Source organism: Pseudomonas sp. 273 (genome assembly GCF_029201425.1).
In the GTDB taxonomy this organism is placed as follows: Bacteria; Pseudomonadota; Gammaproteobacteria; order Pseudomonadales; family Pseudomonadaceae; genus Pseudomonas; species Pseudomonas delhiensis.
On the sequence record NZ_CP116775.1, the window covers coordinates 1392163 to 1504725 of the forward strand.

98 protein-coding genes and 5 pseudogenes (1 of these 103 only partly in view) are annotated in these 112563 nt (G+C 69.2%); 59 read left to right on the forward strand and 44 right to left on the reverse strand.

From position 1 onward, the window contains the following. The first annotated feature begins 115 nt into the window (after positions 1-115). From glaH to gabP, 5 genes and pseudogenes are all read left to right on the forward strand, one after another. The gene (gene glaH / locus PKO50_RS06820; protein ID WP_275629193.1) at positions 116-1093 is read left to right on the forward strand and encodes a glutarate dioxygenase GlaH; all 978 of its coding nucleotides are present in this window, start codon (positions 116-118) and stop codon (positions 1091-1093) included. Positions 1094-1214: 121 nt separating this feature from the next. After that, positions 1215-2480, forward strand: coding sequence for an L-2-hydroxyglutarate oxidase (lhgO, locus tag PKO50_RS06825; RefSeq protein WP_275629194.1), 1266 nt, complete (start codon positions 1215-1217; stop codon positions 2478-2480). A 31-nt stretch (positions 2481-2511) separates the two neighbouring features. Beyond that, positions 2512-3960 (forward strand): NADP-dependent succinate-semialdehyde dehydrogenase, encoded by a 1449-nt coding sequence (gabD, locus tag PKO50_RS06830; RefSeq protein ID WP_275629195.1) that lies wholly within the window; start codon positions 2512-2514, stop codon positions 3958-3960. 38 nt (positions 3961-3998) lie between these two features. Continuing rightward, positions 3999-5272: pseudogene (gabT, locus tag PKO50_RS06835) on the forward strand (4-aminobutyrate--2-oxoglutarate transaminase). A 144-nt stretch (positions 5273-5416) separates the two neighbouring features. Then, the gene (gene gabP / locus PKO50_RS06840) at positions 5417-6817 is read left to right on the forward strand and encodes a GABA permease (RefSeq protein ID WP_275629196.1); all 1401 of its coding nucleotides are present in this window, start codon (positions 5417-5419) and stop codon (positions 6815-6817) included. A gap of 476 nt (positions 6818-7293) precedes the next feature. On the opposite strand, the gene mdtI is transcribed toward gabP, so the two are convergent. Together mdtI and PKO50_RS06850 are read right to left on the reverse strand one after the other, a co-directional pair. Beyond that, positions 7294-7623 carry a multidrug/spermidine efflux SMR transporter subunit MdtI gene (mdtI, locus tag PKO50_RS06845; protein WP_275629197.1) on the reverse strand — a complete coding sequence of 110 codons (330 nt, stop codon included), beginning with the start codon at positions 7621-7623 and terminating at the stop codon, positions 7294-7296. Continuing rightward, complete coding sequence (locus tag PKO50_RS06850) at positions 7617-7976, reverse strand: SMR family transporter (RefSeq protein ID WP_275629198.1); 360 nt, start codon at positions 7974-7976, stop codon at positions 7617-7619. The genes mdtI and PKO50_RS06850 overlap by 7 nt, the downstream gene beginning before the upstream one ends. A gap of 468 nt (positions 7977-8444) precedes the next feature. On the opposite strand from PKO50_RS06850, the gene PKO50_RS06855 reads away from it, so the two are divergent. Further along, positions 8445-8903, forward strand: a complete 459-nt coding sequence (locus PKO50_RS06855) for an antitoxin Xre/MbcA/ParS toxin-binding domain-containing protein (protein ID WP_275629199.1) — start codon at positions 8445-8447, stop codon at positions 8901-8903. Beyond that, on the forward strand, positions 8903-9370 hold the full coding sequence (locus tag PKO50_RS06860; protein WP_275629200.1) for an RES family NAD+ phosphorylase: 468 nt from the start codon (positions 8903-8905) through the stop codon (positions 9368-9370). The genes PKO50_RS06855 and PKO50_RS06860 overlap by 1 nt, the downstream gene beginning before the upstream one ends. An 18-nt stretch (positions 9371-9388) precedes the next feature. Here the strand turns inward: PKO50_RS06860 and PKO50_RS06865 are convergent, their stop codons facing one another. The 3 genes from PKO50_RS06865 to bla form a co-directional block, all read right to left on the reverse strand. Beyond that, positions 9389-9694: a Txe/YoeB family addiction module toxin gene (locus tag PKO50_RS06865; protein WP_244160949.1), complete on the reverse strand. Its 306-nt coding sequence runs from the start codon at positions 9692-9694 to the stop codon at positions 9389-9391. After that, positions 9672-9944, reverse strand: coding sequence for a type II toxin-antitoxin system prevent-host-death family antitoxin (locus tag PKO50_RS06870; protein ID WP_109936131.1), 273 nt, complete (start codon positions 9942-9944; stop codon positions 9672-9674). Before PKO50_RS06870 ends, PKO50_RS06865 begins: the two co-directional genes overlap by 23 nt. A gap of 150 nt (positions 9945-10094) precedes the next feature. Next, positions 10095-10976, reverse strand: a complete 882-nt coding sequence (gene bla, locus PKO50_RS06875; RefSeq protein WP_275629201.1) for a class A beta-lactamase — start codon at positions 10974-10976, stop codon at positions 10095-10097. Positions 10977-11229: 253 nt separating this feature from the next. Between bla and egtB the strand changes: the two genes are divergently transcribed. Then, positions 11230-13347 (forward strand): ergothioneine biosynthesis protein EgtB, encoded by a 2118-nt coding sequence (gene egtB, locus PKO50_RS06880; protein ID WP_275629202.1) that lies wholly within the window; start codon positions 11230-11232, stop codon positions 13345-13347. On the opposite strand, the gene PKO50_RS06885 is transcribed toward egtB, so the two are convergent. Beyond that, on the reverse strand, positions 13344-13829 hold the full coding sequence (locus PKO50_RS06885) for a GFA family protein (RefSeq protein WP_089393613.1): 486 nt from the start codon (positions 13827-13829) through the stop codon (positions 13344-13346). The genes egtB and PKO50_RS06885 overlap by 4 nt on opposite strands. Positions 13830-13982: 153 nt before the next feature. On the opposite strand from PKO50_RS06885, the gene fabF reads away from it, so the two are divergent. Continuing rightward, the gene (gene fabF, locus PKO50_RS06890; protein WP_109936128.1) at positions 13983-15260 is read left to right on the forward strand and encodes a beta-ketoacyl-ACP synthase II; all 1278 of its coding nucleotides are present in this window, start codon (positions 13983-13985) and stop codon (positions 15258-15260) included. Positions 15261-15345: 85 nt separating this feature from the next. Continuing rightward, entirely contained in the window at positions 15346-17280 is a 1935-nt protein-coding gene (locus PKO50_RS06895) for a UvrD-helicase domain-containing protein (protein ID WP_275629203.1), read from the forward strand. A gap of 353 nt (positions 17281-17633) precedes the next feature. Here PKO50_RS06895 and PKO50_RS06900 read toward each other — a convergent pair whose 3' ends face one another. Continuing rightward, on the reverse strand, positions 17634-20054 hold the full coding sequence (locus tag PKO50_RS06900) for a DUF3772 domain-containing protein (RefSeq protein WP_275629204.1): 2421 nt from the start codon (positions 20052-20054) through the stop codon (positions 17634-17636). 225 nt (positions 20055-20279) lie between these two features. On the opposite strand from PKO50_RS06900, the gene PKO50_RS06905 reads away from it, so the two are divergent. From PKO50_RS06905 to PKO50_RS06920, 4 genes are all read left to right on the forward strand, one after another. Beyond that, positions 20280-21320, forward strand: coding sequence for a histone deacetylase family protein (locus PKO50_RS06905; protein WP_089393609.1), 1041 nt, complete (start codon positions 20280-20282; stop codon positions 21318-21320). A 183-nt stretch (positions 21321-21503) separates the two neighbouring features. Next, a complete protein-coding gene (locus PKO50_RS06910; RefSeq protein ID WP_109936125.1) occupies positions 21504-22604 on the forward strand; it encodes an extracellular solute-binding protein in 1101 nt (366 codons plus the stop codon). 195 nt (positions 22605-22799) lie between these two features. After that, a complete protein-coding gene (locus PKO50_RS06915; RefSeq protein ID WP_275629205.1) occupies positions 22800-23732 on the forward strand; it encodes a DMT family transporter in 933 nt (310 codons plus the stop codon). Positions 23733-23890: 158 nt separating this feature from the next. Next, a complete protein-coding gene (locus PKO50_RS06920; protein WP_256595960.1) occupies positions 23891-24022 on the forward strand; it encodes a PA1414 family protein in 132 nt (43 codons plus the stop codon). A gap of 76 nt (positions 24023-24098) precedes the next feature. Here PKO50_RS06920 and PKO50_RS06925 read toward each other — a convergent pair whose 3' ends face one another. The 6 genes from PKO50_RS06925 to speB all read right to left on the reverse strand — a co-directional run bounded on the left by PKO50_RS06925 (position 24099) and on the right by speB (position 31212). Next, on the reverse strand, positions 24099-24824 hold the full coding sequence (locus PKO50_RS06925) for an MBL fold metallo-hydrolase (protein ID WP_109936123.1): 726 nt from the start codon (positions 24822-24824) through the stop codon (positions 24099-24101). 259 nt (positions 24825-25083) lie between these two features. After that, a complete protein-coding gene (locus PKO50_RS06930; RefSeq protein ID WP_275629206.1) occupies positions 25084-26685 on the reverse strand; it encodes a 5-guanidino-2-oxopentanoate decarboxylase in 1602 nt (533 codons plus the stop codon). Positions 26686-26778: 93 nt separating this feature from the next. Continuing rightward, entirely contained in the window at positions 26779-28158 is a 1380-nt protein-coding gene (locus PKO50_RS06935; protein ID WP_275629207.1) for a sodium:solute symporter, read from the reverse strand. Between the two features lie 139 nt (positions 28159-28297). Continuing rightward, complete coding sequence (locus PKO50_RS06940) at positions 28298-29812, reverse strand: cytosine permease (protein WP_109936120.1); 1515 nt, start codon at positions 29810-29812, stop codon at positions 28298-28300. 25 nt (positions 29813-29837) lie between these two features. Continuing rightward, positions 29838-30242, reverse strand: coding sequence for a nuclear transport factor 2 family protein (locus PKO50_RS06945; protein ID WP_109936119.1), 405 nt, complete (start codon positions 30240-30242; stop codon positions 29838-29840). 10 nt (positions 30243-30252) lie between these two features. Continuing rightward, on the reverse strand, positions 30253-31212 hold the full coding sequence (gene speB, locus PKO50_RS06950; RefSeq protein WP_089393601.1) for an agmatinase: 960 nt from the start codon (positions 31210-31212) through the stop codon (positions 30253-30255). Positions 31213-31498: 286 nt separating this feature from the next. On the opposite strand from speB, the gene PKO50_RS06955 reads away from it, so the two are divergent. The 3 genes from PKO50_RS06955 to PKO50_RS06965 all read left to right on the forward strand — a co-directional run bounded on the left by PKO50_RS06955 (position 31499) and on the right by PKO50_RS06965 (position 33576). Then, complete coding sequence (locus tag PKO50_RS06955; RefSeq protein WP_089393600.1) at positions 31499-32395, forward strand: LysR family transcriptional regulator; 897 nt, start codon at positions 31499-31501, stop codon at positions 32393-32395. Then, positions 32392-33003, forward strand: a complete 612-nt coding sequence (locus PKO50_RS06960; protein ID WP_275629208.1) for a DTW domain-containing protein — start codon at positions 32392-32394, stop codon at positions 33001-33003. The genes PKO50_RS06955 and PKO50_RS06960 overlap by 4 nt, the downstream gene beginning before the upstream one ends. 141 nt (positions 33004-33144) lie before the next feature. Further along, positions 33145-33576 (forward strand): acetyltransferase, encoded by a 432-nt coding sequence (locus PKO50_RS06965; RefSeq protein WP_275629209.1) that lies wholly within the window; start codon positions 33145-33147, stop codon positions 33574-33576. Between the two features lie 130 nt (positions 33577-33706). Here PKO50_RS06965 and PKO50_RS06970 read toward each other — a convergent pair whose 3' ends face one another. Then, positions 33707-34075, reverse strand: coding sequence for an antibiotic biosynthesis monooxygenase (locus PKO50_RS06970; protein ID WP_109936115.1), 369 nt, complete (start codon positions 34073-34075; stop codon positions 33707-33709). A 72-nt stretch (positions 34076-34147) separates the two neighbouring features. On the opposite strand from PKO50_RS06970, the gene soxR reads away from it, so the two are divergent. Then, a complete protein-coding gene (soxR, locus tag PKO50_RS06975; protein WP_109936114.1) occupies positions 34148-34636 on the forward strand; it encodes a redox-sensitive transcriptional activator SoxR in 489 nt (162 codons plus the stop codon). Here soxR and PKO50_RS06980 read toward each other — a convergent pair. After that, entirely contained in the window at positions 34609-35568 is a 960-nt protein-coding gene (locus PKO50_RS06980; protein ID WP_275629210.1) for a threonine dehydratase, read from the reverse strand. The genes soxR and PKO50_RS06980 overlap by 28 nt on opposite strands. A gap of 221 nt (positions 35569-35789) precedes the next feature. Between PKO50_RS06980 and PKO50_RS06985 the strand changes: the two genes are divergently transcribed. The 4 genes from PKO50_RS06985 to PKO50_RS07000 all read left to right on the forward strand — a co-directional run bounded on the left by PKO50_RS06985 (position 35790) and on the right by PKO50_RS07000 (position 41019). Next, a complete protein-coding gene (locus tag PKO50_RS06985; protein WP_275630433.1) occupies positions 35790-36755 on the forward strand; it encodes a DMT family transporter in 966 nt (321 codons plus the stop codon). A gap of 132 nt (positions 36756-36887) precedes the next feature. Further along, positions 36888-37412, forward strand: coding sequence for an RNA polymerase sigma factor (locus PKO50_RS06990; RefSeq protein WP_275629211.1), 525 nt, complete (start codon positions 36888-36890; stop codon positions 37410-37412). Beyond that, positions 37409-38350, forward strand: coding sequence for a FecR family protein (locus PKO50_RS06995; RefSeq protein WP_275629212.1), 942 nt, complete (start codon positions 37409-37411; stop codon positions 38348-38350). Before PKO50_RS06990 ends, PKO50_RS06995 begins: the two co-directional genes overlap by 4 nt. Before the next feature lie 110 nt (positions 38351-38460). Next, entirely contained in the window at positions 38461-41019 is a 2559-nt protein-coding gene (locus tag PKO50_RS07000; RefSeq protein WP_275629213.1) for a TonB-dependent receptor, read from the forward strand. A gap of 661 nt (positions 41020-41680) precedes the next feature. Here PKO50_RS07000 and aqpZ read toward each other — a convergent pair. The 4 genes from aqpZ to PKO50_RS07020 all read right to left on the reverse strand — a co-directional run bounded on the left by aqpZ (position 41681) and on the right by PKO50_RS07020 (position 45640). Continuing rightward, positions 41681-42367 (reverse strand): aquaporin Z, encoded by a 687-nt coding sequence (gene aqpZ, locus PKO50_RS07005; RefSeq protein WP_275629214.1) that lies wholly within the window; start codon positions 42365-42367, stop codon positions 41681-41683. A gap of 151 nt (positions 42368-42518) precedes the next feature. Then, on the reverse strand, positions 42519-43142 hold the full coding sequence (locus PKO50_RS07010) for an NAD(P)H-dependent oxidoreductase (protein ID WP_089393588.1): 624 nt from the start codon (positions 43140-43142) through the stop codon (positions 42519-42521). After that, positions 43135-44529 (reverse strand): class II fumarate hydratase, encoded by a 1395-nt coding sequence (locus PKO50_RS07015; RefSeq protein WP_275629215.1) that lies wholly within the window; start codon positions 44527-44529, stop codon positions 43135-43137. Before PKO50_RS07015 ends, PKO50_RS07010 begins: the two co-directional genes overlap by 8 nt. A 97-nt stretch (positions 44530-44626) precedes the next feature. Beyond that, a complete protein-coding gene (locus PKO50_RS07020; RefSeq protein ID WP_089393586.1) occupies positions 44627-45640 on the reverse strand; it encodes a DUF2804 domain-containing protein in 1014 nt (337 codons plus the stop codon). Between the two features lie 152 nt (positions 45641-45792). On the opposite strand from PKO50_RS07020, the gene PKO50_RS07025 reads away from it, so the two are divergent. From PKO50_RS07025 to PKO50_RS07050, 6 genes are all read left to right on the forward strand, one after another. Next, entirely contained in the window at positions 45793-46338 is a 546-nt protein-coding gene (locus PKO50_RS07025; protein WP_109934656.1) for a DUF2059 domain-containing protein, read from the forward strand. Between the two features lie 13 nt (positions 46339-46351). Beyond that, positions 46352-46660 (forward strand): BolA/IbaG family iron-sulfur metabolism protein, encoded by a 309-nt coding sequence (locus tag PKO50_RS07030; protein WP_275629216.1) that lies wholly within the window; start codon positions 46352-46354, stop codon positions 46658-46660. Positions 46661-46770: 110 nt separating this feature from the next. Further along, the gene (locus tag PKO50_RS07035) at positions 46771-47712 is read left to right on the forward strand and encodes a rhodanese-related sulfurtransferase (protein ID WP_109934654.1); all 942 of its coding nucleotides are present in this window, start codon (positions 46771-46773) and stop codon (positions 47710-47712) included. 39 nt (positions 47713-47751) lie between these two features. Then, entirely contained in the window at positions 47752-48354 is a 603-nt protein-coding gene (locus tag PKO50_RS07040) for a DsbA family protein (RefSeq protein WP_275630434.1), read from the forward strand. A gap of 407 nt (positions 48355-48761) precedes the next feature. Then, positions 48762-51218 (forward strand): EAL domain-containing protein, encoded by a 2457-nt coding sequence (locus PKO50_RS07045; protein WP_275629217.1) that lies wholly within the window; start codon positions 48762-48764, stop codon positions 51216-51218. Between the two features lie 62 nt (positions 51219-51280). Next, positions 51281-52066 carry an iron-containing redox enzyme family protein gene (locus PKO50_RS07050; protein ID WP_275629218.1) on the forward strand — a complete coding sequence of 262 codons (786 nt, stop codon included), beginning with the start codon at positions 51281-51283 and terminating at the stop codon, positions 52064-52066. A gap of 8 nt (positions 52067-52074) precedes the next feature. Here PKO50_RS07050 and PKO50_RS07055 read toward each other — a convergent pair whose 3' ends face one another. The 3 genes from PKO50_RS07055 to PKO50_RS07065 all read right to left on the reverse strand — a co-directional run bounded on the left by PKO50_RS07055 (position 52075) and on the right by PKO50_RS07065 (position 54452). Next, positions 52075-53031 carry a zinc-binding alcohol dehydrogenase family protein gene (locus PKO50_RS07055; protein WP_275629219.1) on the reverse strand — a complete coding sequence of 319 codons (957 nt, stop codon included), beginning with the start codon at positions 53029-53031 and terminating at the stop codon, positions 52075-52077. 22 nt (positions 53032-53053) lie between these two features. Then, positions 53054-53227 (reverse strand): DUF1427 family protein, encoded by a 174-nt coding sequence (locus PKO50_RS07060; protein WP_074977117.1) that lies wholly within the window; start codon positions 53225-53227, stop codon positions 53054-53056. 436 nt (positions 53228-53663) lie between these two features. Then, complete coding sequence (locus PKO50_RS07065; RefSeq protein ID WP_275629220.1) at positions 53664-54452, reverse strand: helix-turn-helix transcriptional regulator; 789 nt, start codon at positions 54450-54452, stop codon at positions 53664-53666. Between the two features lie 340 nt (positions 54453-54792). Between PKO50_RS07065 and PKO50_RS07070 the strand changes: the two genes are divergently transcribed. Next, positions 54793-56202, forward strand: a complete 1410-nt coding sequence (locus PKO50_RS07070) for an amino acid permease (RefSeq protein WP_275629221.1) — start codon at positions 54793-54795, stop codon at positions 56200-56202. A 102-nt stretch (positions 56203-56304) separates the two neighbouring features. After that, positions 56305-56685 carry an MliC family protein gene (locus PKO50_RS07075; RefSeq protein ID WP_109934925.1) on the forward strand — a complete coding sequence of 127 codons (381 nt, stop codon included), beginning with the start codon at positions 56305-56307 and terminating at the stop codon, positions 56683-56685. Between the two features lie 415 nt (positions 56686-57100). On the opposite strand, the gene PKO50_RS07080 is transcribed toward PKO50_RS07075, so the two are convergent. Next, a complete protein-coding gene (locus PKO50_RS07080) occupies positions 57101-58024 on the reverse strand; it encodes a nucleoside-binding protein (RefSeq protein ID WP_275629222.1) in 924 nt (307 codons plus the stop codon). 236 nt (positions 58025-58260) lie between these two features. Here PKO50_RS07080 and arfB point away from each other — a divergent pair, with 236 nt between their 5' ends. Continuing rightward, positions 58261-58674, forward strand: a complete 414-nt coding sequence (gene arfB, locus PKO50_RS07085) for an alternative ribosome rescue aminoacyl-tRNA hydrolase ArfB (RefSeq protein WP_275629223.1) — start codon at positions 58261-58263, stop codon at positions 58672-58674. A 108-nt stretch (positions 58675-58782) separates the two neighbouring features. Here arfB and PKO50_RS07090 read toward each other — a convergent pair whose 3' ends face one another. Further along, positions 58783-60003, reverse strand: a complete 1221-nt coding sequence (locus tag PKO50_RS07090) for an MFS transporter (RefSeq protein ID WP_275629224.1) — start codon at positions 60001-60003, stop codon at positions 58783-58785. Positions 60004-60135: 132 nt separating this feature from the next. On the opposite strand from PKO50_RS07090, the gene PKO50_RS07095 reads away from it, so the two are divergent. Then, entirely contained in the window at positions 60136-60645 is a 510-nt protein-coding gene (locus tag PKO50_RS07095; RefSeq protein WP_275629225.1) for a TetR/AcrR family transcriptional regulator, read from the forward strand. On the opposite strand, the gene PKO50_RS07100 is transcribed toward PKO50_RS07095, so the two are convergent. Then, positions 60642-61865, reverse strand: a complete 1224-nt coding sequence (locus PKO50_RS07100) for an FAD-dependent oxidoreductase (RefSeq protein ID WP_275629226.1) — start codon at positions 61863-61865, stop codon at positions 60642-60644. The genes PKO50_RS07095 and PKO50_RS07100 overlap by 4 nt on opposite strands. A gap of 71 nt (positions 61866-61936) precedes the next feature. After that, complete coding sequence (locus tag PKO50_RS07105; RefSeq protein WP_109935470.1) at positions 61937-63007, reverse strand: AbrB family transcriptional regulator; 1071 nt, start codon at positions 63005-63007, stop codon at positions 61937-61939. Between the two features lie 109 nt (positions 63008-63116). Here PKO50_RS07105 and PKO50_RS07110 point away from each other — a divergent pair, with 109 nt between their 5' ends. Then, complete coding sequence (locus PKO50_RS07110) at positions 63117-64016, forward strand: LysR family transcriptional regulator (protein WP_275629227.1); 900 nt, start codon at positions 63117-63119, stop codon at positions 64014-64016. Positions 64017-64372: 356 nt separating this feature from the next. On the opposite strand, the gene PKO50_RS07115 is transcribed toward PKO50_RS07110, so the two are convergent. Continuing rightward, entirely contained in the window at positions 64373-65266 is an 894-nt protein-coding gene (locus PKO50_RS07115; RefSeq protein ID WP_275629228.1) for a TauD/TfdA family dioxygenase, read from the reverse strand. 113 nt (positions 65267-65379) lie between these two features. Here PKO50_RS07115 and PKO50_RS07120 point away from each other — a divergent pair, with 113 nt between their 5' ends. Further along, on the forward strand, positions 65380-66411 hold the full coding sequence (locus PKO50_RS07120) for an AraC family transcriptional regulator (RefSeq protein ID WP_275629229.1): 1032 nt from the start codon (positions 65380-65382) through the stop codon (positions 66409-66411). Between the two features lie 55 nt (positions 66412-66466). On the opposite strand, the gene PKO50_RS07125 is transcribed toward PKO50_RS07120, so the two are convergent. From PKO50_RS07125 to phhA, 3 genes are all read right to left on the reverse strand, one after another. Continuing rightward, a complete protein-coding gene (locus tag PKO50_RS07125) occupies positions 66467-67663 on the reverse strand; it encodes an amino acid aminotransferase (RefSeq protein ID WP_275629230.1) in 1197 nt (398 codons plus the stop codon). Next, positions 67660-68016, reverse strand: a complete 357-nt coding sequence (locus tag PKO50_RS07130; RefSeq protein WP_089393569.1) for a 4a-hydroxytetrahydrobiopterin dehydratase — start codon at positions 68014-68016, stop codon at positions 67660-67662. The genes PKO50_RS07125 and PKO50_RS07130 overlap by 4 nt, the downstream gene beginning before the upstream one ends. A gap of 138 nt (positions 68017-68154) precedes the next feature. After that, positions 68155-68943, reverse strand: coding sequence for a phenylalanine 4-monooxygenase (gene phhA, locus PKO50_RS07135; RefSeq protein ID WP_275629231.1), 789 nt, complete (start codon positions 68941-68943; stop codon positions 68155-68157). Positions 68944-69204: 261 nt separating this feature from the next. Between phhA and PKO50_RS07140 the strand changes: the two are divergent. From PKO50_RS07140 to PKO50_RS07160, 5 genes and pseudogenes are all read left to right on the forward strand, one after another. Beyond that, positions 69205-70766 (forward strand): annotated as a pseudogene (locus tag PKO50_RS07140) (sigma-54-dependent transcriptional regulator). 419 nt (positions 70767-71185) lie between these two features. Then, entirely contained in the window at positions 71186-75517 is a 4332-nt protein-coding gene (locus PKO50_RS07145; protein WP_275629232.1) for a DEAD/DEAH box helicase, read from the forward strand. 198 nt (positions 75518-75715) lie between these two features. Then, positions 75716-77182 (forward strand): DUF6531 domain-containing protein, encoded by a 1467-nt coding sequence (locus tag PKO50_RS07150; RefSeq protein ID WP_275629233.1) that lies wholly within the window; start codon positions 75716-75718, stop codon positions 77180-77182. Positions 77183-77196: 14 nt separating this feature from the next. Beyond that, positions 77197-79955: pseudogene (locus PKO50_RS07155) on the forward strand (RHS repeat-associated core domain-containing protein). Further along, on the forward strand, positions 79939-80325 hold the full coding sequence (locus PKO50_RS07160; RefSeq protein ID WP_275629234.1) for an ankyrin repeat domain-containing protein: 387 nt from the start codon (positions 79939-79941) through the stop codon (positions 80323-80325). Before PKO50_RS07155 ends, PKO50_RS07160 begins: the two are co-directional and overlap by 17 nt. 95 nt (positions 80326-80420) lie before the next feature. Here the strand turns inward: PKO50_RS07160 and PKO50_RS07165 are convergent, their stop codons facing one another. Then, on the reverse strand, positions 80421-80738 hold the full coding sequence (locus PKO50_RS07165; RefSeq protein ID WP_089393963.1) for an Mpo1-like protein: 318 nt from the start codon (positions 80736-80738) through the stop codon (positions 80421-80423). Between the two features lie 129 nt (positions 80739-80867). On the opposite strand from PKO50_RS07165, the gene PKO50_RS07170 reads away from it, so the two are divergent. Continuing rightward, entirely contained in the window at positions 80868-81866 is a 999-nt protein-coding gene (locus PKO50_RS07170; RefSeq protein ID WP_275629235.1) for an AraC family transcriptional regulator, read from the forward strand. Between the two features lie 824 nt (positions 81867-82690). On the opposite strand, the gene PKO50_RS07175 is transcribed toward PKO50_RS07170, so the two are convergent. Then, positions 82691-83404 carry a TorF family putative porin gene (locus PKO50_RS07175; RefSeq protein ID WP_275629236.1) on the reverse strand — a complete coding sequence of 238 codons (714 nt, stop codon included), beginning with the start codon at positions 83402-83404 and terminating at the stop codon, positions 82691-82693. A gap of 214 nt (positions 83405-83618) precedes the next feature. Here PKO50_RS07175 and PKO50_RS07180 point away from each other — a divergent pair, with 214 nt between their 5' ends. The 13 genes and pseudogenes from PKO50_RS07180 (at position 83619) to PKO50_RS07240 (ending at position 94089) form a co-directional block, all read left to right on the forward strand. Further along, entirely contained in the window at positions 83619-83924 is a 306-nt protein-coding gene (locus PKO50_RS07180; RefSeq protein ID WP_109935414.1) for an STAS domain-containing protein, read from the forward strand. A gap of 12 nt (positions 83925-83936) precedes the next feature. Then, positions 83937-85637, forward strand: coding sequence for a fused response regulator/phosphatase (locus PKO50_RS07185; RefSeq protein ID WP_275629237.1), 1701 nt, complete (start codon positions 83937-83939; stop codon positions 85635-85637). Between the two features lie 53 nt (positions 85638-85690). Further along, a complete protein-coding gene (locus tag PKO50_RS07190) occupies positions 85691-86041 on the forward strand; it encodes an Hpt domain-containing protein (protein ID WP_074977072.1) in 351 nt (116 codons plus the stop codon). Positions 86042-86113: 72 nt separating this feature from the next. Then, positions 86114-87385 (forward strand): flagellar hook-length control protein FliK, encoded by a 1272-nt coding sequence (locus tag PKO50_RS07195; RefSeq protein ID WP_109935411.1) that lies wholly within the window; start codon positions 86114-86116, stop codon positions 87383-87385. 308 nt (positions 87386-87693) lie between these two features. Further along, positions 87694-88205: pseudogene (gene fliL, locus PKO50_RS07200) on the forward strand (flagellar basal body-associated protein FliL). 10 nt (positions 88206-88215) lie between these two features. Then, positions 88216-89187, forward strand: a complete 972-nt coding sequence (fliM, locus tag PKO50_RS07205) for a flagellar motor switch protein FliM (RefSeq protein WP_089393971.1) — start codon at positions 88216-88218, stop codon at positions 89185-89187. Between the two features lie 25 nt (positions 89188-89212). Beyond that, positions 89213-89680 (forward strand): flagellar motor switch protein FliN, encoded by a 468-nt coding sequence (gene fliN, locus PKO50_RS07210; RefSeq protein WP_009621630.1) that lies wholly within the window; start codon positions 89213-89215, stop codon positions 89678-89680. 2 nt (positions 89681-89682) lie between these two features. Beyond that, positions 89683-90165: a flagellar biosynthetic protein FliO gene (gene fliO, locus PKO50_RS07215; RefSeq protein ID WP_275630435.1), complete on the forward strand. Its 483-nt coding sequence runs from the start codon at positions 89683-89685 to the stop codon at positions 90163-90165. After that, positions 90162-90941, forward strand: a complete 780-nt coding sequence (gene fliP, locus PKO50_RS07220; RefSeq protein WP_275629238.1) for a flagellar type III secretion system pore protein FliP — start codon at positions 90162-90164, stop codon at positions 90939-90941. The genes fliO and fliP overlap by 4 nt, the downstream gene beginning before the upstream one ends. A 19-nt stretch (positions 90942-90960) precedes the next feature. Beyond that, positions 90961-91230, forward strand: coding sequence for a flagellar biosynthesis protein FliQ (fliQ, locus tag PKO50_RS07225; RefSeq protein WP_009621633.1), 270 nt, complete (start codon positions 90961-90963; stop codon positions 91228-91230). Beyond that, positions 91230-92006, forward strand: coding sequence for a flagellar biosynthetic protein FliR (gene fliR, locus PKO50_RS07230; RefSeq protein WP_089393974.1), 777 nt, complete (start codon positions 91230-91232; stop codon positions 92004-92006). The genes fliQ and fliR overlap by 1 nt, the downstream gene beginning before the upstream one ends. Beyond that, a complete protein-coding gene (flhB, locus tag PKO50_RS07235; protein ID WP_275629239.1) occupies positions 92006-93142 on the forward strand; it encodes a flagellar biosynthesis protein FlhB in 1137 nt (378 codons plus the stop codon). The genes fliR and flhB overlap by 1 nt, the downstream gene beginning before the upstream one ends. A gap of 125 nt (positions 93143-93267) precedes the next feature. Next, on the forward strand, positions 93268-94089 hold the full coding sequence (locus tag PKO50_RS07240) for a hypothetical protein (RefSeq protein WP_275629240.1): 822 nt from the start codon (positions 93268-93270) through the stop codon (positions 94087-94089). 3 nt (positions 94090-94092) lie between these two features. Here the strand turns inward: PKO50_RS07240 and PKO50_RS07245 are convergent, their stop codons facing one another. Continuing rightward, entirely contained in the window at positions 94093-95352 is a 1260-nt protein-coding gene (locus PKO50_RS07245; RefSeq protein WP_275629241.1) for an OprD family porin, read from the reverse strand. 352 nt (positions 95353-95704) lie between these two features. On the opposite strand from PKO50_RS07245, the gene PKO50_RS07250 reads away from it, so the two are divergent. The 3 genes from PKO50_RS07250 to PKO50_RS07260 are packed head-to-tail and all read left to right on the forward strand — an operon-like array spanning position 95705 to position 98604. Next, positions 95705-96736 (forward strand): TRAP transporter substrate-binding protein, encoded by a 1032-nt coding sequence (locus PKO50_RS07250; RefSeq protein ID WP_109935406.1) that lies wholly within the window; start codon positions 95705-95707, stop codon positions 96734-96736. A 12-nt stretch (positions 96737-96748) separates the two neighbouring features. Beyond that, positions 96749-97285, forward strand: coding sequence for a TRAP transporter small permease subunit (locus tag PKO50_RS07255; protein ID WP_089393979.1), 537 nt, complete (start codon positions 96749-96751; stop codon positions 97283-97285). Beyond that, entirely contained in the window at positions 97282-98604 is a 1323-nt protein-coding gene (locus PKO50_RS07260) for a TRAP transporter large permease (RefSeq protein ID WP_109935404.1), read from the forward strand. Before PKO50_RS07255 ends, PKO50_RS07260 begins: the two co-directional genes overlap by 4 nt. A gap of 650 nt (positions 98605-99254) precedes the next feature. Here PKO50_RS07260 and PKO50_RS07265 read toward each other — a convergent pair. Beyond that, positions 99255-100751, reverse strand: a complete 1497-nt coding sequence (locus PKO50_RS07265) for an aldehyde dehydrogenase family protein (RefSeq protein ID WP_275629242.1) — start codon at positions 100749-100751, stop codon at positions 99255-99257. Positions 100752-101070: 319 nt separating this feature from the next. Here PKO50_RS07265 and PKO50_RS07270 point away from each other — a divergent pair, with 319 nt between their 5' ends. The 3 genes from PKO50_RS07270 to feaR all read left to right on the forward strand — a co-directional run bounded on the left by PKO50_RS07270 (position 101071) and on the right by feaR (position 104227). Then, positions 101071-102570, forward strand: a complete 1500-nt coding sequence (locus tag PKO50_RS07270) for an APC family permease (protein ID WP_275629243.1) — start codon at positions 101071-101073, stop codon at positions 102568-102570. After that, a complete protein-coding gene (locus PKO50_RS07275) occupies positions 102551-103129 on the forward strand; it encodes a DUF3156 family protein (protein WP_275629244.1) in 579 nt (192 codons plus the stop codon). The genes PKO50_RS07270 and PKO50_RS07275 overlap by 20 nt, the downstream gene beginning before the upstream one ends. A gap of 153 nt (positions 103130-103282) precedes the next feature. Then, a complete protein-coding gene (gene feaR / locus PKO50_RS07280; RefSeq protein ID WP_109934650.1) occupies positions 103283-104227 on the forward strand; it encodes a transcriptional regulator FeaR in 945 nt (314 codons plus the stop codon). A gap of 1 nt (position 104228) precedes the next feature. Here feaR and PKO50_RS07285 read toward each other — a convergent pair whose 3' ends face one another. The 10 genes and pseudogenes from PKO50_RS07285 to PKO50_RS07330 all read right to left on the reverse strand — a co-directional run. Next, entirely contained in the window at positions 104229-104567 is a 339-nt protein-coding gene (locus PKO50_RS07285; protein ID WP_089393984.1) for a hypothetical protein, read from the reverse strand. A 131-nt stretch (positions 104568-104698) separates the two neighbouring features. Continuing rightward, positions 104699-105811 carry a class II histone deacetylase gene (locus PKO50_RS07290; protein WP_275629245.1) on the reverse strand — a complete coding sequence of 371 codons (1113 nt, stop codon included), beginning with the start codon at positions 105809-105811 and terminating at the stop codon, positions 104699-104701. Positions 105812-105853: 42 nt separating this feature from the next. Continuing rightward, positions 105854-107008 carry an MFS transporter gene (locus PKO50_RS07295; protein WP_275629246.1) on the reverse strand — a complete coding sequence of 385 codons (1155 nt, stop codon included), beginning with the start codon at positions 107006-107008 and terminating at the stop codon, positions 105854-105856. A 10-nt stretch (positions 107009-107018) separates the two neighbouring features. Further along, positions 107019-107887 (reverse strand): annotated as a pseudogene (locus PKO50_RS07300) (transporter). Between the two features lie 99 nt (positions 107888-107986). Beyond that, positions 107987-108973, reverse strand: a complete 987-nt coding sequence (locus PKO50_RS07305) for a LuxR C-terminal-related transcriptional regulator (RefSeq protein WP_089393988.1) — start codon at positions 108971-108973, stop codon at positions 107987-107989. Positions 108974-109116: 143 nt separating this feature from the next. Next, a complete protein-coding gene (locus PKO50_RS07310; protein ID WP_275629247.1) occupies positions 109117-109884 on the reverse strand; it encodes an SDR family oxidoreductase in 768 nt (255 codons plus the stop codon). Further along, complete coding sequence (locus PKO50_RS07315; RefSeq protein WP_275629248.1) at positions 109881-110675, reverse strand: SDR family oxidoreductase; 795 nt, start codon at positions 110673-110675, stop codon at positions 109881-109883. Before PKO50_RS07315 ends, PKO50_RS07310 begins: the two co-directional genes overlap by 4 nt. Continuing rightward, positions 110672-111487 carry a molybdenum cofactor biosynthesis F family protein gene (locus PKO50_RS07320; RefSeq protein WP_275629249.1) on the reverse strand — a complete coding sequence of 272 codons (816 nt, stop codon included), beginning with the start codon at positions 111485-111487 and terminating at the stop codon, positions 110672-110674. The genes PKO50_RS07315 and PKO50_RS07320 overlap by 4 nt, the downstream gene beginning before the upstream one ends. Before the next feature lie 59 nt (positions 111488-111546). Continuing rightward, the gene (locus tag PKO50_RS07325) at positions 111547-112215 is read right to left on the reverse strand and encodes a helix-turn-helix transcriptional regulator (protein WP_275629250.1); all 669 of its coding nucleotides are present in this window, start codon (positions 112213-112215) and stop codon (positions 111547-111549) included. Positions 112216-112449: 234 nt separating this feature from the next. Beyond that, on the reverse strand, positions 112450-112563 hold the final stretch of the coding sequence (locus PKO50_RS07330; RefSeq protein WP_275630436.1) for a cupin domain-containing protein. 237 nt of this gene lie beyond the right edge of the window; the window shows 114 of its 351 coding nt (coding positions 238-351); its start codon lies off the right edge, out of view; its stop codon occupies positions 112450-112452.

Here is a 112563-nt window from a genome sequence, read left to right on the forward strand (position 1 = left end):
TGTCGCTGAAAAATAAAAATGTAGACATTTTTAGTTTGTGACGATATTTTTCTCCTGCCCGCCTGATCCAGGTCATTGCCGGACGGCGCCAACCCATCATTGCCAGGACACCGCCATGAACGCCTTCACCTCCATCCAGGACCTCGCCATGCCCCTGCCGCTGGAGACCCGCGGCTACTCGGTAGCGCCTTCGGCGCAGTCGCCGCGCCTGCTCGAGCTGACCTTCGCCCGCGAGACCGTGCAGGCCTTCGTCGAGGCGGTGGCGCAGTGGCCGGTGCAGGCCCTGGAGTACAAGTCGTTCCTGCGCTTCCGCGTCGCCCAGATCCTCGACGAGCTGTGCGAAGGCACCCTGCGCCCGGTGCTGCTGAACAGCATCCTCGACCGCGCCACCGGTGGCATGCTGGTCAAGCCCCTGGGCCTGGACGACGTGGCCCAGGCCGAGGACATGGTGAAGTTCTCCACCGCCGTGGCGCACCTGGTCGGCCGCTCCAACTACGACGCCATGAGCGGCCAGTTCTACGCCCGCTTCGTGGTGGTCAACAGCGACAACTCCGACAGCTATCTGCGCCAGCCGCACCGCGTGATGGAGCTGCACAACGACGGCACCTTCGTGAATCAGATCACCGACTACGTGCTGATGATGAAGATCGAAGAAAAGAACATGGAAGGCGGCAACTCCCTGCTGCTGCACCTGGACGACTGGAGCGAGCTGGACGAGTTCTACCGCCACCCGCTGGCGCGCCGCGAGATGCGCTGGACCGCGCCGCCGAGCAAGAAGGTCAGCGAGGACGTGTTCCACGCGGTGTTCGACTGCGACGCCGAAGGCCGCCCGACCATGCGCTACATCGACCAGTTCGTGCAGCCGAAGGACTTCGAGGAAGGCATCTGGCTGAACGCCCTGTCCGACTCCCTGGAAACCAGTCCGGCCAAGCTGTCGGTGCCGGTCCCGCAGGGCTGCTTCCTGCTGATCAACAACCTGTTCTGGCTGCACGGCCGCGACCGCTTCACCCCTCACGAGGGCCTGCGCCGCGAGCTGATGCGCCAACGCGGCTACATCGCCTACCAGAAACCGCTGTACCAGCGCGGCCAGTAATCCCCAACGCGTCACCCTTTCCACAGGGGAGGGCCGGCTGGCGAAGCGTCCGCGCACGACCTCCGCCGCCGGCCCCTCCTGTGGAGTTTTTTCAGCTGAGCCAGTGCGCGAGGTAATGGCTGTGTACGATTTCATCATCATCGGCGGCGGCATCGTCGGCATGTCCACCGCGATGCAACTCACCCAGGTCTACCCGGACGCGAAGATCCTCCTGCTGGAGAAGGAATCCGGCCCGGCGCGCCACCAGACCGGGCACAACAGCGGCGTGATCCACGCCGGTGTCTACTACACCCCCGGCAGCCTCAAGGCGAAGTTCTGCCTGGCCGGCAACAAGGCCACCAAGGCCTTCTGCGACAAGCACGGCATCCGCTACGACGAATGCGGCAAGCTGCTGGTGGCCACCAACGAGCTGGAGATGGAGCGCATGAAGGCGCTCTGGGAGCGCACCGCCGCCAACGGCCTGGAGCGCCACTGGCTGAGCGCCGGCGAGCTGCGCGAACGCGAGCCGAACATCGTCGGCCTGGGCGGCATCTTCGTGCCCTCCAGCGGCATCGTCAGCTACGCCGAAGTCACCGCCGCCATGGGCCGCGAGTTCCAGGCCGCCGGTGGCGAGATCCGCTACAACGCCGAGGTGACGGCGCTGGACGAGCGCGCCGACGAGGTGGTGGTGCGCACCACCGACAACGAGTTCCGTGGCCGCTACCTGGTCACCTGCTCGGGCCTGATGGCCGACCGCATCGTGCGCATGCTCGGCCTGCAGCCGCAGTTCATCATCTGCCCGTTCCGTGGCGAGTACTACCTGCTGCCCAGGCAGCACAACCAGATCGTCAACCACCTGATCTACCCGATCCCCGACCCGTCCATGCCGTTCCTCGGCGTGCACCTGACGCGGATGATCGACGGCACCGTCACCGTCGGCCCCAACGCCGTGCTGGCGATGAAGCGCGAGGGCTACCGCAAGCGCGACATCAGCCTCTCCGACATGTTCGAGACCCTGACCACGCCGGGCATCCTCAAGGTGCTGGCGAAGAACCTGCGCCCGGGCCTGATCGAGATGAAGAACTCGCTGTTCAAGGGCGGCTACCTGAAGGAAGTGCAGAAGTACTGCCCGAGCATCGTCAAGGCCGACCTCACCGACTACCCGGCGGGCGTGCGCGCCCAGGCGGTGTCGCGCGACGGCAAGCTGATCGACGACTTCCTCTTCGTGAATACCAAGCGCAGCGTCAACGTCTGTAACGCGCCGTCGCCGGCGGCCACCTCGGCCATCCCGATCGGCGCCTACATCGTCGAGAAGGTCCGCGAGCAGGTCGCCGCGCAGGGCGGCAACTTCGCCAAGGCCGCCACCCCGGACATCACCCTGGACAGCAACCTGCGGGCCGCCGGCTGAGCCGCCCGCCACCGATAACGAGGAAGACAGCGTGCAACTCAAAGACTCCAGCCTGTTCCGCCAACAGGCCTATATCGACGGTTCCTGGGTGGACGCCGACAGCGGTCAGACCATCAAGGTCAACAACCCGGCCACCAACGAGATCATCGGCACTGTGCCGAAGATGGGCGCCGCCGAAACCCGCCGCGCCATCGAAGCCGCCGACCGCGCCCTGCCGGCCTGGCGCGCGCTGACCGCCAAGGACCGCGCCAACCGCCTGCGCCGCTGGTTCGAGCTGATGATCGAGAACCAGGATGACCTGGCCCGCCTGATGACCATCGAGCAGGGCAAGCCGCTGGCCGAAGCCAAGGGCGAGATCGCCTACGCCGCGTCGTTCCTGGAGTGGTTCGCCGAGGAAGCCAAGCGCGTCTACGGCGACATGATCCCCGGCCACCAGCCGGACAAGCGCCTGATGGTGATCAAGCAGCCGATCGGCGTCACCGCGGCCATCACCCCGTGGAACTTCCCTTCCGCGATGATCACCCGTAAAGCCGGCCCGGCCCTGGCCGCCGGTTGCACCATGGTGCTCAAGCCCGCTTCGCAGACCCCGTATTCCGCCCTGGCCCTGGCCGAGCTGGCCGAGCGCGCCGGCATCCCCAAAGGTGTGTTCAGCGTGGTCACTGGCAGCGCCGGCGAAGTCGGCGGCGAGCTGACCGGCAACCCGATCGTGCGCAAGCTGACCTTCACCGGCTCCACCGAAATCGGTCGCCAACTGATGGCCGAGTGCGCCAAGGACATCAAGAAGGTCTCGCTGGAGCTGGGCGGCAACGCGCCCTTCATCGTTTTCGACGATGCCGACCTGGATGCCGCCGTCGAAGGCGCGCTGGTTTCCAAGTACCGCAACAACGGCCAGACCTGCGTCTGCGCCAACCGCCTGTACATCCAGGACGGCGTGTACGACGCCTTCGTCGACAAGCTGAAGGCCGCCGTGGCCAGGCTGAACATCGGCAATGGCCTGGAGCAGGGCGTGACCACCGGCCCGCTGATCGACGCCAAGGCCGTGGCCAAGGTCGAGGAGCACATCGCCGACGCCGTGAGCAAAGGCGCCAAGGTGGTTGCCGGCGGCAAGCCGCACGCCCTGGGCGGCACCTTCTTCGAGCCGACCATCCTGGTCGACGTGCCGAAGAACGCCCTGGTGTCCAAGGACGAGACCTTCGGCCCGCTGGCGCCGCTGTTCCGCTTCAAGGACGAGGCCGAGGTGATCGCGCTTTCCAACGACACCGAGTACGGCCTGGCCGCCTACTTCTACGCCCGCGACCTGGGCCGCGTGTTCCGCGTCGGCGAGGCGCTGGAGTACGGCATCGTTGGCATCAACACCGGGATCATCTCCAACGAAGTCGCCCCCTTCGGCGGCATCAAGGCCTCGGGCCTGGGGCGCGAAGGCTCCAAGTACGGCATCGAGGACTACCTGGAAATCAAATACCTGTGCCTCGGCGTGTAACGCGCGTCCATCCACCCCATTCCTGACCTGGAGACAGCATGAACAGCAACCAGAGCCTGCAACAACGGCGCATGGCCGCCATCCCGCGCGGCGTCGGCCAGATCCACCAGATCTACGCCGAGCGCGCCGAGAACGCCACCATCTGGGACGTGGAAGGCCGCGAGTACCTGGACTTCGCCGGCGGCATCGCCGTGCTCAACACCGGCCACCTGCACCCGAAGGTGATGGCCGCCGTGCAGGCGCAGATGGCCAGGCTGACCCACACCTGCTTCCACGTGTTCGGCTACGAGGGCTACGTGGCCCTGGCCGAGAAGATCAACGGCATGCTGCCGGGCGACTTCGAGAAGAAGACCCTGCTGGTGACCACCGGCGCCGAAGCCGTGGAGAACGCCATCAAGATCGCCCGCGCCGCCACCGGCCGCAGCGGCGTGATCGCCTTCACCGGCGCCTACCACGGCCGCACCCACTACACCCTGGCGCTGACCGGCAAGGTGGTGCCGTACTCCGCTGGCCTGGGCCTGATGCCCGGTGGCGTATTCCGCGCGCAGTACCCGAACGCGCTGCATGGCGTGTCGGTGGACGAGTCCATCGCCAGCATCGAGCGCATCTTCAAGAACGACGCGCAGCCGCGCGACATCGCCGCGATCATCCTCGAGCCGGTGCAGGGCGAGGGTGGCTTCAACCCGGCGCCGAAGGACTTCATGCAGCGCCTGCGCGCCCTCTGCGACGAGCACGGCATCGTGCTGATCGCCGACGAAGTGCAGACCGGCGCCGGCCGCACCGGCACCTTCTTCGCCATGGAGCAGATGGGCGTCGCCGCCGACCTGACCACCTTCGCCAAGTCCATCGCCGGCGGCTTCCCGCTGGCCGGCGTGGCTGGCAAGGCTGAACTGATGGACGCCGTGGCCCCGGCGGCCTGGGCGGCACCTACGCCGGCAACCCGATCTCCTGCGCCGCCGCCCTGGCGGTGATCGAGGCCTTCGAGGAAGAGAACCTGCTGGACCGCGCCAAGGCCGTGGGCGAAATCCTCGGCGCCGGCCTGCGCCAGATCGGCGAGCGCCACGCCAGCATCGGCGAAGTGCGCATCCTCGGCGCCATGGTCGCGGTGGAGCTGTTCGAAGCCGACGGCCAGAGCCCGGCCGCCGAGCTGACCGCCAAGATCGTCGCCAAGGCCCGCGACAAGGGCCTGGTGCTGCTGTCCTGCGGCACCTACTACAACGTCCTGCGCATCCTCGTGCCGCTGACCGTCAGCGACGCCGACCTGCAGCGCGGCCTGGGCATCATCGGCGAGTGCTTCGACGAACTGGCCTGATTCCGCTTGCGCGTGCGCCGCGGCCCCTTTCCCTGAAGGGGCCGCGCCGAAGAGAACAAAGACGGACCCCGTACCCGCCCGTGCCCACGCACGGGCGGGCCGGGCCATTTCCGCCGCAGGGACGCAGCTCTACAAGGTGAGACCATGCAACAGCTCAACAAGAACAACCTGAGCCATGGGTTGAAATCGCGGCATGTGACCATGCTGTCCATCGCCGGCGTGATCGGCGCCGGCCTGTTCGTCGGCTCCGGCCGCGCCATCGCCGAGGCGGGGCCGGCGGCCATCCTCGCGTACATCCTGGCCGGCGCCCTGGTGGTGATCGTCATGCGCATGCTGGCCGAGATGGCCGTGGCGTCGCCCGACACCGGCTCCTTCTCCACCTACGCCGACCGCGCCATCGGCAAATGGGCCGGCTACACCATCGGCTGGCTGTACTGGTGGTTCTGGGTCCTGGTGATCCCGATCGAGGCGAACATCGCCGCCACCATCATCAACAGCTGGGTGCCGCAGCTGGACATCTGGGTGCTGTCCCTGGCCATCACCCTGCTGCTCACCGTGACCAACCTGTTCAGCGTGAAGAACTACGGCGAGTTCGAGTTCTGGCTGGCGCTGGTCAAGGTGATCGCCATCGTCGGCTTCATCATCCTCGGCGCCTGCGCCATCCTCGGCCTGCTGCCCAATACCGGGGTGAGCGGCGTCTCGCGGCTGTGGGACAACGGCGGCTTCATGCCCAACGGCTTCGGCGCGGTGCTCAGCGCCATGCTGATCACCATGTTCTCGTTCCTCGGGGCGGAGGTGGTGACCATCGCCGCGGCCGAGTCCGACGCGGCCGAGAAGCAGATCTCCAGGGCCACCAACTCGGTGATCTGGCGGATCACCCTGTTCTACATCCTGTCGATCTTCATCGTCGTCGCCCTGGTGCCCTGGACCGACCCGCGCCTGGCCGCCGACGGCTCCTACGTCACCGTGCTGGAAGTGCTGGGCGTGCCCAACGCCAAGGCGCTGATCGACGTGGTGGTGCTGACTTCGGTGACCAGTTGCCTGAACTCCTCGCTCTACACCGCCTCGCGCATGCTGTTCTCGCTGAGCAGCCGTGGTGACGCGCCGGCAGTCGCGCGGGTGACCAGCCGTGCCGGTACCCCGGTGGTGGCGGTGCTGCTGTCGACCGCCGCGGCCTTCGCCACGGTGATCGCCAACTACCTGGTTCCGGCCCAGGTGTTCGGCTTCCTCATGGCCAGCTCCGGCGCCATCGCCCTGCTGGTGTACCTGGTGATCGCCATCTCGCAACTGCGCATGCGCAAGCGCATGGATGCCGAGGGCAAGGCGCCGCAGTACCGCATGTGGCTGTTCCCGTGGCTGACCTGGGGCGTGATCCTGTTCATCGTCGGCGTACTGGTGCTGATGCTGCTGCGCCCGGACCACCGCGTCGAAGTGACCGCCACCGCGCTGCTCAGCGTACTGATCGTCTGCTCCGGCCTGCTGGTCACCCGCCGCCGTGCGCGTAGCGAGCAGGGCTCCACACGCCTGAGCGTGGCTGAGCGCTGATGGCTCTTCGTAGGAGCGAGCTTGCTCGCGAACGGCTCCTCGCTCCTACAGGTTTCCGTGAGGCACGTAGCTCAACCGTAGGAGCAACTGTCTTGCAGCCTGCGCCGAGATGCTCTTCGTAGGAGCGAGCTTGCTCGCGAACAAACGCGGTGCCATGCGGTTCGCGAGCAAGCTCGCTCCTACGAAAAGCGCTGCCAACCGGTGATGTTGTAGGGCCCTGCCCGCGATTTCGCGCGCAGGGCGCGCTCCTACATGGGCACGGAGTGGTGGGGCAGCGTAGGAGCGGACCTTGTCCGCGATAGCCAGCCATCCCGGCGCGATTCGCGGATGAGATCCGCTCCTACAGGTTGCCCGTATGCCGTGCCCTTGTAGGAGCGCGCCCTGCGCGCGAAATCGCGGGCAGGGCCCGCTCCTACAGGTATCTGTTAGTCCCAAATGAAAACGGGGCGCCCAAGGGCGCCCCGTTTTTCGTTTCGTCAGGCCAGCTTCAGCAGCACCATGCCCGCCACCAGCAGGCCCAGCCCGAGCCAGCCGCGCCATACCAGGCGCTGGCCGAACAGGGCCCAGCCCATGGCCACGGTGGCGAGAATGCCGAAGCCGCCCCACACCGCGTAGGCCACCGACAGCTCGATGTCCTTCACCGCCTGGGCCAGGGCCGAGAAGGCGCCCAGCACGCAGAGGATGGAGGTGACGCCGAGGGCGCGCCTGCGGAAGCCGTCGGAATACTTCAGCAGCAGGTTGGCGATCACCTCCAGCACTATCGCCAGGCCCAGCCAGGCGAACGGAATCCAGTTCAGGCTCAGCATGCGACGGCCTCCTCTGCGGACGGCTCGCGCTTGCTGCGGGTGCCGGACTTGACCAGCAGGATGCCGGCGATCATCACGGCCAGGCCCAGGACCTTCTCCGGGGCCAGTTGCTCGCCCAGCCAGGCGACGCTGACCAGGGTGATGAGGACGATGCCGATGCCCTCCCAGAGGGCGTAGGCCACGCCCACCGGCACGCGCTTGATGGCCAGCGACAGGAAGTAGTACGACAGGCCGACCATGGCGTACATCAGCAGGTGGCCGTACAGCGGGGCCAGGGTGGTGGTGAGTTTCATCGAGGTGGTGCCGACCACTTCGAAACCGATGGCGGCGAACAGATAGATCCAGGAACGCATGATCGAGCCCTCCCTTGGGCAAGCCGCCGCCCTCGCGAATGGACGCGGGGCCAGGCGGAAAAGTCGGAACGGGGAGGTGACGCTGGGCGAGCGGCGAGACGCGCGTGCGCATCGTCACCAAAGACGTGACTTCGGGGAGGGCGCTAGAGGTCGCCGGTCCAGTGGCGCTCGCGGGAGACCAGGCGGGAAGTGAAGCGGGTTTGGATCGTTGTGTTCAACATAATGAACACTATATTGCCTGAGTTTAGGATGATTGGCAAATCAATAGGCTCAGACAATGGGTTGATGGTGATCGATTCCCTTGTTTCTTGACGTGGGCCGTATGTGGGATAGCGGGTGTTCAAAGTGGCTGTGCAATATTTTGTTCATTCGCCCGGCGCCCTCGTTCCCGCCATCCCGCTGGGCAAAACCGCCAGAAAGGAGTAGCCTTCATTTGACGGTTAATTTTTCATCATTTGAGGAGGTCGCATGTTGGCCATCAAGACGGAAGATCGTCGTCGCAGCGACTCGCCGTCCCCGGTGTTCTGGCACCTGGTGCACGGCCATGCCAGCCTCACCGAGAGCCAGCGGCTGCAGCACATCCGCCACGGCTTGAGCTGGCGCTGGGTCGAATCGGTGCGGGACACCTTCCGCATCAGCGGCCCGGGCTTCGTCGAGCTGTTCAACATTTCCCTGTCCACCTACGAGCGCAAGAAGAAGGCGGACCAGGACCTGGACGCGGTGACCTCGGAACGCCTCGACCGCCTGGCCTCGGTGGCCGTGCTGGCCGAGCAGGTGTTCGAGGACAAGGACGCCGCGACCCAGTGGCTGGGGCGCCCCAACGACGCCCTCGGCGGCCAGACGCCGCTGAGCCTCTGCGATACCGAGATAGGCGCCAACCAGGTACGCCGCGTGCTGCACGCGCTGGAGTGGGGCGGGGTCGCCTGATGCGGGCCTGGCGAGTCGCGAAAGCGACGCGGGCCACCGACCTCTCCGGCCAGGGCGCGGCCATCCTCGGCGGGCGCTGGAACGATCGCGACCTGCCCGTGGTGTACCTGGGCCTGACGCCGGCCATCTGCTGCCTGGAAACCTTCGTGCACGCCAGCGGCCGGCCGACCTTCGCGCTGAAGATCACCGCCTTCCGGCTCCCGGAAGGCGACGACCTCTACCTCAGGCCCGACCCCCGCGAACTGCCCGATGGCTGGAACAGCCTGCCGGCGGACCGCCCGAGCATGGACTACGGAACCCGCTGGCTGCGGGCCGGCGAGCAACTCGGGCTGATAGTGCCCTCGGCCGTGCTGCCGCTGGAGTGGAACATCCTGCTCAACCCGCGGCACCCGGCGATCGCCCAGGTGAAGGTCGAGGACAGCTACGACTTCCTCTATGACGAGCGGATGTTCCAGGGGCGTGCCTGAGCCGATGGGGAAGGTGAGTCAGCCGTCGTAGTGGTAGCGGCATTGCACGATGAAGAGTTGGCCGTCTTCGAACAGATAGACCAGCCGGTGTTCGTGGGTTATGCGGCGGGACCAGAACCCGGTGAGGTTACCCTTCAGCGCTTCGGGCTTGCCGGTGCCGCTGAAGGGGGTACGCAGGCATTCGCCGATGAGCCGGTCCAGGGCTGCGGATATCTTCGGATCCTGGCCCTTCCAGTACTGGTAGTCGTCCCAGCCGTGATCGGTGAAAGCCACCGAAACCGTCTTGCGGGCGCCGGCCTTGTTACGTTTCTTCTGCGTTGTCACTGATGCTCAATTCCCTTGGCGCGCTCTTGCCGGCTCGCAACTGCTCGATGGATTCATGCAGCCGTTGTGCGTTGGCCGAGGACTGCAGCAGGTACATGGTCTCGCGCATGCCGTTGTAGTCCTCCAGCGAAAGCAGGACGACAGGTTCGCCTCTTTGCCGGGTGATGACAGTCGGCTCATGGTCGCGGCATACGTCATCCATGGCCTGTTTCAGGCTGGCTCGCGCTTGGCTGAATGTCAGAATTTGCATGGCGGGTACCTCCTGGCGAAGCCAGGGCTGATTGAATCTTCCGACGGGAAAAGAGTGCGGAGGGCGGGTCCGGTGCTGGACGAGATGATTGTACAGAACGTTGTACTTTGATCAAGCGCAGCCATTGGTGCCCGCCAGTCCCGCTGCGTGCTATGGCTGATCCACCAGCCCCGCCGCCAGCCGTCCAACCTCCGCCAGCACCGCATCGCGCTTTTCCGCCGAGGCTGGGCTGCCGGTGAGGTAGGCCGCCACCAGGATCGGCGCGCGGCCCGGCGGCCGGAGGATGGCCACGTCGTTGCTGGTGCCGCTCTCGCCGGTGCCGGTCTTGTCGCCGACCTTCCAGAGCGGCGGCAGGCCTGCGCGGATACGCTTGTCGCCGGTCTTGTTGGCCGCCAGCCAGGCATCCAGCTGGGCGCGCGAGGCGCTCTGCAGGACGTCGCCCAGCAGCAGGCGCTGCAGGGTGGCGACCATCGCCCGCGGGGTGCTGGTATCGCGTGGGTCGCCGGGGAGGGCTTCGTTGAGCGTGGGCTCGTTGCGGTCCAGGCGGCTGACCTCGTCGCCCGTGCTGCGCAGCCAGGCGGTCAGCCCGGCGGGGCCGCCCAGGCTGGCCAGCAGCAGGTTGGCGGCGCCGTTGTCGCTGAGGGTGATCGCCGCCTCGCAGAGTTCGGCGACGCTCAGGCCCGGCTTGCCGACGTGGCGTTCGCTGACCGGCGAGTAGGGCACCAGGTCGCCGCGGCCGTAGATGATGCGCCGCGCCAGCTGCTCCTCGCCACGGTCGACGCGGGCCAGCACGGCGGCGGCGAGCAGCAGCTTGAAGGTGCTGCACAGCGGGAAGCGCTCGTCCTCGCGCAGGCCGAAGCGGCGGCCGTCGCCGCTGTCGAGCACGGCCGCGCCCAGGCGCCCGCCGCTGTCACGTTCCAGTTGCTTCAGGCGCTCCACGGCCGGTACGGCGCCGGCCCGCGCGCCGCCGGGGAGCAGCCCGGCCAGTGGCGCCAGCAGCAGCGCACGGTTGATCTGTCTTCTGTTGAACATGCTGCCTCCTGGTCGAAGGGCGACTATCGGCCAGCCGGGCAGGGCGCGGCAAGCGGCCACGCCCATCGGTTTTTCCCGGCCGCCGCCGTAGCGCTTCTACCCTCAAGGGAGGCAGGCGCCGAAGGCAGATTCTTGCAACCTTTGCTCCGGGCCGTGGCTCGAACCCGATGACTGCCGTCGCAGCGGCGCCTTCTCCCCGGCGAAGGTCGACCGCCCGCGTGCCGAACCCGCCCACGGAAAAGGGGACCACCCCATGTCCAGCAAGGCCCCGTCGTTGCTCGACGCCTACCGCCAGGTGCGGCGGCGCAGCGAAGAACTGATCGCCCCCCTCAGCGCCGAGGACGCGGTCACCCAGTCGATGCCCGACGCCAGCCCGGCCAAGTGGCACATCGCGCATACCACCTGGTTCTTCGAGACTTTCCTGCTGCAGCCGCACCTGCCCGGCTACCAGTTGTTCGACGCCCACTTCGGCTACCTGTTCAACTCCTACTACGAGGCCCTGGGCGCGCGCCAGCCCCGGCCGCAGCGGGGGATGCTGACGCGCCCGCCGCTGCACCGGGTGCTCGACTACCGGCTGCACGTCGACGAGCACATGCACAAGCTGCTGGCCCGGGCGCCGGATGCCGGGCTGGAGGCCCTGGTGCGCCTGGGCCTGGCCCATGAGGAGCAGCACCAGGAACTGCTGCTGATGGACATTCTCCACCTGTTCAGCCTGTCGCCGCTGGCGCCGGCCTATGGCGGGGGGCATGCGCCCTCGGCCTGCGGGCCGCAGCGCTTCCTGGCGATCCAGGGCGGGCTGCTGGGCATCGGCCATGACGGCGAGGGCTTCGCCTTCGACAACGAGGCGCCGGCGCACCGCTGTTTCCTGGCGCCGTTCGAGATCGCCGAGTCCCTGGTGAGCAACGGCCAGTGGCTGGCATTCATCGAGGATGACGGCTATCGCCGCCCCGAGCTGTGGTTGTCCGACGGCTGGGCGAAAGTCCAGGAAGCGGGCTGGCAGGCCCCGCTGTACTGGCGCAGGCAGGGCGACGGCTGGCACGAATTCGGCCTGGCCGGCCTGCGCCCGCTGGACCTGCAGGCGCCAGTGCTGCACGTCAGCTACTACGAGGCCTGCGCCTACGCCAGCTGGGCCGGCGCGCGCCTGCCCACGGAAATGGAATGGGAGGTGGCCGCCCGCGACGGCCGCCTGCGCCAGCTCTACGACGCCGCCTGGCAGTGGACGCAGAGCGCCTATGCGCCTTACCCCGGCTTCCGCCCCGGCGCCGGCGCGGTGGGCGAGTACAACGGCAAGTTCATGGTCAGCCAGATGGTCCTGCGCGGCGGCGCCTGCATCACCCCGGCCGGGCACTCGCGGCCCAGCTACCGCAACTTCTTCCACCCGGAAAAGCGCTGGATGTTCGCCGGCCTGCGCCTGGCCCGCGACCTGCCGGAGCAGGCCGCGCTGGACCCGCGCGCCCGCGAGCTGGCCGAGGACCTGGAGGCGGGCTTCTCGCTGACGCCGCGGCAACTGTCGCCCAAGTACTTCTACGATGCCGCCGGCTCCGAGCTGTTCGAGGCCATCTGCCGCACCCGCGAGTACTACCCCACGCGCAGCGAGACCGCCCTGCTCAAGCGCATCGCCCCGGCCCTCGCCGAGCGCGTCCCGGCCGACTGCACCCTGGTGGAGTTCGGCAGCGGCGCCAGCGAGAAGACCTGCCTGCTGCTGGACGCGGCGCCGCGGATCGGCCGCTACGTGCCCATCGACATCAGCCCGGCGGCCCTGGACAAGGCCGCCGCCCGCCTGCAGCGCGACTACCCGGCGCTGCGCGTGGAGCCGCTGTGCGCCGACTTCACCCGCCTGGAAGCGCTGCCCCCGGCGCTGGCCGATGGCCCGCGGCTGGGTTTCTTCCCCGGCTCCACCATCGGCAACTTCGACCCGCAGCAGGCCCTGGCCTTCCTCCAGGGCGCCCACGAACTGCTGGGGCCGGGCGCCGGCTTCATCGTCGGGGTGGACCTGCGCAAGGACGTGGCCGTGCTGGAGGCCGCCTACAACGATGCCGAAGGCGTCACCGCGCGCTTCAACCTCAACCTGCTGAGGCGCATCAACCGCGAACTGGGCGCCGACTTCCAGCCCGACCGCTTCGACCACCTGGCCTTCTGGAACGCCGAGCACGGCCGCATCGAGATGCACCTGGTCAGCCGCGTCGAGCAGCGCGTGCGCATCGCCGGCATGGAGTACCTGTTCCGCGCCGGCGAACGCCTGCACACGGAGAACTCCTACAAATACGCCATCGACGACTTCCGCGAGCTGGCCGAGCGCGGCGGCTGGCTGGTGCGCGAGCAGTGGACCAGCCCCGAGCCGGCCTTCGCGGTGTTCCGCCTGCAGGCCTAGCGCTCCAGCCCCAGGCGCTGGTGCCAGTCGGCGATGGACTCCTCGGGGTAGCCGTCGAAGTACCGGTCGCGCGGGTGCTTCTCCACCTCCACCCAGGGGGCCCTGGAGTCCAGCAGCAGGTGGGTGTGTTCCGGCGGCACCGGCAAGGGGGTGTCGATGGCCGAGGCGAAGGGGTGGATCAGTTCCGGCCACTCCGGGCTGAACAGCCACAGGGCGCTGCCGCACTCGCCGCAGAAGTTGCGCTCGGCGGTACTGGTGCGGGTGCGTTGGCCCGGCTCGCGCAGCTTGGCGTGGTACACGCGCAGGTGCTTGCGCCCGCGCACCTTGAGGCTGGCGGCGGCGCCGCCCAGGTTGATGGCGTAGCCTCCGCCGCCCTGGGTCTTGCGGCAGATCGAGCAGTAGCAGCGCTGGTAGGGGTAGGGATGGGCGCTCTCCAGGCTGAAGGTCACGGCGCCGCAATGGCAGGAACCTTCCAGTCGCATGGCGAATCTCCTCTATACGGATCGGGACCCGGGCAAGGGTGGTCGATCGCCTCCCGCCGCGCCGGGCGCGACGACGGATGGTCAGGTTGCCCGGGATGTTATATGTTGATCGTAATTCAATGATGGCGAAGCCATCCTCATGCAGGTGAAGTCATGGCCGTACAACGCATAGTGGTAACCGGGACCGGGGTGGTCAGCCCCCTGGGGTGTGGCACCGAGACGGTCTGGCAGCGCCTGCTGCAGGGGCGCTCCGGCATCGTCCGGCTGGCCGACGAATTCGTCCGCGACCTGCCCTGCGCGGTGGGTGGCCGGGTACCGGGCATCGGCGAGGACGCCGAGGCCGGCTTCGACGCCGAGCGCGCCGCGCCAGCCAAGGAACAGAAGAAGATGCACCGCTTCATCCTCTTCGCCCTGGCCGCCGCCGAGCAGGCCCTGGCCCAGGCCGGCTGGGCGCCCCAGGATGAACGCGGGCAGACGCGCACCGCCACGCTGATCGGCTCCGGCATCGGCGGCTTCAGCGCCATCGCCGATGCCGTGCGCACCACCGACGAGCGCGGGCCGCGGCGCCTGTCGCCGTTCACCATCCCGTCGTTCCTGGTCAACCTGGCGGCCGGCCACGTGTCCATCCGCTACGGCTTCAAGGGGCCGATAGGCGCGCCGGTGACCGCCTGCGCCGCCAGCGTCCAGGCCATCGGCGACGCCGCGCGGCTGATCCGCGCCGGCGAGGCGGACATCGCCCTGTGCGGTGGCGCCGAGGCCTCCATCGACCGCGTCGCCCTGGGCGGCTTCGCCGCGGCGCGGGCGCTGTCCAGCGGCTTCAACGACCATCCGCAGCAGGCCTCGCGGCCCTTCGACCGCCAGCGCGACGGCTTCGTCATGGGCGAGGGCGCCGGGGTGCTGGTGATCGAATCGCTGGAACACGCCCTGGCCCGCGGCGCGCAGCCGCTGGCCGAGCTGGTCGGCTACGGCACCAGCGCCGACGCCTACCACCTGACCGCCGGCCCCGAGGACGGCAGCGGCGCGCGCCGGGCCATGCAACTGGCCATCGCCCAGGCCGGCATCGACCCGGCGTCGATCGGCCACCTCAATGCCCACGCCACCTCCACGCCGGTGGGCGACAAGGGCGAGCTGGCGGCCATCCGCGCGGTGTTCGGCGACACCGGCTCGGTGGCGGTGAGCGCCACCAAGTCCGCCACCGGCCACCTGCTGGGCGCGGCCGGCGGGCTGGAGGCGGTCTTCACCCTGCTGGCCCTGCGCGACCAGTTGGCCCCGGCGACCCTCAACCTGGAGGAACCGGACGAAGCCGCCGCCGGCATCGACCTGGTGCGGGGTGCGCCACGCGCGCTGCAGACGGACTATGCGCTGTCCAACGGTTTCGGCTTCGGCGGCGTCAACGCCAGCGTGCTGTTCAGGCGCTGGACCGGCGCCTGAGGCGAACGCGAGGCGCCCGGCGCTGTCGGATCGTCACTGAAACCCCTTATCATTCAGCGACATCCTCCAGGGCCGGAGCCTTCCGATGCTGTCTGCCGTAAGGCGCTACAAACTGCTGCTGTCCGAATCCCTGGCGCGGTACTTCCCGCGCACCACCGCCTACCTGCGCGAGCAGAACGAGGTCGCCCAGGCGCCGGCGTCGAAGAAGCCGCGCGCCACGGCGAGGAAGCAGGGCGGCGCCGAGGCCAAGCCCCGCGCGCCGCGCAAGCCCAAGGCCGCCGAGGGCGAGAAGGCCCCGGCGAAGCCTGCGGCGCAGGGCCCCGCCGGCATCTACCCGGCGCGCGCCCTGGCGGTGCGCCCGGAGCAGGTCGAGGCGATGCGCGAGCGGGTGCGCCAGGCGGTCAGCGCCGGCGTGATCAGCCCGCCGTCGGACGAGCAGTGGGCGATGATCCTCTGCCGCCAGCCGCTGGCGCGCATCTTCGCCGGCGCCGGCTCCGGCAAGTCCACCACCCTGGTGCTGCGCCTGGTGTTCATGCTCTGCCACCTTGGCATCGAGGCGGACAAGGTCACGGTGATCTCCTTCACCAACGCTTCCTGCGCGCAGCTGCGCGAACAGCTGGTGCGCGTCCTGGCCTTCTGGCAGTACCCCTTCGACATGGCCCGCGCCCGCGAATGCGTGCGCACCTTCCATTCGGCCATGGGCGTGCAGGCCCGCGAACTGCTGGGCAAGCAGCGCTGGTTCGAGCAACTGGAGGAGAAGAACCCCGACGAGCCGGACAACCCCCTCACCGGCGGCCGCCTGCGCCCGGCGCAGCAGCGCCTGCTGCTGGAGGCCTACGAGGAATGCTATGCGGTGAACGGCGCCTTCCGCGCCAAGGTGCACCGCCTGCTGGGGCTGGAGAAGCCCGAGGAAGTGCCGGGCCCGGCGCCGGTGCAGCCGTTCCGCCTGCCCGGCGAATTCGTCGAGGCGCCGCTGGTGGAGGTCTTCCACACCCAGGCCGGCTTCATGGAAAGCCTCGGCCTGCGCCCGCAGGACCTGAAGGTGGCCGAGCTGGACTGCTCGACCCGCGAGAAAATCTTCCTCGAGGCCCTGGCGATCTACTGGAGCTTCTTCCTGGCCCTGCTCAAGCGCCAGCGCCTGACCACCTTCAACGCCGCCTTCCAGCAGCTCACCCAGCGCTTTGCCGAAGGCGAGGCGAAGCTGGAAGCGGCCGAGCCGATGACGCACCTGCTGATCGACGAATTCCAGGACATCTCGCCGCAGATCGTCCTCTGGCTGCAGGCCCTGCACCGCTTCCTGGCGCGCAGCGGCAAGGCGCCGAGCCTGATGGCCATCGGCGACGACTGGCAGTCGATCTACGGCTGGCGCGGCAGCTCGCCGGAGCTGTTCATGGACTTCGACAGGCACTTCCCCAGCAAGGGCCGCAACCGCCAGAGCACGGTGCTGCTGCTGGAAACCAACTACCGCAGCATCGAGCCGGTGATCCGCGACGCCGAGGCGGTGCTGGCCGAGGTGAACTTCAAGCAGGCCAAGACCTGCCGCGCCTTCAAGCCGATGCAGCCGGGCGACCACGGCGTGCGCGTGGAAACCCGCTTCGACCTGGCCCGCGACCTGCCCAGGCTGGTGGCGGACATCCGCGCCCAGTGCGAGCACGTGGCCCAGCGCGGCAGCCGCGAAAGCACCGCGGTGATGCTGCTGAGCCGGCGCAACGAGCCGCTGCAGCAGATCCAGGCGCAGCTCGACGCCAAGCTGCCGGTGAAGGCCATGAGCATCCACCGCGCCAAGGGCCTGCAGGCGGAGGTGGCGATCATCGTCGACGACTGCGCGCCACCCGAGCGCCATCCGCTGCGCAACGTGCTGTATGCCCACAGCGGGTTCTTCCGCAACAGCTACGACCAGGCGATGCAGGACGAGAGCCTGCGCCTGGCCTACGTGGCAGTTACCCGCGGGGTAAGCCGGGTGTTCTGGTATTCGCGCAAGGCGCAGGGGGCGGCGGCGCTGTTGGCGAGGAGGGGTTGAAAGGCGCTTCGGCGCGAGTCTGGCCCATCGTGGGGAGGCCGCATGACCGTAGGGCGAATAACCGTTCGCGGTTATCCGCCGGTGCCTGGGCACGATGGCGGATAACGCCGTAGGCGTTATGCGCCCTACAAGGCTCGAGGGGGCGCCTGGCTCTTGTTGGCGAATGGCGTTACCCGGGGTAACAGTGCTTCGGGTTTACTCTGCTCCCTCTCCCTAACCCTCGGCTACGCGCCCCGCCCTGAAGGGAGAGGGGACCGTTGGGCAGGGTTGGATGCTCTGGAGTTAGCCGGCAACTCCAATGGTTTCCAGCTGAAACCATTCCCACTCTCGGTACGGACAAGCCCCCTCTCCCTTCAGGGAGAGGGGCTCTTGGGCTCTTCGCCCGACCCACCCGCAGCGGGCTCCTCCACCAACCCCTTCCCATCCCCCACCAGGCGCAGGCTCCGCGGCGCCACCAGGTTGATGCCTTCTTCGCGCAGCTTGCCGAAGATGCTGAACAACAGGTCGCTGCGGGCGGCCGATACGCCGCGGGGGCTGCTGACGCTGCCGCTGGCGGCCAGTGTCAGGCCCTGGTCGGTGAGCTGGGTGAAGCTCACCGAGGGCTTGGGCGTCTCGAGGATCGCCGGGTGCTCGGCGTAGGCCGCCAGCATCAGTTCACGGACCTTGTGCACGTCGGTGTCCAGCGGCAGCGTCAGGCTGATGCCGACGCTGCCCAGGGCGCCGCCCATGGTCACGTTGCGCACGTTCTGGGTGATCATCTGGGAGTTGGGCACTATCACCGTGGAATTGTCCGCCTGCTGGATTTCCGTGGCGCGCACGTTGATCCGGCGGATGTCGCCCTCCACGCCGCTCAGGCTGACCCAGTCGCCGACCTTCACCGGGCGCTCGGTGAGCAGGATCAGGCCGCTGATGAAGTTCTGCACGATGGCCTGCAGGCCGAAGCCGATGCCCACCGACAGGGCGCTGACCACCCAGGTCAGGCTGGTCAGGTTGATGCGCAGCGCCGACAGCGTCAGCAGCCCGAGCAGGACGAAGCCGAGGTAGCCCACCAGTGTCACCAGGGAGGCGCGCATGCCGGCGTCCATGCTGGTTTCCGGCAGCAGTTCCTCGGCCAGCCAGCGCTTGAGCAGGCGCAGGGCGAACAGCCCGCCGAGCAGGGTGAGCAGGGCCAGCAGGATGTCCTGCGGGACGATGTTGAGGTTGCCCAGGGCCTGGCCGCCCTGGGCCAGGCGCTCGACGCCGGCGAGCAGTTCGTCGGGGCTGCTGGCGGTGGGCGAGAGCACCACCATCAGCGTCATCAGCACCAGCAGGGTGCGGCCCACCCCGGCCAGCAGGGTGGCGGCCTGGGCCTGGTGTTGCGGCGCAAGGCCCAGGGCGCGGGCGAGGGTCTTGCCGGCGGCCTGGCGGGGCGACAGCAGGGTGTCGCAGAGGTCGCCGAAGAAGGCCGTGAGCAGGTAGCCGATCACCGCCACGGCGCTGACCCACAGCAGCTTGGTGGCGAGGAAGAAGGCCAGCGACAGGTAGCCGCTGAGCAGCGCCAGGACGATCAGCGCCACCACCAGCAGGGCGGCGAAGTGGATCACCCCGGCCAGTGCCGGGCGCGGGTGTTCCTCGTCCTCCTCGCCGCTGCGGCGCAGGCGCAGCAGGGCGATGCCGAAGAGCACGGCGATCAGCAGCGCGGTGAGCCCATTGACCGCCACGGTCAGCGCCAGGCTGGCGCCGATGTTGCTGTTGATGCGGTCCTGGGCGCCGAGCAGCATGACCACGATGGCCAGCAGGCCGGGGAAGTGCGCCACCGCCTGGGCGGCGTGGTCGGGGATCGGCAGCAGGCGCCAGGACGGCCGATCGACCATCAGCAGGGCACGGCCGAGGCCGGTGATGAAGGCGCTGAACACCGCCAGGGTGACCATCTGGTCGGCCAGCGCGGCCAGGCCGTTGTCGAGGCTGCCGTTCCAGCCCAGGCCCTGGCGGGCCAGCGCGGCGCCGCCGCCGAGGGCGACCACGCTGGCCAGGGTCGTGGCCAGGGCCAGGCTGCTGCGGCGCAGGCGGCCCTCGGGGATGAAGCGGCTGACCAGGTAGCCGGCGAACCTTTCCAGCAGCCGCCGGCCCGGCGTCCACAGCAGCACGGCGGCGACCAGGCAGACCAGCAGCGCCAGGCGCGCGTCGTGCCAGGTGGCGGCCAGGCTGGCGCTGAGCCGGTCGCCCAGGTTGCGCAGGCGCGCCAGGTCGTCGTCGGTGGGGCGCGTCAGGGTGGACCAGAAGGTCGGGCTGAAGGGCGGCGGCGAGCGCATGGCGATCTGCGAGTTGAACAGGCTGCGGCGCAGGTTGACGATCTGCGCCGCCAGGTCCTGGGCCGAGCGCAGGATGTCCGCCGCCTGGGTGGCCTGGGCCTGCAACTCGGCCTTCTGCCGGCTCAGCTCGACGCGCTGCACCGCCAGCGCGGCGGCCTCGCCCTCGGCCGGCGGGCCGAGCACGTTGAGCTGGTCGGAGAGGCGGTCCAGGCGCGCCTGCAGTTCTTCGCCGTGCTGGCCGGCCAGCTTCTGCACGTCCAGGGTGGCCAGGCGCAGGCGTGCCAGGTCGTCGTCGCCGACCTGGTCGGAGACGCCCTGGCGGATGCTTTCCAGGCGTTCGGCCAGGGCCGGCAGGCCGGCGTCCTCGGCCAGCACCGGCAGTTCGGCCGGCACCTGCGGGGCGGGCGCGGCCAGGGCCCAGCCGGCGCAGAACAGGCTGAGGATCAACAGGCAACGGAGTAGGATCTTGCGGTCCCCCGACATCTTTCCTTCCTTACGTTCAACAGGTGCACGCCGGCCGGCCGACAAGGCCGGCAGCCATTCTCCAGAGCATAGCGAGCCGATGGGAAATGGTAAGGGGCGCTATGGTAAAGGGCCATAAATGTTGGCCATATCTATCCCCTTTTGGCCGCTGCCACCGTTCAGCCGAGGCCGCCCGAATGGGCAGAATCCCCCCACCAAGAACAACAAAGCCGAGAGGTTTTATTCATGTTGACCGTCTACAGCGACGATCATCGCCTGCATTTCGGCCAGTCCGAACTGGTCGATGGCAAGCTCCAGCCCTGCTTCGAAATGCCCAGCCGCGCCGACACCGTGCTGGCCCGGGTGCAGTCGCAGAACCTCGGCGAGATCATCGCGCCGAAGGATTTCGGCCTGGATGCGATCCACCGCGTGCACGATCCGAAGTACGTCGCCTTCCTCAAGGGCGCCTGGGCCCGCTGGGCCGCCGAGGGCCACACCGGCGACCTGGTCTCCACCACCTTCCCGGGCCGCCGCCTGCGCCGCGACGGGCCCATCCCCACCGCGCTGATGGGCGAGCTGGGCCACTACAGCTTCGACACCGAGGCGCCGATCACCGCCGGCACCTGGCAGGCCATCTACAGTTCGGCGCAGGTCGCGCTGACCGCCCAGGACCACATGCGCCAGGGCGCGCGTACCGCCTTCGGCCTGTGCCGCCCGCCGGGCCACCACGCCGGCAGCGATTTCATGGGCGGCTACTGCTTCATCAACAACGCCTCCGTCGTCGCCCAGGCCTTCCTCGACCAGGGCGCCAGGCGCGTGGCCATCCTCGACGTCGACTACCACCACGGCAACGGCACCCAGGAGCTGTTCTACGATCGCGGCGACGTGCTCTTCGCCTCCATCCACGGCGACCCGCTGGTGGAGTACCCGTACTTCCTCGGCCACGCCGACGAGCGCGGCGAAGGGGCGGGCGAGGGCTTCAACCACAACTACCCGCTGGCCCACGGCACCGGCTGGGACGGCTGGTCCGCCGCCCTGGAGGATGCCTGCCGCAAGATCGCCGCCTACGCGCCGGACGCGGTGGTGGTATCCCTCGGCGTGGACACCTACAAGGACGACCCGATCTCCCAGTTCAAGCTGGACTCCCCGGACTACCTGCGCATGGGCGAACGCATCGCCGCCCTGGGCCTGCCGACGCTGTTCATCATGGAAGGCGGCTACGCGGTGGAAGCCATCGGGGTGAACGCGGTCAACGTCCTGCAGGGTTATGAGGGCGCCGCCCGCTAAGAACCTGTCTACGATCTGCTGCGCGTCGGCATAACTGCGTTAAAAACAGGCGAGTGATGCTCATTTAGCGGCCTAAACTCGAACGCGAGCCCGGTCCGTCCCTCGCCTGTTTTTGCCTTGTTCTGCTCTAGCTCGCGAGATCGTAAACAGGCTCTAAGGGCGCGCCATTTCGAGGAGCGAGTCATGCGCCAGAACAAGAAGATCATCCGCGGCCTGCTCGGCGTGGCATTGCTGGCTGCCGCCGGCGTGGCCAGCGCCGAGCCGGCGGTGCGCATCTACAACTGGTTCGACTACATCGGCCCGGACACCCTCAAGGGCTTCCAGAAGGACACGGGCATCGCGCCCAAGTACGACGTCTACGACAGCAACGAGGTGCTGGAGGCCAAGCTGCTCTCCGGGCATTCGGGCTACGACCTGGTGGTGCCCAGCGACAGCTTCCTGCCCAACTACCTCAAGGCCGGCGTGTTCCAGCCGCTGGACAAGAGCAAGCTGCCGAACTGGAAGAACCTCAACCCGGCACTGCTCAAGGTGCTGGAGAGCAAGGACCCGGGCAACCAGTACGCCATGCCCTACATGTGGGGCACCAACGGCATTGCCTACAACGTCGACAAGGTGAAGGCGGTGCTCGGCGACAACGCGCCGGTGGATTCCTGGGACCTGATCTTCAAGCCGGAGAACCTCGCCAAGCTCAAGCAGTGCGGCGTGGCCTTCCTCGACTCGCCCACCGAGGTGATCCCCGAGGCCCTGCACTACCTGGGGCTGTCGCCGAACAGCCACGACCCGGCGGACTACGCCAAGGCCGAGGCGTTGCTGAGCAGCCTGCGCCCGTACATCACCTACTTCAGCTCCTCGAAGTTCGTCACTGACCTGGCCAACGGCGACGTCTGCGTGGCCATGGCCTGGTCCGGCGGCGCCATGCAGGCGGCCAACCGCGCCAGGGAGGCGAAGAACGGCATCCACATCGAATACCGCATTCCCAGGGAGGGCACCGCGGCCTGGTTCGACGTGCTGGCCATTCCGAAGGACGCGCAGAACGTCGAGCAGGCCCACGCCTTCCTCAACTACCTGCTGCGCCCGGAGGTGGTGGCGCCGATCTCCGACTACGTGGCCTACGCCAACCCCAACCAGGCGGCGGACAAGCTGATCTCCGCCGACCTGCGCGACAACCCCAACGTCTACCCGCCGGCCGAGGTGCAGGCCAGGTTGTACTCGGTGGAGATGCTGCCGCCCAAGCTGGAGCGCATCCGCACCCGTACCTGGAGCAAGGTCAAGACCGGGCAGTGAGTTGACGCTGTGACGGCCGGCGGTGTCGGATTTGTGCTGGTACCGTTCGTCGCTTGGCTGGAATAATCGGCGGTACTACTTTCGAGTACCGCCGTTTTCCTTGCGAGTCGGTACCCGTTTCGCCATTGCCGAGCCTGCCATGAAACTGCCTGATCGCCGTTGCACCCTTCCTTCGTCCCGACAGCGGGGGTGCGCATGACGCCGCCGACGCGCAAGGGCGCCGACGCCTTCGCCCTGCAGGTGATGCTGGGGCTGTGCCTGATCTGGGGCATGCAGCAGGTGGCGGTGAAGTTCGCCGCCGGCGACATCGCCCCCATCATGCAGGCCTTCGGCCGCAACCTGGTGGCCGCGCTGCTGGTGGGTGCGCTGGTGCTCTGGCGCGGCGACTGGAGGGCCATGGGCCAGGGCACCCTGGCCGGCGGCGCGCTGGCCGGGCTGCTGTTCGCCGTGGAGTTCCTGTTCATCGCCCAGGGGCTGGTGTACACCAGCGCCTCGCACATGGCGGTGTTCATCTACACGGCGCCGATCTTCTCCGCCCTGGGCCTGCACTTCCTGCTGCCCAGCGAGCGCCTGCGGCCGCTGCAGTGGCTGGGCATCGCGGTGTGCTTCGGCGGCATCGCCCTGTGCTTCGGCGGCGGCTTCGACCTGCAGCACATGGACGCGCGCATGCTGCTGGGCGACTTCTTCGGCGTGCTGGCCGGGGCGGCGTGGGGCGCCACCACGGTGGTGGTGCGCACCACCCGCCTGTCGGAGGCGCCGGCCAGCCTCACGCTGTTCTACCAGCTGTTCGCCGCCGCGCTGCTGCTGCCCTTCCTCGCCCTGGCCCTGGGCGAGTTCGGCAACGTGCGCTTCACCGCGGTGGGCGTGGGCAGCGTGCTGTTCCAGGGCGTGGTGGTGTCCTTCTTCAGCTATTTCACCTGGTTCTGGCTGCTGCGCCGCTACCTGGCCTCGAACCTGGCGGTGTTCTCCTTCATGACGCCGGTGTTCGGCATCGCCTTCGGCGTGCTGCTGCTGCACGAGCCGCTGGCCTGGAACTTCGTCGCCGGCGCGGTGCTGGTGCTGGCGGGGATTTCCCTGGTCAGCGGCGAGGCGTGGATCCGCCGGACATTGCGCGGCAAGCGTGCCTGATCTTGATCCAGGTCAGCGGCCGGAGGCCGGCCGACGCGTAGTCTTTGTTGCAAGGAGTGAGTGGCACGGGCGGAGAGTGGGACGCCGGGCTACTCTACTCTGAGGGCGGCCCGGGTCAGTGGGCCGCCCGACCTCTTCCACCGCAAAGGAGGCATCCCATGAAATTCTGGCTGCAAACCCTGGCATGGAAACTGGGTGTAACGCTCGGCCTCATCGAGCCTCCGCGCCTGCAACCCATTCCCATTCCCAGCGACGAGCAAAGGCGTTACACGGAGCAACGCCGGCGCTGAGTGCTCCTGAAAGCTCCTGTTGCGACACAGCCTCTGCCCGCCTCGTGCGGGCAGATTGCATTCCGCACCCGGCGTTTCAGCCGTGGGCCGCGAACCATTCGTCGATGATCACGCGTAGGCGTTCCCCGGAGAAGCTCGGGAAATGCCCGCCGTGCACGGTGCGCACCGGCAACTGGCGCAGGCGCTCCAGGCTGCGGGCGTAGTCGTCCAGGTTGGAGTGGTAGGCATCCTCGATCAGCGGGCCGTCGTAGACGATGTCGCCGGAGAACAGCGTCTGCGTGCCGGCTTCCCACAGGCTGATGCCGCCCGGCGAATGGCCGGGGGTGTGCAGCACTTCCAGCACGCGGTCGCCCAGGTCCAGCACGTCGCCCTCGTCGATGGTGCGCGTGGCCGGCGCCGCCTTCACCCGGTACTCGGCGTAGCACAGCGGGCAGTCCGGGTGGGCCTCGAACATCTCGTCGCCGACGAAGGCCGTGGCCAGGGTGCGCTCGCCGTCGGGGCTGGCGAGGATGTCGGCCTCGGCCGGGTGGCACAGGCGCTCGGCGAACTCGTGGTGGCCGGCGATGTGGTCGAAATGGGTGTGGCTGGCCACCGCCAGCAGCGGCCGCTCGGTGAGCCAGGGCAACTGCTCGCGCAGGCTGACCAGGCCGGAACCGCTGTCCACCAGCAGGTCGCGCTCGCGGCCCTGGATGTGCCACATGTTGCAGCGGTAGAAGGGGCGCACCCAGGGTTCGTGGATGAGGCTGACGCCGTCGTAGCAGTGGCGGACTTCGAACCAGCGGTCGCGGGTGACGATTTTCATGGGCGGGGCCTGTTCCGGGGCGTTGATCTTGGCGTAGGAGCGGACCTTGTCCGCGACAGCCGGGTGTCACGGCGCGATTCGCGGACAAGGTCCTCCTACAGGGTGGCATAGCTGCGGCGCTGATGTAGGGCGAATAACCGTTCGCGGTTATCCGCCGCTGGCCGTGCTACCGGGATGTCCGGCGTGCCCGGTGCATCCAGTCGCGGACTCTGTCCGCGATCATGGCGGATAACGCCGTAGGCGTTATGCGCCCTACGGGTCAGGGCGCGAACGGCGCCGCCTCCATCACTTCCACGATCAGCGGGCGGTCGCTCGGGGCATTGCGCAGCAGTTCCTGCAGGTGCGCGTAATCCCGCGCCCGCTCGGCCTCGCAGCCAAAGCCGCGGGCGATGGCGAGGAAGTCCGGGGTGTAGATGTCCACACCCAGCGGGGTGATGTCGCGGCGTTCCATGTAGCGCTTGATCTCGCCGTAGCCGTGGTTGTTCCACAGCAGCACCACCATGCCCACCTTGGCTTCCACGGCGCTGGCCAGTTCGGTCAGGGTGAACTGCAGGCCGCCGTCGCCCATCAGGCTGATCACCGGGCGGCTCGGGTCGCCCAGTTTGGCGCCGATGGCCGCCGGCAGGCCGTAGCCTAGGGTGCCGTAGCCGGTGGAGGCGTTGAACCAGCGGCGGCCGCCGTCCAGTTCCACCAGGTGGTTGCCGCTGTACACGGTCTGGGTGGAGTCGCCGACGAAGCGGGCGTCCGGCAGCGCTTCGAGGATCTTGCCGAACAGCGTGCGGTAGTGCGCCCAGCCGCCGAAGTCCTCGGCCAGTTGCGCACGTACCTTGGCCGCGCGCAGGGCGCCGGGGCTGTCCGGGCTGGCCTCGCGGGCCGGCAGCAGCTCCAGCAGGGCGCGCATGGCGGTGCGGGCGTCGGCGTGGATGGCGATGCTCGGCGTGTAGTTGCGCATCAGCTGCTGCGGGTCGATGTCGATGCGGATCAGCTCGCCGCCGATGCGGAAGTTGCCGTCGAACACCACGTCGTAGTCGGTCTCGCCCAGTTCGGTACCGATGGCCAGGACCACGTCGGCCTCTTGCGCGAGTTCACGCACCGGCACCAGCGACTGGTTGCTGCCGATCAGCAGCGGGTGTTCCGGCTGCAGCAGGCCCTTGGCGTTGATGGTCAGCGCGGTGGGGGCGTCCAGCGCGGTGGCCAGGGCGCGGGCCTCGGCCTGGGCCTCGACGCAGCCGCCGCCGAGCAGCAGCAGCGGCTTCTGCGCCTTGGCCAGCTTGGCCGCCGCCTCGTGCAGCGGCGAGCGCGCCGGGGCCGGGCGGGCCAGTTGCACCCGCGGGCACACCTGCATGTGCTCGGCCGGGGCGGTGATGATGTCCAGCGGCAGCTCGATGTGCACCGGGCGCGGGCGTTCGCTGTCGAACACGGCGAAGGCGCGGGCCAGCACCGCCGGCAGTTCCTCGACGCTCATCAGGGTGTGGCTGAAGGCGCTCACCCCGGCGGTCATGGCGCGCTGGTTGGGCAGCTCGTGCAGGTAGCCGTTGCCGTGGGCCAGGCGCGAGCGCTCGTTGACGCTGGAAATCACCAGCATGGGGATGGAGTCGGCGTAGGCCTGGCCCATAGCGGTGAGGATGTTGGTCATGCCCGGGCCGGTGATGATGAAGCACACGCCCGGCTTGCCGGTGACGCGGGCGTAGCCGTCGGCCATGAAGCCGGCGCCCTGCTCGTGGCGCGGGGTGACGTGGCGGATGGCGCTGCCCGGCAGGCCGCGGTACAGCTCGACGGTGTGCACGCCGGGGATGCCGAAGACGGTATCCACGCCCCAGGCTTCGAGTTGCTTGACGAGGAATTCGCCGCAGGTGGTCATGGCAGTTCCTTTTGTTCGTGGGTGAGGAAGTGGGGAAAACGAAGAGGGCGCGGAGATCGACTCGCCGCGCCCTTGTTCATCGCACCGTGCGCGTCAGGCGACGCTGGCGGCCGCCGCCGGGCGGCGCGACAGCAGGCTGACCACGACGAAGCTCACCAGGCCGACGGCCAGGCTGTAGTAGATCGGGGTGTTGGCGTCGAAGCCGTCCTTGAGCATGAACACCAGGGCGGTGATGAAGCCCAGGCTCATGCTGCTGATGGCGCCGGCGGTAGTGGCGCGCTTCCAGTAGATGGCGCCGATCAGCGGGATCAGCATGCCGCCCACCAGCAGGTTGTAGGCCAGGGTCAGGGCGCTGATCACGTCGTTCACCACCAGGGCGATGGCCAGCACCACCAGGCCGGTGAGGGCGGTGAACAGGCGGTTGATGCCAAGGCTGGAGGTCTTGCCGCCACGCAGTTTCGGCAGCAGGTCCTCGGTCAGGGTGGTGGAGGCGGCCAGCAGGCCGGCGCTGGCGGTGGACATCATCGCGGCCAGGGCTGCGGCGATCACCAGGCCGCGGATGCCGTCCGGCAGCGAGGCCTGGACGATGGCGGCGAAGGCGTTGTTGACGTTGTCCAGGTTGGGCAGCAGGACCTTGGCGCACATGCCGATCAGCGCGCCGACCAGGCCGTAGATCACGCAGTACACGCCGGCGGCGGTGCCGGCGTACTTGGCCACGCCCTCGCTGCGCGCGGTGAACACGCGCTGCCAGATGTCCTGGCCGATGAGGATGCCGAAGAAGTAGATCAGGAAGTAGGTGATGATGGTGTCGTAGCCGATGGTGTGGAAGCTGAAGGCGCTGGCCGGCAGCTTGGCCACCAGCTCGTCCCAGCCGCCCACGCGGTACAGGCAGATCGGCAGCAGCAGGAACATCAGGCCGACGGTCTTGATGATGAACTGGACGATGTCGGTGAGGGTCAGCGACCACATGCCGCCGATGGTCGAGTAGACCACCACCACGCCGCCGCCGAGCAGGATCGAGACCCAGAACGGCAGGCCGAACAGCACCTGCATCACGGTGCCGATGGCCAGGGTGGAGACGGTGCCGATCATCAGCGCGTAGGCGAACATGATCACCGCGCTGGCCTGGCGCGCCATGGGGTTGTAGCGGCGCTCCAGGACCTGGGTGACGGTGAAGATGCGCAGCTTCAGCAGCGGCTTGGCCAGGAACAGGTTCAGCGCGATGATGCCGGCGCCCAGCGCGGCGCACAGCCAGAAGCCGGAGATGCCGTGGACGTAGCCCAGGCGCACGGTGCCGACGGTGGAGGCGCCGCCGAGCACGGTGGCGGCCATGGTGCCCATGTAGAACGACGGGCCAAGGTTGCGTCCTGCTACCAGAAAGTCCTCGTGGGTCTTCGCCCGGCGCATGCCGTACCAGCCCAGTACCAGCATGCCGGCGGCATATATCAGAACGACGATTATATCCAAGGCCATGATCGGCTCCTCACACTCGAATTGTCATTGTTGCCGGCCGCGGGTGGCGGACGGTAGGCCAGCGGACCGGTGGCAACCGGCCCGTCGGCGTCTCACAGGTACTTGCTTGGTGCTGCGCCCCAGGCAGGGGGGCGCGGGTTCAGGCCGCCGGCTCGTTGATGCCGAGCACCGGGCGGTCGTGGCTGCCGACCCAGCGCGGGCCTTGCGGGCCGTACACCCCGGCGGATTCCGGGAAGGTGCGCAACAGGGTCAGGTAGAGCAGGGCGGCCAGGCCCAGGGTCACCGGCAGGCTGATGTCGATGCCGCCGGCCAGGTCGCCCAGCGGGCCGACGAACTGGCCCGGCAGGTTGACGAAGCACAGGCCGAGGATCGCGCTGGGGATCCAGGCGCCCATGCCGCGCCAGTTCCAGCCGTGGTGGAACCAGTAGGCGCCGCCTTGCTGGCCGCGGGTGAACACCTGCAGGTCGTCGGCGTGGTAGAAGCCGCGGCGGGTGATCAGGCCGAGGATCATGATCACCATCCAGGGGCTGGTGCAGGTGATGATCAGCACGGCGAAGGTGGACACGCTCTGCACCAGGTTGGCGGCGAAGCGGCCGATGAAGATGAAGGCGATGGACAGCAGGCCGATGAACAGGGTGGCCTGCACGCGGTTGAGCAGCCGCGGGAACACGCTGGACATGTCCAGGCCGGTGCCGTACAGCGAGGTGGTGCCGGTGGACATGCCGCCGATGGTGGCGATCAGGCACACCGGCAGGAAGAACCAGCTCGGCGAGATGGCCAGCAGGCCGCCGACGTAGTTGTTCGCGGCGATGTAGTCCGGCGCCTTGACGGCCACGATGGTGGCGGTGACCAGGCCGAAGAAGAACGGGATCAGCGTGGCCAGCTGCGACAGCAGCACCGCCAGCATGATGCGCTGCTTGGAGGCCTGGCGCGGGATGTAGCGGGCCCAGTCGCCGAGGAAGGCGCCGAAGGACACCGGGTTGCTCATGGCCAGCAGGGTGGCGCCGATGAAGGCGGCCCAGAAGCCCTCGCTACCCAGCTGCACGCTGCCGGCGTAGCCGGCGTCGAAGGGGCCGGCGAAGGCGAACACGCCCAGCAGGAACAGCAGGCTGGCGGCCCACACGGCGATCTTGTTGACCAGCAGCATGAAGCGGAAGCCATAGATGCACACGGTCAGCACCAGCACCGCGAACAGGCCGTAGGCCAGGCCCAGGGTCAGGTCGGTTTCCGGCAGGCCGAACAGGCGCTTGGCGCCGCCGACCAGGGCATCGCCCGAGCTCCATACGGACAGCGAGAAGAAGGCGATGGCGGTGAGCAGCGACAGGAACGAACCGACGATCCGCCCGTGCACGCCGAAGTGCGCACCCGAGGAGACCGCGTTGTTGGTGCCGTTGATCGGGCCGAACAGGCCCATGGGCGCCAGGATCAGCGCGCCGACCAGCACGCCCAGGACGATGGCCCAGGCGCCGGCCTGGAACGACAGCCCGAAGAGCACCGGGAAGCTGCCGAGCACGGCGGTGGCGAAGGTGTTGGCGCCACCGAAGATCATGCGGAACAGGTCGGTGGGCGTGGCGTTGCGCTCGGCGTCGGGAATCTGTTCGACGCCGAAGGTCTCGATGGTCGTGATTGCGTGTGCGTTGTTCTTGTTATCCATGACTTCCTCCCGGGAAAGTCCTGCCTCATGGCGTCGGCGACAGGTGCTCGTGGACGGCCAGCCAGCGGCCTTGTTGTTGTTCACGGCGGAAGACGATGGTCTCCCGCTCGTGGTTCAGGCTCTCCGTTCCCTGGATGCGCAGCCGCGTGGCGACGTCGTGGCTGAAGATCGCCACGTCCTCGCCCTGCAGGCTGACAAAGGTGTTGCTGGACTGGCAGTCGAGGACCTCGAAGCCGTCGTCACGCAACCAGCCCTCCCACACCTCGCGGTAGGCCGCGCGGGTGCGCAGCGGCTGCGGCCAGTTGTGGAAGATGAAGCTGGCGTCTTCGCTGAAGGCCGCGAAGTAGGCCTCGGTGTCGGTGCGCGCGAAGGCTGCCACGAGCGCGCGGGCAGCCTCCAGCACCTGTGCTACGCAGGCGTCTTTGTGCATTTGTGGTCACTCAGCGGCGCTGTACGCCCGGGAGGATGCAGAGCATTTCGTACAGCAGGTTGGCGCCGAGCAACGAGGTGTTGCCGGTGGTGTCGTAGGGCGGGGAGACCTCGACCAGGTCGCAGCCGATGATGTCCAGGCCCTGGCAGCCACGCACGATCTCCATCGCCTGGATGGTGGTCAGGCCGCCGATTTCCGGGGTGCCGGTACCGGGCGCCCAGGCCGGGTCGATGCCGTCGATGTCGAAGGACAGGTACACCGGGCCGCCGCCGACCTTCTCGCGCACCTCGGCCATCAGCGGGGCCAGCGACTGGTGCCAGCACTCCTCGGCCTGCACCACGCGGAAGCCCTGCTTGCGGCTCCAGTTGAAGTCCTCGGCGGTGTAGCCCTGGGCGCGCAGGCCGATCTGCACCACGCGGTCGCAGTCCAGCAGGCCCTCTTCCACGGCGCGGCGGAAGGTGGTGCCGTGGGCGATCTTCTCGCCGAACATGTGGTCGTTGACGTCGGCGTGGGCGTCGATGTGGACCAGGCCGACCTTGCCATGCTTCTTGTGGATGGCGCGCAGGATCGGCAGGGTGATGGTGTGGTCGCCGCCAAGGGTCAGCGGGACGATGCCGTGGTCGAGGATCTTGTCGTAGGCCTCCTCGATGATGCGCACCGCCTCCAGCAGGTTGAAGGTGTTGATCGCCACGTCACCGATGTCGGCGATGTTCAGCGAGTCGAAGGGCGCAGCGCCAGTGGCCATGTTGTACGGGCGGATCATCACCGATTCGGCGCGGATCTCGCGGGGCCCGAAACGGGTGCCGGAGCGCAGGGAGGTGCCGATGTCCAGGGGCACGCCGACGAAGGCGGCGTCGAGCTCGTTGAGCTCCTCGGGGGCCTGGATATGCGGCAGGCGCATCATGGTGGCGATGCCGCCGAAGCGCGGCATTTCGTTTCCGCCCAGGGGCTGGTGGAGTTTCTTGTCCATGGGTAGGCCTCACGGGATTCGCTGTTTTCGTGGAAACAGGCTTGTTGATACTGAGGCCGGATTCTGGTCATGCCCGGTAGTGGGAAAAATCGCTGGCTACAAATAATCAGTTCAGAGTTTTCTAAACTTATTTCCGCGGCTAGACTGCGTTGCCCTGTCGCAGCCCCCTCGGCGCCGGGCCCGCCGCATGTGACTTGCAGGTCGGGCGACGACGAACGGTCTGGCCCGGTGCCAGTCCACGGACGGCTGAACTGGAGCCTCTTCACCCCGAATTCCGGAGCCCTTCATGAGCGCCAGCGCCCTGCCCGACGTCAAGCTTCTGCGGATTTTCGCCTGCGTGGTGCGCAACCAGGGCTTCGCCTCGGCGCAGCAGGAGCTGAACCTGTCCACCTCGGCGATCAGCACCTACATGAGCCAGTTGGAGAACCAGCTGGGCATCGTGCTCTGCCACCGTGGCCGCGGCGGCTTCGGCCTGACCAGCAAGGGCGAGCTGTTCCACCAGGAAACCCTGCGCATCCTCGGCGAACTGGAAGGCTTCGAGCGCTATGCGGCCACCCTCAAGGGCGAGTTGCGCGGCACCCTCAACCTCGGCGTGCTGGACTCCACCGTGAGCGACCCGGCGCTGCCGCTGGCCGACGTCATCGGCTCCTTCAGCGGCCTGCACCCGGCTGTGCACCTGCACCTGCAGGTGCAGAGCCCCTACGAACTGCAACTGGCGGTGCTGGACAACCGCCTGGACCTCGCCATCGGCTCCTTCTTCAGCCGCATGAACGGCCTGGTCTACCAGCCGCTGTACCGCGAGCAGCACTGGCTGTACTGCAGCGACCGCCACCCGCTGTTCGACGGCCGGCGCATCCCCGCCGAGCTGATTACCCAGCAACGCATGGTCGGCCGCGGCTACTGGAGCCAGGCGGAACTGGCGCGCCACGGCTTCAAGCACAGTGCGGCGACGGTGGAGAGCATGGAGGCGCAACTGATCCTGATCCTCTCCGGCGGCTACATCGGCTACCTGCCCGAACACTACGCGCACCCCTGGGTGGAGCAGGGCAGGCTGCGCGCGCTGCTGCCGGCCACCTTCGGCTACCAGGCGCCGTTCTCGCTGATCCTGCGCCGCGGCCGCTCCCGCGAGCCGCTGATCCAGAACTTCCGCGACCTGCTGCGCACGCAGCCGGGCAAGCCATGAGCCGCGCCCGCTGCGAACGCTGCCTGCGGCCGCAGGGCCATTGCCTGTGCGCGCTGATCCCGCATCTGGACAACCGCACCCGCATACTCCTGCTGCAGCACCCCAGCGAAGTCGGCCACGCCCTGAACACCGCGCGCCTGGCGGCCCTCGGCCTGGCCAACGCCGAACTGCGGGTGGGCGAGGATTTCAGTGACCTCGACCTCTCCGCCGAGGACGCCTGGCTGCTGTTCCCCGGCGAAAGCGCCATCCCCCTCGCCGAACTGGCCACCCGCCCGGCCACCCGGCCGCGCCTGCTGGTGGTGCCCGACGGCACCTGGCGCAAGGCGCGCAAGCTGCTGCACCTCAACCCGCACCTGGCGGCCCTGCCGCGGCTGGTCCTGCCCGAGGGCCTGAGCTCGCGCTACCGCCTGCGCAAGGCGCCGGCCGAAGGCGCGCTGTCGACCATCGAGGCGGTGGCGCATGTGTTGAACGCCCTGGATGCGCCGCAATCCTTCGACGCGCTGCTGCGCCCGTTCGAGGCGCTGATCGACGGGCAGATCGCGGCGATGGGGGAGGAGACTTTCCAGCGCAACCACCAGCGCGAGTTGAAACCCCGGCATGAATCGTAGGGCGCATAACCGTTCGCGGTTATCCGCCGACACACCGCGGCCACAGCCAACGCCAAGGTCGGCCCCGGAGCCGCCGGGAACCGAGGCCAAACGGCGGATAACGCCTCAGGCGTTATGCGCCCTACAAGACAGGATGCAACCATGCTCATTCGCCAGCGCTTCGCCGCGGACAACCCGACCCTGCTGGATATCTGGTTGCGCGCGGTGCGCGCCACCCACGACTTCATCGGTGAGGCCGACATCGCCGAACTGCTGCCCCAGGTGCGCGACCTCTACCTGCCGGCGGTGGAGGTGTGGGTTGCCGTGGACGGCGACGATCAGCCCCTGGGCTTCATCGGCCTCGATGAAAACCATGTGGAAATGCTCTTCATCGACCCCGAGCGCCGCGGGCAGGGCATAGGTACCGCGCTGCTCGACTTCCTGCGCGAGACGCGCGGCGTGCTGACTGTCGACGTCAACGAGCAGAACCCGCAGGCGGTGGGGTTCTACCGGCACTACGGCTTCCACGACACCGGCCGCTCCGAGACCGACGGGCAGGGCCGGCCGTTTCCGCTGCTGCACATGAGCCTGTAGGGAAGAACCGGCCTGGCGGCCGGATCGCGGACGGAGTCCGCTCCTACGCCCGTGCCTCTTGGAACCGTAGGAGCAACTGTCTTGCAGTCCGCGCCGGGGTGCTCTTTGTAGGAGCGGGCAGGGCCCGCCCTCAGGCCAACTGCTCCGCCACCAGGAAGCTGTCGAAGTGGATGCTCCTGGCGCCCAGCCGCAGCAGGCTGTCGCTGAACAGTTCGCTGCGGGTGGCGCCGCAGTCCCAGGCGGCTTCCCAGTCCTCGCGGCTGCGCCAGTGCACGCAGCCGAGCAGGTGGCGGCCATCGTCGCTGGCGCGCAGTTCCGCGCCCAGGTAGCCCGGGGCCTGGTGGAACAGCTCGCGCAGCTGTTCCAGGTAGCGGCCCAGGCGCTCGGCGATGTCGGCCTGCTGCGCCGTCGCCACCTCGATGTCGATCAACAGGGCGAAATGCGCCGGGCTCTCGGCGTGTTGGGCGTCGGTGCTGCAGTAGGCGCTGGGAATGATCATGGATGGCTCCTGGGCTTGAAGGCAGACGCAGGCGAGGGTAAAACCTCAACTTAACTTGAGGTCAAGCCCGCCATGCCGAGAAAACCTTCGAACCCGCACGTACCCCATGAGCTGAGCGTCGGCGAGCTGGCCAGGCGCGCCGGCGTGGCCGTGTCCGCGCTGCATTTCTACGAGGCCAGGGGGCTGATCCACAGCACCCGCAACGCCGGCAACCAGCGCCGCTACCCGCGCGACGTGCTGCGCCGGGTGGCGGTGATCAAGGTGGCGCAGCGCGTCGGAATTCCGCTGAACGAGATCGCCGAGGCCCTGGCCAGCCTGCCCAGCGCTCGCGCGCCCATGGCCGCCGACTGGGCGCGGCTGTCGGCGCGCTGGCGCGACGACCTGGACGAACGCATCGCCAAGCTGGTGCTGCTGCGCGACCAGCTCAACGGCTGCATCGGTTGCGGTTGCCTGTCGCTGGAGAGCTGCCCGTTGCGCAACCCCGGCGACAGGCTGGCGCAGGAAGGGCCGGGGGCGCACTGGCAGGGGCCGGCTCAGCCGCCGGACAGTTCCCGGGCGTAGACTTCGCGGTCGACGTTGCCGCCGCTGAGCACCAGGCCCACCTTCAGCCCGCGCAGCGCCTCGCGCTCCTGCAGGGCCGCGGCCAGCGCAGCGGCGCCCGCGCCCTCGGCGACGTTGTGGGTGGCGGTGAACAGCAGGCGCATGGCCGCGCCGACTTCCGCGTCGCTGACCTGGACGAAATGGTCGGCGCCGCCGCGGATCATCGCCACCGCATTCGGCTCCGGCGTGGTGCAGGCCATGCCGTCGGCCAACTGCGTGCTGGTGGCGTGGAACACCGGCTCGCCGGCGGCGAAGGACAGCGCGTAGGCCGGCGCATGGCTGGAGACCACGCCGACGATGCGCGTCTTCAGGCCCAGGGCGTCGCGCGCGGCGATCATCCCGCAGATGCCCGAGCCCATGCCCACCGGCACGTAGCACACGTCCAGGCCGGGCAGGGCGCGCAGCAGTTCCAGGCTGTAGCTGGCCACCCCGGCCACCAGCCAGGGGTGGAACGAGGGGATCAGGTGCAGGCCGTCGCGCTCGGCCAGTTCGCCGGCGTATTCGCGGGAGGCCTGGAAGTCCTCGCCGTGCTCGATCAGGTTGGCGCCCAGGGCGCGCATGGCGGCGTTCTTCTCGCGGCTGTTGCCGTGGGGCACGACTATGGTCGCCGGCATGCCCAGGCGCGCCGCGGCGAAGGCGATGGACTGGCCGTGGTTGCCGCGGGTGGCGCTGATCACCCCGGCCGGGCAGGGGGCCTGGGCCGCCAGGTGGTGGAAGTAGACCAGCCCGCCGCGCAGTTTGAAGGCGCCCACCGGCGAATGGTTCTCGTGCTTCACCCAGGCTTCGCAGCCCAGGGCTTCCACCAGCAGGGGCCAGCGGATCTGCGGGGTGGGCGGCAGGCTGCGGTGGACGATGGCGGCGGCGGCTTCGAGGGCGGGCAGGCTGAGCGGCATGGGGGTTCTCCTATGGGAAGAAGCCAGTCTAGGGCGGCGTGCCGAAGATGCGACAGGTACAGCTGGGGAGAGGATTTTTCGCCGGCCCGTAGCGGGGCTTCCGACCATGAGCGTCCGAGTGTGCCGCCGGACCGGAACAGTTGTGCCGCCGAACTGTTCCTGTCGAGCGCCCCCGGCGCTGGCATAGCATGGCTGACCGCACACGCGAAGGGCTGTCCTCCATGCACGTTTCCTCCGGCCGCTGGCAATTCGGCCTGTTCCTCTCCCTGGTCACCGCCGTGCTCTGGGGCATCCTGCCGATCAAGCTGAAGGAAGTCCTGAAGGTGATGGACCCGGTGACCGTCACCTGGTTCCGCCTGGTGGCCGCCGGCGGCGTGCTGTTCGTCTGGCTGGCCGTGCGCGGGCAGCTGCCGCGCTTCCGCCCGCTGGGCCGGCGCGGCGGCGGCCTGGTGCTGCTGGCGGTGCTGGGGCTGACCGGCAACTACGTGTTCTACCTGGTCGGCCTGCGCCTGCTCACCCCGGGGACTACCCAGCTGGTGATCCAGATCGCGCCCATCCTGCTGCTGCTCGGCAGCCTGTTCGTCTTCAAGGAAAGCTTCAGCCTCGGCCAGGGGCTGGGCCTGCTGGTGCTGCTGGGCGGCTTCGCGCTGTTCTTCAACCAGCGCCTCGGGGAGCTGTTCGGCTCGCTGGGCGACTACACCCTGGGCGTACTGGTGGTGGTGTTCGCGGCTTTCGTCTGGACCTTCTACGGCCTGGCGCAGAAGCAGCTGCTGACGCAGTGGAACTCGCTGCAGGTGATGATGGTGATCTACCTCGGCTGCGCGCTGCTGCTCAGCCCCTGGGCGCAGCCGCAGCAGGTGCTGCTGCTGAACGGCGTGCAGGCCTGGCTGCTGCTGGCCTGCTGCCTGAACACCCTGGTGGCCTATGGCGCCTTCGCCGAGGCCCTGGCCCACTGGGAAGCCTCGCGGGTCAGCGCGACCCTGGCGCTGACGCCCCTGGTGACCATCGCCGCGGTGGCCGTGGCGGCCAGCCTGTGGCCCGGGCACCTGCAGCCGGAAAGCCTCAACGGCCTGGCCTACCTGGGGGCGCTGCTGGTGGTCTCGGGCTCGGCGCTGACCGCGCTGGCGCCGTCGCTGCTGCGCAGCTACCGGGCGCGGCGGGCGAGGGCGGCGCTGTCGTCCCTTTAATTTTGCGAGTGATATGCATTATCATTTGTGAAATTGCAGCAGTGGTCCGGCGCGGATGAAGCCGGTGCGGGGACGTTATCGTGAATGCGGGAAGGGTGGCCGACAGGGCCGCGAGGCAGCGGGGGCGGGGCCGTGGATGAAGGCTTCCGCCACTCGGTGGCGCAGGCCTACCAGGCCTTCCATGGCGAGCTGCTGCGCTTTCTGCGCCGCAACCTGGGCAGTTCGGCCGATGCCGCGGACCTGGCCCAGGACACTTTCGCCCAGTGGCTGAAGTCCGCCTCGCGCCAGCAGGTGCGGCAACCGCGCGCCTTCCTCTTCCAGATCGCCCGTAACCTGCTGCGCGACCACTGGCGCCGCCAGGACGGCCGGCGCCCGTCCGCCGCCGACGGCCAGGCGCAGGAAACCGCCGAGCCGGCCAGCGAGGGCCGCGAACCCATGCTGCAACTGGAGCGCCAGCGCTACCTGCGCCACCTGGCCACGGCCCTGGACAGCCTGCCGCCGCGCCGCCGCGAGGCCTTCGTGCTGCACAAGTTCGACGGCCTGTCCCAGGCCGAGGTGGCGCAGCGCATGGGGATATCCCTGAGCATGGTGGAGAAGCACGTGGCCGCCGCCCTGCTGCATTGCAAGCGGCAGATGCAAGGAGAGGACGAGGCATGAGCCCGCAGCAGGAGCGACAGAGGATCATCGACGAACTGGCCGCCAAGTGGTTCAGCCGCCTGCGCGCCGGCGCCGACGAGCGCGAGCGCCAGGCCTGGCGCCAGTGGCTGGCCGAGGACGCGGCGCACGAGCGCGCCTACCGCGCCATCGAAAGCCTGTGGGACGACTTCGACCTGCTGCCGCGCCCGGCCCTGGCGCCGGCTCGCCGTATGCCGCACTGGCGCGGCCTGGCGACTGCCGCGGCGGTGCTGGCTGCCGTGCTGCTCGGCGCCATGCCCTGGGGCCGGCCGCTGGTGGACCCGCAACTGAGCCAGGCCAGCGCCCCTGGTGAGCAGCGCGAGCTGCGCCTGGCCGACGGCTCGCGGCTGTTCCTGGCCGGCGACTCCGCGGTGCGGGTGGACTTCAGCGGCGCCTACCGTGAGGTGCGGCTGCTGCGCGGCGAAGCCTATTTCGAGGTAGCCCATGACAGCGCCCGGCCGTTCCGCGTGCGCGCCGGCGACAGCCGCGTGCGCGTGGTGGGCACGCGCTTCGACCTGCGCCTGGCGGAGGACGGCCTGCAGGTGGCGGTCAACGACGGCAAGGTGGCCCTGCAGCCGCGGTTGGACCAGGCGCGGGAACAGCCCCTGGTGCGCGGCGACCTGGCTCAGGTGGCCGCCGACGGCGCGCTGCGGCTCGAACGCACCGACCCGAACCGGGTGGCTGACTGGCGCGACGGCCTGCTGCGCTTCCGCGAGCGGCCGCTGGGCGAGCTGGTGGAGGAACTCTCGCGCTACCGCGGCGCGCCCATCCGCCTGGGCGACCCGCGCCTGGCGCAGCGGCGGTTGTCCGGCAGCGTGCGCATCGCCCGCCTGGACGACTTCCTCGCCGCCTTGCCGGCGCTGGCGGACGTGCGCGTGCGCCGGCAGGCCGATGGCAGCGCCCTGGTCCTGCCGCGCTGACGGCAAAGAAGAAATATTTTCATTCTCAGGTGTGGGTTCTTCGCATTTTCGCGTCTTCCCCGTCGTTCGCCGCGATCGTGCGGCCCTATCGTCCCCGGGGAGGACTCGCCATGTTGTCTCGCTTCACCCTTCCGCTTTCCCGCCCGCTGGCCTGCGCGGCGCTGCTCGGCGGCCTGCTGCTGGCCGAATACAGCCGCGGCGCCGACCTGCAGCTGGCGCTGCCGGCGCAGCCGCTGAGCGCGGCGCTGGGCCAGTTGGCCGAGCAGGCGCAGGTCCAGGTGCTGTTCGACGAGGCCCAGCTGCAGGGCCTGCAGGCGCCGGCGGTGCAGGGCCGCTACGGCGTGCGCGAAGCCCTGGAGCGCCTGCTGCAGGGTACCTCGCTGGAGCTGGTGGAGGCCGGCCAGGGCTTCGTGGTGCGCCGCCGCGGCAAGGTCGACGCCTTCCAGGACAACGCCCTGCAACTGGACGCGCAGACCATCGTCGGCACCGGCCAGTCGGTGGATGCCAGCAGCGTCGGGCGCTCGACCCTGACGCGCAAGGACATCGAGCGCATCCAGGCCGACAACATCCCCAGCCTGCTCGACACCCTGCCCGGGGTGAGCATGGGCGGCTCGCCCAAGCCCGGCGGGCAGACCGTCAACATCTGGGGCCTGGGCGACGCCGAGGACGTGCCCTTCACCCTCGACGGCGCGCCCAAGAGCGGCTTCGAGCGCTACCAGCAGGGCACCGTGTTCATCGAGCCGGAGCTGATCAAGCGCATCGAGGTGGAGAAGGGCCCGCACTCGGTGTTCAACGGCAACGGCGGCTTCGGCGGCACCGTGCACATGGAGACCAAGGACGCCGGCGACCTGCTGCGCGACGGCAAGGACGTCGGCGCCATGCTCAAGTACGGCTACCACTCCAACGACCAGCAGAAGATCTACAGTGGCGCCGTCTACGGCCGCACAGAGGACCGCAAGGTCGACGCCCTGGCCTACTACACCGTGCGCGACGGCCGCGACATCAAGCTGGCCGGGCACATTCCCGACCCGGAGGGGCGCTACCCGATCAACCCGCAGCGCTTGCCCAACAGCGCCCAGGACCTGGACGCCGGGCTGTTCAAGCTGAACCTGCACCCCAACCCGGACAACGACCTGGGCTTCTCCTACAGCCGCTCGCAAAGCACGCGCTGGACGCCGTTCTCCTCGGCCAGCTACCCGACCCCGCCGACCCAGTCGAGCATCGACAAGTACGGCTACGAGGCCGCGCTCAAGCGCTTGCTGGCGCACCGCGACACCACCGACACCACCTGGTCCGGCAAGTACCAGTACCACCCCATCGACAACCCGCTGGTGGACCTGCTGCTGCAGTATTCCGAGTCCCACGTCGAGCAGACCGACGAGCGCAACCCGGATGCCTTCTTCCAGGTCGCCACCGGCGGGCAGAAGATGGACACCGACTACCGCGACAAGGTGCTGGAGCTGCGCAACACCAGCCTGTTCGACACCGGGCCGCTGCAACACGCCTTCACCGTCGGCGCGCAACTGCACAAGCACACCCGCGACACGCAGATGTACATCCCCGGCTCCACCTACGACACCGCGCGCTACAACTACGGCCGCTTCCAGCCGGCCTTCATGCCCAGCGGCAAGCAGCTCACCCGCAGCGCCTACGTGCAGGACGCGCTGACCTGGGGCAGCGTGACCGTCACCCCGTCGCTGCGCTTCGACCAGGTGCGCAACGCCGGCAAGGCCAATGACGCGCCGCTCTACGACAACCCGGCCCAGGGCCACGACTACAGCGCGCAGACCTACAGCGGTTGGTCGCCGCGCCTGTCGCTGTTCTGGACCGCCACCGAGCGCGTGGCCTTCTTCGCCGACTACTCGCGCACCTGGCGCGCGCCGGTGATCGACGAGCAGTACGAGGTGCAGAACAGCAGCACCATCAGCGCCACCAGCCGCGACCTGGACGCCGAGCGCATCCACGCCCTGCGCCTGGGCAACATCGTCAACCTGCCGGACCTGTTCGTCGCCGGCGACAACCTGCAGGTGCGCACCACGCTGTTCCAGAACAAGATCAAGGACGAGATCTTCCGCACCCGCAGCGTGGCCTGCGAGCAGCAGTCCATCGACGACGGCAGCATCGGCGGCAGCTGCGCCGGCATGCTGCCGCTGAGCAACTACCGCAACCTGCCGGGGGCGACCTACAAGGGCTTCGAGATCGAGAGCTTCTACGACAGCGAGCGGCTGTTCGCCGGGCTGTCGTACAGCTGGGTGGAAGGCAAGCACGACGGCGCCTACAGCAACCCCTGGGGCCCCAACGTCTGGGCCCGCGACGTGCCGCCGGCCAAATGGGTGGCGACCCTCGGCGTGAAGTTCCCCGACTGGGACGCGCAGATGGGCTGGCAGGGCGAGTTCGTCCGCCAGACCGACCGCCTGCCCAGCGACAAGTATTCCGGCGGCATGGGCACCGTGGCGGGCGACAGCTACTGGGACCAGACGGTCAACGACAGCTACGACACCCAGCGCGTCTTCGCCAGCTGGAAGCCGCGGCGCCTGGGCCTGGAGAACACCGAGCTGAACCTCACGGTGGATAACCTGTTCAACCGCGACTACCACCCGGCGCTGTCGGGGGACAACGTCTACAGCCAGGGGCGTAATGCGAAGTTCAGTGTGACTCAGTACTTCTGAGGTTGTGGTGGCGATGGGGATCGCTTTGCTCGGCCCGTCCTATGGGGCGTTGTGTTTGCCGGGGGAGGTGAGTTCCGAAGAGCACCCTCTCCCTAACCCTCTCCCTGAAGGGAGAGGGGACCGTTTGGCGTGCGCGGGTGTTTCGGCGTTAGCCGGCAACTGCGGGATTCCCAACTGACTCCATTTCCCTTCTCGGCACGGACTAGCCCCCTCTCCCTTCAGGGAGAGGGCTGGGGAGAGGGGAAAGCCCGAGCGCCGATGTCATTCCCTGTAGGAGCGCGCCCTGCGCGCGAATCGCGGGCAGGGCCCGCTCCTACAAGTGCATGGCCTCACGGAGCGTGTGGGGGAGCGGAATCGAGCGAGCAGGCCTACGGCCCCTCACCCTAACCCTCTCCCGGAGGGAGAGGGGACCGTTCGGAGTACGTTGGTGTTTCGGCGTTAGCCGGCTAGCACAGGGATTACCGGCTGAAACCAGGCCGTCTCTCGGCACGGACTAGCCCCCTCTCCCTCCGGGAGAGGGCTGGGGTGAGGGGAAAGCCCGAGCGCCGATGTCATTCCCTGTAGGAGCGCGCCCTGCGCGCGAATCGCGGGCAGGGCGCGCTCCTACATTCGCTGGGAATGCCGTATTTCTCCTATAGGAGCGGACTCCGTCCAGGGGCGCTCAACGCCCGCGGATCAGCCGCCAGGCCAGCGCGCCCAGCACCCCGCCGGCCAGCGGCGCGACCCAGAACGCCCACAGTTGCTGCAGCGCCCAGGGATCGGTGAAGGGGGCCACGCCCAGGCTGCGCGCCGGGTTCACCGAGGTGTTGCTGACCGGGATGCTGACCAGGTGGATCAGCGCCAGGGCCAGGCCGATGGCCAGCGGCGCGAAGCCGGCCGGGACGTCGCGGTCGGTGGCGCCCATGATGATGAACAGGAAGACCGCGCTCATCAGCACCTCGCACAGCAGCACCGCCTGCAGGCTGTAGCCGCCCGGCGAATGCTCGGCGTAGCCGTTGGCGGCGAAGCCCTTGAGCGGGTCGAAGCCGGCGGCGCCGCTGGCGATGCAGTAGAGCGCAGCGCCCGCCAGCAGGCCGCCGGCCACCTGGGCCAGCACGTAGGGCAGCAGTTGATGGGCGGGGAAGCGGCCGCCGACGCACAGCCCCAGGCTCACCGCCGGGTTGAAGTGGCCGCCGGAGATCGGCCCCACGGCGTAGGCCATGGTCACCACGGTCAGGCCGAAGGCCAGCGACACCCCCAGCAGGCCGATGCCGACGCTGCCGAATTGCGCGGCCAGCACGGCGCTGCCGCAGCCGCCGAAGACCAGCCAGAAGGTTCCGAGCAGTTCGGCACCGAGTTTGCGAAACATGTTTCCTCCCTAGACAGGCAATGCGCCGCTGGAATGGCGGCGAGGGCCGGGATGCTAGGCGAGGAGGGTGGGAGGGGGCTTTAGGGAACGTCTGGAAAAGCCCCGGCACCCGGGGCGGGCCGACGGAACGGCCGCCGGCCTGCCCGGGGGTTCACACTTGCGCGCCCAACTGCTCGGCGCGCTTGAGCCACGCCTGGCGCTGCTCTTCGCTGGCGCCGCGCATGGGGCTGAACTCCTCCAGGTGGCGGGTGGCGATGCCGCACGGGCCGAGGATGCAGCGCACCATCTGGCGGTGCGCCGGGGCGCCCTGGCGCAGGCGGTAGCGCCAGTGCGTCTGGTCGTGGGTCACCAGCAGGTCGGCGCTGCGCCCGCCCAGCAGCGGTTCCCACTCGCGGTCCTGCGGGGTGCGGTAGCGGAAGGCGAAGCCGGGCAGGAACACCCGGTCGAAGAAGCCCTGCAGCAGCGCCGGCAGGCCGCCCCACCAGATCGGGTAGACGAACGCCAGGTGCTGGGCCCAGTGCACCTGGCGCTGGGCCTCGAGCAGGTCCGGCTCCAGGTCCTGGCTGCGCTCGTAGCCGCCGCGCAGCACCGGGTCGAAGCGCAGCTCGCCGAGCTTGAGGGTGCGCACCACGTGGTCGCGGCTGCGCGCGCCGTGCTGGTAGGCGTCGGCCAGGGCGTGGCAGAAGCCGTCGGCCTTGGGCGTGCCGAGGATCACCAGGATGCGCTTGCCGTCGCCCTCCAGGGGCGTGGCGCCGGATTTGCCGGATTCAACCATGCTGCCCGGCCTCCAGCATGTCCTGCGGGCGGACCCATTCGTCGAACTGCTGGTCGGTCAGGTAGCCCAGCGCCAGCGCCGCCTCGCGCAGCGAGGTGCCCTCCTTGTAGGCCTTCTTGGCGATCTCCGCGGCCTTGTCGTAGCCGATGTGGGTGTTCAGCGCGGTGACCAGCATCAGGCCGCGCTCCAGGTGCTCGGCCATGCGTTCGGCGTCCGGCTGCAGGCCGGCGATGCAGTGGCTGTTGAAGTTGCGGCAGCCGTCGGCCAGCAGGCGGATGGACTCCAGCAGGTTGTGGATGATCACCGGCTTGAACACGTTCAGCTGCAGATGGCCCTGGCTGGCGGCGAAGCTGAGGGCGGCGTCGTTGCCCATGACCTGGCAGGCCAGCATCGACAGCGCCTCGCACTGCGTCGGGTTGACCTTGCCGGGCATGATCGAGCTGCCCGGCTCGTTGGCCGGCAGGCGCACCTCGGCGATGCCCGCGCGGGGGCCGGAACCCAGCAGGCGCAGGTCGTTGGCGATCTTCATCAGCGCCACGGCGAGGGTCTTCAGGGCGCCGGCGAGGGTCACCAGCGGCTCGTGGCCGGCGAGGGCGGCGAACTTGTTCGGCGCCGAGACGAAGGGCAGGCCGGTGAGGCCGGCCAGCTCCGCGGCGATGTCCTCGGCGAAGCCCGCCGGGGCGTTCAGCCCGGTGCCCACCGCGGTGCCGCCCTGGGCCAGTTCGTAGACCGCCGGCAGCGCGGCGCGGATGGCGCGCTCGGCATAGTCGAGCTGGGCGACGAAGGCCGACAGTTCCTGGCCGAAGGTGATGGGCGTGGCGTCCATCAGGTGGGTGCGCCCGGTCTTCACCAGGTCGGCGTGGCGCGCCGACTGCGCGGCGATGCCGCCGCTGAGTTCGGCGATGGCCGGCAGCAGGTCCTCGTGCACGGCGCGGGCGGCGGCCAGGTGCATGGCGGTGGGGAAGCTGTCGTTGGAGCTCTGCGCGCGGTTGACGTGGTCGTTGGGGTGCACCGGGGCCTTGCCGCCACGGGCGTTGCCGGCCAGTTCGTTGGCGCGGCCGGCGATCACCTCGTTGACGTTCATGTTGCTCTGGGTGCCGCTGCCGGTCTGCCAGACCACCAGGGGGAACTGGTCGTCGTGCTGGCCGGCGAGAATCTCGTCGGCGGCCTGTTCGATCAGTTGGCCGATCTCCGCCGGCAGCTCGCCCAGGCGCACGTTGATGCGCGCAGCGGCCTTCTTGACCAGCGTCAGGCCATACACCACGGCCAGCGGCATGCGCTGCCCGCCGATGGCGAAGTTCTCCAGCGAGCGCTGCGTCTGCGCGCCCCAGTAGGCCTGCTCGTCGACCTCGATGGGCCCCAGGCTGTCGGTTTCGGTCCGTTTCATGAAGGCGTCCTCCCACAATGGTCTGAGGGAGTTTAGGCCTTGTACCGGGGTTCGGGTTCCGCGCTGCGTCAATGGCGCCGATAGCTTGCCGGCGGGCCTACCAGCGGGCGTGGGTGGCGCCTATCCAGCCCAGGGCGCGCTTGACCGGCACCTGCTCGCCGGCGGCGCTGCGCAGGAAGCCGTCGTAGTGGCCGAACCACTGGCTGGTGTGGGCGTAGAGCAGGCCCAGGCGCGGCGAGGCCTCGTGCAGCTTGAGCGGGGTGAAGGCGAGGTCCACCCGCTGGTCTTGCGTGGTCAGGCGCCAGGGGGCGAGCGGGTCGTTGGGCTCCTGGCGGATGTCCACCTCGCCGCGCAGGCGCTGCAGCTCGCCGCCGAACCACAGGGCGTTCTCCTTGTGCTCGCTGTGGTCGGTCCAGCCCGAGCCGAAGTTGCCGGCGATGCCGCCGGGGGCGGCGAAGGCGGCGCGCGTCCAGAAGCTGCGGAAGGGCCAGACGCCGCGGCCGAAGTCCAGCGCGGCGAAGCTCTGCCCGGCCTGGGCCTGGTAGGTCTCGTCGCCCAGCTGCAGGGTGCCGGTGAAGGGCAGGCCCATCTGCCGGCTGCAGGCGTGGAAATGGTTGCCGCCCATGGGCACCACCAGGTTGACCGAGTCCAGGTGCGCCGGGCGCTGCACGTCCAGCGCCAGGGACAGCGGCAGGCCGCCCAGGTCGCTGGCGTCGGCGTGGATGCGCAGGCGCGCGCCCTGGTCGTCGAAGCCCAGGTTGAGGCGCTCGTGGTGGAAGGCATGGCTCTGGTTGGGGTGGTCGGGCAGCTCGCAGCGCAGGCCCAGCGGGCAGATTTGCGTGCGGGCGTAGGCCTTGCCGGTGTCCAGGTCGAGGAAGTAGAGGGCGCCGTAGCCGAGGTAGTCGAGGTCGGCGATGGTCAGCGAGAGCATCCAGCCGGGGCTGATCAGGCACCAGTGGTTCCAGCGCTTGCGCCGGCCGCGCTGGCCGGGCAGGGCGCAATCCAGCAGCGGCCGCGACGACCAGCCGATGGCGCCCGGGTCCAGGTGGCCCCGTGCATCGCACAGCATCGGTAGGGCGGGAGGCAGCGTGAGGCGGGCCTGGGAGGTCATCGAACACGTCCATGTGACAATCTGACCCAGCATGCCGATTCGCCGCTGGCAGGACAAGAGCGGGCCGCAACTTTCAGCCATTTCTGCCATTGGGCTGGCATAAACGCCGTTGCTCGACTCCCGCTTGAGGGCATTCCGAACTTAGGCGCAGAATGGCGGGTCCCAAGGGACACACCAGACAGACTCAAGGACTGCCCATGACCGCCCTTCGCAAGCTTTGCACCGCCGCACTCCTCGTTGGTTTCAGCTCCATGGCCCTGGCCGATTCGGCCGCCGAGGCCGAGAAGTTCCTCAAGCAGGTCCACGCCGACAAGCTCACGGTGCCGGTCTACGCCCAGGTGCAGCAGATGTTCGCCCAGCACTTCGCCCAGTCGAAGGCGCCGGACAGCAAGAAGGCGGTGCTCGACCGCTACCAGGCCAAGGCCAACGCCGAGCTGGACCGCGCGGTGGGCTGGGACAAGATCAAGCCGGACCTGGTCAAGCTCTACTCCGACAACTTCACCGAGTCCGAGCTCAAGCAGCTGAACGACTTCTATGCCTCGCCGCTGGGCCAGAAGGTCCTGCAGAAGATGCCGCGCCTGACCGCGCAGTCCGCCCAGCTGACCCAGGCCAAGCTGCAGACCGCCGTCGACCCGGTGAACAAGCTGCTGGCCGACATGGACAAGGAACTGGGCGTGAAGGCCCCGGCCAAGAAGTGACGGAAACCGTGACATGAGCATGCAGGAACGTATCCAGTCCGCCCTGGCCGGCGGCCTCGAACCGCAGCACCTGCAGGTGCTGGACGAGAGCCACATGCACAGCCGCGGCCAGGAAACGCACTACAAGGCGGTGATCGTCAGCCCGGTGTTCGCCGGGCTGAATTCGGTCAAGCGGCACCAGAAGGTCTACGCCACCCTCGGCGAGCTGATGGGCCGGTTCCACGCCCTCGCGCTGCACACCTACACCCCCGAGGAATGGGCCGAGCAGGGCGCCGCGCCCGACTCGCCGACCTGCCGCGGCGGCAGCAAGCACGACCACTGACGCTGCCCGCGGCTTGCGGTAGAATGCGCCAACGCCGGCAACCGATGCCGGCGTTGTCTTTTCTGACCCGGTCCGCCCTTTACGCGGGCGACCACTGGAGGATGTACCCCATGACCCGCTCCATCGTCGTGGCGGCGCTGTACAAGTTCGTTTCCCTGCCGGACTACGTCGCGCTGCGCGAACCCCTGCTGCAGACCCTGCTGGACAACGGCATCAAGGGCACCCTGCTGCTCGCCGAGGAAGGCATCAATGGCACCGTGTCCGGCACCCGCGAGGGCATCGATGGCCTGCTCGCCTGGCTGCGCAACGACCCGCGCCTGGCCGATGTCGACCACAAGGAGTCCTACTGCGACGAGCAGCCGTTCTACCGCACCAAGGTCAAGCTGAAGAAAGAGATCGTCACCCTGGGCGTGCCCGGCGTCGACCCCAACCGCCGCGTCGGCACCTACGTCGAGCCGCAGGACTGGAACGCCCTGATCAGCGACCCCGAAGTGCTGCTGATCGACACCCGCAACGACTACGAGGTGGCCATCGGCACCTTCGAGGGCGCCGTCGACCCGCGCACCAAGTCGTTCCGCGACTTCCCCGAGTACGTGAAGGCCCACTACGACCCGGCGAAGCACAAGAAGGTCGCCATGTTCTGCACCGGCGGCATCCGCTGCGAGAAGGCCTCCAGCTACATGCTCGGCGAGGGCTTCGAGGAGGTCTTCCACCTCAAGGGCGGCATCCTCAAGTACCTGGAGGAAGTGCCCGAGGCGCAGAGCCTGTGGCGCGGCGACTGCTTCGTGTTCGACAACCGGGTGACCGTGCGCCACGACCTCTCCGAGGGCGACTACGACCAGTGCCACGCCTGCCGTAATCCCATTTCCAGCGAGGACCGCGCCAGCGAGCACTACGCGCCGGGCATCAGCTGCCCGCACTGCTGGGACTCGCTGCCGGAGAAGACCCGCGCCAGCGCCCGCGAGCGGCAGAAGCAGATCGAGCTGGCGAAGCTGCGCAACCAGCCCCACCCCATCGGCCGCGACCCGCGGCAGGTCGCCCTGGAGGATTGATCCGTGGCCAACGCCCGCCTGCTCTACGTGATGGACCCCATGTGCTCCTGGTGCTGGGGCTTCGCCCCGGTGGCCCAGGCGCTGATCGAGCAGGCGCGCGCCGCCGGCGTGCCCCTGGCCCTGGTCATGGGCGGGCTGCGCACCGGCCATGGCGCGGCGCTGGAGCCGGCCACCCGGCGCTACATCCTCGAGCACTGGCAGGCGGTGCACCTGGCCACCGGCCAGCCGTTCCGCTTCGAGGGCGCGCTGCCCGAGGGCTTCGTCTACGACACCGAGCCGGCCTGCCGCGCGGTGGTCGCCGCCCGGCGCCTGGACGAGGAGGCCGCCTGGGCGCTGGTCAAGGCCATCCAGCAGGCCTTCTACGTCGACGGCCGTGACGTCACCGAGGCCGCCGCCCTGGCGCAACTGGCCGAAGGCGTCGGCCTGCCGCGCATCGAGTTCGCCGAGCTGTTCGACAGCCAGGAGAACCACCTGGCGACCCAGGCCGACTTCTCCTGGGCCCGCGACCTGGGCATCGCCGGCTTCCCCACGCTGCTGGCCGAGCGCAACGGCCAGCTGGCCCTGCTGACCAACGGCTACCAGCCGCTGGAGGAGCTGGCGCCGATGCTGGAGCGCTGGCTGGAGCGCGGGCGCCAGGGCTGACGCCGGCCGCGTCGAGATGCTTTCGTAGGAAAGGTTGAGCGATACCCTCCGCGCCATGCTGATGGGTATCGCTTCGCTCCACCCATCCTACGGGTGTTGTGCCTGCCGGAGGATGCAGGCGCGAGCCCGCTTGCGAATCGAACTCAGCATGAACCGATGGCCGACGAGGGGCGTCACTGTCGCCCGTCGGCTGACCGACGGCTCTGGCGCAGGGGTTGGCGGCCGCGGAGGCGGCGGCGGCCGGCATCTTGTCGGACAATTTTGCGATTTTCCTCGGTGCGAGCCCTGTACCCCCGCCTTGTGGAATGGCTACCATGCACTAAGAGTAAGGAGGGGCCGTTGCGCTCCAGTCCGGCTACGGCGGGCTGCCGCAGCGGTAGGGACACGAAAGGAATCCGACAATATCCATGGGTGCTACTGGGCTGAGCCGCATTCGCCATGATTCCCGGCTGTGGAAGCTGGTATGGCCGTTCATCGCCGTGGTCCTGCTGCAGGGATTGCTTGGCGTAGGCAGCCTTTACCTGATTTCCGGGGTGCGCGCCTACGTCGGCGGCGAGAGCCTCTGGTCCAAGGGCCAGAAGGACGCCATCCATTACCTGCAGCGCTACGGCGAGACGCGCGACGCCGACGACTACCGGCGCTACCGGGATGCCATCGCCATCCCCCTCGGCGACCGCCTGTTGCGCACCGCCCTGGACAGCCCGCAGCCGGACTACGAACTGGCGCGCAAGGGCATCCTGGCCGGCGGCAACCATCCCGACGACGTCGACGCCATCATCTGGCTCTACCGCTACTTCCACGGTTTCAGCTACTTCAACGAGGCGGTGCGCTACTGGAAGGAGGGCGACCGCTACCTCGACCAACTCGAAGCCATCGCCCAGGAGATGCACCAGCGCATCCAGGCCGGCCAGGTCGGCCCCGGCGACATCAGCTACTGGGACCAGCGCATCGAGGCCATCAACGAAGGCGTGAGCCCCGCCTCCAGCGCCTTCAGCGCCGCCCTCGCGCAGGGCTCGCGGGCGGTGATGCGCCTGCTGCTGGCGGCCAACATCGCCAGCGGCCTGGCCCTGATCGTCCTGGCGGCCTGGCGCACGCGCAAGCTGCTGCTGGCCCAGCGCGCCTTCCAGAGCGCCCTGGACAGCGAGCGCGAGAGGGCCCAGACGACCCTGGCGGCGATCGGCGACGCGGTCATCACCATCGACGAGAACGCCAACATCGCCTACCTCAACCCGGCCGCCGAACGCATGATCGGCTGGGACAGCGACATGGCCATGGGCCTGCCGCTGAAGTCGCTGCTGCGCATGCTCGACGAGGCTTCCGAGGAAGAGGACCTGGCCCTGGTCGGGCAGGTCCTGCGCGGCGAGGTGGAGGCCGGCAGCGAGGTCAGCAAGCTGCTGCAGCGCCTGGACGGCAGCGGCGTGGTAGTGACCCTGGTGGGCACGCCGATCCGCGTCGGCGGCCGCATCGTCGGCGCGGCGCTGGTGCTGCACGACATGACGCGCGAGCGGCAGTACATGGAAAGCCTGTCCTGGCAGGCCACCCACGACTCCCTGACCGGCCTGAGCAACCGCCGCGAGTTCGAGTACCGCCTGGAGCAGGCGCTGGAGCGCTCGTCGCAGCGCAATGGCCGCCACAGCCTGATGTACCTCGACCTGGACCAGTTCAAGCTGGTCAACGACACCTGCGGGCACGCCGCCGGCGACGAACTGCTGCGCCAGACCTGCAGCATCCTCGAGCGCTGCCTGCGCGAAGGCGACACCCTGGCGCGCCTGGGCGGCGACGAGTTCGGCGTGCTGCTGGAGAACTGCCCGCCGGAGGTCGCCGAGCAGGTCGCCGAGAACCTCCGCCAGGGCGTCGAGGGCCTGCATTTCATCTGGGACCGGCGGCCCTTCAACATCACCGTCAGCATCGGCGTGGTGCACGTCTCGGCCATGCTGGTGTCGGTGGAGGAGGCGCTGCGCTGCGCCGACATGGCCTGCTACCTGGCCAAGGAGAAGGGCCGCAACCGCGCCCAGGTGTTCAGCCCGGACGACAGCGAGCTGTCCATGCGCTTCGGCGAGATGGCCTGGGTCCAGCGCATCCGCCAGGCCCTCGACGAGGACCGTTTCCGCCTGTTCGCGCAGCCCATCCGGGCGGTCGACCCGCAGGCCGAGGAGGGCCTGCACGTCGAGCTGCTGCTGCGCGTGCTGGACGAGAACGGCCGCCTGGTGCCGCCGAACGACTTCATCCCGGCCGCCGAACGCTACGGCCTGATGCCACTGATCGACCGCTGGGTGGCCAACCGCGCCTTCGAGATCCTCGCCGAACGCCGCGAGGCCGGCTGCGAGCCGATCACCACCTGCGCCATCAACCTGTCCGGGGCCACCATCGGCGACGCCAGCTTCATCCAGATGCTCCGCGAGCTGCAGCCGACCTATGGCCTGGCGCCGGAGAACATCTGCTTCGAGGTCACCGAGACCAGCGCCATCGCCAACCTGGTCAGCGCCACCCAGTTCATCCACGAACTCAAGGCCATGGGCTACCGCTTCTCCCTCGACGACTTCTGCGCCGGCATGTCCTCCTTCGTCTACCTCAAGCACCTGCCGGTGGACTACCTGAAGATCGACGGCAGCTTCATCAAGGACATGCTCGAGGACCCCATCGACCGCGCCATGGTCCAGGTGATCAACCAGATCGGCCACGTCATGGGCAAGCGCACGGTGGCGGAGTTCGTCGAGTCGAAGGAGATCCTCGACGTGCTGCGGGAAATCGGTATCGATTATGCCCAGGGCTACGCCGTGGGCCGCCCGCAGCCGTTCAGCCGCCACTATTCCGGGCGCACGGAGCCGGCCCTGGCGGAGCCGGACACCACCTCCGGACGGTGACAGTCCGCAGGTTGTCATCTAGGCTGGCGGTCGATTTCATCGATGCACAGGGATGGGCAAGCATGAACGAAGCGTTTCTCCGCGTCGGGCCCCTGAAGGACCTGACCAGCTACCCGCAGTGGGCACAGGACCTGGTGGCCGCCTGCGACGGCGCCCGCCGCGCGGTGTCCGGGCACGAGTTCTACCGGCGCCTGCGCGACGGCCAGGTGTCCGCCGCGAGCATGCGCACCTACCTCATCGGCGGTTGGCCGGTGGTCGAGCAGTTCCCCCTGTACATGTCGCAGAACCTGCTGAAGACGCGTTTCGGCCGCTCCCCCGGCGAGGACATGGCGCGGCGCTGGCTGATGCGCAACATCCGCGTCGAGCTGAACCATGCCGACCACTGGCTGCGCTGGGCCGAAGCCTACGGCGTGGGCCTGGCGGCGCTGCGCGCGCAGGACGTGCCCGAGGCGCTGCATGCCCTCGGCCACTGGTGCTGGCACAGCAGCGCCTCGGACGACCTGGCGGTGGCCATGGCGGCCACCAACTACGCGGTGGAAGGCGTGACCGGCGACTGGTCGGCGCTGGTCTGTTCCAGCGATGCCTACGAGCAGACGCTGCCGGCGGAACTGCGCAAGAGCGCGATGAAGTGGCTGCGCCTGCACGCCCACTATGACGACGACCACCCCTGGGAGGCCCTGGAGATCATCTGCACCCTGTGCGGCCAGGAAGTCTCCGCCGAGCGCTGGGATGTGCTGCGTGCGGCCGTCTGCAAGAGCTTCCGCTACATGGAGCTGTTCCTGGACCATTGCCTGGCCCGGGAACTGGCCGGCAGCACGCGCCGCCCGCAGGTGCGCGTGGCCGGCTGAAGCCCGCCTCAGGGCAGCAGGATGTGCTTGTCGCTGCTGCCTTCGTTCACCTCGCGGTAGCGCTGCAGGCCCTCGGCCAGCGGCGATTCGCGCAGTTCCCCGGGCAGCGGCAGGCTGCCCTCGTCGAACCCGCGGCCGAACTGCTCGAGCATGCGGGCGCAGGCCACGCTGTCGTACAGCAGCGAATTGACCCCCACCAGCGTTCCCCCGCGGCGGTACAGCGCCAGCGCCGGCAACTGCACGTGGCCGTCCACCGGCGCGGCGATGATGGCGATGCGGCCGAAGGGGGCCAGGGCGGTGACCGATGCCGGCAGCCAGAAGCCGGTGGTGTCGAAGATCACCTCGGCGCCGCCGGGGAACACCGCGTCGACCTGCCCGGCCAGGCGTTCCGGCTGCTCCAGCACCAGGCTGGCGATGCCGCGGGCCTGCAGCGCGGCGGCCTGCCCGGTGCGGCGCACCCCGGCCAGCACCTCGGCGCCGCGGGCGCGGGCCAGGTCCAGCGCGGCCGAGCCGACCGCGCCGGCGCCGATCACCAGCAACCGGGTGCCGGCCTTCACGCCGCTGCGCTCCAGGGCGTCCCAGGCCGTGGTGTAGGGCACCCCGCAACTGGCGGCCTGGGCGAAGCCCAGGCGCTTGGGCATCAACGCCACGCCGCGCGCCGGCAGGGCCAGCAGGCCGGCATGGCTGCCGTCGCGGAGGAAACCGAGCTCCTTGCCGGTGCCCCACACGGCCTGGCCGAGCAGCGCCTGCGGGCCCTTGACCACGACGCCGGCGAAGTCGCGGCCGGGCACGCGGGGCAGGGTGGTGTAGGGGAAACGCCCGAGCACGTTCTTCACGTCGCTGGGGTTGAGGCCGGCGGCGCGCACCTCCACCAGCACCTCGTCGGCGGCGGGAACGGGGTCGGCCAGTTCGACCCGCTGGAGGGCATCGAGATCGCCGGTACGGGCGAATTGCAGGGCTTGCATGGGAGTCTCCGTCGGAAGGGGATCAGTGGAACCAGCGCAGCACCAGCTCGCGGCCGACCGGCAGCAGGCTCTCGCCCAGCTGCATGCCGAGCAGGCCGACCAGCGCCACCAGCGGCGGCGCCGGCGAGCGGAAGTCGAGCAGGTTGTAGAGCACGCCGACGGCGACGCCGATGGCCAGCGAGATCAGGTAGTTCATGGGGCCTCCGGGACGTTCGGCTGGGTGGAGGCAGTCTAGGGCGGGTGGCGGAGGGGGATCGGTCAAGGACTTCGGAATTTCGGACAGGTTGCGCCACCCATGCATCCGTGGCGATGGGGTTGCCGGTGCCTGTAGGAGCGGGCCCTGCCCGCGATGGCCGGAGGTATCGGCGCGATTCGCGGACAAGATCCGCTCCTACATTGCAGGCGAGCATGGCTTCTCGTAGGAGCGAGCTTGCTCGCGAACACACTCCGCTGCGGGCCCATTCGCGAGCAAGCTCGCTCCTACGAAGAGCACCCCGGCACGGCCTGCAAGACAGTTGCTCCTTGCCCCATCCGCGCCATTCTCCTGTAGGAGCGCGCCCTGCGCGCGAATCGCGGGCAGGGCCCGCTCCTACGGGAAGTGCCGGGGCGCGTAGGGCGAATAACGCGAAGCGTTATCCGCCGATCGGACCAGGCCCCGTCGCCACCCACGCCGAAGGCACCACCCCCAGCTCGCGGCGGAACATCTCGCTGAACGCCCCCGGGGTGTAGCCCAGCTCGTGGGCGATGCGGTTCACCGGGGTGCCGGCGGCCAGGGCGGCCACCGCGGTGGCCAACTGCACCTGGCGGCGCCAGGCGGCGAAGCCCATGCCCAGGCTGCGCTGGAACAGGCGGGCGAGGGTGCGCACGCTGGCGCCGACGTCGGCGGCGTGCTGCTCCATGGGGATTTCCGCGCTGGGGTTGGCCATCACCGCCCGGCACAGGGCGAGCAGGCGGCGGTCGTCGTCTTCCGGCAGGGGGATGCGCGGCAGGCTGCTGCGGGCGCGGCGCAGCTCCAGCACGCAGAGGTCGGAGAGGGCGCGGTAGTACTCGGCGTCGGGCTGTTGTTCCTGTTCCACCAGGCGCAGGATCAGCTCGCGCAGCAGGGTGTCCACCTCGAACACCTGCACGCGCTCCTCCAGCACCCCGGCCAGGCTCGGGCGCAGGTAGATGTTGCGCATCTGCAGTTCGCTGACCACGCGGATGCCATGGGGCACCCCGGGCGGCAGCCAGACCGCCCGTTGCGGCGGAAGCAGCAGGGCTTCCTGCGGGGTTTCCAGCCACATCAGCCCGGACATGGCGTAGAGCACCTGGCCCCACTCGTGCTCGTGGGGCTCGATGTACAGCCCGCGCGGGTAGCTGCGCGCCAGGCCGCGCAGGGGCACCTGGGTATCGCTGAGGTCGGGCGGGGCGGCGCGGGCCATGGCTCACCGGAAACGAAGGTCGATGCCGCGCATGGTAGCGGCGCCGCCGGCGCCTTGCATCTGCCCTGGAAAGCTGGCGAACCGCTGTGTAACGAAGGTTTTACGCTGGCGCCGACGCGATGCGCGGTCCGCCATGGCTGTAACGAAAAGCTGCCGGCCGAGGTGGTCGCGGGGCGCTTTCCCACAAGGGCTTCGGACTTGTTCCCATTGGCCGCAGCGGCTGATATGGCGCCAGCCCAGCGCCCGGCGGCAATTCGTCGCGGCGCGATGAGCCTTGCATGCCGCGCGGCCACGAACCGCGGGGTCCCCTCCGTCACAGATAACAACAAAAGGTGACGCAATGACGCGTGATACCCAGCACGCAGGCCAGTTGCAGCGCGGCCTGAAGAATCGCCACATCCAGCTGATCGCCCTCGGCGGCGCCATTGGCACCGGCCTGTTCCTCGGCTCGGCCGGGGTGCTCAAGTCGGCCGGGCCGTCGATGCTGCTCGGCTACGCCATCGCCGGGCTGATCGCCTTCCTGATCATGCGCCAGCTCGGCGAGATGATCGTCGAGGAACCGGTGGCCGGCTCCTTCAGCCACTTCGCCCACAAGTACTGGGGCGGTTTCGCCGGCTTCCTCTCCGGCTGGAACTGCTGGGTGCTGTACATCCTGGTCGGCATGTCCGAGCTCACCGCGGTGGGCAAGTACGTGCACTACTGGTGGCCGGACGTGCCCACCTGGGCCAGCGCCGCGGTGTTCTTCGTGCTGGTGAACCTCATCAACCTGGCCAACGTCAAGCTGTTCGGCGAGGCCGAGTTCTGGTTCGCGATGATCAAGGTCAGCGCCGTGGTCGGCATGATCCTGCTCGGCTGCTGGCTGCTGTTCTCCGGCCACGGCGGCGAGCAGGCGAGCGTGAGCAACCTGTGGAGCCACGGCGGCTTCTTCCCCAACGGCGCCAGCGGGCTGGTGATGGCCATGGCCTTCATCATGTTCTCCTTCGGCGGCCTGGAAATGCTCGGCTTCACCGCCGCCGAGGCCGACCAGCCGAAGACGGTGATCCCCAGGGCGATCAACCAGGTGCTCTGGCGCATCCTGATCTTCTACGTCGGCGCGCTGGCCGTGCTGCTCGCGCTCACCCCCTGGGACAGCCTGCTGCAGAGCATCAGCGCGGCCGGCGACGACTACAGCGGCAGCCCCTTCGTGAAGGTCTTCGCGCTGCTGGGCAGCGACACCGCGGCGCACGTCCTCAACTTCGTGGTGCTCACCGCGGCGCTGTCGGTCTACAACAGCGGCACCTACTGCAACGGCCGCATGCTGGTCGGCCTGGCCGAGCAGGGCGATGCGCCCCGCGCCCTGGCGCAGGTGGACAAGCGCGGCGTGCCTGTACGCGCGCTGCTGGTGTCGGCGCTGGTGACCTTCCTCGCGGTGGTGGTCAACTACGTGATCCCGCACCAGGCGCTGGAGCTGCTGATGTCCCTGGTGGTGGCGGCGCTGGTGATCAACTGGGCGATGATCAGCTACGCGCACCTGAAGTTCCGCCAGCGCATGGACCGCGACGGCGTGCGCACCGCCTTCCGCGCCATCTTCCATCCCTACGGCAACTGGCTGTGCCTGGCCTTCGTGCTGTTCATCCTCGGGGTGATGGCGCTGATCCCGGGCATCCAGGTCTCGGTGTACGTGATCCCGTTGTGGCTGCTGGTGATGTTCGCCTGCTACCGCCTCAAGCGTTCGCGCGCCGCGCAGCCGGCGCTGGCGCTGGCCGAGTGAAGGCCCGCCGCGCGCCCGACTTTTCGCCGGGGCGCGCGGCGTTGCCGCTGGCGGCGAACCTTGGCTAGAGTGTCCGGGCCATTTTTCGTCAGAGGGACACCCATGAAAAAAGCATTCTGGCTGCTGGCCGCCGCCGTTCCCGTGCTGCTGGTCGCCTGTGGTGGCGGCGAGGAGAAGAAGGCGCCGCCGGTGGACGCGCTGGTCCTGCCCGGCGACGCCAAGCTGGATTCGCGCAGCGTCGACTACAAGTGCGACGACGGCCGCAAGTTCAGCGTCCAGTACCTGAACAAGGGCGACAACCACCTGGCGGTGGTGCCGGTCAGCGACAGCTCCAGCCTGGTGTTCGCCAACGTCATCTCCGCCTCCGGCGCCAAATACGCCGCCGGCCAGTACGTGTGGTGGACCAAGGGCGAGGAAGCCACCCTGTACAAGGACTGGAAGGGCGGCGAGCCCGCCGATGGCGTTTCCTGCAAGGAGCGCTGAGTTCGCTGCAACGAGAAAGCCCGGCCAGTCAGGCTGTGTGAAAAACCGAGCGGCTCTTCGAAGAGCGCGTTCCTACGTGAAATCTGAAGAGGCTTGGCTATTCAGCCAATCCAGAATCCACGTAGAAACGCGAAATCCAGGTTGTTTTTTAACCAGTGGGACCGATCCTGAGGTTTTCACACAGCCTGCAGTACCGGGCTTTTTCGTCGGTGGCATGAATGGGCCCTGCGCGAATCGCGGACAGAGTCCGCTCCTACGCAGCCCGAGTCGTGCCATTCCCCTGTAGGAGCGCGCCCTGCGCGCGAAATCGCGGGCAGGGCCCGCTCCTACAGTTCCAGGGAGGTACGGTTTGTAGGAGCGGACTCCGTCCGCGATCTTCCCGCCAACCGCTCAGGGCCAACCGGCGGCACGAACCTCAGAAACTGAACTCGAGGTTCACCGTCGGCGTCGAGGTGCGGCTGCCGGTGCCGCCGTCCACGCCGAACTTGTTGTGCCAGTACTCGTAGCCCACGCCGAGCCAGAGGTTCGGCTGGCGCCTGGCGCCGGGCAGGGCCGCCACCATCAGCGAGGTGCGTACCAGCGTCTCGGGGGCGGTGTCCTTGTCGTTGTAGTCCTCGCCCTTCTCGCCGACGTGGTTGAGGAAGCCCTGGAACTTGGCCATGCGCTCGCCGAGCTGGAAGGGTTTCAGCCAGGTCAGGTTGACCATGTAGGTGCCGTCGAAGGTGTGCTCCGGGTGGCGCGCGCCGGGCACGCCGAAGTGGTTCTTCTCACGGTAGTACATCAGGCTCAGGTCGAGCACCCCGGCGCCGTTGAACTTCACCGTGGGGCCGATCACCAGGGCGCGCTTCTTCGCCGAGGCCAGGTTGTTGTTGCGGCTGGCGTCGAAGCCGAGGGTGAGCGCGTGGTCCTTCACCAGGCCCTTGCCCAGCGGCAGGTCGAACACCCGCGAGGCGTACAGCTGGTGGCGGTACACCGCGTAGACCTCGCTGCCGCCGTGGTCGGTGCCCTTGCGCGGGTCGCGGCTGTCGGAGAGGAACACGTCCAGGTGGAAGAAGTTGCTGCCGTAGCGGTAGCCGTCGGCGTGGCTGAAGCTGTAGATGCGCTTGGCGAACTTGTCCGGGTTGTTCGGGTTGGTGAACTGCTGGCCGTAGCGGAAGCCCAGCGTGTTGCTGGTCCACTCGAAGAAGCGGTCGTCGTCGGCGACGGCCGCGTCCAGGGGGAGGCCGGCCAGCAGCGCGGCGCTCAGGGCGATACGGCTGCCGCTGCTCAGGCGGCGGGACGTACGCGGATGGTGGCGGACGGCGCTGGGCGCCGGCACGGATGGAACCGGGCGGAACATGCTGCACCTCGATCTTGTTGTTGTTATGGGGCCGGTTGCCGCGTGACTGCCCGCGGTCGGACAGGGACGGTTCTAAAGGTCTGTTGGATTCATTGCAAGAGATTTTTGTATACACAAGTGTATTCAAAAATTGATCCGCGAGTCAGGAATCGGCCTTGCGCCGCGCTGGTCCGCGTTCTGTGCCGGCTCGGGATTGCGCGTTATGCTGTGCTTTCCTTTCGCCCGAATCCCCCGCCATGCTCATCATCTCCAACACCGTGCAGCTGCCCGACGCCGAAATCGAGCTGAGCGCCATCCGCGCCCAGGGCGCCGGCGGGCAGAACGTCAACAAGGTGTCCAGCGCGGTGCACCTGCGCTTCGACATCCGCGCCTCGTCGCTGCCGGATTTCTACAAGGAACGCCTGCTGGCGCTGAGCGACCAGCGCATCAGCGGCGACGGCGTGGTGGTGATCAAGGCCCAGCAGTACCGCACCCAGGAACAGAACCGAGAGGACGCGCTGGAGCGCCTGGCCGAGCTGATCCGCTCGGTGGCCAAGGTGCAGAAGAAGCGCAAGCCGACGCGCCCGACCCTCGGCTCCAAGACCCGCCGCCTGGAAGGCAAGAGCAAGCGCGGGGCGATCAAGGCCGGGCGGGGCAAGGTGGATTACTGAAGGGGCCTGCCGGCTCTTCGGAGGATGGGACGAGCGAGGCGACCCCCCTAGATGGGTATCGCTGCGCTCGACGCCATCCTACGCAGCCTGGGGATCGTGCTCGCGGGGTTAGCCGGCCGTCGGCGCCGCGGCCCTGGCGTTGCGCCAGCTGAACAGCAGCACCAGGCTGGCCAGCAGGATGAGCACGCCGGCATAGCCGTTGGTGGTGGGGACCAGGCCGTAGCGCTGGGTGGCGCTGCCGGCGAGCACCGCCGGGAGGCTGAAGGCCAGGTAGCTGAGCACGTAGAAGCTGGCCATCAGCCCGCCGCGCTCGTGGGCATGGGCCAGCGGCACCACTGCGCGCAAGGCGCCGAGGAAGCCGCCGCCGAAGCCCAGCCCGGCCACCGCGGTGCCGGAGAAGAACAGCCAGGCGTTGCCGCTGTCGATGCCCAGCAGCGTCAGCAGCAGGCCGCCGACCAGGGCCAGGCCGCCACGCCGGAGGATGACCGCTGCCGTGCCGTGGCGCAGGGTGAAGATCGCCAGGGCGCCGCAGGCGGTCAGCAGGAACACCAGCATGCCGCCGGTGAGTGGCGCCTGCAGGCCGCTGACCTGGCGCGCCAGGCTCGGCCCCAGCGACAGGTAGAAGCCACCCAGGGCCCAGAGGCTGGCGTTGAGCGGTGCGACGCTCCAGAAAGCCCGGCGCGCCTGGGGCGGGATACGGATGCGCGGGCGCAGCGAGGCCAGGGCGCCCGGCTGCGGGCTGACGCTCTCCGGCAGGCGCCACAGCAATACGAGGCAGAGCGCGAACAGGCCGAACAGCACCCGGTACACGAGGTGCAGCGGCTCGCCGGCGAACTGCACCAGGGCGCTGCTGCCCAGCGCGCCCAGGGCCAGGCCGAGCATGGGGGCGATGCTGTTGACCAGCGGGCCGCGCTCGCGGTCGAAGTCCAGCAGGGCGGCCCCCAGCACGCTGGTCGCAAGGCCGGTGGCGAAGCCCTGCAGCAGGCGCGCCAGGATCAGCGCCTGGACCGAGCCGGCGAACAGGAACACCGCCATCGCCAGCAGCTCGATGAGCAGCGCGGCGCGGATCAGCGGGCGGCGGCCGAGGTGGTCGGACAGCGAGCCGAACACCAGCAGCGCCAGCAACAGGCCGCCGGCGTAGATGCTGAACACCAGCGTCAGCAACGTGGGCGAGAAGCCCCAGGTTTCGCGGTACAGCGCATACAGCGGGGTGGGCGCGCTGGCGGCGGCGAGAAACCCCATGAGGATGGCGCCGAGCAGCCCGGTGGCGGCCCTTGGGGGCAGGCCGGGGCGGCGTTCGCCCGAGCTTTTGGGTAAGGTGGGTGTCATGTTCGGCCTCGCAAAGGCTAATATTTAGCTTTTGCGAGATGCTGGACCTCTTTCGGCACAAAAGCAAATTCTTTGCGTTAAGGTGACTATGGCGATCAATCAGGGCGTGCGGCCGGGGGCCGCAGCGCGAGGGTGCAGGCCTCGGTGCACAAGGCGGTGGCGGAACTGCTGGAGGAGCGCGAACGTGGCGAACTGACGGTGCCGCTGATAGCCGCGCGCGCCGGGGTGACGCCCTCGACCATCTACCGGCGCTGGGGCGACCTCAACGAACTGCTGGGCGACGTCGCCCTGCAGCGCATCCGCCCGGATGCCGAGCCGGCGGACACCGGCAGCCTGCGCGGCGACCTGCGCGCCTGGGGCGAGCAGTACATGGAGGAGACCGCCTCGGTGCCCGGCCGCGCCGTGGTGCTCGACCTGCTGGCGGCCGGCGGCGGCTGCTCCGGGCGCTGCCTGGAGATCGCCCGCGGCCAGTTCGACTGCATCCTCGCGCGCGCCGCCGGGCGCGGCGAGGCCCTGCCGGCGGTGGACCGGATCGTCGACCGGCTGATGGCCCCGCTGGTCTACCGCATCCTGTTCTCCAACGAGGAACTGGGCAGCGCCTACCTCGAACGCCTGCTGGACGCTACCCTCGAAGGGTTCTAGCGCGAGCCTTGCAGCGCGGCGGCCCAGGCCTGCAGGGCGTCGCGGGCGGCGAGGGCGATCTGTTCGTCGCTGCGCCCGGCGAACTGGCGTTCCACCGCGTCGGCGGCGATCAGCCCGGCTACCGTCGGCGTGCCCACGGCATCGGTGAGGTCCAGCCATTCGCCCCAGCTCGCCGGGCTGTCGTACCAGCGCAGGTAGCCCGAGGGCGAACGCGGCCACCAGCGCCGTTCGAACTGCAGCACCACCTTCTCCAGGCGGCCCATGCCCAGGTGGGCCAGGGCGTCCTGCTGCGCCGCCGGCAGCGCCGGGGCGAAACGCAGCGTCTTGAGCACGCCCAGCGGCACGCTGCAGATGCAGAAGTCGCCCCGCTCGTCGTTCACCCGGACCTGCTCGCCCGACCAGTCGATGTGCGTCACCGGCTGGCCCAGGCGGATGTCCAGGCCCCGGGCCAGGTGCTCGATGAGCTGGCCGTAGCCGCCGGGCAGGAAGCGGTCGCCATTGCCCACGCCATCCTCGTCCAGGGCGTCTGCCGACAGTTGCGCCAGCGGCAGGCAGGCTTCGAGGATCAGGTTGGCGTCGATGGCGAAGCGCGTGGCGCGGGCCTGCGCGCTGTCCAGGCCGGCCAGGTAGCGCTCGATGCCCTCGGCCAGCGGCAGTTGCCGGTCCAGCCCGCTGCGCAGGGCCTGCCAGGCCGCGTCTATGTCCGGCAGCGGGCCATCGCTGGCGGCGGCCAGCGGCTTGGCGAAGTCGGTTTCCACCAGCCTCAGCCCCAGGCGCAGGGCTTCGCCGGCCAGGGCATTGTCGGCGAACTGCTGCAGCCAGGCGGCGCCGACGTCCAGGCTCACCGCGCCCAGGCGGATGCTGTGGGTGCGCCCGCCGATGCGCTCGCGGGCTTCCAGCACCACGCAGTCGACGCCTTGCCCGCGCAGGCGCCGCGCGGCGGCCAGGCCGGCGCATCCGGCGCCGATGACGATCACCCGGCGGGCACCCGCGCCCAGGGCCAGTTCGGCGGCGCGCAGGCCATCGTCCCAGGCGCCGTGGGTCATGGCTGGCGCCCGCGGGTTGCAGGCTTCGCCGGCGAGCACCAGGCGCCCGGCCAGGCAATCGCCGAGGGTGGCGCGGTGCGCCGGCGTGCCGCCGGGCAGCAGGGCGCTGTAGGCGCCGAGGCTGAAGGGGTCGTCGCTCCAGTGGGTGACGTGCCAGGCGGTGGGCTGGTGCATGGGGCTGTCCTTGGCCGATGGAAAGCCTCCGATCCTGAACCCCCTTCGCCATGCGCACAAGGCGCCGGGCCTCAGGCGTGGCTCAGGCGGATCACCAGGCGGGCGATGGAGACGCCGCTGAACAGCACCACGAACAGCCGCAGGGTCTGCATGGCCAGCACCAGGCCGACGTCGGAGTGGGTGTCCACCGCGATGATCGCCATGGCGTCCAGGCCGCCGGGGCTGGTGGCCAGGTAGAGGGACAGGAAGTCCATGCCGGTGATGGCCGCCAGGGCCCAGGCGAAGAGCGCGCAGCTGAGGATCAGGGCGATGGCGCTGACCAGCATGGCCGGCAGGTGGCGGCCGACGTAGGCCAGGCTGGCGCGGTCGAAGCGCAGGCCGATGTAGCAGCCGATCACCCCGTAGGCCAGCACCAGCAGCCAGTGCGGCAGGGTGATCTGCAGCAGCCCGCCCAGCTGCAGCGCCGCGCCGGCCACCAGCGGCACCAGCAGCGGGCCGGCCGGCAGGCGCGCGCCCAGGCTGACGCCGACGAAGATCAGCAGCAGGCAGTTGACCAGGCCGGGCAGGTGGCCGGCGTCGTCCAGCGGCGTGCTGTGGGCCGCCGAGGCGCCGCCCTCGATGCCCAGCAGGCGGCCGACCAGGGCGCCGGCCATGACCACGCAGACCACCCGCACGTACTGCATGGTGGCCACCACCCGCGGGTCGGCTCCGTGGGACTCGGCCATCGCCACCATGGCCGCCGCGCCGCCCGGCGCGGTGCCCCAGGCGGCGGTGCTGCCGGGGATGCCGCCGAAACGCACCATGGCGTAGCTGACCACGGCGCTGAGCAGCAGGGTGAGCAGGGTGGCGCAGAGCATCAGCGGCCAGGACGCGGCCATGGCCTGCAGCACCGACCAGTTGATGGCGTGGGCCACCAGCAGGCCGATGCAGCCCTGGCTGAGGCGGAAGGCCTGGCGCGGCAGGCGGATGCCGGCGCCGCCGACGCCGAAGGCGATGGCCACCAGCATGGGGCCGAGGAAGAGCGCGGCGGGGATGCCCAGCCAGGCGAGCAGTTGCCCGGCGCCGCCGGCCGCCAGGATCAGGGCCGGCCATTGCAGGCTGGCGGGGATACGGCTGAGGCGCTGGGCTGGACGGCTGGACACGCGAGGACTCCGGACTGCGGACAACGCGGAAAATTATCGATAGCGCGATCCATCAAGTCCATTTTCTAATAGTCATGAATTCATTCCTGAAATTTATCGGATGACCGCCATGGACCTGCGCGATCTCGCCTACTTCGAAACCATCGCCGAGCTCGGCCACCTGGGCCGCGCGGCGGAGCGCCTGGGGCGCAGCCAGCCGGCGCTGACCAAGAGCATCCAGCGCCTGGAGCAGTCCCTGGGCACCAGCCTGTTCCAGCGCGAGGGCCGGCGCATCCGCCTGACCCCCGCCGGCGAGCTGATGCTGCGGCGCGCCCGCCAGCTGCGCCAGGACATCGAGGAGACGCGCCGCGAGGTGCGCGACTTCGCCAGCGGCCTGGTGGGCAACATCCGCCTGGGCTGTGCCGCGACCATGGCCGAGTACCTGCTGCCGCCGCTGGTGGAGGAACTGCTGCAGCGCGCCCCGGAGGTGACCATCAGCCTGTCCCTGGGCCAGGACGACGTGTTGCGCGAGGCCCTGCGCAGCGGGCGCCTGGACATGGCGATCTGCTCGCGCATCCTCGACGACCCGCACCTGGCCAGCGAGCCGCTGCTGCAGGACCAGGTGGTGGTGGTGGCCAGCCGCGAGCACCCGCTGTTCGACGGCCCGGTGGCCATCGCCGACCTGTGCCGCTACCGCTGGGTGCTGCCGGCGCCCGGGGTGTCGTCGCGGCGCTGGATGGACGCCACCTTCCAGGCCCACGGCCTGCCGCCGCCGCAGGTGCAGATCGAGACCAACGCCATCCCCATGCTGCCCAACCTGATCGCCCGCACCCGCCTGCTCAGCTTCGTCGCCCGCGAAACGCTGGACGGCGGGCTGCATGGGATGGGCCAGTTGCGTGAGGTGAGGCTGGCGGAAACCACCCTGACGCGCACCATGGGCCTGGCGGTGCGCCAGGGCGCCTACCTGTCGCCGGCGGCGCAGTTGTTGCGGGGGATGCTGCAGGAGCATGCGGGGCGGTTCGGCGGGTAGGGGGCTGGGCTTTTCGTAGGAGCGAGGGGGCGTCTAGCCCTTGCTCGCGAACGGAGTTTGCCGGGGCCATTGGTGCTTCGAATTGACTCCGCCCCCTCTCCCCATCCCTCGGCTGCGCGCCCCGCCCTGAAGGGAGAGGGGGCTTGTCCGTGCCGAGAGAAGGAGTGGTTTCAGCCGGCAACCTTCGGAGTTGCCGGCTAACTCCAAAATACCCGAGCACGCCGAACGGTCCCCTCTCCCTTCAGGGAGAGGGTTAGGGAGAGGGAACAGAGGTGGGGTTGGCAGAGGAGTTATCGGGGAGATTGTTCGCGAGCAAGCTCGCTCCTACGAAGAGCAAAGCAGCAAAGCAGCGTCTCTTACCGGCTAGGCACCTCACCCACCACCGTAGTCCGATACATCTCACGCCGCATCCCATGGTAGTCCGACACCGGATAGTGCCAGGTACTGCGGTTGTCCCAGATCGCCAGGGTGCCCTGGCTCCAGCGCATGCGGCAGGTGAAGGCCGGCTGGGTGGCGATGCCGTAGAGGTAGTCCAGCAGCGGCTGCGCCTCGGCCGGGCGCATGCCCTTGATGCCGCTGGTATAGGCCGGGTTGACGAAGAGTATTTTCTTGCCGGTCTCCGGGTGGCGCGTCACCAGTGGGTGCGAGCGGGTCTCGCCGTCGGCGTTGCCGTAGCGCACCGCCATGTTCTCCATCAGGTCGTTGTGCTTGGCCTCGGCGCCGTAGGCGCGTTCCGGGCTGTGGATGGCGTCCAGGCTCTCCAGTTGCGCGCGCAGCTTGGGCGACAGCCACTCGTAGGCCAGCGCCATGTTGGCGTACAGGGTGTCGCCGCCGAACGGCGGGATGTCGTGGCCGTAGAGCAGGGTGAAGGCCGGCGGGCGTTCCTGGAACGACCAGTCGCTGTGCCAGGCGCCGCCGAACACCACCGGGGTCTTCTCGTCGGCCTCCTTGACCACCCGCACCACGTGGGGATGGTCGGGCAGGCCCTGGACGTAGGGCTCGCGGCCGAACTCGCCGAAGCGCAGGGTGACCGCCTCCAGGTCCTCGACGGCCAGCGACTGCCCGCGGATGAACAGCACCTTGTGCGCCAGCAGGGCCTGGCGCAGTTCGGCGAAGCCTTCCTCGCCCAGGGTGCGCAGGTCGACGCCGCTGACGTCCGCGCCTATGGCGCCGGTGGCGGGGACGATCTGGAAGTGGCGGTAGCTGGCGGCGCGGTTCTGGCTCGGCAAGGCGTAGAAGAACTCGAACATGGGGTGCCCTCTTGTTGGTGTTGTCGGCCTGTTGAGGATGGTCGCCGCGGCGTACTTGCGCCATGATGATCGGCGCCAGAAATTGATGATTCCCGCCACCTGCAGGAGCCCCCATGGACTGGCGACAGACCCGCGACATCACCGGCGTGCGCCACCTGCTGGACTGCGCCCGCAGCGAGGGCCTGGCCGCGGAGGCCTGCCTGGTGGGCAGCGCCATCGAGCCGCGCGAACTGGCCGGGCGCCATGCGCAGATCCAGGCCTGGCAGGAGCTGGCGGTGATCCGCAACCTGCTGCAGCAGGGCGCCCGCCCCGGCCTGGGCTTCGCCGCCGGGCGCCACTACCACCTCACCTCGCTGGGGTTGCTGGGCTTCACCATGCTCGCCTGCCGCAGCCTGCGGGAGGCCTTCGAGACCTTCGGCCGCTACCAGGGCCTGGCCCTGACGCTTTGCCCGGTGAGCAGCGAGGCCGAGCCGCGCGGGCACTGGATGATCTTCGACGACCAGGTGCTGCCGCCGGACGCCCGCGCCTTCGTGGTCGAGCGCGGCATCGCCGGCTGCCTGCAGCTGGCCGGCGAGCTGCTGCAGCGCCCGGTGCAGCCGCTGGCCCTGGAGCTGCGCGCCGAGGCGCCGGCCGACCCCGACGCCTATGCCTGCGCCTGGCCCTACCCGGTGCGCTTCGGCGCCACGCGCAACGCCCTGCTGTTCGCCCGCGCCGACCTGGAGGCCAGCCTGCCGCAGGCCAACCCGGACAGCCGCAGCAGTGGCGAGCAGTTGTGCGAGAAGCTCTGCGAGGAACTGGCGCTGCCCCTGGCCGCCACACCCACCGCACGGGCGGTGCAGCGCCTGCTGGTGCGCGATGCCGCGAGCCTGCCCGGCTGCCGCGAGGTGGCGCAGCGCCTGGGGCTTTCCGAGCGCACCCTGCAGCGCCGCCTGGCCGCCGAAGGCCAGCGCTTCCAGCCGCTGAGCGACGCCATCCGCCTGCGCCTGGCCGAGCGCCTGCTGCTGGAGTCGCGCATGGACCTGAACGGCGTCGCCCAGTGCCTGGGCTACGCCGAGGCGGCCAGCTTCTGCCGGGCCTTCCAGCGCTGGACCGGGACCACCCCGGGGCGCTGGAAGCGCCAGGCCGGGCCGTTGCCGGCGGGCTGAGCGCGGGCAAAAAAAGACCGGCCAGCGGCCGGTCGAGCGAGGGTGGAAAAAACTTTCAGGCGCAGACCGCGGCGATGGCCCGGGCCAGGTCGTCCAGGCGGTTGGCGTCCAGCCCGGCGACGTTGGCGCGGCCGCTGCCGACCAGGTACACGCTGTGTTCCTCGCGCAGGCGGCGCACCTGCTCCGGGCTCAGCCCGGTGTAGGAGAACATGCCGCGCTGGATGGCGATGTGCGCGAAGCGCTCGGCCAGGCCGTGGGGCTGCAGGGCCTCGACCAGGCCCAGGCGCAGCGCCGCGATGCGGGTGCGCATGGCGGTCACTTCCTCCAGCCAGACCTGCTTCAGCTCGGGATCGCCGAGGATGGTCGCCACCACCTCGGCGCCGTGGGCCGGCGGCGTGGACCAGAGGTTGCGCGCCAGGCTGGCCAGCTGGCTGCGCACGTTGCCCAGTTGTTCGGCGTTGGCGGCGCAGACGAGCAGGGCGCCGACGCGGTCGCGGTAGAGGCCGAAGTTCTTCGAGCAGGAGCTGGTCACCAGCAGCTCCGGCAGGCTCTCGGCGAACAGCCGCACGGCGCGGGCGTCCTCCTCCAGGCCGTCGCCGAAGCCCTGGTAGGCGAAGTCGATCAGCGGCAGCAGCTCGCGGCGGCGCACCACTTCCAGCACCTTCTGCCAGTCGTTGTAGGCCAGGTCGAAGCCGCTGGGGTTGTGGCAGCAGGCGTGCAGCAGCACCACGTCGCCGTGGGGCACCTTTTCCAGGGTGGCGAGCATGCCCTCCACGTCCAGGTGGTTGTCGGCGCCGACGTAGGGGTAGTGGTGTACCTTCAGGCCGGCGGCGGCGAACAGCGTCTCGTGGATCGGCCAGGTCGGGTCGCTGACCCAGATGCCGCGGCCGGGCAGGCAACGGGCGATGAAGTCCGCGGCCAGGCGCAGGGCGCCGGTGCCGCCGGGCGTCTGGCTGGCGTCGGCGCGCTGGCTGGCCAGCAGCGGCGAGTCGCTGCCCAGCACCAGTTCGCACAGGCGCGCGGCGAACAGCGCGTCGCCGTGGCCGCCGACGTAGCTCTTGGTGGTCTCGCGCTCCACCAGCAACTGCTCGGCGAGCTTCACCGCGCGGGGGATCGGCGTCAGGCCCTGGGCGTCCTTGTAGACGCCCACGCCCAGGTCCAGCTTGGCCGGGTTGGGGTCGGCGCGGTAGGCATCGAGCAGGCCGAGGATGGGGTCCCCGGGCACCCGGGGCACCTGGGCGAAATGGCTCATTTGCGGCCCTCGGCGACCTTGGCCAGCGCGTCGGTGCGCGCGGCCATGATGAAGTCGTTGCGGTGCAGGCCCTTGAGTTCGTGGCTCCACCAGGTGACGGTGACCTTGCCCCACTGGGTCAGCAGGTCCGGGTGGTGGCCTTCCTCCTCGGCGATGGCGCCGACGGCATTGGTGAAGGCCAGGGCGTGGCGGAAGTTCTTGAACAGGTACACGCGCTCCAGCTCCATGTGGCCGTCGCGCACCTCGATGTTCCAGTCCGGGATCTGCTTGATCAGTTCCGCCAGTTCCTCGTCGGAAACGTGGGGAGCGTCGGCGCGGCAGGCTTCGCAATGGGCTTGGTTGAGGGCGGTCATGGGGTTCTCCTTGTAAGGTTCGCAGGCAAGGCGTTGAGCTTAGGATTGTAGGAGCGAGGGGGGACGCCTGGTTCTTGCTCGCGAAGGGTTCGCGAGCAAGCTCGCTCCTACATTAGGTCAGGTAGCAGCGTTCGGGGTTCAGGCCGCCTGCTTCGGCGGGAACTTGGGCGCATGCAGGCCCAGCTGCATGGCCTGGCGGACCAGCGTCATGATGTCCTGGTGGGCCAGCTCGAACAGGCGCTTGAGCTCCGGCAGCACGAAATACAGCGGCTGCAGGATGTCGATGCGGTAGGGCGTACGCATGGCTTCCACGGGGTCGAATGCCTGGTGCTCGGGCTCGCCGGAGAGGCTGTAGACCGTCTCCTTCGGCGAGGAGAGGATGCCGCCGCCGTAGATGCGCCGGCCCTGCGGGGTGTCGAGCAGGCCGAACTCGATGGTCATCCAGTACAGCCGCGCCAGGTACACGCGTTCTTCCTTGCTGGCGGCCAGGCCGAGCTTGCCGTAGGTGTGGGTGAACTCGGCGAACCAGGGGTTGGTCAGCAGCGGGCAGTGGCCGAAGATCTCGTGGAAGATGTCCGGCTCCTGCAGGTAGTCCAGCTCCTCCGGGGTGCGGATGAAGGTGGCCACCGGGAACTGCTGGCTGGCCAGCAGCTCGAAGAAGGTCTGGAAGGGGATCAGCGCCGGGACGCGGGCGACGCGCCAGCCGGTGGCGCCTTGCAGTACGCGGTTGATCTCGCCCAGTTGCGGGATGCGGTCGTGGGGCAGGGCGAGTTGCTCGATGCCGTCCAGGTATTCCTGGCAGGCGCGGCCTTCGATCACCTTCAACTGGCGGGTGATCAGGGTGTTCCACACCTGGTGCTCGGCTTCGGGGTAGTGGATGAAACCGTCTTCGTCAGGTTGGCGGGCCACGTACTGCGTTGTCTTCATGGGTCCTCCGGCTTCGAGGCCTTTGTTGTTTTGATGCCTCAATCAATAGCCGCGTCGGCGTGCCCATGCAGCCCCTGCCTGCCGTGGGCGAGGGCTGCAAATCCCCTTTGCCTGTAAAGAAAAGGTTACGAATCGCGGTGAATCGCCAGGCATCGACTTGCTGATGACGCCGGCTGTCACATATTCTTGACGGAAATTTCCGCCCCGCCGGCGAAATCCGGCCGGGCGTCGCCCCGCACAACGACAATCACCGGGCTCGCCATGCGTATCAAAGTCCACTGCCAGAACCGCGTCGGCATCCTGCGCGACATCCTCAACCTGCTGGTCGACTACGGCATCAACGTCAACCGCGGCGAGGTCGGCGGCGAGCAGGGCAACGCCATCTACCTGCTCTGCCCGAACCTGATCAACCTGCAGTTCCAGTCGCTCAAGCCCAAGCTGGAGGTCATCCCCGGGGTGTTCGGCGTCAAGCGCGTCGGCCTGATGCCCAGCGAGCGCCGCCACCTGGAGCTGAACGCACTGCTGGCGGCGCTGGACTTCCCGGTGCTGTCCATCGACATGGCCGGGCAGATAGTCGCCGGCAACCGCGCCGCCGCGCAGTTGCTCGGGGTGCGCGTCGACGAGGTGCCGGGCATCCCCTGGCGCGCTACGCCGAGGACCTCGACCTGCCGGAGCTGGTGCGGGCGAACAAGGCGCGGATCAACGGCCTGCGGGTGAAGATCAAGGGCGACGTGTTCCTCGCCGACATCGCCCCGCTGCAGACCGAGCACGACGAAAGCGAGGCCCTGGCCGGCGCCGTGCTCACCCTGCACCGCGCCGACCGCGTCGGCGAGCGCATCTACAACGTGCGCAAGCACGAGCTGCGCGGCTTCGACAGCATTTTCCAGAGTTCGCGGGTGATGGCCGCGGTGGTGCGCGAGGCCCGGCGCATGGCGCCGCTGGACGCGCCGCTGCTGATCGAGGGCGAGACCGGCACCGGCAAGGAACTGCTGGCCCGCGCCTGCCACCTGGCCAGCCCGCGCGGGCAGTCGCCGTTCATGGCGCTGAACTGCGCCGGCCTGCCCGAATCCATGGCCGAGACCGAGCTGTTCGGCTACGGCCCCGGCGCCTTCGAGGGCGCGCGCCCGGAAGGCAAGCTCGGCCTGCTCGAACTCACCGCCGGCGGCACCCTGTTCCTCGACGGCGTCGGCGAGATGAGCCCGCGCCTGCAGGCCAAGCTGCTGCGCTTCCTGCAGGACGGCTGCTTCCGCCGGGTGGGCAGCGACGAGGAGGTGTACCTGGACGTGCGGGTGATCTGCGCCACCCAGGTGGACCTGTCCGAGCTGTGCGCCAAGGGCGAGTTCCGCCAGGACCTCTACCACCGCCTCAACGTGCTTTCGCTGCACATCCCGCCGCTGCGCGAATGCCTCGATGGCCTGGCGCCGCTGGTGGAGCACTTCCTCGACCAGGCCAGCCGGCAGATCGGCTGCCCGCTGCCGCAGCTGGCGGCCCAGGCCATGGACCGCCTGGGCCGCTACCACTGGCCGGGCAACGTGCGCCAGCTGGAGAACGTGCTGTTCCAGGCCGTCTCGCTGTGCGAGGGCGGCACCATCAAGGCCGAGCACATCCGCCTGCCGGACTACGGCGCGCCGCACCCCTTGGGTGACTTCTCCCTGGAAGGCGGCCTGGACGCCATCGTCGGCCGCTTCGAGCGCGCGGTGCTGGAGCGCCTGTACCGCGAGCACCCCAGCAGCCGCCTGCTGGGCAAGCGCCTGGGCGTCTCGCACACCACCATCGCCAACAAGCTGCGCCAGCACGGGTTGGGGCAGGGTGGGGAGTCGTAGGGGCCAGCTTGAAGCCCGGAGCCGCCTGTGGCCAAGGCCAAACGGCGGATAACGCGGAGCGTTATTCGCCCTACGCCAGACTCGACCGTGACGTAGGGCGTATAACCGTTCGCGGTTATACGCCGCCACACCAGGCGGCAACTGTGCTTCGGATTGACTCCGCCCCTCTCCCCAGCCCTCTCCCGCAAGCGGGAGAGGGAGCCGTCCGGCAGGGGCGGGAGGTTCGGCGTCAACCTGTAGGAGCGATTGTTCGCCCCACGCCAGGCTTGACCGTGACGTAGGGCGTATAACCGTTCGCGGTTATACGCCGCCACACCCAGGCGGCAATCCGCGCCAGGGTTGAACCTGGCCACCGCCTAGCCCCTAGCCGCGATCGGCGGCCCTTGAGGGCTTCGCGCGCTGCCACCATATTGGTGCCCATGAACCGACTCGCCAGCAGCGCGCCCCCCAGCGACGTCCTCCAGGGTTTCCACCCCGCCGTCGCCGCCTGGTTCGCCCGCCATTTCGCCGCGCCCACCCCGGCCCAGGTGCAGGCCTGGCCGTCGATCCGCGCCGGGCGCTCGACCCTGGTCGCCGCGCCCACCGGCTCTGGCAAGACCCTCACCGCCTTCCTCTCGGCCATCGACCAGTTGGTGCGCGAGGGCCTGGCCAACGGCGACGAGCTGCCGGACCGCACCTGCGTGGTCTACGTCTCGCCGCTCAAGGCGCTGTCCAACGACATCCGCATCAACCTGGAGGAGCCGCTGGCCGGCATCCGCGCCGAGCTGGAGCGCCTGGGCCTGCCGGCCGTGGACATCCGCAGCGCGGTGCGCACCGGCGACACCAGCCAGGGCGAGCGCGAGGCCATGCGCCGGCGGCCGCCGCACATCCTGGTGACCACCCCCGAATCCCTCTACGTGCTGCTCGGCTCCGACTCCGGGCGGCAGATGCTGGCCGGCGCGCGCAGCGTCATCGTCGACGAGATCCACGCCCTGGCCGGCAGCAAGCGCGGCAGCCACCTGGCGCTGTCCCTGGAACGCCTGCAGGCGCTATGCGCCGAACCGCTGGTGCGCATCGGCCTGTCGGCCACGCAGAAGCCCATCGAGGCAGTGGCGGAATTCCTCTGCGGCCACGCGGACTGCCGCATCGTCGACATCGGCTACAGCCGCGCCCGCGACCTGGGCATCGAGGTGCCGCCGGCGCCGCTGGAGGCGGTGATGTCCCACGAGGTCTGGGACAGCGTCTACGACCGACTCGCCGCGCTGGCCGAGGAGCACCGCACCACCCTGGTCTTCGTGAATACCCGGCGCCTGGCCGAGCGCATTACCCGCCACCTGGGCGAGCGCCTGGGGATCGACAAGGTCGCCGCGCACCACGGCAGCCTGTCCAAGGAACAGCGCCTGGGCGCCGAGCAACGGCTCAAGGCCGGGCGCCTGACGGTGCTGGTGGCCACCGCCTCGCTGGAACTGGGCATCGACATCGGCGACGTCGAACTGGTCTGCCAGGTCGCCTCGCCGCGTTCCATCGCCTCCTTCCTGCAGCGTGTCGGGCGTTCCGGGCACAGCGTCGGCGGCACGCCCAAGGGCCGGCTGTTCCCGACCTCCCGCGACGAACTGATCGAATGCGTGGCGCTGCTCGACAGCGTGCGCCGCGACGAACTGGACGCCCTGGCGATCCCCCGCGCGCCGCTGGACGTGCTGGCCCAGCAGATAGTCGCCGAAGTGGCCTGCCGCGAATGGCGCGAGGACGAACTCTACCAACTGCTGACCCATGCCCAGCCCTACGCCGGCCTGCCGCGCGAGCGCTTCGACGCCGTGCTGCGCATGCTCGTCGAGGGCTACACCAGCCGCAACGGCCAGCGCGGCGCCTACCTGCACCGCGACGGCGTCCACGGCCTGCTGCGCGGCCGGCGCGGCGCGCGGCTGACCGCGGTGACCTCCGGCGGCACCATCCCCGACGCCGGCGACTACCAGGTGCTGCTGGAGCCCCAGGGCCTGGCCGTGGGCACGGTGAACGAGGACTTCGCCGTGGAGAGCCTGGCCGGCGACGTGTTCCAGCTGGGCAACGTGTCCTACCGCATCCTCCGCGTGGAACCGGGCAAGGTGCGCGTCGAGGACGCCCAGGGCCTGCCGCCGAACATCCCGTTCTGGCTGGGCGAGGCGCCGGGGCGCAGCGACGAGCTTTCGGTCAGCGTGTCGCGCCTGCGCGAGCGCCTGGATGACCTGCTGGCCGAAGGGCAGGGCAGTGCCGAACCCCTGGCCCCGGCGCTGCGCTGGCTGGAGGACGACCTCGGCCTGCAGAAAGCCGCGGCGCGCCAACTGGTGGAGTACCTGGCCCGCGCCCGCGCCGCCCTCGGCGTGCTGCCGAGCCAGTCGGCGCTGGTGCTGGAGCGCTTCTTCGACGAATCCGGCGGCATGCAGCTGGTGCTGCACTCGCCCTACGGCAGCCGCATCAACCGCGCCTGGGGCCTGGCCCTGCGCAAGCGTTTCTGCCGCACCTTCAACTTCGAGCTGCAGGCGGCGGCCACCGAGGATGCCATCATCCTCTCGCTGTCCACCAGCCACAGCTTCCCGCTGGACGAGGTGTGGCGCTACCTGAACGCGAAGAACGCCGAGCACGTGCTCGTCCAGGCCCTGCTCGACGCTCCGTTGTTCGGCGTGCGCTGGCGCTGGAACGCCACCACCTCGCTGGCCCTGCCGCGCTTCCGCGGCGGCCGCAAGGTGGCGCCGCAACTGCAACGCATGCGCAGCGAGGATCTGCTGGCCTCGGTATTCCCCGATCAGGTGGCATGCCTGGAGAACATTGTTGGCGAGCGGCAGATTCCTGATCACCCGCTGGTGGCCCAGACCCTCGACGACTGCCTGCACGAAGCCATGGACTGCGAGGGCTGGCTGGCCCTGCTGCGGCGCATGGAGGCCGGCGAGGTGGCGCTGCATGCCCGCGACCTGCCGGCCCCTTCGCCGCTGGCGGCGGAAGTGCTCAGCGCCAGCCCCTACGCCTACCTCGACGACGCCCCGCTGGAAGAGCGCCGCACCCAGGCCGTGCTGAGCCGGCGCTGGAGCGACCCGGAATCGGCCGACGACCTGGGCGCACTGGACCCCGAGGCCATCGCCGCGGTGCGCGCCGAAGCCTGGCCGCAGGCCCGCGACCCCGACGAGATGCACGAGGCGCTGACCGGCCTGGGCTGCATCCTCGCCGAGGAAGCCCGCGCCAACCTGGGCTGGGAGCTGCTGCTGGGGCGCCTGGCCAAGGCCGGACGGGCAACGCGCCTGCGCAGTGGCGAGGCTGACCTCTGGGTGGCCGCCGAACGCCTCAGCCAGTTGCTGGCGGTCTATCCACAGGCGCGCTTGTCACCGGCGCTGCAACTGCCGGCGGCGCTGCAGGAAGGCTGGTCCGCCGAGGACGCGCGCCTGGAATTGCTGCGCGCGCGCCTGACCGGCTTCGGCCCGCGCACCCAGGCGCAACTGGCCACCGACCTCGACCTGCCGGCTGCCGACGTAGCCTTCGCCCTGGCCGGCCTGGAGCGGGAGGGCTATGTGCTGCGCGGCCGCTTCAGCCCCGACGCCGACGGCGAGCAATGGTGCGAGCGCCACCTGCTGGCGCGCATCCACCGCTACACGGTGCGCCGCCTGCGCCGCGAGATCGAGCCGGTGGAGCGCGCCGACTTCATGCGCTTCCTGTTCGACTGGCAGCGGGTGTCCCGGGCCACGCGGGTGCGCGGCGCCGAGGCCCTGGCCGGCGTGCTGAGCCAGCTGGAAGGCTTCCAGGCCGCCGCCGGGGCCTGGGAAAGCGACCTGCTGCCGGCGCGGGTGGCCGACTACGGCATCAACTGGCTGGACGACCTGTGCCGCGCCGGCCGCCTGGTCTGGGCGCGCCTGCCGAGCCGGAGCACGGCGCGCGGGCGCAGCGGCGCCGGGCCGCTGCGCAGCACCCCCATCGTCCTGCTGCCGCGCCGTCAGCTGCCGCTGTGGGGCGCGCTGTGCGCCGACGCGCCGGAGCCCGAGCTGTCCTCCAGGGCGCAGAAGGTGCTGCAGGCCTTGCAGGAGCAAGGCGCGCTCTTTTTCGACGAACTTTCCAGCGAGGCGCACCTGCTGCGCAGCGAACTGGAAATGGCCCTCGGCGAACTGGTGGCGGTGGGCCGGGTGAACGCCGACAGCTTCGCCGGCCTGCGCGCGCTGCTGCTGCCGGCGGCCAAGCGCAGCCGCCAGGAGCGCCGGGCCCGCACGCCGCTGTTCGGCATGGCCGACGCCGGCCGCTGGGCGCTGCTGCGCCGCCCGCGCAACGAACTGCTGGAGGGCCAGCCGCCACGCCTGCAGGCCGAAGTGCTGGAGCACGTCGCCATGACCCTGCTGCGCCGCTACGGCGTGGTCTGCTGGCGCGTGCTGGAACGCGAGGCCGACTGGCTGCCGCCCTGGCGCGACCTGCTGCGCGTCTACCATCGCCTGGAAGCCCGCGGGGAAATCCGCGGCGGGCGCTTCGTCGCCGGCCTCACCGGCGAACAGTTCGCCCTGCCCGAGGCCGTGGGCCTGCTGCGCGAAGTGCGCCGGCGCGAGAAGGACGGCGAATACCTGGTGCTCTCGGCGGTGGACCCGCTCAACCTCGCCGGCACCCTGCTGCCGGGCAGCAAGGTCCCGGCGGTGGCCGGCAACCGCGTGCTCTACCGCGACGGCGTCGCCCTGGGCGCGCTCATCGCCGGCAAGCCGGTGCTCTGGGCGGAGCTGCCGGCGGAGGAAATGGCGAAGGCGCGGGAGTCGCTGATCCGACGCCTTTAGGCGCATTCGTCAGCGAGGGCGTTCTGCCGGTAGGTGGAATCCTCGATTGGCGTGGGATGCTTTGCTGATGCCCGGAGTGGCTAGGCGTTAACGTTTTTCGCCTGCCGCCATCGCTTGACTGGAGCCTCCACTGTTCATGGAGGACCCAGCATGCACCCTCGTCCATATCTGCATTGCCTGCTCCCAGGAGTGGGAGCCTTGTTGATCAGCCAGGCCTGCCTGGCGGAATACCAGTGGCGCGACGCGACCCGTACCCCCTGGCCCTCGGCCGAAGCCGCCTGCGAGCAGGGCGAGAGCCTTCGCAAACTGCTCCAGAAGCGCGAGCAGAGCCCCGGCCAGCAGTGGCGCATCAACAGCTACTCGCTCACCGACCTCGACGGCACGGAGTCCATTTGCCGCTTCGTGATCGAGCGCCGCTTGTTCGGTCGCTGGCTACCCGACACCTACCACCTTTCCTCTGTCTACCGTTCCGGCGAGGCGGACCTTTGCCCCAGCGGCGTGCTGGATGGCAGCGGCCAGTGTTGCGCGCAATGCCAGAGCAACGAATGCAACGACAGCAACCCCATCCTCGGCGCCACCGGGCAGAAGGTGCAGGTCGAGGTCGATCTGAGCGTGCCCGGCTCCAGGCTGGGCTTCAGCCGCAACTACTGGAGCAGCCGCAACCAGGCCGGCGACCTCGGAGTCGGCTGGAGCCATGGCTGGAACCAGCGCATCGCCAAGCTCACGGCAGACACGCTGAAGGCCTATCGCGACGACGGCCGGGCAGTCGCTTTCACCCGCGTGGCGGGCAAGTGGACGGCCAGTGCCGACGAGCGCCTCACGCTGGTCGAACTGCCCGAACAGGGCGGCTGGAGCCTCACCGGCGCCGACGCCAGCGTCGAAACCTACGATGCGCTCGGGCAACTGCGGCGCCTCGACCCGGTGATCGGCAGCAGCCTGCAGTTCACCCGGGATACCGGCGGCCGCCTGGTGCGGATCAGCGATGCCGGCGGCCGCCAGATCAGCCTCGGCTACGACGGCGAACGGCTGGCGAGCCTGCAGTTCGGCGACTGGAGCGTCAGCTACCGCTACGACGACCGCGGCCGCCTCGCCAGCGTCATGCGGGGTGACGAAGAGCAGCACTACCACTACGAAGTCGCCGAGCGCCCGCAGCTGCTCACGGGGATCACCGATGCCCGCGGCCTGCGCTTCGCCACCTGGACCTACGACGCCCAGGGGCGCGCCACCTCCAGCAGCCATGCCGGCGAGGCCGGCAGCGTGCAGTTCGCCTACCTCGATGCCAACCGCGTGCGGATCACCAACCCCCTGGGCAAGTCGATGCTCTACCACTACCAGACCTTCGACCAGCGCCGCCTGGTCACCCGCCGCGACGGCGAAGCCAGCGCCCACTGCCCGGCCGCCAGCCAGCAGGTCACCTACCTGGCCAGCGGGCTGCCGGCCAGCCGAACCGACTGGAACGGCAACCTGACCACCTACCAGTACGACGCGCGCGGCCTGGAAATCTCCCGTACCGAGGCCGCCGGCACCGCGCAGGCCCGCACCATCGCCACCACCTGGCATCCCACCCTGGCCCTGCCGCTGAGCATCACCGAGGCGGGGCGGGTCACCCGCTACCAGTACGACGGGCGTGGTCGCGTCATCGCGCAAACCACCGAAGCGCTTTGAGCAAGGAGGCAGTCATGAAGACGAAACTATTCGGCGCCCTGTCCCTGGCGGTGCTGCTGGCCCAGCCCGGCCAGGCCGCCGAGCGCAGCTGGTCCTACAGCTACAACGCCCTGGGCCTGGTCGAGAGCGCCGACGGCCCGCGCACCGACGTGCGGGACGTCATCCGCTACAGCTACGACGCCAAGGGCAACCTCACCGCGGTGACCAACGCCCTGGGCCACGTCACCCGCCTGGGCGGGCACGACGAGCGCGGCAACCCCGGCACCCTCACCGATGCCAACGGCGTGGTCAGTACCCTGACCTACAGCGGTATCGACGCGCGCCTGGCCTCCATCAGCAGTGCCGGCAGCACCACCCGCTTCGACCACGACGCGGTCGGGCAGATCACCCGCCTGACCCGCGGCGACGGTAGCTGGCTGGCCTACACCTACGACGATGCGCGGCGCCTGGTAGCCATCGTCAACAACCTCGGCGAGCGTCTGGAATACGACGTGGACGCCCAGGGCAACCGCACGGCGCAACGGCTGAAGGACGCCAGCGGCAGCCTGGTGCGCCAGCAGCAGTGGGTGTACGACGAACTCGGCCGGCTGCTGCGTGCGGTCGGCGCCGGCCAGACCCACAGCTACCGCTACGACCTCAACGACAACCCCACCGGCCAGACCAACCCGCGCCAGTACGGCAGCGCCCAGGCGTTCGACGCCCTCGATCGCCTGGTCAGCCATACCGACGCCCTCGACGGCGTCACCGCCCTGGCCTACGACGCCCAGGACAACCTCACCCAGGTCCGCGATCCGCGGGGCGTGACCACCCGCTACCGGTATGACGGCCTGGGCAATCTCACCCAGCGCATCAGCCCCGACAGCGGCACCACCCACTTCGAGTACGACGCCGCCGGCAACATCGTCCGCCAGACCGATGCCCGCGGCGTGGTGGTGGAGTTCAGCTACGACGCCCTGAATCGCCTGACCGAGCGCCGCTACCCGGCCACCCCGGCCTTCGACGTGCGCTACCGGTACGACGACAGCGCCGACGGCAACCACGGCATCGGCCGCCTCACGGCCATCGAGGATGGCAGCGGCCGCCTCGCCTATGGCTACGACGCGCGCGGCAACCTGGTGCGGCAGGCGCGCAGCCTGAGCGTCAACGGCAAGGTGCTGGAAGAAGCCCTGAGCTTCCAGTACGACGCCGCCGATCGCCTGGTCGCCATCGGCTACCCGTCCGGCTACACCCTCGGCTATCAGCGCAATGCTGGTGGCCAGGCGAGCAGCGCCAGCCTGGCGGTGGGCAGCCACGAGCCCACCGCCCTGGCCAGCGGCATCGGCTACCTGCCCTTCGGCCCGCTGCAGCGCCTGACCTGGGCCAACGGCATCAGCCTGGTCCGCGAGTACGACCGGGACTACCGGCTCGTCCGCCAGAACATCGGCCCCTGGCAGAGCGACTACCGGCACGACGCCAACGGCAACATCACCCAACTGGCCCACAGCCTCTGGGGAACGCTGGACTACCAGTACGACCCCCTGGACCGGCTGACCACCGAGCGCAGTGGCGAGGCCGAGCGCCGCTACGGCTACGACGCCGTGGGCAACCGCACCGGGAAAAGCGTCACGCGCCTGGCCGACGGCCAGGCCCTCGAGGACAGCTACCGCTACGCCGGCGACAGCAACCGCCTCACCGCCCTCAACGGCCACGCGGTGACCAGCGATGCCACCGGCAACCTGCTCCAGGACCGCGCCAGCCGCCTGCTCGGCTACGACGCCCAGGGCCGCCTGGCGAACGTACGGATCGACGGCCAGGAAGTCGCCCAGTACCGCTACAACGCCCACGGCCAACGTGTCGCCAAACTGACCGCCCAGGGCTTCACCACCTACCTCTACGGCCCCGACGGCCAACTGCTCGGCGAAGCCGCCTACGAGGACGGCCAGCTACGCCGCGAACAGCACTACCTGTGGCTCGACAGCCTGCCCCTGGCCACGCTGAGCACGCCCTACGACGCCCAGGGCCACCCGGGCGACACCCGCGTGCTCTACCTGCACAGCGACCACCTGGACACTCCGCGGCTGGCCAGCGACGACGACCAGCGCCTGGTCTGGCAATGGCAATCCGACGCCTTCGGCAACGGCCTGCCCAGCAGCCCGGACAACACCGTGGTCAACCTGCGCTTCCCCGGGCAGTACTACGACGCCGAAAGCGGCCTGCACTACAACTACTTCCGCGATTACGACCCGCAGACCGGGCGGTATGTGGAGAGTGATCCGATTGGGCTGGATGGGGGCTGAATACCTATGCTTATGTAGGCTCCAATCCAGTAAGGTTGATCGATCCTAACGGATTGAGTCCTACCATTGGGGCTGGTGCAGCAGGCGGTTTTGTTGTCGCGGGGCCACCTGGAGCAGTGGTTGGTGGACTCATCGGTCTTGGGTTAGGTGCCTGGGGCGCAAATGCTGCCTGGGATGCCTATCACGAAAGCGCTAATGAAGATGGCGGTGCATCTGTTGTTGGCACAAGCCCGGGAACTGCGGCGGACAAGGCCAGGGAGCGTAAGGAGTACAGCCGTATCTGCAAGTCGCCAATACCGCCGACTGGAGACCAATGTAAAGATGCTAGGGCTAATTTAGAGAGGCTTGAGCAATGCTTGGCGTTGCGTGAGAGTTTCAGCAAGAAATGGTTCAATGATAACGATGCTGGTCATATTACTGAGATCAATAATACTAGGCGGGCAGTTGAGAACCTGAAAGAGTTTCTGCGGAGGGTGTGCGATGAGCAATGTGATTGATCAACAGAAAATTTCGTTGCTGCTCGCAGAATACTCTAGTCTTCCCGAGTTTAGTGGGGTGGAGTGTGTTGATGTTAATAGTGTTAGCCTATTCGGGGATAGGCCGATCCACGTTGCTGCAACACGGGGAAGTATTGATGAGATTCACTTGGTATTGAGCCAGGGAGCAGATATAAATTGCAAGGGAGAACATGGGTATACAGCCTTGCACGATGCAGTCGAGCAGGGTCATATAGATGCAGTCGATTATCTTTTAAAGCATGGTGCAAATGCTGGAATCCTAAATGATGATGGGGTTTCACCTGTAGGTCTTGCCAAGCTTTTAGATGAAGGTGAGATTCTTCATCTGCTTGAGAAGGATAGTTTTTAGGATCGGTTCATGATCCATACGGAGCGCTACTCCCTGCAACAGGTTGTAGTGCTCCGGGCTACTTTTCCTTCACTGACGCTTCTCGAAAGAGCGCCTCAGAACCGAATCCGCCCCGTAAAGGCATCCTTGAGCATCACCCAGTCGCCCATGAACGACCACAGCGGGTACTTGAAGGTGGCCGGGCGGTTCTTTTCGAAGACGAAGTGGCCGACCCAGGCGAAGCCGTAGCCGGCGAAGGGGAGGGCGATGAGCCACAGCAGGTTGCCGCTTGCGATGGCGTAGGCGAGGATCGCCAGCACCAGCAGGCTGCCCACGTAGTGCAGGCGGCGGCAGGTTGGGTTGCTGTGTTCCTGCAGGTAATAGGGGTAGAACTCGGCGAAGCTGTGGAAACGCTCGGCGGTGTCGGTGGCCATGGCGCACCTCCTGTTGTTGTGATGGCCGCAGTCTACGAAGGCGGCCGGTGACTTGCAGATGACCCCTGCAGCCAGTTTAGTATCCATCCCCGCCATTCCTTGCGCGCCCTGACAACAAGAAGAACCGAGATGCCTGAGCGTACCACCCTGTCCAGTTGGGTTCGTGGAATCCTCCTCGCCATCGAGCTGGAGGGGCTGGACAGCCGCGAGCTGTTCGCCGAGCTGGGCCTGGACCTGGCGGCCCTGGCCGACCCGGACGCGCGTTTCCCCCAGGACGACATGACGCGCCTGTGGCACCTGGCCGTGCAGCGCAGCGGCAACCCGGCCATCGCCCTGAACTTCGCCCGCGTGCATACCCCGGCGTTCCCGGTGCTGGGCTATTCGATGATGTCCAGCCGCACCCTGGCCGAGGCTTTCGAGCGCCTGGAGCGTTACCAGCGGATCATCGCCGAGGGGGCGGACGTGAGCTTCCGGCGCCTGCCAGAGGGTTGCCTGTACAGCGTGCAGGTGCATGGCGACCGCCTGTTGCCGCCGCGGCAGAGTGCGGAGAGCGCCCTGGCGAGCATGATCGCCCTGGTGCGCTGGATCACCGGGCGCGACATCCGCCCGCTGGAGGTGCGCCTGGCCGGCGAGCCGTCGCTGGACCCGGCGCCCTATCAGGCGCTGTTCCAGGCGCCGATGAGTTTTGGCCACGAGCAGTGCGCCCTGCTGTTTTCCCATGAGGACATGAACGCCCCGCTGCCGACGGCCAATGCCGAGCTGGCGCACCTGCACGACCGCTTCGCCGGCGAGTACCTGGCGCGCTTCGCCAGCAGCCGCTTCAGCCACCAGACGCGCCAGGTGCTGTGCCGCCTGCTGCCCCAGGGCGAGCCGCGGCGCGAGGTGGTGGCGGAGATTCTCCACCTGTCCGAGCGCACCCTGCAGCGGCGCCTGCAGGAGGAGGGCAGCAGCTACCAGCAACTGCTCGACGATACCCGTCGCGAGCTGGCCCAGCAGTACCTGGCGACGCCGCACATGACGCTGTTGGAGATCGCCTACCTGCTGGGGTTTTCCGAGCCGAGCAACTTTTTCCGCGCGTTCCGCCGCTGGTTCGGGGTGACGCCGGGGGAGTATCGGGAGCGGTTGTAGGGGGCTCGCGGGGGTGGGGATAATCGCGGACGGAGTCCGCTCCTACGGCTGTGCTCGACCGTAGGGCGAATAACCGTTCGCGGTTATCCGCCGTTGTTCGATGCGCCCTACTTCTCGTCATTCCCGCGAACGCGGAAACCCAGAAGCGTGGGGGCTTGGTGTAGCGCGCCGCTCCGAGTGCGTTGATGTTTCTTGTTTCGCCCCCTCGGGCGAGTCACTTTTGTCAGTCGCCACAAAAGTAACCAAAAAGGCTTGCCCCGCATACGGGCCCGATGGAGCCGGGCTACCCTCACGAATTCCCCCGCCACGGAGGCCCGCCCCGAGGGTACGTCCCTGTAGCCCATCGGGGCTCTAGCGACATCCATGTCGCATGACCTCCTGAGCGCCGGTTTCGCTCGGCCTTCTGAAGGGGCGTTCCGGTGCGCTCGGTGGTTTCTCTGGAAGTCCAAAATCAAGAGCGGCACTGCTCTTCGTAGGAGCGAGCTTGCTCGCGAACCCTGACTCCGTCCCCCTCCCTAACCCTCCCCCGCAAGCGGGAGAGGGGACCGTTCGGCGTGATGCGAAATCACGAAGCTCCCGGCCTCCCCGTAGGGCGGATAACGCCTACGGCGTTATCCGCCGAATCGCGGACAGAGTCCGCTCCTACGGTTCCAGGTAGCACGGGCGTAGGAGCGGACTCCGTCCGCGATTGGATTCACCGGCCACGCCGGACGCCCCGGTGGCACGGCCTGGGTTATTCCCCTTCGGGCCAGCGCAAGTGCTGTTCGCGATGGAGCCACGTCCCGCGTTCGCGGGAATGACGAGGATCGTTCATCCACCGTGCTTCAAAAGAACGACCGCGACGCCTTGAAGGTGACCGCGCTGTCGCAGTAGGCGTTGTGCCCCGAGTAGGCGCTGCAGTCCGTGCCGCTCAGGCTGCTGCCGCTGTAGGAGAAGTTCAGGTCCAGGCCCAGCCAGGGGCGGCTGAGGTTCACCGACCAGTCGTTGAAGCCGCTGACGTAGCCATTAGCCACGTTCACCGGGTTCTCCAGGCTGTAGCTGGCGTACTTCAGCGTCAGGTCGAAGCCCAGCGGCGGCGTCAGGCCCAGGTTGGCGAACAGGGTGGCGCTGCTGCGCCCGGCGCTGTTGCTGTAGGCGGCGCCCAGGCGGCTGCCGAAGATCGACAGGCCACCGTAGACGTCCTGGGTGTCCAGGTCCGGCCGCTGCGGGTGCACGTAGCGGATGCTGCCCAGCTCGTAGCCGAGGCGGCCATTGCCCAGCGGGCGCTTGAAGCCGGCGTAGGAGTCGACTTCGGTGGGCTTGTCCGGTTCCAGGTTGGCGGCCCAGCCGCCGAAGTACCAGCCCGAGTCGTGGCTGGCGTCCAGCCCGCCGTGCAGGCTGTCCAGGCCGCCGGGCTGGACCAGGCCCTGGGCCATGCTGCGGGTCGGCGAGTTGGCGAGCTTGAGGTCGAAGTCGCCCAGCTGGCGCTGCATGACCTGGGCGTTGGCGGCCAGGCTGGCGCACAGCGAGGCGCCCAGCAGCAGACGTTGGATGATCATGGCTCCCCCCTTGGTCTTCGAAATGCTCCTTGGCAGGTGCGGTCCCCTCCGCACCTTTACAGGGTAAATCCATTCATCGACCAGGCAATGACCGGCGGTCCATTTGTCGGCCGGATCGAACCTTTTCGTGCCGGCGCTCGTGGAGGTTGCCGGGCCGCGGTCTAGCTGCTAAATCTTCCCCAGCATGCGCACTCCATTCAGCAGGGAGGCCTCCATGGCCATCACATCCGTACCCTCGGCCGACGGCCAGGAACTGACCATCGTGGTCCAGGGCCGCTTCGACTTCGGTGCGCACCAGGAATTCCGCGACGCCTACGAGCGCGTCGAGACCACCCCGCAACGCTACGTCGTCGACCTCAAGGGCGCCACCTACCTGGACAGCTCGGCGCTGGGCATGCTCCTGCTGCTGCGCGACCACGCCGGCGGCGAACATGCGCAAATCAGCCTGGTGCACTGCAGCCCGGACGTGCGCAAGATCCTCTCCATCTCCAACTTCGAACAACTGTTCCGCATTTCCTGAGCCGTGGCGGTCATGGCCAACTTCCTCACGGTCCTGATCGCCGACGACAACGCCGCCGACCGCCTGCTGCTGTCCACCATCGTCAGCCGCCAGGGGCACCGCGTGCTGACCGCCGCCAACGGCCTGGAGGCCCTGGCGCTGTTCGAGCAGGAGCGTCCGCAGCTGGTGCTGATGGACGCCCTGATGCCGGTGATGGACGGCTTCGAGGCGGCGCGGCGGATCCGCCGCCAGGCCGGCGAGGAGCTGGTGCCGATCATCTTCCTCACCTCGCTGACCGAGACCGAGGCGCTGGTGCAGAGCCTGGAGGCCGGCGGCGACGACTTCCTCTCCAAGCCCTACAACCGGGTGATCCTCGAAGCCAAGATCCGCGCCATGGGCCGCCTGCACCACCTGCAGCGCGAGGTGCTGGCGCAGCGCGACCTGATCGCCCGGCACAACGAGCACCTGCTCAACGAGCAGCGGGTGGCCAAGGCGGTGTTCGACAAGGTGGCGCACTCCGGCTGCCTGAACGCGCCGAACATCCGCTACCTGCAGTCGCCCTTCGCGCTGTTCAACGGCGACCTGCTGCTGGCCGCCTACAAGCCCTCCGGCGGCATGCACGTGCTGCTCGGCGACTTCACCGGCCACGGCCTGCCGGCGGCCATCGGCGCCATGCCGCTGGCCGAGGTGTTCTACGGCATGACCGCCAAGGGCTACCCGATCGCCGACATCCTCCGCGAGATGAACGCCAAGCTGAAGCGCATCCTGCCGGTGGGGGTGTTCTGCTGCGCCAGCATGCTCAACCTGAGCTTCCAGCGCGGCCTGCTGGAGGTGTGGAACGGCGGCCTGCCCGACGGCTACCTGTTCCGCCAGGGCCGCGAGCTGCAGCCCCTGGTGTCGCGCCACCTGCCGCTGGGCATCCTCGAGCCGGCGGCCTTCGACGAGGGCTGCGAGGTCTTCCCCATGGAGGACGGCGACCGCGTGCTGCTGTTCTCCGACGGGGTGCTGGAGGCCCGCAACCCGCAGGGCGAGATGTTCGGCGAGCAGCGCCTGCGCCAGGTGTTCGAGGAGCAGCGCGACGGTTCGCGGCTGTTCGAGGGGGTGAAGGCGGCGCTGGTGCGCTTCCGCGGCGAGGCCCAGGACGACCTGAGCATGCTGGAAGTGGCCCTGGTGCCCGACGCCAGCCTGCAGCGGCCGCCCCTGGCGTTTTCCGAAAGCGGGCTGGGCGGCACCCAGGACTGGTCCTGCAGCTTCGAGTTCCGCGCCCCGACGCTGCGCCACTTCAACCCCTTGCCGTTCCTGCTGCAGCTGCTGATGGAGGTGCATGACCTGCGCCCCCGCGGCAGTGCCCTCTACACGGTGCTCGCCGAGCTGTACTCCAACGCCCTGGAGCACGGCGTGATGGGCCTGGAGTCGCGCCTGAAGTGCGACGCCCAGGGCTTCGCCCGCTACTACGAGGAGCGCCGCAAGCGCCTGGAAAGCCTCGACCACGGCTTCGTGCGCTTCCACATCGACCTCGCCCCCCATGGCGATGGCGGCCGCCTGCTGGTGCGGGTGGACGACAGCGGCAACGGCTTCGACGTCAATGCCGTGCTGCAGGCCCAGGCGCACTGCGTGCCGGGCGCCTTCAGCGGCCGCGGCCTGACCTTGATACGCAGCCTGGCCGACCGCTGCCAGTGGTCGGGGGACGGCAAGTCGGTGTCCGTGGAGTTTTTCTGGTCCGCTCAGGCATAATCCGGCACTTCCCGTGCGCCGGCCCTGGCCATGGGTGGCCAGGGAGCGAGCGAATGTCCGATGTGCATCTCGACGATGCGGTACTGAAGGCTTTGCGGGAGGTGATGGCGGAAGAGTTTCCGCTGTTGCTCGACACCTTCATCGGCGACTCCGAGGAGCGCCTGCGCAACCTCCACGAGGCCCTGGCCGAACTCGACGGCCAGGCCCTGCGCCACGCCGCGCACAGCTTCAAGGGCAGCTGCGGCAACATGGGCGCGCCGGCCCTGGCCGCCCTGTGCAAGCGCCTGGAAGACGCCGCCCGGCAGGGCGACATGGCCAAGGCCGCCGGGCTGATCGAGCAGGTCGAGCGCGAGTTCGCCATCGTCCGCATCCTGCTGCGCCAGCAGCGCCTGCAACGTTCCTGACGGGCGACCCGGGAAACTGGCCCGGCCCTTGCTATCTCCGTGTCATCGACGCAAACGAAACGGAGATCGCCGATGGCTGTCGCCCCGGACATCCTACTTTCGCCGACCCCGCCGCCAAGCCCCCGGACATCCCCGTCCAGGGCCGCGCAGGATTCGGCCAACACCAGCAACGACAAGGGTTCCAGCTTCGCCGACGTGTACGCCCAGGAAAGCCGGCCGGCCGCCAAGGAGCGCCCGCAGGCCCAGGCCAAGGCCAAGGGCGACAAGCCGCGCGCTCAGGATGACGCGCCCGCCAAGGACAGCGCCAAGGCGCCGGAAGCCGGCAGCGAGCAGCCAAAGGTTGCCGAAGGCGGCAAGCCCTTGCCGGCCCAGGAGCAGGCGTCGACGGACGACGGCCAGCAGCCGCCCGACCCCAGCCTCGACCCGCTGCTGGCGCTGGCCATGGGCGTGCAGCCGACGGTGCAGGACGGCGCCACGCAACTCGGCCAGGGCCAGCTCGATGCTGCCAACAGCGACGGCGACCTGCAGAAGCTCAACCAGGCCCAGGGCGTGGCCCTGTTGCCGGAAGCGGGCGCCGAGGAGGTGACCCAGGCCCTGCAGCTGCCCACTGCCGGCAAGGGCGAGCTCAACCTCAAGCTGGCCGACGGCCAGGGCAAGGGCGACGCCAAGCTGGACATGACCAGCCTGCTGGCCGGCCTCAAGGACGCCCAGGGTTCGACGGAAACCAAGACCGCCGACGCAGCCGGCGAGCTGGCCGGGCAATTGGCCGACAGCGTCGGCCAGCCCAAGACCGAGCCGCGCAACGAGGCCTTCGCCCATCGCCTGGAGGCCATGACCCAGGCGCTCAACGGCACCCAGCAGGCGCTCACCAGCCGCCCGGTCAACCCGCAGGTGCCCGGCCAGCCGGTGGCCATGCAGCAGAACGGCTGGACCGACCAGGTGGTGGACCGGGTGATGTGGATGTCCAGCCAGAACCTGAAGTCCGCCGACATCCAGATGGAGCCGGCCGACCTCGGGCGCCTGGAAGTGCGCATCCACATGACCAGCGACCAGACCCAGGTGACCTTCGCCAGCGCCAGCGCCGGCGTGCGCGAGGCCCTGGACAGCCAGCAGCACCGCCTGCGCGAGATGCTCGGCCAGCAGGGCATGAACCAGGTCAACGTCAACGTCTCCGACCAGTCCCTGGCCCGCGGCTGGCAAGGGCAGGGCCAGCAGCAGGGCAATGGCCGCGGCGGTTCGGCCACGGCGGCGGAGGGTGACGACGAGCCCATGCTCAGCGGCGTCAGCGAGATCCGCGCGCGGCCGCAGCTGGGCGGGCTGGGGATGGTGGATTATTACGCCTGACGCCGGCCCCGCCGTTCCCTTGTAGGAGCGCGCCCTGCGCGCGAATCGCGGGCAGGGCCCGCTCCTACAGGGGCGCCTTGCAGGCCAAACGGCGGATAACGCCGTAGGCGTTATGCGCCCTACGCCAGGCCCGCTCCTGACGTAGGGCGAATAACCGTTCGCGGTTATCCGCCGCTTCACCTGTCCCCCCTCGCTCCGCCCATCGGCAGCCTGTAATATCCGCCGCGGCGGCCGGGCATGACCTGGCACAGCCCTTGCTCCTGTCTTTCCAGACAGGCAACGGACCGCGCAAGTGACGGATTTCTGGCATGGCTAAGAACGATCAGCAGACCACTCCACCCGCCGAGGGCGGCGCCGGCAAGGGCCGGCTCAAGCTCATCATCATCCTGGGCCTGGCCTTCCTGCTGGCGGTCGGGGCGTCGGTGGGGGCACCTGGTTCTTCCTCAGCCGTGGCGCCAAGCCCGCCGAGGCACCGGTGGCCGAGGCCGGCAGCGGCAAGAAACCGGCGCTCTACGAGGTGCTGGCGCCATCTTTCGTGGTCAACTTCAACCAGGGCGGGCGGCAGCGCTACCTGCAGGTCGCCGTGGCCCTGATGGGCCGCGACCAGGCCCAGCTGGACGCCCTGCGCGAACAGATGCCGCTGGTGCGCAACCAGCTGGTGATGCTGTTCTCCAGCCAGAATTTCGACACCTTGACCACCCCGGTGGGCAAGGAGATGCTGCGACAGCAGGCGACCGCCAGCATCCAGGAACTGGCCAAGAAGGCCACCGGTCAGTTGACCGTGGAACAGGTGCTTTTCACCAATTTCGTACTCCAGTAGGTAAGCCGCCATGGCCGTGCAAGATCTGCTCTCCCAGGACGAAATCGACGCGCTGCTGCACGGCGTCGACGACGGCCTGGTGGAAACCGAAGCCGATTCCGACCCCACGGCGGTCAAGTCCTACGACCTGACCAGCCAGGACCGCATCGTCCGCGGTCGCATGCCGACCCTGGAGATGATCAACGAGCGCTTCGCCCGCTACACCCGCATCAGCATGTTCAACCTGCTGCGGCGCTCGGCCGACGTTGCCGTGGGCGGCGTGCAGGTGATGAAGTTCGGCGAGTACGTGCACTCGCTGTACGTGCCCACCAGCCTCAACCTGGTGAAGATGAAGCCGCTGCGCGGCACCGCGCTGTTCATCCTCGACGCCAAGCTGGTGTTCAAGCTGGTGGACAACTTCTTCGGCGGCGACGGCCGCCACGCCAAGATCGAGGGCCGCGAGTTCACCCCCACCGAGCTGCGGGTGGTGCGCATGGTCATCGAGCAGGCCTTTGTCGACCTCGCCGAGGCCTGGAGCGCGGTGCTGCCGATCACCTTCGAGTACGTCAACTCGGAAGTGAACCCGGCCATGGCCAACATCGTCAGCCCCAGCGAGGTGGTGGTGGTCTCCACCTTCCACATCGAGCTGGACGGCGGCGGCGGCGACCTGCACATCACCGTGCCCTACGCGATGATCGAGCCAATCCGCGAGATGCTCGACGCCGGCTTCCAGTCCGACGTCGACGACCAGGACGAGCGCTGGCTCAACGCCCTGCGCGAGGACATCCTCGACGTCAACGTGCCGGTGGACGCCACCGTGGTGCGCCGCCAGCTGCGCCTGCGCGACATCCTGCACATGCAGCCGGGCGACGTGATCCCGGTGGAGATGCCCGAATTCATGGTGATGCGCGCCAACGGCGTGCCTTCCTTCAAGGTCAAGCTGGGTTCGCACAAGGGCAACCTGGCCTTCCAGATTCTCGATCCGCTCGAGCGCCCGCGCTGAGCGCATCCCCCCAGAGGACCCGACAATGGCAGATGAAGACAAAGTGACCCCCGAGGAGCAGGCCCTGGCGGACGAATGGGCCGCGGCCCTGTCCGAGGCGGGCGACGCCAGCCAGGACGACATCGACGCGATGATGGCCGGCAACGCCGCGCCGGCCGCCCCGGTGGCGCCGCGCGCGCCCATGGAGGAGTTCGGCATGGCGCCGCGGGCGCCGACCATCGCCGGCCTGGAAGGGCCGAACCTGGACGTCATCCTCGACATCCCGGTGACCATCTCCATGGAGGTCGGCCACACCGACATCACCATCCGCAACCTGCTGCAGCTCAACCAGGGCTCGGTGATCGAGCTCGACCGCCTGGCCGGCGAGCCGCTGGACGTGCTGGTCAACGGCACCCTGATCGCCCACGGCGAGGTGGTGGTGGTGAACGAGAAGTTCGGCATCCGCCTGACCGACGTGATCAGCCCCAGCGAACGCATCAAGAAGCTGCGCTGATGATGGCCCGCCTGCTCGCACTGTTCTGCGCCCTGCCGCTGGCGGGGTTGTTGCCGCTGGCCCGGGCCGCGGACGAGCCGGCCGCCGCGCCGGCGCCGGCCATCGTCCACGCCAGCGCCTCGCCGAGCCTGATCACCGGCAGCGCCGGGGCCCAGCTGCTGCAGCTGCTGTTCGGCCTGGTGCTGGTGGTGGCGCTGATCTTCCTGCTCGCCTGGCTGGTGCGCCGCGTGCAGCAGATCGGCCCGCGCGGCAACCAGGCGATCAAGCTGGTGGCCAGCCAGGCCCTGAGCCCGCGCGACCGCCTGCTGCTGGTGCAGGTGGGCGAGGAGCAGATCCTCCTCGGCCTGACGCCGGGGCGCATCACCCCGCTGCACGTGCTCAAGGAGCCGGTGCGCGGCGTCGAGGCCGGCGAGCAGCCGGCGCCGCCGGAGTTCGCCCAGCGCCTGCTGGAGCTGCTGAACAAGGACAAGGGCCGCCCGCAATGAGCTTCCCCGCCTTCCCGCAGGCGCTGCGCCGCTGCCTGCCGCTGCTGGCCGTGCTGCTGGCGCTGCTCGCGCCCCAGGCCTTCGCCGCCGACCCGCTGCAGGTGTCGGCGATCACCGTGACCACCAACCCGCAGGGCCAGCAGGAATACTCGGTCAGCCTGCAGATCCTGCTGATCATGACGGCGCTGAGCTTCATCCCGGCGTTCGTCATGCTGATGACCAGCTTCACCCGGATCATCATCGTCTTCGCCATCCTGCGCCAGGCGCTGGGCCTGCAGACCACGCCGTCGAACCAGATTCTCGTGGGCCTTGCGCTGTTCCTCACCCTGTTCGTCATGGCGCCGGTGTTCGACAAGGTCAACAGCACCGCGCTGCAGCCCTACCTGAACGAGCAGATCCAGGCCCCGGAGGCGCTGAGCCGCGCCGAGGTGCCGCTGAAGTCGTTCATGCTGGCGCAGACCCGGCAGTCGGACCTGGACCTGTTCGTGCGCCTGTCCAAGCGCACCGACATCGCCAACGCCGACGCCACGCCGCTGACCATCCTGGTCCCGGCCTTCGTCACCTCGGAGCTGAAGACCGCGTTCCAGATCGGCTTCATGATCTTCATCCCGTTCCTGATCATCGACCTGGTGGTGGCCAGCGTGCTCATGGCCATGGGCATGATGATGCTGTCGCCGCTGATCATCTCGCTGCCGTTCAAGATCATGCTGTTCGTCCTGGTGGACGGCTGGGCGCTGATCATCGGCACCCTGGCCGGCAGCTTCGGCACCGTTTGACTAGAGAGGAGGGCGCGCCATGACCCCGGAAGTCGCCGTCGACCTGTTCCGCCAGGCACTCTGGCTGACCGCCATGATGGTCGCCATCCTGGTGCTGCCGAGCCTGCTGGTGGGCCTGGTGGTGGCCATGTTCCAGGCCGCCACGCAGATCAACGAGCAGACCCTGAGCTTCCTGCCGCGCCTGCTGGTGACCCTCGGCACGCTGATCGTCCTGGGCCCCTGGCTGGTGCGCGAGCTGATGGAGTACACCCAGGGCCTGATCACCAGCATCCCCACGCTGATCGGCTGATGCTGGAGCTGAGCAACGCGCAGATCGGCGCCTGGGTCGGCAGCTTCGTGCTGCCGCTGTTCCGCATCGCCGCGCTGCTGATGACCATGCCGATCTTCAGCAACCAGATGGTCCCGGCGCGGGTGCGCCTGTACCTGTCCCTGGCCATCGCCGTGGTGCTGGTGCCGACCCTGCCGCCGATGCCCCAGGTCGACGCCCTGAACCTGCGGGCTATGCTGCTGGTGGGCGAGCAGGTGCTGATCGGCGCCATGCTCGGCTTCACCCTGCAGCTGTTCTTCCATGTGTTCGTGGTCGCCGGGCAGCTGCTGTCGATGCAGATGGGCCTGGGCTTCGCCTCCACCGTGGATCCGGCCAACGGCATCTCGGTGCCGGTGATGGGGCAGTTCTTCAGCCTGCTGGTGACCCTGCTGTTCCTGGCCATGAACGGCCACCTGGTGGTGCTGGAGGTGATCGCCGAGAGCTTCGTCACCCTGCCGGTGGGCCAGGGCCTCTCCGGCGAGCACCTGTACACCGTGGCCGGCAAGCTCGGCTGGGTGCTCGGCGGTGGCCTGCTGATCGCCCTGCCGGCGGTCACCGCGCTGCTGGTGGTGAACCTCGCCTTCGGCGCCATGACCCGCGCCGCGCCGCAACTGAACATCTTCTCCATCGGCTTCCCGCTGACCCTGGTGATGGGCTTCGTCATCGTCTGGATCGGCACCGCCGAAATCCTCTCGCAGTACCAGGACCTCGTCCGCGAGGCCCTGGCGCTGCTCCGTGAACTGGTGGGAGCGCGCTGATGGCGGAAAGCGAGAGCGGCCAGGACAAGACGGAGGAACCCACAGAGAAACGCCGCCGCGAGGCCCGCGAGAAAGGCCAGCTGCCGCGTTCCCGGGAGCTCAACACCCTGGCCGTGCTGATGGCCGGGGCCGGCGCGCTGCTGGCCTACGGCGCGCACCTGGCCGAGGTGCTGATGGGGGTGATGCGCGGCAGCTTCGAGCTGTCCCGCGAGACGGCGATGAACAGCGAAAGCATGCTGCGCCTGCTGGGCACCGCCGCGCGCGGGGCCGCCGAGGGGCTCTGGCCGATCTTGCTGGTGCTGCTCTTCGCCGCCATCGTCGGCCCCATCGCCCTGGGCGGCTGGCTGTTCTCCGGCCAGGCCCTGGCGCCCAAGTTCAGCCGCATGAACCCGCTGGAGGGGATCAAGCGGATGTTCTCCAGCAAGTCGGTGCTGGAGCTGTTCAAGGCGCTGATCAAGTTCGTGGTGGTGCTGGCGGTGGCGGTGCTGGTGCTGCGCTCGGACAAGGAGGCCCTGCTGGCGCTGCTGCACCAGCCGTTGCACACGGCCATCGTGGAAAGCGTCAAGGTGGTGGGCTGGAGCGCCTTCTGGATGGCCTGCAGCCTGCTGCTGATCGCCGCCGTGGACGTGCCCTACCAGCTCTGGGACAACCGCCAGAAGCTGCTGATGACCAAGCAGGAAGTGCGCGACGAGTACAAGGACTCCGAGGGCAAGCCCGAGGTCAAGGCCAAGGTCCGCCGCCTGCAGCGCGAGATGGCGCAGCGGCGCATGATGCAAGCGGTGCCCGAGGCCGACGTGGTGATCACCAACCCGACGCACTTCGCCGTGGCCCTGAAGTACGATGCCAAGGCCGGCGGCGCGCCGCGCCTGCTGGCCAAGGGCAACGACTTCCTGGCCCTGAAGATCCGCGAGGTGGCCCAGGAGCACAAGGTCACGGTGCTGGAGTCGCCAGCCCTGGCCCGTGCGGTCTACTACTCCACCGAACTGGACCAGGAGATTCCCGCCGGCCTCTACCTGGCGGTGGCCCAAGTGCTGGCCTACGTCTACCAGCTCAAGCAGTTCCGCGCCGGCAAGGGCAAGCGCCCGGGGCCGATGCCCGAAGTACCCATCCCGCCGGACCTGCGCCGCGACGAATGACGCACCGCGTTCGTCGCCCGCCATTGACGGCTGCCGCTGGCGGCCTTCACTTTCCCTTGAGGGCCGGTGGCGCTTGCCGTGGTACGACCTGAACGGAGTCGGATCACAACCACGGGATTGCTGCCATGGCCAAGGTATTGCTGACCGCCGCGCTGCGCGGCGAATACGAACAACTTTTCAATAGTTGCCAGATCCGCCCGGCGCGCGCCGCCGAGGTGGAGGCGCTGGTCGAGCGCATCGAGGACAACCAGCCGCGCTACGCCGAGGTCGGCAAGGCCCTGGGCATCCCCTGGGGCTTCATCGGCGTGGTGCACTGCATGGAAAGCGGCCTGCGCTTCGACCGCCACCTGCACAACGGCGACCCGCTGACGGCGCGCACCGTGCAGGTGCCGGCGGGGCGGCCGAAGGAGGGCAAGCCGCCCTTCACCTGGGAGGAAAGCGCCGAGGACGCCCTGCGCCTGAAGCGCCTGGGCGCGGCCACCGACTGGAGCCTGGCCGGCACCCTCTACCAACTGGAGGCCTACAACGGCTTCGGCTACCGGCTGTACCACCCCCATGTGCTCTCGCCCTACCTGTGGAGCTATTGCAACCACTACCAGAGCGGCAAGTACGTGCAGGACGGCACCTGGTCCGACAGCGCCCAGTCCAAGCAGTGCGGCGCCGCGGTGCTGCTGCGGCGCATGGCCGAGCGCGGCCTGCTGGAGTTCGTCGACCAGCCGAAGCCGAGCGCGGCCCGGCCGCTGCTGGTGAACTACTCCATGAGCCTGTCGGAAGACGCGGCCGAGGTGCGCCGGGTGGAGGAACTGCAGACCTGGTTGAACAGCTTCCCGGGCGTCTTCGTCAAGATCGACGGGGTGCCCGGCAAGCGCACCTCGGAGGCCTGGCGGCTGATCACCGGCGGCTACCTGCCCGGTGACCCGCGCGCCCGGCGGCGGGCGGCCGCCTGAGGCTCACCAGATGGGGATGCTGTAGTTGGCGATCAGGCGGTTCTCGTCCATGTCCGCGCCGTGGCTGCTGCGCGCGGTGACGTTGCGCCAGCGCAGCGACAGCCCCTTGAGCGGCCCATCCTGCAGGGTGTAGGCCAGGTCGGTGTCGCGCTCGTACTCGTGGCCGTCCTCCAGCCCCGCGCCGCGGCGGATGTCGTCGCCGCGGGTGTAACGGGTCATGAAGCTCAGGCCGGGGATGCCGAGGGAGGCGAAGTCGTAGTCGTAGCGCAGCTGCCAGGACTTCTCCCCGGGCTGGGTGAAGGTCTGGATGGTCATCAGGTTGTGCGAGTAGGGCGGGGTGTAGCCGTTGAGGGTGGGGAAGCCGTCGTCGCCCATCATGTCCTGGTAGGCCACGCCGATGGCATGGGCGCCGGCGCGCAGGGTGAACATCACGCTGAGGTTGCGGTTGTCCACCGGGCCCGAGATCGCCTGGCCGTCGTCGTCGCTGTCGAAGTAGCGCAGGTCGCTGCGCAGCGACACGCCCTCGGCCAGCGGCAGGGTGTGCACCAGGCCGTAGAAGTGCTGCTGGTAGATGTCCTTGAGCTGGCCGTAGAAGTAGCTGGCGGTCAGGTTCGGGGTGAAGGCGTAGCTGGCGCCGGCGAGGTTGAACTCGTCGCTGGCGAAGGCCTTGCTGCGGCCCATGATGTACATGTCGTCGTTGCCCGCCGACTCGCGGGTGCGCGACTTCCACAGCTGGCCGGCGGTGAGCGTCAGCCTGTCGACCTCGTTGGAGGTCAGCAGGGCGCCGTCGAAGGTCTGCGGCATCAGCCGCACGTCGTCGCGGAACACCACCGGCAGCTGCGGCTCCAGCAGGCCGATGTTCAGCTGCGTCTTCGAGTAGCGCAGCTTGGCGGTCAGCCCGGCATGGCTGTAGTCGTCCACCGGCTCGCGCGAGTTCGGCCCGAAGGGCAGGGTGCCGTCGCCGCTGCGCCCGCGGCCGGAATCGAGCTTGACGCCGAGCAGCCCGGTGGCGTCCAGGCCGAAGCCGATGGGGCCCTCGGTGAAGCCCGACTGCAGGCGCAGGACGAAGGCCTGGGACCAGTTGCCGGCCTGGGATTGCGCGGCGTTGTCCTGGCGGTAGTCGCGCAGCTGGTAGAAGTTGCGCAGGTCCAGGCGGCCGCTGCTGTCGTCGATGAAGTCAGCCTGGGCGGCCAGCGGCAGCAGGCTCGCGGCCAGCAGGCCGTAATGGAATGGAATGCGCTTCTGAGTGTGTGTGGCGGACATGGTTCTTCCCTTGTTGTTCTTGTTCTGCACCCCCGGCGGGGGCCTGCGGGAAGGGGTTTTATCACATAATTAATTTGTTAACGATATGCGTGAGCGAGCGGGAGCTTTCGCCCCGCAGATCGGGCATTTTCCTATGGGGGCCCGGAAGCGCCTGTTCTATAAAGTCGAAACCCGCGGAATAACTGGCATTCCGCAGTGGCCGACTGACATCTTGTTACATTTGTCACGACGGCATTGCGCCACCTCGCACAATGAGCATATTGTTAAAGTGTTAACGATGTGCCTGAATCTAGCCCTTCCCGGACGCCGCCAGGTGTCCGCCCGACGATAAGAACAACACCGAGGTAACGGCATGAAGAAATCCTCCTTCCTGGCCCTGCTGCTCGCCTGTGGCAGCCTGGCCCCGGCCCTGGCGGCCGAGCGCGTGACGCTGAAGATCGCGCACTTCCTCCCGGCCAGCTCCAACGCCCAGCAGCACGTCATCCAGCCCTGGTGCGACACCCTGGCCCGCGAGTCGGAGCAGCGCATCCAGTGCCAGATCTACCCCTCCATGCAGCTCGGCGGCACCCCGGGGCAACTGCCGGACCAGGTGCGCAACGGCGTGGTGGACATCGTCTGGACCGCCCCCGGCTACTCGCCCGGGCGCTTCCCGCGCAGCGAGGCGGTGGAGCTGCCGTTCATGCTGCCGGCCAACGGCGTGCAGGCCTCGAAGATCATCTGGCAGTTCTACCAGCAGGCCCTGCAGGACGATTACAAGGGCTACCGCGTGCTGGCCCTGCACAGCGACGGTGGCATGCAGCTGCACACCACCGGCAAGGCGGTGCGCCAGCTGGAAGACCTCAAGGGCCTGAAGCTGCGCGCCTCCTCGCGCATGAGCGCCCGCCTGGTCACGGGCCTGGGCGCGGCGCCGGTGAGCATGCCGGCGGCGCAGCTCACCGAGTCGCTGTCCAAGGGCGTGATCGACGGCGCCCTGGCCAGCTGGGAGCTGATCCCGGCGCTGAAGCTCGACGAGGTGACGCAGCATCACACCGACGTGCCGGAGGGCCGCCCGACCTTCTCCATCACCCTGCTGGGCATGCTGATGAACCCGCGCAGCTACGAGCGCATGCCCGACGACCTCAAGGCGATCCTCGACCGCAACAGCGGCGAGGCCCTGGTGCAGCGCTTCGGCGAAGCCTGGGACGGCGAGCTGGCGAGGGCCCGCGAGATGGTCGCCAAGGACAGCGTGGCCAGCTTCGAGCCGGCGGCCTACCAGCGCCTGCGCGAGGCAGGCGACAAGGTCACCGCCGAGTGGGTGGCCGATGCCGAGGGCAAGGGGCTGGCGGGCAGGCAACTGGCCGAGCAGCTGCGCGAGCTGTCCCGGACCGCCGGCGTCGAGCTGTAAGGGGTGGCCGCGATGAGCGAGATGCTGTCCCTGGAAGGCGCCGTGCCGGTACGCAGCAAGGGCCTGCCGGTGCGCCTGCTGGAGGCCGTGGCGCAGGGCTTCGCCTACGCCGGCGGCGCCGTGCTGCTGGCCCTGGTGGGCATGTCCCTGGTGTCCATCATCGGCCGCAAGCTGTGGTCGACGCCGGTTACCGGCGACATGGAGCTGCTGGAGATGGGGGCGGCGGTGGCCATCGCCGCCTTCCTGCCGCTGTGCGAGATCCGCAACGGCCACATCCGCGTGGAGATGTTCTCCAACTGGATGCCCCTGGCCGTGCGCCGCGGGCTCGACGCCCTGGCGCACCTGCTGTTCGCCGCGGTCGCCGCGGTGCTGGCCTGGCGCACCGGGCTGCAGGTGCTGGAGGCCCACGCCAACCAGGACAGCAGCACCCTGCTGGCGGTGCCGCACTGGATCCCCCTGGCGCTGGTGGTGCCGAGCCTGGCGCTGCTGTGCCTGTGCGCCCTGTGCCGCAGCCTGCTGGCCTTGCTGGATGAAGGAGCCGTGCGATGAGCGGAATGGCCCTTGGCCTGTGGATGTTCGCCGGGCTGCTGGCGATGCTGGTGCTGCGCGTGCAGGTCGGGGTGGCGATGTTCCTGGCCGGCGCGCTGTGCTTCCTGGTGATCAACCAGGGCGACCTCGGCGCCTTGCTCTACACCCTCAACAACCTGGCCTACGCGCGCCTGTCCAACTACGACCTGGCGGTGATCCCGCTGTTCGTGCTGATGGGCCAGTTCGCCACCCACGGCGGCCTGTCGAAGGCGCTGTTCCGCTGCGCCTCGGCCTTCATCGGCCACTGGCGCGGGGGCCTTGCGCTGTCGGCGGTGGGCGCCTGCGCCGGCTTCGGGGCGATCTGCGGCTCGTCCCTGGCCACCGCGGCGACCATGGGCCAGGTGGCCCTGCCGGAGCTTGCGCGGCACAAGTACTCCGGGCGCCTGGCCACCGCTTCGGTGGCGGCTGGCGGCACCCTGGGCATCCTCATCCCGCCGTCGGTGCCGCTGATCATCTACGCGGTGCTGACCCAGGAATCCATCGCCAAGCTGTTCGTCGCCGCCATGCTGCCGGCGCTGGTCGCGGTGATCGGCTACATGCTGGTGATCCGCATCCAGGTCGCCCGCGACCCCAACGCCTGCCAGCCGGCGCCCAAGGCCAGCGGCCGCGAGCGGCTGGCGGCCTTCGTGCAGATCCTGCCGATCCTGGCGATCTTCCTGGTGGTGATCGTCGGCATCTACGGCGGCTGGGCCAACCCCACCGAGGCGGCCTCCATCGGCGCCGCGGCCTGCGGCCTGCTGGCGGTGCTGCGCGGCGGCATGCGCTGGGACGGGCTGGGCAAGAGCCTGACCGGCACCGCCGAGGCCAGCGCCATGATCTTCCTGGTGCTGCTGGGCGCCGACCTGCTCAACTCCGGCCTGGCCCTGACGCAGATGCCGGTGGAACTGGCCACCTGGGTCCGCGACAGCGGCCTGGCGCCGCTGCTGGTGCTGGCGGTGATCCTGCTGATCTACCTGATGCTGGGCTGCGTGATGGACTCGCTGGCGATGATCCTGCTGACCATCCCGATCTTCTACCCGATGATCATGGGCCTGGAGTTCTTCGACCTGACGGCCGGGGAGAAGTCCATCTGGTTCGGCATCCTGGCGCTGATGGTGGTGGAGATCGGCCTGATCCACCCGCCGCTGGGGATGAACCTGTTCATCGTCAACAGGCTGGCGAAGGACGTGCCCTACATGGAAACGGCCAAGGGCGTGCTGCCGTTCCTGGCCTCGGACCTGCTGCGCATCGTGCTGCTGGTGCTGGTGCCGGGGTTGTCGCTCTGGTTGTTGAGCTTCTGAACCGGAGAGCCCACTCGACCGTAAGGCGGATAACCGTTCGCGGTTATCCGCCGATACGCGGGGGGCACAGTCAATGCCCAGTCCAACCCCGGAGCCGTTGGGGATCACGGTCAAACGGCGGATAACGCCGTAGGCGTTATTCGCCCTACGCCAGGCCCGACCATGACGTAGGGCGAATAACCGTTCGCGGTTATCCGCCGATACGCCGGGGCCACAGCCAATGCCCAGTCCAACCCCGGAGCCGTTGGGGATCACGGTCAAACGGCGGATAACGCCGTAGGCGTTATTCGCCCTACGCCAGGTCCGACCATGACGTAGGGCGGATAACCGTTCGCGGTTATCCGCCGATACGCGGGGGCACAGTCAATGCCCAGTCCAACCCCGGAGCCGTCGGGGATCACGGTCAAACGGCGGATAACGCCGTAGGCGTTATGCGCCCTACGCCAGGCCCGACCATGACGTAGGGCGAATAACCGTTCGCGGTTATCCGCCGATACGCCGGGGCCACAGCCAATGCCCAGCCCAACCCCGGAGCCGCCGAAGATCACGGTCAAACGGCGGATAACGCCGTAGGCGTTATGCGCCCTACATGGGATGGTGTGGGCGGGGCGGCGTAGGAGCGGACTCCGTCCGCGATCGGGCTCACCAGTTCAATAGGTGATGCACACCGACTTTTCCTCCGTGAACCCCTCGATCGCCGCCCGGCCGAACTCCCGGCCCAGGCCCGACTGCTTGTAGCCGCCGAACGGCAGGTTGGGGTCCACCGGCACGTGGTTGTTGACCCACACCGTGCCCGCCTCGATCCGCGGGATCAGGTCCATCACCCGGCCCAGGTCGTTGCTCCAGATGCTCGCCGCCAGGCCGTAGGGGTTGTCGTTGATCTGCGCCACGGCAGTGTCGAGGTCATCGTAGCTCAGCACCGAGAGCACCGGGCCGAAGATTTCCTCGCGGGCGCAGGCCATGCCGGCGTCCACCCCGTCCAGCACCGTAGGTTCGACGTAGTAGCCGGGCAGGTCCGGGCGGCCGCCGCCGCAGACGAAGCGGGCGCCCTGTTCGCGGGCCAGGGCCAGGTGGCGCAGCACGCTGTCCTGCTGGCGGCGCGAGACCAGCGGGTTGACCTGGGCCTGCGGGTCCAGGCCCGGGCCGATGCCCAGCCCGCCCACCTGGTCGGCCAGGCGCTCGACGAACTCCGCGTGGCGGCTGCTGTGGACGAACAGCCGCGAGGCCGCCGCGCAGACCTGGCCCTGGTTCAGCAGGCCGCCGCCGATGGCGCCGGCCACGGCCTTGTCCAGGTCGGCGTCGGGCAGCACCAGCATGGGGTTCTTGCCGCCCAGTTCGAGGGTGAAGCGCGTCATGTTCTGCAGGGCCGCGCCGCCTACCAGCTTGCCCACCGCGGTGGAGCCGGTGAAGGACATCTTGTTTAGCAGCGGGTGCGCCACCAGCGCCGCGCCGGCCTCGGCGCCGCCCAGCAGGACGTTGAAGACGCCGGCGGGGATGCCCGCCTCGATGGCCAGCTCGGCCGCGCGCAGGGCGGTCAGCGGCGTCTCGTCGGCCGGCTTGATGATCACCGTGCAGCCGCAGGCCAGGGCCGGCATCACCTTCCACAGGGCGATCATCAGCGGGAAGTTCCACGGCACTATGCCGGCCACCACGCCCACCGGCTCGCGGCGGGTGTAGGCGTTGAAGCGCGCGCCGGCCGGCATGGGGATGGAGACGTCCAGCGTCTGCCCCTCGATCTTGGTGGCCCAGCCGGCCATGTAGCGCATGTAGCCGAGGGAGGCGCCGACCTCGATGGCGCGGGCGATGTGGATCGACTTGCCCTGTTCCAGGGTTTCCAGCTGCGCCAGCTCTTCGGCGTGGCGCTCCACCAGGTCGGCGAAGCGCAGCAGCACGCGTTCCCGCTCGCTGGGCGCCAGGCCGCTCCAGGCGCCGGAACGGAAGGCGCGGTGGGCCGACTGCACGCAGGCATCCACCTGCTCCAGGTCGGCCAGGCGCACCTCGGCCAGGGGGCTGTCGTCGGCGGGGTTGCGCAGGGTGCGGCGGGCGTCGCCGCCCGGTGTGCGCTGTTCGCCGTCGATGAAAGAGGCGTGGGGGCGGGCGAGGCGGGCCTGCACCTCCGGGAGGATCGGGATCAGCGGGCTGGACATGGGCGGCTCCTGGGCTGCGATGGTCGATGGCCCAGGCTAGCGGCGGCCTGCGCCGGCGGCTTGTCCGAGGCTGCCAGGCGGGCATGACCCCGGCTGCCGGCGTGGCAGCCGTGGACAAGTCCGCCGGCAAGCCTGGGCAAGACGCCAGCAGGCCGCGGGCGCACAGTGGGCGCCAGGCTCCACCGCGCCGCTTGCCGGCGCCCCGGCGCAGGGGAGGGTGGGGCGCGGCCAATCCAACAATAAGCGGCCGCGACGGGGCATCGCCCCTTGCATGCCTAAGCCACAACAAACCAGAACATCTGCTTAGAGGCCCACCACCATGTCCATCCAGCAGCAGCTCGACGCCCACCTGAGGCGCGGCTCGGTCGGTTTTCCCACCGCCCTGGCCAGCACCATCGGCCTGATCATGGCCAGCCCCGTCATCCTCACCGCCACCATGGGCTTCGGCATCGGCGGCAGCGCCTTCGCCGCGGCCATGGTGATCGCCATGCTGATGATGCTGGCGCAGTCCACCACCTTCGCCGAGGCGGCCTCGATGCTGCCCACCAGCGGCTCGGTGTACGACTACATCTCCTGCGGCATGGGGCGCTTCTTCGCCATCACCGGGACCATCGCCGCCTACCTGATCGTCCACGTCTTCGCCGGCACCGCCGAGACCATCCTCGCCGGGGTCATGGCGCTGGTGAACTTCGAGCACCTCAACACCCTGGCCGAGTCCGCCGGCGGCTCCTGGCTGCTGGGCGTGGGCTTCGTGGTGGTGTTCGGCATCCTCAACGTGTTCGGCGTCAACGCCTTCGGCAAGGCCGAGGTGGTGCTGACCTTCGGCATGTGGACCACCCTGATGGTGTTCGGCGTGCTCGGCCTGCTGGCCGCACCGGCGGTGCAGCTGGACGGCTGGTTCGGCGCCTCCCTGGTCGGCACCGACCTGCAGACCATCCTCTCGCTGGTGGGCATGGCCATGTTCATGTTCGTCGGCTGCGAGTTCGTCACCCCGCTGGCGCCGGACCTGCGCAACTCGGCCCGGGTGATGCCGCGGGCCATGGCCCTGGGTCTGTTCGGCGTGGCCTCGTGCATGTTCATCTACGGCGCGGCGATGAAGCGCCAGGTGGAGAACGTGCTGCTCGACCCGGCTGCCGGCGTGCACCTGCTGGATACCCCCATGGCCATCCCGCGTTTCGCCGAGCAGGTGATGGGCCAGGTCGGCCCGCTATGGCTGGGCGTGGGCTTCCTGTTCGCCGGCGCCGCCACCATCAACACGCTGATGGCCGGCGTGCCGCGGATCATGTACGGCATGGCCGTGGATGGCGCGCTGCCCAAATGCTTCGCCTACCTGCAGCCGCGCTTCAAGACCCCGGTGCTGTGCATCCTGGCGGCGGTGCTGATCCCCTGCCTGCACGCCCTGTGGCTGCGCGGCAACACCGACCACATCATGAACCTGGTGCTGGCCGCGGTCTGCGCCTGGAGCACCGCCTACCTGCTGGTGACAATTTCCGTGGTGCTGCTGCGCATCCGCCGCCCGGACCTGCCGCGGGCCTACCGCTCGCCGCTGTTCCCGCTGCCGCAGATCGTCTCCAGCGTCGGCATCCTCATCGGCATGTGGTACATCACCCCGCCGGGGATGAACCCCGCCGACATCTACCTGCCCTTCGCCGTGATGCTCGGCCTGACCGCCGCCTACGCGCTGGTCTGGACGCTGCTGGTGCAGAAGGTCAACCCGTTCCGCCCGGTGCCGGTGGAAGAGGTGCTGGAGAAGGAATTCCGCCACGAGCCGGGTATCCACTCCGCCGAGTTCTACGGTCATGTTTCCAAGGCTGTCTGACTGGCTGCGCCGGCCGCCCTCGGGCTACCGCCCGGGGGTGACCCTGGAGCAGGCCCGGCGCAACCTCGGCGGCCTGGCCTTCGAGGCCCTGGCGCCCGGCGCCGGGCGCTTCAGCACGGTGGACGGCGGGCTGGTCTTCGAATTGCGCGAGCGGCCCCAGGCGCAGTTCCTCATGCACCTGGTGCTCACCGAGTTCGTCGTCGAGGGACCGGCCCTGGCGCCTGGCGAGGCGCGCTTCGAGTTGCGCCACCGGGGCGTGCTGCGGCGCCGGGGCGTGGAATGCCGGCAGCGCAGCGGCGATGCGGCCCTGGGCGCGCGCCTGGCCGAGCGCCTGGCGGCCGACGAGCACCTGCAACGGGCGCTGCCGCCGCTGGACTTCAAGCGCCTGGAACTGGAGTTCGGCGCCGGGCGCTGGCGCATCCGCCTGGAGCACATGGCCGCCAGCGAGGTGGTCAACCGCCTGCCCAGCTTCCGCCGCTACCTGCGCCTGGACCGCGAACAGCGCGACCACCTGCTGCGCACGCTGTTCCACCTGGGGCGCCTGCTCGGCGACCTCTGAGCGCGGCTTGCCGCGCTTCTTTCATTCACTGTTTATCCAAGGCCACTGGCATGCGGGCTGCATGGGAAACGGCTGTCAGAAATTCGTTGCGAGCAATTAGATAACATGTTAACTGTTTCGCGACAACAACAAGGCCACCCTACGGAGGTGCGTATGCAAGCCCATCACGCGGCCCAGGTCGGGCTGGAAGGCTGGAGCGCGGCGTTGCGCGCCATCTGCGGCCAGTTCGAGACCCAGCTGGCTTTCAGCCGTTCGCTGTTCATCGGCGAGATCCACGCGCAATCGCACTCCGGCCTGACCATGGCGCACCTGCGCACCAATGCCGGGCTGATCGCCCGCAAGCGCCTCAATGCCGACCAGGACGACGACCGCCACTGCTTCCTGATCAGCCAGCGCAGCGGCTTCTCCCAGGTCAGCCAGAACGGCGTGGACATCCAGCTGGCCCCCGGCGAGCTGCTGCTGATGGATTCGGTGGGCAGCTGCGAGATCACCCCCTTCGGCCTCATCGAGCACGCCTCCCTGCACCTGCCGCGCACGGCGCTGGACAAGGTGCTGCCCGGGCGCAGCAAGTTCGGCAAGGTCTCCGCCGCCTGCGCCAGCGGGCGCATGCTGCACCTGCTGGTGGACCAGCTGTGCCGCGAGTCCGGCTCGAGCCCCGCCGGCGCCGAAAGCGAGGCCCTGGTGAACGCCTTCATCGCCCTGCTGCCCACGGCCCTGGGCGCCAGCGACGAAGCGCCGGCCGGCGGCGAGGCGCTGCAGGGCGGCAACCTGCGCAGCTACGTGCAGAAGGTCATCGACGAATCCCTCGCCCAGCCGGGCCTGAACCCCCAGGGCCTGGCGCAGCGCCTGAACATCTCGGTACGCCACCTGTACCGACTGTTCGAGGAGCAGGGCGACAGCGTCTGCCGCTACATCCAGCGGGCGCGCCTGCAGCGCAGCGCCGACGACCTGGCCAACCCCATCCTCAGGGGCGAGTCGATCACCACCATCGCCTACAAGTGGGGCTTCACCGACTCGGCGCACTTCAGCCGCGCCTTCAAGAAGCACTTCGAGCGCTCGCCGAAGGACTACCGCGCCTGCGCCCTGGGCGCGGCCTGAATCACAGCAGCTGGTCGATGAGCACGGCGTTGCTGTAGATCAGGCTGCCGTCGCTGGCGCGGTGGCCCACCAGGTGGAAGTGGCCGCGCTCGTCGCGGTCCAGGTAGACGCGCATCCGGCAGTCGGACAGCGGGCTGTATTCCTCGGGCAGGTTCAGCTCCAGGGTGCTCATGTCGACGTCCACCCAGCGCTCGGGCTCATGGGTGCGCTGCAGTTCCTCCTCGGCGTCTTCCAGGTGCCGGCGGTCGGTGCCGCTGAGGTAGAAGTGGATGTCCTCGATGGGCATGGGCTGGGCGTCGGGGTTGGTCTTGCACCAGCCTTCGATGGTCAGGGTGCTCATGGCGTGGCCTCCGTTTCGCTGGCCGGCAGGAATCGCCCGGCCTGTCCCGATTGGACCACGCGTGCGCGGTGCCTGCTGCGGCGCCTGGACAAACGGAGCGATGGCCGGTGCGGGGCACCGGCCATCGGGGCTCAGTCGGCGAGCTGGCGCGCCAGGTCCTGCACGCGCTGGCGGAGGAAGGCCGCCGCCTCGGCGCCCGGCTGCTGCAGCTGGATGAAGTCCAGCAGCGGGTCGTCCACCGCGGTGCGGATGCCACTCATCTCCTCCAGCACCGCCAGGCCGCAGAAGGGCACGTAGGCCTCGGCGTAGCCGCCCTCGTGGACCAGCACCAGGCGCCCGTCGCAGAGCTGTTCGGCGGCCTCGCGCAGGCGCGCGGTCATGGCGCGGAAGGAGCCGCTGTGCAGCAGCATGCGCGCCAGCGGGTCCACCGCGTTGGCGTCGTAGCCGCAGGCGACGACGATCAGCTGCGGGCGGAAGCGCCGCAGGGCCGGCAGGACGATTTCGTCCAGCGCCTGCAGGTAGGCGTCGTGGCCGCTACCGGCGGGCAGCGGGATGTTCAGGTTGGTGCCCAGGCCGGCGCCGCGGCCGCGGTCGGCGACGCCGCCGTAGCCCGGCGGGAAGCAGTTCTCCTGGTGCAGCGAGAGGCTCAGCACGTCGCCGCGTTCCTCGTAGATGGCCTGTGTGCCGTTGCCGTGGTGCACGTCCCAGTCCACCACCGCCACCCGCTCGATGCCGTGGTTCGCCCTGGCCGCCTCGATGGCGATGGGGATGTTGGCCAGCATGCAGAAGCCCATGGCCTGGTCGGCCAGGCAGTGGTGGCCCGGCGGGCGCGACAGCGAGTAGGCGTTGTCCGCCTCGCCGCGCAGCACGCAGTCCACCGCGGCCATGGCCAGGCCGGCGGAGAGCCTGGCGATCTCGTAGCTGCCCGGGCCGATGGGCGCGTGGTCGCCCAGTTCGCCGCCGCCGGCGTCGCTCAGGGCCTTGAAGCGTTGCAGGTAGTGCTCCGGGTGCACGCGCAGCAGGTCCCGCTCGCTGGCCGGCTCGGCGCTGCGCAGGTCCAGCTGGCGGGTGAGGCCGGAAACGTCCATCAGGTTCTTCAGGCGGCGCTTGCTTTCCGGCGATTCGGCGTGGCCGCCGCCGGCCGGCGGCTGCACCCAGCCGCCCACGGGCAGGAACAGGGCGTGCTGGCTGGCGCTGTGCCAGAGGCTCAGTTCGTCGAAGAAGAACGCGGTGCGTCGGGTCATGGAAGGCTCCATTCATAGGTGTTCATAGGTGTTCACAGGGATTCACAGGGGTTGCGCAGTGGCGGCCGCCGCGCGCGGGCGGCTGCCGAGGATCAGCGGCAGGGACAGGGCGGTGAGCGCGGCGGCGCCCAGCAGCAGGCCGTGGAAGCCGCCGTCGGCGCCGATCAGCCGCCCGCCGAGGGCCGGGCCGAGTGCCAGGCCGGCGCCTATCACCAGGTTGCTCAGGCTCATCAGCCGGCCGCTGGCGTCCAGCTCGGCGAGGCAGGCGAGGATGAACGGCAGGGCGTAGGTCCAGGTGAACTTGAACAGCAGCGCGGCCAGGGCGAAGCGTGCCAGGCCCGGGGCGCCGAGCAGCAGCAGGATGGCCACGGCCATCAGGGCGAAGCCACCGGCCAGCTGGCGTTCGCGGCGCCAGCGCTCGCCCGCCAGGCTGGCGCAGGCGGCCCCGGCGATGCCGGCCAGGGTGGCCACGGCCAGCACCTCGCCGCCCAGGGTGGCGGCCAGCCCGGCGCGTTCGCCGATGGCGCCGACGAAGGTCCAGACCGCGCTGAGGGCGACGTAGAAGCCGAGCAGGCCGAGGATGGCGACGGCGATCTTCCAGCGCGGCGCCTCGACGCCGCCGCGGCTGCCGGCGCTGGCCACGGCGCCGCGGGGGAAGGCGCGCACCAGCGGCAGCGCCAGCAGCATCAGTCCGGCCAGCGCCAGGTAGCCGGCGCCCAGGCCGTAGGCCTGGTACAGCCGCGGCAGCACGGCCAGGCCGACGGCGCCGAGCACCAGTTGGCCGAGCACCCAGATGCCATAGGCGCGGCTGGGGTTGGGCATGCCGGCGGCGCAGGACAGGCAGAGGATCATCAGCGAGCCGCCGCAGAAGGCGCTGAGGGCGCGCAGGGCGAGCAGCGCCTGGTAGCCGCTGGCGCTGGCCGAGGCCAGGTTGGCCAGGATGAAGCCCAGCGCCGCCAGCAGCCCGGCCAGGCGCCAGTCCACGCGCCTGAGCCAGAACAGCGAGGGCAGGGTGGCCAGGCTCATGGCGCCCAGCTCGACGGCGAACAGGTCGCCGATGCGCGCCGGCGCCAGCTGCAGCTCGGTGGCCAGCTGGCTGGCGATGGCCGGGGCGGTGAGCAGCACCGCCGGGGTGATGGCGGCGAACAGCACCACGGCCGCCAGCAGGGCCGGGGAGGGATTGCGCGGAAGGGGCATGGCGGCGACCTCAGAAGGCGTGGACGAAGCGCAGCAGCAGGTTGTCCTGGGCATACGCGTTGGCGGTGGAGACATTGCGGGTGAGGCCGAGCAGTACCTGGTTGCGCTTGTCCAGCCAGTGGCCGACCTCGAAGCCGGCCTGGGTGTAGCGCTGGTGGCTGTCGTCGATGTCGTGGCCACCCAGGCGCAGGGCGCCGCCGTCGGCGGCGATCAGCCGCAGCGCGGCGTAGGTGGCGGGGGTGAAGTCGTAGGAGGCGAACGCCTGCAGGCGGTACAGCGGCTTCTGTTCGAGGGTGGCGCCGAGGTAGTCGTCGTTGTCGCCGTAGAGCTGGGCTTCGAGGTTGGCTTCCAGCACCCAGTTCTCGCCGACGCCCCGGGTGTAGTTGTAGTTCAGGTGCAGGGCCCAGCGGTTGGCCCCCGGCGACACGCCCGGGTCCTTGGCGTGGTACTCGCCCAGGGGCAGGCTGACCAGGGCCAGCAGGCCGCTGTAGGTGCGCGTCTGCGGCTCGTCGATGAAGAACAGCGTGCCGCCCACCTGCGGGTCGCCCAGCCCGCGCTCGCGGCTGTGCTCGACGGCGCCGGGGCCGCGCGCCTCGATGTCGGCGTAGGGCACGATGAACTGCGGCGTGCACAGGCGCCCGCAGATGTCGCTGAACCACAGCTGGCGGTAGGCCAGGGCATTGACCTTCAGGTCGGCCTTGCCGGTGCTGTCCGCCGCGCCGTGGTAGTCGTCGGAGCGCGTCAGCGGCAGGTAGGTCACCCCCAGGCTGGTGCCCACGGGGCGGAAAAGAAGTCGCGGGCGTTGAGGTCGGCGGCCTGGGCCTGGCCGAGGTACAGCGCGCCAAGGGCGCAGAGCGAAAGGCTTGGGTGCAGCTTCATGGTGGTTTTCTTCTTCTGTGAGGCGGGCGAAAGCCTCCCCTGGCGCCGCGCGCGGGCGCGGCGTCGGGATGTGGAGGCGGTGGAGGGAAGCGGCCGGCGTCAGCCGGGCGGGTGGTGCAGCAGCTGGGCGATGCCGGCCTTGCCGTTGACGCCGAGCTTGCTGTAGATGCTGCGGATGTGGTGGCGCACGGTGTTCGGCGCCAGGCCCAGCTCGCGGGCGATTTCCTTGTAGGTGCTGCCCAGGCCGAAGCGCTGCGCCACCTCGGCCTCGCGGGTGCTCAGGCGGGCCATGGCCGGGCACAGGCGGGCGCTGAGCAGCAGCAGGTCGTGCACGGCGGTGGCCTGCAGCTGCAGGCGCTGGCCGCTGTAGCCGGCGGCCGGGTCGACCGCCTCGGGCAGGCACGGGCCGGTCCAGCGCGGCCACTCGTGCAGCAGCAGCTCGACGAAGCCGCGCTCGGCGTAGTGCAGCATGCCGCGCCGGTCGCACACCGCCAGGGCCAGCGGGTTGGGGGCGTCCAGGCGTTCGCGCAGGGCCACCAGCGCGCGGATCTGGTTGGCCCCTTCGGCGGCCACCAGGTGCGGCATCATCTGGTCCACCAGGAAGCGTTCCGCGGCGTCGAAGGGGCGCGCGCCGGCGCGGCGGTACAGGCTCAGGTGCAGGCTGAGCTGGGTGCGCGGGTCGATGTGGATGATGCAGAGGAACTCGCCGAAGCCGTGGCGCTCGGCCAGCCAGCGCAGGCCCGGGGTGCAGTCGGCGGCGCGGGTGTCGATGCGCACCGAGCGGCCCGGGGTGGCATAGACGCGCTTGACGGTGATGTCCTGGTGGCGGATCGCCTGCCAGTCGGCCAGGTAGCTGTCCGGCAGCCGGAACAGGTGGCTGCTGTGCTCCAGCGGCAGGCCGTCGACCAGCGCCGCGCGGCCCCACCAGGCCATGTCGAAGTCCAGCAGCTGCCGCAGGCGGTGCATGGCGGCGGCATGGAAGCCGGCTAGCGCGCATTCCTGGGCCAGGCGCTGGAGGTCCAGGACCAGGGCGTTGAATTCGCTGAAGCGCTGGGCGCCGAAGGTCAGGTCGAGGGTGCTGCTCATGGGGTCCCCCTGCTGCGACTTTAGTTGTTGTTGTCAGTCATCAGTGAGCGGCCGGGTGTCGGAACGACAGGGCAGGGCCTGGGTTCGAGTATCTTCGCTGCGCTGCGCGCGCACCATCCTGCAGATGCAGGATGGTGGGCCCTTCAGGCCAGCGCGGCGGTGCTTTCCGGCAGGGTGGCGCCGCCATCCACCACCAGGGTCTGGCCGGTGATGTAGGCGGCGGCGTCGGAGGCGAGGAAGAGCATGGCGTTGGCGATGTCCGCCGGCTGGCCGAGGTGGCCCAGGGGGATGCCGGCGGCGATGCGCGCCTCCAGGGCCTGATCGCCGAGGTTGGCCATGGCCGGGGTGCGGATCATGCCCGGCTCCACGCCGTTGACGCGCACCTTGCGTGGCGCCAGCTCCAGCGCGGCATTGCGGATGAAGCCGTTGACCCCGGCCTTGGACGCCGCATAGTGGCTCAGCCCCGGGTAGGCCACCCGGGGGCCCGTGACCGACGAGGTGGCCAGCACGCAGCCGCCGCCGCGCGCGGCGAACAGCGGCAGGGCGGCCTGGGTCAGCCAGAACAGCGCGCCCAGGTTCACCGCCAGGGTGCGTTGCAGCAGCTCCGGGGTGATGGCGGCGAAGTCGGTCAGCGGGAAGTGGGCGGCGTTGTGCACCAGCACGTCCAGGCTGTCCAGCCCGGCGAGGGCGGCGGCGATGGCCGGGGGATCGGCCAGGTCCACGGCCAGCGCCCGCGCCTCGCGGCCCTGGCTGCGCAGTTCGCCGGCGAGGGCTTCGACGGCGCCTGCCTGGCGGTCGAGCAGCAGCAGGCTGGCACCGGCTTCGGCGAAGCCCTCGGCGATGCGGCGACCGATGCCCTGGGCCGCGCCGGTGACCAGCACCCGCTTGCCGCCGAAGTCGAAGCGCGTCATGGCCCATCCTCCAGGCGTTCGAAGGCCAGCGTCGGCAGGTCCACCACGCTGGCACCGCCATCGGCCACCAGGCAGGCGCCGGTGACGATGGCCGCGGCATCGCTGGCGAGGAACCGGCACAGCCCGGCGATCTCGTCCGCCGTGGCCGGGCGGCGCAGCGGCACCTCGGCGGTGACCCGCGCGTAGGCGGCGTCCAGGCTTTCGCCATGGTGCCGCATCAGCGGCTGCATCTCGGCGTCGGCCATGGGCGTGCGCACCCAGCCCGGGCACAGGGCGTTGACGCGCACGCCGCGCGGGCCGTAGTCCCGCGCCAGGGAGCGCATCAGGCCGATGAGGGCGTGCTTGGCGACGGTGTAGCCGCACACGCCGGGCCCGGCCACCAGAGAAGCGATGGAGCCCACCAGCACCATGTTGCCGCGCCGCGCCAGCAGCGACGGCAGGCAGGCGCGGGCGCTGGCGAAGGCGCTGTCGAGGTTGCCGCGCAGGGCCTCGCGCCAGGCCGCATCGCTGGTCTCGCCGGCCGTGCCCAGGCCGTGGCCGCCGGCGCAGGCGACGAGTACGTCGATACCGCCGAACGCCACCTCGATGCGCTGCACGAAGCCCCGCCAGGTTTCGCCGTCGGCGGCGTCGCCGGCCAGCACCAGGCCGCCGGTGCTGGCCGCCACCTGTTCCAGCGCCTCGCGGCGGCGGCCGATCAGCACCAGCTGGTCGCCCGCTTCGGCGAAGCGCCGCGCGCAGGCAGCGCCTATGCCGGTGCCGGCGCCGGTGATGACGACGACCCGGCCGCTCATGCGTACACCGTGCGGTTGAGCTCGTCGCAGTAGGAGGCGACCGGGAAGTTGGACAGCTCGTCGAAGGCGGCGCCGGCATAGCCGAAGATCTTGCCGTCGCTGCGGTGCTGCTGCAGGTCGATCATCACCAGGCCGAGGGTGGGGACGATCTTCTCGCGCCAGACGAACAGGTACAGCTGGTCGGCGACCTTGTAGTAGTGGCAGCGGTCGGTGTCGCACAGCCCGGCCTCGACGCCGCCCAGGCACTGCCAGGTGTAGAAGTCGTCGTTCAGGTAGATGTGCTCGTAGACCTCGCTGGGGCTGTAGCGGTAGCGGTTGCGCAGGCCCACCAGCTCGCGGGTCGGGGCGTGGGGGCAGGCGCCGTCCTGCCAGGGGCGGTCGAGGCTGCCGTGGAGGATCTGCACCTGCACGCCGGTCAGCTCCTTGCCGGCCAGGGCGCGGGCGTAGAGGCCCTCGGCGGTGTCCGCGGCGTCGGGCAGGCGGCCGAGCACGGCGGTGAAGGACTGGCTGTGGCGGTCCAGCACCAGGCTGACCGACCAGGCCTGGCCATCCTCGCGCTTGATGAAGTCGACCAGGACGATGCCGGGGCGCACCGAGGTGGCGCGGTAGGGCGCCTCGCCCACGGAATGGCCGTCGGCGGCGCGCCAGCGGGTGGTCTCGGCGTCGAACTGGTGCTCGATGCGCCAGCCGTTGGCGAAGTGCAGTTCCAGGCGCTGCCCGGCGAGGTCGGCCAGGCGCGGCAGGATGAAGGCTTCGGGGGCGAAACCCTCGGCGAGGGCGCCGACGGTGATCCAGTCGGAAGAGGTGCTCATGGGTGGGACTCCTGTGTCTGTGGAGCCTCCATGCTGCGTGGTGTGGCGCGGGCGGAACATCAACCGGATGGTTGATCCAGGAACAGCCGCGCCAGCAGTTCGGTGCGGCTGGCCACGCCGGCCTTGCGGAACAGGTGGATGAGGTGCGTCTTCACCGTGGCCAGGCCCAGGCCGAGCTGGCGCGCCAGGTCCTTGTTGCTGGCACCGTCGCGCAGCAGCAGGGCGATCTCGCGCTCGCGCGGAGTGAGCCGGGCGAGGGCGCCGGGGCTGCGCGGCAGGGCCTGGGCGGCCAGCTCCAGCAGCCCCTGCAGGGCCCGCAGGCGGTCGAATTCGTCGCTGGAGAAGGGCGCCTCGCCGACGCGCCGCAGCAGGGAAAGCCCGGCCAGCGGGCGGCCCTTGTCGGCGGCGATGACCTCCACCACGTCGATCACCCCGTGCCGGCGCAGGAAACCGTGGTAGCGCTCGCGCTGCGCGTCGGGCTGCTGCGCCATGCCCACGGCCAGGGGCACTACCGGCAGCCCGGTGGCCAGGCAGGCGCGGGGCTGCAGCGGGTCGAGGCGGTGATAGTGGTCGAGGTAGTCGGCATGCATCTGCCGGCCCATGCCGAGCAACTGGAAGTCGCAGGCCTGCAGGTCGGCGTCGATGCGGTAGAAGGCGGCGCGGGTGCTGGGGACCAGTTGCTGGAAGCTGTGCAGGCAGCGTTGGCCTATGTGTTCGGGGGTGGGCATGGGCTGGGTCCTGCGTGGGGGTGGGGCCAGGTGCCTGAGGAGAGCTTGTTTCCCTCTCCCTAACCCTCTCCCTGAAGGGAGAGGGGACCGTTCGGAGTGGCTGGGTTTTCCAGCGTCAGCCGGCAGCTCCAGAGCTGCCGGCTAAAACCATTGTCGACGCCGGCACGGACAAGCCCCCTCTCCCTTCAGGGAGAGGGCTGGGGAGAGGGGCTCTTCAAGTTCCCGAACCAGGCCTCAAACCACCGCGTAGTAGTGCTTCACGAACCCCTCGCCCGGCACCTCCCACAGCACCGCCGTGCCCTTGGTCACGAACCAGCTGTCGCCGGCCTTGTACAGCTGGCTCTGGCC

Bases quoted from the DNA above. Each gene is read 5' to 3' on its own strand.
- glaH (WP_275629193.1), top strand. From the start codon at position 116: ATGAACGCCTTCACCTCCATCCAGGACCTCGCCATGCCCCTGCCGCTG.
- gabP (WP_275629196.1), top strand. From the start codon at position 5,417: ATGCAACAGCTCAACAAGAACAACCTGAGCCATGGGTTGAAATCGCGG.
- mdtI (WP_275629197.1), bottom strand. From the start codon at position 7,623: ATGCTGAGCCTGAACTGGATTCCGTTCGCCTGGCTGGGCCTGGCGATA.
- PKO50_RS06850 (WP_275629198.1), bottom strand. From the start codon at position 7,976: ATGCGTTCCTGGATCTATCTGTTCGCCGCCATCGGTTTCGAAGTGGTC.
- PKO50_RS06855 (WP_275629199.1), top strand. From the start codon at position 8,445: ATGTTGGCCATCAAGACGGAAGATCGTCGTCGCAGCGACTCGCCGTCC.
- PKO50_RS06860 (WP_275629200.1), top strand. From the start codon at position 8,903: ATGCGGGCCTGGCGAGTCGCGAAAGCGACGCGGGCCACCGACCTCTCC.
- PKO50_RS06870 (WP_109936131.1), bottom strand. From the start codon at position 9,944: ATGCAAATTCTGACATTCAGCCAAGCGCGAGCCAGCCTGAAACAGGCC.
- bla (WP_275629201.1), bottom strand. From the start codon at position 10,976: ATGTTCAACAGAAGACAGATCAACCGTGCGCTGCTGCTGGCGCCACTG.
- egtB (WP_275629202.1), top strand. From the start codon at position 11,230: ATGTCCAGCAAGGCCCCGTCGTTGCTCGACGCCTACCGCCAGGTGCGG.
- PKO50_RS06885 (WP_089393613.1), bottom strand. From the start codon at position 13,829: ATGCGACTGGAAGGTTCCTGCCATTGCGGCGCCGTGACCTTCAGCCTG.
- fabF (WP_109936128.1), top strand. From the start codon at position 13,983: ATGGCCGTACAACGCATAGTGGTAACCGGGACCGGGGTGGTCAGCCCC.
- PKO50_RS06895 (WP_275629203.1), top strand. From the start codon at position 15,346: ATGCTGTCTGCCGTAAGGCGCTACAAACTGCTGCTGTCCGAATCCCTG.
- PKO50_RS06900 (WP_275629204.1), bottom strand. From the start codon at position 20,054: ATGTCGGGGGACCGCAAGATCCTACTCCGTTGCCTGTTGATCCTCAGC.
- PKO50_RS06905 (WP_089393609.1), top strand. From the start codon at position 20,280: ATGTTGACCGTCTACAGCGACGATCATCGCCTGCATTTCGGCCAGTCC.
- PKO50_RS06910 (WP_109936125.1), top strand. From the start codon at position 21,504: ATGCGCCAGAACAAGAAGATCATCCGCGGCCTGCTCGGCGTGGCATTG.
- PKO50_RS06915 (WP_275629205.1), top strand. From the start codon at position 22,800: ATGACGCCGCCGACGCGCAAGGGCGCCGACGCCTTCGCCCTGCAGGTG.
- PKO50_RS06920 (WP_256595960.1), top strand. From the start codon at position 23,891: ATGAAATTCTGGCTGCAAACCCTGGCATGGAAACTGGGTGTAACGCTC.
- PKO50_RS06925 (WP_109936123.1), bottom strand. From the start codon at position 24,824: ATGAAAATCGTCACCCGCGACCGCTGGTTCGAAGTCCGCCACTGCTAC.
- PKO50_RS06930 (WP_275629206.1), bottom strand. From the start codon at position 26,685: ATGACCACCTGCGGCGAATTCCTCGTCAAGCAACTCGAAGCCTGGGGC.
- PKO50_RS06935 (WP_275629207.1), bottom strand. From the start codon at position 28,158: ATGGCCTTGGATATAATCGTCGTTCTGATATATGCCGCCGGCATGCTG.
- PKO50_RS06940 (WP_109936120.1), bottom strand. From the start codon at position 29,812: ATGGATAACAAGAACAACGCACACGCAATCACGACCATCGAGACCTTC.
- PKO50_RS06945 (WP_109936119.1), bottom strand. From the start codon at position 30,242: ATGCACAAAGACGCCTGCGTAGCACAGGTGCTGGAGGCTGCCCGCGCG.
- speB (WP_089393601.1), bottom strand. From the start codon at position 31,212: ATGGACAAGAAACTCCACCAGCCCCTGGGCGGAAACGAAATGCCGCGC.
- PKO50_RS06955 (WP_089393600.1), top strand. From the start codon at position 31,499: ATGAGCGCCAGCGCCCTGCCCGACGTCAAGCTTCTGCGGATTTTCGCC.
- PKO50_RS06960 (WP_275629208.1), top strand. From the start codon at position 32,392: ATGAGCCGCGCCCGCTGCGAACGCTGCCTGCGGCCGCAGGGCCATTGC.
- PKO50_RS06965 (WP_275629209.1), top strand. From the start codon at position 33,145: ATGCTCATTCGCCAGCGCTTCGCCGCGGACAACCCGACCCTGCTGGAT.
- PKO50_RS06970 (WP_109936115.1), bottom strand. From the start codon at position 34,075: ATGATCATTCCCAGCGCCTACTGCAGCACCGACGCCCAACACGCCGAG.
- soxR (WP_109936114.1), top strand. From the start codon at position 34,148: ATGCCGAGAAAACCTTCGAACCCGCACGTACCCCATGAGCTGAGCGTC.
- PKO50_RS06980 (WP_275629210.1), bottom strand. From the start codon at position 35,568: ATGCCGCTCAGCCTGCCCGCCCTCGAAGCCGCCGCCGCCATCGTCCAC.
- PKO50_RS06985 (WP_275630433.1), top strand. From the start codon at position 35,790: ATGCACGTTTCCTCCGGCCGCTGGCAATTCGGCCTGTTCCTCTCCCTG.
- PKO50_RS06995 (WP_275629212.1), top strand. From the start codon at position 37,409: ATGAGCCCGCAGCAGGAGCGACAGAGGATCATCGACGAACTGGCCGCC.
- PKO50_RS07000 (WP_275629213.1), top strand. From the start codon at position 38,461: ATGTTGTCTCGCTTCACCCTTCCGCTTTCCCGCCCGCTGGCCTGCGCG.
- aqpZ (WP_275629214.1), bottom strand. From the start codon at position 42,367: ATGTTTCGCAAACTCGGTGCCGAACTGCTCGGAACCTTCTGGCTGGTC.
- PKO50_RS07010 (WP_089393588.1), bottom strand. From the start codon at position 43,142: ATGGTTGAATCCGGCAAATCCGGCGCCACGCCCCTGGAGGGCGACGGC.
- PKO50_RS07015 (WP_275629215.1), bottom strand. From the start codon at position 44,529: ATGAAACGGACCGAAACCGACAGCCTGGGGCCCATCGAGGTCGACGAG.
- PKO50_RS07020 (WP_089393586.1), bottom strand. From the start codon at position 45,640: ATGACCTCCCAGGCCCGCCTCACGCTGCCTCCCGCCCTACCGATGCTG.
- PKO50_RS07025 (WP_109934656.1), top strand. From the start codon at position 45,793: ATGGCGGGTCCCAAGGGACACACCAGACAGACTCAAGGACTGCCCATG.
- PKO50_RS07030 (WP_275629216.1), top strand. From the start codon at position 46,352: ATGAGCATGCAGGAACGTATCCAGTCCGCCCTGGCCGGCGGCCTCGAA.
- PKO50_RS07035 (WP_109934654.1), top strand. From the start codon at position 46,771: ATGACCCGCTCCATCGTCGTGGCGGCGCTGTACAAGTTCGTTTCCCTG.
- PKO50_RS07040 (WP_275630434.1), top strand. From the start codon at position 47,752: ATGTGCTCCTGGTGCTGGGGCTTCGCCCCGGTGGCCCAGGCGCTGATC.
- PKO50_RS07045 (WP_275629217.1), top strand. From the start codon at position 48,762: ATGGGTGCTACTGGGCTGAGCCGCATTCGCCATGATTCCCGGCTGTGG.
- PKO50_RS07050 (WP_275629218.1), top strand. From the start codon at position 51,281: ATGAACGAAGCGTTTCTCCGCGTCGGGCCCCTGAAGGACCTGACCAGC.
- PKO50_RS07055 (WP_275629219.1), bottom strand. From the start codon at position 53,031: ATGCAAGCCCTGCAATTCGCCCGTACCGGCGATCTCGATGCCCTCCAG.
- PKO50_RS07060 (WP_074977117.1), bottom strand. From the start codon at position 53,227: ATGAACTACCTGATCTCGCTGGCCATCGGCGTCGCCGTCGGCGTGCTC.
- PKO50_RS07065 (WP_275629220.1), bottom strand. From the start codon at position 54,452: ATGGCCCGCGCCGCCCCGCCCGACCTCAGCGATACCCAGGTGCCCCTG.
- PKO50_RS07070 (WP_275629221.1), top strand. From the start codon at position 54,793: ATGACGCGTGATACCCAGCACGCAGGCCAGTTGCAGCGCGGCCTGAAG.
- PKO50_RS07075 (WP_109934925.1), top strand. From the start codon at position 56,305: ATGAAAAAAGCATTCTGGCTGCTGGCCGCCGCCGTTCCCGTGCTGCTG.
- PKO50_RS07080 (WP_275629222.1), bottom strand. From the start codon at position 58,024: ATGTTCCGCCCGGTTCCATCCGTGCCGGCGCCCAGCGCCGTCCGCCAC.
- arfB (WP_275629223.1), top strand. From the start codon at position 58,261: ATGCTCATCATCTCCAACACCGTGCAGCTGCCCGACGCCGAAATCGAG.
- PKO50_RS07090 (WP_275629224.1), bottom strand. From the start codon at position 60,003: ATGACACCCACCTTACCCAAAAGCTCGGGCGAACGCCGCCCCGGCCTG.
- PKO50_RS07100 (WP_275629226.1), bottom strand. From the start codon at position 61,865: ATGCACCAGCCCACCGCCTGGCACGTCACCCACTGGAGCGACGACCCC.
- PKO50_RS07110 (WP_275629227.1), top strand. From the start codon at position 63,117: ATGGACCTGCGCGATCTCGCCTACTTCGAAACCATCGCCGAGCTCGGC.
- PKO50_RS07115 (WP_275629228.1), bottom strand. From the start codon at position 65,266: ATGTTCGAGTTCTTCTACGCCTTGCCGAGCCAGAACCGCGCCGCCAGC.
- PKO50_RS07120 (WP_275629229.1), top strand. From the start codon at position 65,380: ATGGACTGGCGACAGACCCGCGACATCACCGGCGTGCGCCACCTGCTG.
- PKO50_RS07125 (WP_275629230.1), bottom strand. From the start codon at position 67,663: ATGAGCCATTTCGCCCAGGTGCCCCGGGTGCCCGGGGACCCCATCCTC.
- PKO50_RS07130 (WP_089393569.1), bottom strand. From the start codon at position 68,016: ATGACCGCCCTCAACCAAGCCCATTGCGAAGCCTGCCGCGCCGACGCT.
- phhA (WP_275629231.1), bottom strand. From the start codon at position 68,943: ATGAAGACAACGCAGTACGTGGCCCGCCAACCTGACGAAGACGGTTTC.
- PKO50_RS07145 (WP_275629232.1), top strand. From the start codon at position 71,186: ATGAACCGACTCGCCAGCAGCGCGCCCCCCAGCGACGTCCTCCAGGGT.
- PKO50_RS07160 (WP_275629234.1), top strand. From the start codon at position 79,939: ATGAGCAATGTGATTGATCAACAGAAAATTTCGTTGCTGCTCGCAGAA.
- PKO50_RS07165 (WP_089393963.1), bottom strand. From the start codon at position 80,738: ATGGCCACCGACACCGCCGAGCGTTTCCACAGCTTCGCCGAGTTCTAC.
- PKO50_RS07170 (WP_275629235.1), top strand. From the start codon at position 80,868: ATGCCTGAGCGTACCACCCTGTCCAGTTGGGTTCGTGGAATCCTCCTC.
- PKO50_RS07175 (WP_275629236.1), bottom strand. From the start codon at position 83,404: ATGATCATCCAACGTCTGCTGCTGGGCGCCTCGCTGTGCGCCAGCCTG.
- PKO50_RS07180 (WP_109935414.1), top strand. From the start codon at position 83,619: ATGGCCATCACATCCGTACCCTCGGCCGACGGCCAGGAACTGACCATC.
- PKO50_RS07185 (WP_275629237.1), top strand. From the start codon at position 83,937: ATGGCCAACTTCCTCACGGTCCTGATCGCCGACGACAACGCCGCCGAC.
- PKO50_RS07190 (WP_074977072.1), top strand. From the start codon at position 85,691: ATGTCCGATGTGCATCTCGACGATGCGGTACTGAAGGCTTTGCGGGAG.
- PKO50_RS07195 (WP_109935411.1), top strand. From the start codon at position 86,114: ATGGCTGTCGCCCCGGACATCCTACTTTCGCCGACCCCGCCGCCAAGC.
- fliM (WP_089393971.1), top strand. From the start codon at position 88,216: ATGGCCGTGCAAGATCTGCTCTCCCAGGACGAAATCGACGCGCTGCTG.
- fliN (WP_009621630.1), top strand. From the start codon at position 89,213: ATGGCAGATGAAGACAAAGTGACCCCCGAGGAGCAGGCCCTGGCGGAC.
- fliO (WP_275630435.1), top strand. From the start codon at position 89,683: ATGGCCCGCCTGCTCGCACTGTTCTGCGCCCTGCCGCTGGCGGGGTTG.
- fliP (WP_275629238.1), top strand. From the start codon at position 90,162: ATGAGCTTCCCCGCCTTCCCGCAGGCGCTGCGCCGCTGCCTGCCGCTG.
- fliQ (WP_009621633.1), top strand. From the start codon at position 90,961: ATGACCCCGGAAGTCGCCGTCGACCTGTTCCGCCAGGCACTCTGGCTG.
- fliR (WP_089393974.1), top strand. From the start codon at position 91,230: ATGCTGGAGCTGAGCAACGCGCAGATCGGCGCCTGGGTCGGCAGCTTC.
- flhB (WP_275629239.1), top strand. From the start codon at position 92,006: ATGGCGGAAAGCGAGAGCGGCCAGGACAAGACGGAGGAACCCACAGAG.
- PKO50_RS07240 (WP_275629240.1), top strand. From the start codon at position 93,268: ATGGCCAAGGTATTGCTGACCGCCGCGCTGCGCGGCGAATACGAACAA.
- PKO50_RS07245 (WP_275629241.1), bottom strand. From the start codon at position 95,352: ATGTCCGCCACACACACTCAGAAGCGCATTCCATTCCATTACGGCCTG.
- PKO50_RS07250 (WP_109935406.1), top strand. From the start codon at position 95,705: ATGAAGAAATCCTCCTTCCTGGCCCTGCTGCTCGCCTGTGGCAGCCTG.
- PKO50_RS07255 (WP_089393979.1), top strand. From the start codon at position 96,749: ATGAGCGAGATGCTGTCCCTGGAAGGCGCCGTGCCGGTACGCAGCAAG.
- PKO50_RS07260 (WP_109935404.1), top strand. From the start codon at position 97,282: ATGAGCGGAATGGCCCTTGGCCTGTGGATGTTCGCCGGGCTGCTGGCG.
- PKO50_RS07265 (WP_275629242.1), bottom strand. From the start codon at position 100,751: ATGTCCAGCCCGCTGATCCCGATCCTCCCGGAGGTGCAGGCCCGCCTC.
- PKO50_RS07270 (WP_275629243.1), top strand. From the start codon at position 101,071: ATGTCCATCCAGCAGCAGCTCGACGCCCACCTGAGGCGCGGCTCGGTC.
- PKO50_RS07275 (WP_275629244.1), top strand. From the start codon at position 102,551: ATGTTTCCAAGGCTGTCTGACTGGCTGCGCCGGCCGCCCTCGGGCTAC.
- feaR (WP_109934650.1), top strand. From the start codon at position 103,283: ATGCAAGCCCATCACGCGGCCCAGGTCGGGCTGGAAGGCTGGAGCGCG.
- PKO50_RS07285 (WP_089393984.1), bottom strand. From the start codon at position 104,567: ATGAGCACCCTGACCATCGAAGGCTGGTGCAAGACCAACCCCGACGCC.
- PKO50_RS07290 (WP_275629245.1), bottom strand. From the start codon at position 105,811: ATGACCCGACGCACCGCGTTCTTCTTCGACGAACTGAGCCTCTGGCAC.
- PKO50_RS07295 (WP_275629246.1), bottom strand. From the start codon at position 107,008: ATGCCCCTTCCGCGCAATCCCTCCCCGGCCCTGCTGGCGGCCGTGGTG.
- PKO50_RS07305 (WP_089393988.1), bottom strand. From the start codon at position 108,973: ATGAGCAGCACCCTCGACCTGACCTTCGGCGCCCAGCGCTTCAGCGAA.
- PKO50_RS07310 (WP_275629247.1), bottom strand. From the start codon at position 109,884: ATGACGCGCTTCGACTTCGGCGGCAAGCGGGTGCTGGTCACCGGCGCG.
- PKO50_RS07315 (WP_275629248.1), bottom strand. From the start codon at position 110,675: ATGAGCGGCCGGGTCGTCGTCATCACCGGCGCCGGCACCGGCATAGGC.
- PKO50_RS07320 (WP_275629249.1), bottom strand. From the start codon at position 111,487: ATGAGCACCTCTTCCGACTGGATCACCGTCGGCGCCCTCGCCGAGGGT.
- PKO50_RS07325 (WP_275629250.1), bottom strand. From the start codon at position 112,215: ATGCCCACCCCCGAACACATAGGCCAACGCTGCCTGCACAGCTTCCAG.